At 62.4% G+C, this 107,365-nt stretch carries 82 protein-coding genes and 4 pseudogenes; 45 read left to right on the top strand and 41 right to left on the bottom strand.

The window, feature by feature from the left end; all coding sequences use genetic code 11:
• Positions 1-334: 334 nt before the first annotated feature.
• From EI969_RS03490 to EI969_RS03480, 3 genes are all read right to left on the bottom strand, one after another.
• Positions 335-2,203 (bottom strand): ABC transporter ATP-binding protein, encoded by a 1,869-nt coding sequence (locus EI969_RS03490; RefSeq protein ID WP_160385950.1) that lies wholly within the window; start codon positions 2,201-2,203, stop codon positions 335-337.
• Positions 2,196-3,977 (bottom strand): ABC transporter ATP-binding protein, encoded by a 1,782-nt coding sequence (locus EI969_RS03485; RefSeq protein WP_160385949.1) that lies wholly within the window; start codon positions 3,975-3,977, stop codon positions 2,196-2,198. Before EI969_RS03485 ends, EI969_RS03490 begins: the two co-directional genes overlap by 8 nt.
• A 154-nt stretch (positions 3,978-4,131) precedes the next feature.
• On the bottom strand, positions 4,132-5,397 hold the full coding sequence (locus EI969_RS03480) for an acyl-CoA dehydrogenase family protein (RefSeq protein ID WP_160385948.1): 1,266 nt from the start codon (positions 5,395-5,397) through the stop codon (positions 4,132-4,134).
• A 432-nt stretch (positions 5,398-5,829) separates the two neighbouring features.
• On the opposite strand from EI969_RS03480, the gene EI969_RS03475 reads away from it, so the two are divergent.
• The 8 genes from EI969_RS03475 to EI969_RS03440 all read left to right on the top strand — a co-directional run bounded on the left by EI969_RS03475 (position 5,830) and on the right by EI969_RS03440 (position 16,062).
• The gene (locus EI969_RS03475; RefSeq protein ID WP_160385947.1) at positions 5,830-6,885 is read left to right on the top strand and encodes an ABC transporter substrate-binding protein; all 1,056 of its coding nucleotides are present in this window, start codon (positions 5,830-5,832) and stop codon (positions 6,883-6,885) included.
• A gap of 15 nt (positions 6,886-6,900) precedes the next feature.
• Positions 6,901-7,647, top strand: coding sequence for a class II aldolase/adducin family protein (locus EI969_RS03470; RefSeq protein ID WP_160385946.1), 747 nt, complete (start codon positions 6,901-6,903; stop codon positions 7,645-7,647).
• A 1,224-nt stretch (positions 7,648-8,871) separates the two neighbouring features.
• Complete coding sequence (locus EI969_RS03465) at positions 8,872-10,071, top strand: LLM class flavin-dependent oxidoreductase (protein WP_160385945.1); 1,200 nt, start codon at positions 8,872-8,874, stop codon at positions 10,069-10,071.
• A 10-nt stretch (positions 10,072-10,081) separates the two neighbouring features.
• Entirely contained in the window at positions 10,082-11,653 is a 1,572-nt protein-coding gene (locus tag EI969_RS03460) for an ABC transporter substrate-binding protein (RefSeq protein ID WP_160385944.1), read from the top strand.
• Positions 11,646-12,707 carry an ABC transporter permease gene (locus EI969_RS03455; protein ID WP_160385943.1) on the top strand — a complete coding sequence of 354 codons (1,062 nt, stop codon included), beginning with the start codon at positions 11,646-11,648 and terminating at the stop codon, positions 12,705-12,707. Before EI969_RS03460 ends, EI969_RS03455 begins: the two co-directional genes overlap by 8 nt.
• Positions 12,708-12,717: 10 nt before the next feature.
• Positions 12,718-13,563 carry an ABC transporter permease gene (locus EI969_RS03450; protein WP_160385942.1) on the top strand — a complete coding sequence of 282 codons (846 nt, stop codon included), beginning with the start codon at positions 12,718-12,720 and terminating at the stop codon, positions 13,561-13,563.
• Positions 13,560-15,374, top strand: coding sequence for an ABC transporter ATP-binding protein (locus tag EI969_RS03445; protein ID WP_160385941.1), 1,815 nt, complete (start codon positions 13,560-13,562; stop codon positions 15,372-15,374). The genes EI969_RS03450 and EI969_RS03445 overlap by 4 nt, the downstream gene beginning before the upstream one ends.
• A 229-nt stretch (positions 15,375-15,603) precedes the next feature.
• A complete protein-coding gene (locus EI969_RS03440; RefSeq protein ID WP_160385940.1) occupies positions 15,604-16,062 on the top strand; it encodes a transposase in 459 nt (152 codons plus the stop codon).
• Between the two features lie 111 nt (positions 16,063-16,173).
• Here the strand turns inward: EI969_RS03440 and EI969_RS03435 are convergent, their stop codons facing one another.
• The 6 genes from EI969_RS03435 to EI969_RS03410 form a co-directional block, all read right to left on the bottom strand.
• Complete coding sequence (locus tag EI969_RS03435) at positions 16,174-17,259, bottom strand: LLM class flavin-dependent oxidoreductase (RefSeq protein ID WP_160385939.1); 1,086 nt, start codon at positions 17,257-17,259, stop codon at positions 16,174-16,176.
• Between the two features lie 40 nt (positions 17,260-17,299).
• Positions 17,300-19,882: a TonB-dependent receptor plug domain-containing protein gene (locus tag EI969_RS03430; RefSeq protein ID WP_160385938.1), complete on the bottom strand. Its 2,583-nt coding sequence runs from the start codon at positions 19,880-19,882 to the stop codon at positions 17,300-17,302.
• 146 nt (positions 19,883-20,028) lie between these two features.
• Entirely contained in the window at positions 20,029-21,615 is a 1,587-nt protein-coding gene (locus tag EI969_RS03425; RefSeq protein WP_160385937.1) for an ABC transporter substrate-binding protein, read from the bottom strand.
• 4 nt (positions 21,616-21,619) lie between these two features.
• Entirely contained in the window at positions 21,620-22,828 is a 1,209-nt protein-coding gene (locus tag EI969_RS03420) for an LLM class flavin-dependent oxidoreductase (protein WP_160385936.1), read from the bottom strand.
• A 15-nt stretch (positions 22,829-22,843) separates the two neighbouring features.
• Positions 22,844-24,067, bottom strand: coding sequence for a lipase family protein (locus EI969_RS03415; RefSeq protein ID WP_160385935.1), 1,224 nt, complete (start codon positions 24,065-24,067; stop codon positions 22,844-22,846).
• Between the two features lie 14 nt (positions 24,068-24,081).
• Positions 24,082-25,155 carry an ABC transporter substrate-binding protein gene (locus EI969_RS03410; RefSeq protein WP_160385934.1) on the bottom strand — a complete coding sequence of 358 codons (1,074 nt, stop codon included), beginning with the start codon at positions 25,153-25,155 and terminating at the stop codon, positions 24,082-24,084.
• Between the two features lie 429 nt (positions 25,156-25,584).
• On the opposite strand from EI969_RS03410, the gene EI969_RS03405 reads away from it, so the two are divergent.
• A complete protein-coding gene (locus EI969_RS03405; RefSeq protein ID WP_160385933.1) occupies positions 25,585-26,667 on the top strand; it encodes a sigma-54-dependent Fis family transcriptional regulator in 1,083 nt (360 codons plus the stop codon).
• A gap of 346 nt (positions 26,668-27,013) precedes the next feature.
• On the top strand, positions 27,014-27,325 hold the full coding sequence (locus tag EI969_RS03400) for a DUF6124 family protein (RefSeq protein WP_160385932.1): 312 nt from the start codon (positions 27,014-27,016) through the stop codon (positions 27,323-27,325).
• Positions 27,326-27,362: 37 nt separating this feature from the next.
• On the opposite strand, the gene EI969_RS03395 is transcribed toward EI969_RS03400, so the two are convergent.
• The 6 genes and pseudogenes from EI969_RS03395 to EI969_RS03375 all read right to left on the bottom strand — a co-directional run bounded on the left by EI969_RS03395 (position 27,363) and on the right by EI969_RS03375 (position 34,989).
• Entirely contained in the window at positions 27,363-28,379 is a 1,017-nt protein-coding gene (locus tag EI969_RS03395; protein WP_160385931.1) for a phosphotransferase enzyme family protein, read from the bottom strand.
• A 9-nt stretch (positions 28,380-28,388) separates the two neighbouring features.
• Positions 28,389-29,669 (bottom strand): aspartate aminotransferase family protein, encoded by a 1,281-nt coding sequence (locus tag EI969_RS03390; protein ID WP_160385930.1) that lies wholly within the window; start codon positions 29,667-29,669, stop codon positions 28,389-28,391.
• Positions 29,662-30,975 (bottom strand): APC family permease, encoded by a 1,314-nt coding sequence (locus EI969_RS03385; protein WP_160385929.1) that lies wholly within the window; start codon positions 30,973-30,975, stop codon positions 29,662-29,664. The genes EI969_RS03390 and EI969_RS03385 overlap by 8 nt, the downstream gene beginning before the upstream one ends.
• 510 nt (positions 30,976-31,485) lie before the next feature.
• Complete coding sequence (locus EI969_RS30890) at positions 31,486-32,739, bottom strand: methyl-accepting chemotaxis protein (protein ID WP_371925843.1); 1,254 nt, start codon at positions 32,737-32,739, stop codon at positions 31,486-31,488.
• A 144-nt stretch (positions 32,740-32,883) separates the two neighbouring features.
• A pseudogene (locus EI969_RS30885) lies at positions 32,884-33,393 on the bottom strand (cache domain-containing protein); the annotation flags it as partial.
• 273 nt (positions 33,394-33,666) lie between these two features.
• Complete coding sequence (locus EI969_RS03375) at positions 33,667-34,989, bottom strand: hypothetical protein (protein WP_160385927.1); 1,323 nt, start codon at positions 34,987-34,989, stop codon at positions 33,667-33,669.
• 282 nt (positions 34,990-35,271) lie between these two features.
• On the opposite strand from EI969_RS03375, the gene EI969_RS03370 reads away from it, so the two are divergent.
• Both EI969_RS03370 and EI969_RS03365 read left to right on the top strand, forming a co-directional pair.
• Positions 35,272-35,661, top strand: a complete 390-nt coding sequence (locus EI969_RS03370; RefSeq protein ID WP_150718952.1) for a cytochrome c family protein — start codon at positions 35,272-35,274, stop codon at positions 35,659-35,661.
• Positions 35,662-35,797: 136 nt separating this feature from the next.
• The gene (locus EI969_RS03365; protein ID WP_160385926.1) at positions 35,798-37,288 is read left to right on the top strand and encodes an aldehyde dehydrogenase family protein; all 1,491 of its coding nucleotides are present in this window, start codon (positions 35,798-35,800) and stop codon (positions 37,286-37,288) included.
• Between the two features lie 51 nt (positions 37,289-37,339).
• On the opposite strand, the gene EI969_RS03360 is transcribed toward EI969_RS03365, so the two are convergent.
• The 5 genes from EI969_RS03360 to EI969_RS03340 form a co-directional block, all read right to left on the bottom strand.
• On the bottom strand, positions 37,340-40,099 hold the full coding sequence (locus tag EI969_RS03360) for a C2H2-type zinc finger protein (RefSeq protein ID WP_160385925.1): 2,760 nt from the start codon (positions 40,097-40,099) through the stop codon (positions 37,340-37,342).
• Between the two features lie 119 nt (positions 40,100-40,218).
• Positions 40,219-42,606, bottom strand: a complete 2,388-nt coding sequence (locus EI969_RS03355; RefSeq protein WP_160385924.1) for a DUF3772 domain-containing protein — start codon at positions 42,604-42,606, stop codon at positions 40,219-40,221.
• A 102-nt stretch (positions 42,607-42,708) separates the two neighbouring features.
• Positions 42,709-44,139 carry a heavy metal sensor histidine kinase gene (locus tag EI969_RS03350; protein WP_160385923.1) on the bottom strand — a complete coding sequence of 477 codons (1,431 nt, stop codon included), beginning with the start codon at positions 44,137-44,139 and terminating at the stop codon, positions 42,709-42,711.
• Positions 44,140-44,147: 8 nt separating this feature from the next.
• On the bottom strand, positions 44,148-44,819 hold the full coding sequence (locus EI969_RS03345) for a heavy metal response regulator transcription factor (protein WP_046040381.1): 672 nt from the start codon (positions 44,817-44,819) through the stop codon (positions 44,148-44,150).
• A gap of 84 nt (positions 44,820-44,903) precedes the next feature.
• On the bottom strand, positions 44,904-45,161 hold the full coding sequence (locus EI969_RS03340; protein WP_160385922.1) for a DUF2790 domain-containing protein: 258 nt from the start codon (positions 45,159-45,161) through the stop codon (positions 44,904-44,906).
• Positions 45,162-45,551: 390 nt separating this feature from the next.
• Between EI969_RS03340 and EI969_RS03335 the strand changes: the two genes are divergently transcribed.
• From EI969_RS03335 to EI969_RS03325, 3 genes are all read left to right on the top strand, one after another.
• On the top strand, positions 45,552-46,517 hold the full coding sequence (locus EI969_RS03335; RefSeq protein ID WP_160385921.1) for a tripartite tricarboxylate transporter substrate binding protein: 966 nt from the start codon (positions 45,552-45,554) through the stop codon (positions 46,515-46,517).
• Position 46,518: 1 nt separating this feature from the next.
• Entirely contained in the window at positions 46,519-47,004 is a 486-nt protein-coding gene (locus EI969_RS03330) for a tripartite tricarboxylate transporter TctB family protein (RefSeq protein ID WP_160385920.1), read from the top strand.
• 129 nt (positions 47,005-47,133) lie between these two features.
• Positions 47,134-48,528: a tripartite tricarboxylate transporter permease gene (locus EI969_RS03325; protein ID WP_371925842.1), complete on the top strand. Its 1,395-nt coding sequence runs from the start codon at positions 47,134-47,136 to the stop codon at positions 48,526-48,528.
• A gap of 75 nt (positions 48,529-48,603) precedes the next feature.
• Here the strand turns inward: EI969_RS03325 and grxC are convergent, their stop codons facing one another.
• On the bottom strand, positions 48,604-48,855 hold the full coding sequence (gene grxC, locus EI969_RS03320) for a glutaredoxin 3 (protein WP_160385918.1): 252 nt from the start codon (positions 48,853-48,855) through the stop codon (positions 48,604-48,606).
• 26 nt (positions 48,856-48,881) lie between these two features.
• Positions 48,882-49,400: a carboxymuconolactone decarboxylase family protein gene (locus tag EI969_RS03315; RefSeq protein WP_160385917.1), complete on the bottom strand. Its 519-nt coding sequence runs from the start codon at positions 49,398-49,400 to the stop codon at positions 48,882-48,884.
• Positions 49,401-49,534: 134 nt separating this feature from the next.
• Between EI969_RS03315 and EI969_RS03310 the strand changes: the two genes are divergently transcribed.
• The 5 genes and pseudogenes from EI969_RS03310 to EI969_RS30875 all read left to right on the top strand — a co-directional run bounded on the left by EI969_RS03310 (position 49,535) and on the right by EI969_RS30875 (position 53,233).
• On the top strand, positions 49,535-50,350 hold the full coding sequence (locus EI969_RS03310) for an AraC family transcriptional regulator (protein ID WP_160385916.1): 816 nt from the start codon (positions 49,535-49,537) through the stop codon (positions 50,348-50,350).
• 57 nt (positions 50,351-50,407) lie between these two features.
• A complete protein-coding gene (locus EI969_RS03305; RefSeq protein WP_160385915.1) occupies positions 50,408-50,812 on the top strand; it encodes a hypothetical protein in 405 nt (134 codons plus the stop codon).
• 35 nt (positions 50,813-50,847) lie between these two features.
• Positions 50,848-51,522 carry a DUF2238 domain-containing protein gene (locus tag EI969_RS03300; RefSeq protein WP_160385914.1) on the top strand — a complete coding sequence of 225 codons (675 nt, stop codon included), beginning with the start codon at positions 50,848-50,850 and terminating at the stop codon, positions 51,520-51,522.
• Positions 51,523-51,598: 76 nt separating this feature from the next.
• Positions 51,599-52,375: pseudogene (locus EI969_RS30880) on the top strand (MCP four helix bundle domain-containing protein); the annotation flags it as partial.
• Entirely contained in the window at positions 52,370-53,233 is an 864-nt protein-coding gene (locus EI969_RS30875) for a methyl-accepting chemotaxis protein (RefSeq protein WP_371925841.1), read from the top strand. The pseudogene EI969_RS30880 and the gene EI969_RS30875, both read left to right, overlap by 6 nt.
• Positions 53,234-53,365: 132 nt before the next feature.
• Here EI969_RS30875 and ilvD read toward each other — a convergent pair whose 3' ends face one another.
• On the bottom strand, positions 53,366-55,048 hold the full coding sequence (gene ilvD / locus EI969_RS03290) for a dihydroxy-acid dehydratase (protein WP_160385912.1): 1,683 nt from the start codon (positions 55,046-55,048) through the stop codon (positions 53,366-53,368).
• A 387-nt stretch (positions 55,049-55,435) separates the two neighbouring features.
• Here ilvD and mqo point away from each other — a divergent pair, with 387 nt between their 5' ends.
• The 3 genes from mqo (at position 55,436) to EI969_RS03275 (ending at position 59,414) form a co-directional block, all read left to right on the top strand.
• Complete coding sequence (gene mqo / locus EI969_RS03285) at positions 55,436-57,082, top strand: malate dehydrogenase (quinone) (protein WP_160385911.1); 1,647 nt, start codon at positions 55,436-55,438, stop codon at positions 57,080-57,082.
• 447 nt (positions 57,083-57,529) lie between these two features.
• Positions 57,530-58,771 (top strand): molybdopterin-dependent oxidoreductase, encoded by a 1,242-nt coding sequence (locus EI969_RS03280; protein WP_160385910.1) that lies wholly within the window; start codon positions 57,530-57,532, stop codon positions 58,769-58,771.
• 10 nt (positions 58,772-58,781) lie between these two features.
• Positions 58,782-59,414 carry a c-type cytochrome gene (locus EI969_RS03275; RefSeq protein WP_160385909.1) on the top strand — a complete coding sequence of 211 codons (633 nt, stop codon included), beginning with the start codon at positions 58,782-58,784 and terminating at the stop codon, positions 59,412-59,414.
• Between the two features lie 65 nt (positions 59,415-59,479).
• Here EI969_RS03275 and EI969_RS03270 read toward each other — a convergent pair whose 3' ends face one another.
• The 10 genes from EI969_RS03270 to EI969_RS03225 form a co-directional block, all read right to left on the bottom strand.
• Positions 59,480-60,268 (bottom strand): glycosyltransferase family 2 protein, encoded by a 789-nt coding sequence (locus tag EI969_RS03270; protein WP_160385908.1) that lies wholly within the window; start codon positions 60,266-60,268, stop codon positions 59,480-59,482.
• A 120-nt stretch (positions 60,269-60,388) separates the two neighbouring features.
• Positions 60,389-61,969: an arylsulfatase gene (locus tag EI969_RS03265; RefSeq protein ID WP_160385907.1), complete on the bottom strand. Its 1,581-nt coding sequence runs from the start codon at positions 61,967-61,969 to the stop codon at positions 60,389-60,391.
• Positions 61,970-62,053: 84 nt separating this feature from the next.
• Positions 62,054-62,686 (bottom strand): SDR family NAD(P)-dependent oxidoreductase, encoded by a 633-nt coding sequence (locus tag EI969_RS03260; protein WP_160385906.1) that lies wholly within the window; start codon positions 62,684-62,686, stop codon positions 62,054-62,056.
• Entirely contained in the window at positions 62,683-63,327 is a 645-nt protein-coding gene (locus tag EI969_RS03255; protein ID WP_160385905.1) for a TetR/AcrR family transcriptional regulator, read from the bottom strand. The genes EI969_RS03260 and EI969_RS03255 overlap by 4 nt, the downstream gene beginning before the upstream one ends.
• 92 nt (positions 63,328-63,419) lie before the next feature.
• Positions 63,420-64,244: an SDR family NAD(P)-dependent oxidoreductase gene (locus tag EI969_RS03250; RefSeq protein ID WP_160385904.1), complete on the bottom strand. Its 825-nt coding sequence runs from the start codon at positions 64,242-64,244 to the stop codon at positions 63,420-63,422.
• Positions 64,245-64,274: 30 nt separating this feature from the next.
• Positions 64,275-64,691 (bottom strand): MaoC family dehydratase, encoded by a 417-nt coding sequence (locus EI969_RS03245; protein ID WP_160385903.1) that lies wholly within the window; start codon positions 64,689-64,691, stop codon positions 64,275-64,277.
• Positions 64,692-64,705: 14 nt separating this feature from the next.
• Entirely contained in the window at positions 64,706-65,146 is a 441-nt protein-coding gene (locus tag EI969_RS03240) for a MaoC family dehydratase N-terminal domain-containing protein (RefSeq protein ID WP_150718269.1), read from the bottom strand.
• 29 nt (positions 65,147-65,175) lie between these two features.
• A complete protein-coding gene (locus EI969_RS03235; protein ID WP_160385902.1) occupies positions 65,176-66,360 on the bottom strand; it encodes a lipid-transfer protein in 1,185 nt (394 codons plus the stop codon).
• Between the two features lie 27 nt (positions 66,361-66,387).
• On the bottom strand, positions 66,388-67,488 hold the full coding sequence (locus tag EI969_RS03230; RefSeq protein ID WP_178120533.1) for an acyl-CoA dehydrogenase family protein: 1,101 nt from the start codon (positions 67,486-67,488) through the stop codon (positions 66,388-66,390).
• Between the two features lie 283 nt (positions 67,489-67,771).
• The gene (locus EI969_RS03225; protein WP_160385900.1) at positions 67,772-70,603 is read right to left on the bottom strand and encodes a LuxR C-terminal-related transcriptional regulator; all 2,832 of its coding nucleotides are present in this window, start codon (positions 70,601-70,603) and stop codon (positions 67,772-67,774) included.
• 197 nt (positions 70,604-70,800) lie between these two features.
• Here EI969_RS03225 and EI969_RS03220 point away from each other — a divergent pair, with 197 nt between their 5' ends.
• From EI969_RS03220 to EI969_RS03145, 16 genes are all read left to right on the top strand, one after another.
• Positions 70,801-71,955, top strand: a complete 1,155-nt coding sequence (locus EI969_RS03220; protein WP_160385899.1) for a CaiB/BaiF CoA-transferase family protein — start codon at positions 70,801-70,803, stop codon at positions 71,953-71,955.
• A 38-nt stretch (positions 71,956-71,993) separates the two neighbouring features.
• Positions 71,994-72,797, top strand: coding sequence for an enoyl-CoA hydratase/isomerase family protein (locus tag EI969_RS03215; RefSeq protein ID WP_160385898.1), 804 nt, complete (start codon positions 71,994-71,996; stop codon positions 72,795-72,797).
• Between the two features lie 51 nt (positions 72,798-72,848).
• On the top strand, positions 72,849-74,405 hold the full coding sequence (locus EI969_RS03210) for a long-chain fatty acid--CoA ligase (RefSeq protein WP_160385897.1): 1,557 nt from the start codon (positions 72,849-72,851) through the stop codon (positions 74,403-74,405).
• Positions 74,406-74,409: 4 nt separating this feature from the next.
• On the top strand, positions 74,410-75,933 hold the full coding sequence (locus EI969_RS03205) for a long-chain fatty acid--CoA ligase (RefSeq protein ID WP_160385896.1): 1,524 nt from the start codon (positions 74,410-74,412) through the stop codon (positions 75,931-75,933).
• A 241-nt stretch (positions 75,934-76,174) separates the two neighbouring features.
• Positions 76,175-77,314, top strand: coding sequence for an acyl-CoA dehydrogenase family protein (locus EI969_RS03200; RefSeq protein WP_160385895.1), 1,140 nt, complete (start codon positions 76,175-76,177; stop codon positions 77,312-77,314).
• Between the two features lie 28 nt (positions 77,315-77,342).
• Entirely contained in the window at positions 77,343-78,551 is a 1,209-nt protein-coding gene (locus EI969_RS03195; RefSeq protein WP_160385894.1) for a lipid-transfer protein, read from the top strand.
• Positions 78,548-79,705, top strand: coding sequence for an acyl-CoA dehydrogenase family protein (locus EI969_RS03190; RefSeq protein WP_160385893.1), 1,158 nt, complete (start codon positions 78,548-78,550; stop codon positions 79,703-79,705). The genes EI969_RS03195 and EI969_RS03190 overlap by 4 nt, the downstream gene beginning before the upstream one ends.
• Positions 79,706-79,729: 24 nt before the next feature.
• The gene (locus EI969_RS03185) at positions 79,730-80,731 is read left to right on the top strand and encodes an acyl-CoA dehydrogenase family protein (protein WP_160385892.1); all 1,002 of its coding nucleotides are present in this window, start codon (positions 79,730-79,732) and stop codon (positions 80,729-80,731) included.
• A 9-nt stretch (positions 80,732-80,740) separates the two neighbouring features.
• Positions 80,741-81,529: a crotonase/enoyl-CoA hydratase family protein gene (locus tag EI969_RS03180; protein ID WP_160385891.1), complete on the top strand. Its 789-nt coding sequence runs from the start codon at positions 80,741-80,743 to the stop codon at positions 81,527-81,529.
• Between the two features lie 167 nt (positions 81,530-81,696).
• Entirely contained in the window at positions 81,697-83,529 is a 1,833-nt protein-coding gene (locus EI969_RS03175; RefSeq protein ID WP_160385890.1) for a DUF1302 domain-containing protein, read from the top strand.
• 26 nt (positions 83,530-83,555) lie between these two features.
• A complete protein-coding gene (locus EI969_RS03170; RefSeq protein ID WP_160385889.1) occupies positions 83,556-84,923 on the top strand; it encodes a DUF1329 domain-containing protein in 1,368 nt (455 codons plus the stop codon).
• Positions 84,924-85,052: 129 nt separating this feature from the next.
• Entirely contained in the window at positions 85,053-87,245 is a 2,193-nt protein-coding gene (locus EI969_RS03165) for a LuxR C-terminal-related transcriptional regulator (protein ID WP_160385888.1), read from the top strand.
• Positions 87,246-87,376: 131 nt separating this feature from the next.
• The gene (locus tag EI969_RS03160; protein ID WP_160385887.1) at positions 87,377-88,726 is read left to right on the top strand and encodes a coniferyl aldehyde dehydrogenase; all 1,350 of its coding nucleotides are present in this window, start codon (positions 87,377-87,379) and stop codon (positions 88,724-88,726) included.
• A 29-nt stretch (positions 88,727-88,755) separates the two neighbouring features.
• Complete coding sequence (locus EI969_RS03155; RefSeq protein WP_150718282.1) at positions 88,756-89,838, top strand: Zn-dependent alcohol dehydrogenase; 1,083 nt, start codon at positions 88,756-88,758, stop codon at positions 89,836-89,838.
• A gap of 87 nt (positions 89,839-89,925) precedes the next feature.
• Positions 89,926-91,119 carry an acyl-CoA dehydrogenase family protein gene (locus EI969_RS03150; protein ID WP_160385886.1) on the top strand — a complete coding sequence of 398 codons (1,194 nt, stop codon included), beginning with the start codon at positions 89,926-89,928 and terminating at the stop codon, positions 91,117-91,119.
• Between the two features lie 12 nt (positions 91,120-91,131).
• Positions 91,132-92,274 carry an acyl-CoA dehydrogenase family protein gene (locus EI969_RS03145; protein WP_160385885.1) on the top strand — a complete coding sequence of 381 codons (1,143 nt, stop codon included), beginning with the start codon at positions 91,132-91,134 and terminating at the stop codon, positions 92,272-92,274.
• 20 nt (positions 92,275-92,294) lie between these two features.
• On the opposite strand, the gene EI969_RS03140 is transcribed toward EI969_RS03145, so the two are convergent.
• Entirely contained in the window at positions 92,295-92,924 is a 630-nt protein-coding gene (locus tag EI969_RS03140) for a dihydrofolate reductase family protein (protein WP_160385884.1), read from the bottom strand.
• A 213-nt stretch (positions 92,925-93,137) separates the two neighbouring features.
• Here EI969_RS03140 and EI969_RS03135 point away from each other — a divergent pair, with 213 nt between their 5' ends.
• The 3 genes from EI969_RS03135 (at position 93,138) to EI969_RS03125 (ending at position 95,667) form a co-directional block, all read left to right on the top strand.
• Positions 93,138-93,854 carry a class I SAM-dependent methyltransferase gene (locus tag EI969_RS03135; RefSeq protein ID WP_160385883.1) on the top strand — a complete coding sequence of 239 codons (717 nt, stop codon included), beginning with the start codon at positions 93,138-93,140 and terminating at the stop codon, positions 93,852-93,854.
• 233 nt (positions 93,855-94,087) lie between these two features.
• Positions 94,088-94,384, top strand: a complete 297-nt coding sequence (locus EI969_RS03130) for a helix-turn-helix transcriptional regulator (protein ID WP_160385882.1) — start codon at positions 94,088-94,090, stop codon at positions 94,382-94,384.
• Positions 94,384-95,667 (top strand): type II toxin-antitoxin system HipA family toxin, encoded by a 1,284-nt coding sequence (locus EI969_RS03125; protein ID WP_160385881.1) that lies wholly within the window; start codon positions 94,384-94,386, stop codon positions 95,665-95,667. Before EI969_RS03130 ends, EI969_RS03125 begins: the two co-directional genes overlap by 1 nt.
• A gap of 55 nt (positions 95,668-95,722) precedes the next feature.
• Here the strand turns inward: EI969_RS03125 and EI969_RS03120 are convergent, their stop codons facing one another.
• From EI969_RS03120 to EI969_RS03095, 6 genes are read right to left on the bottom strand one after another with little or no spacing between them, the layout of a single operon-like run.
• On the bottom strand, positions 95,723-96,205 hold the full coding sequence (locus tag EI969_RS03120; protein WP_160385880.1) for an HIT family protein: 483 nt from the start codon (positions 96,203-96,205) through the stop codon (positions 95,723-95,725).
• A gap of 47 nt (positions 96,206-96,252) precedes the next feature.
• Complete coding sequence (gene otnI, locus EI969_RS03115) at positions 96,253-97,044, bottom strand: 2-oxo-tetronate isomerase (protein WP_160385879.1); 792 nt, start codon at positions 97,042-97,044, stop codon at positions 96,253-96,255.
• Positions 97,045-97,078: 34 nt separating this feature from the next.
• Positions 97,079-97,717, bottom strand: coding sequence for an aldolase (locus tag EI969_RS03110; protein ID WP_160385878.1), 639 nt, complete (start codon positions 97,715-97,717; stop codon positions 97,079-97,081).
• Complete coding sequence (gene otnK / locus EI969_RS03105; protein WP_160385877.1) at positions 97,714-99,006, bottom strand: 3-oxo-tetronate kinase; 1,293 nt, start codon at positions 99,004-99,006, stop codon at positions 97,714-97,716. Before otnK ends, EI969_RS03110 begins: the two co-directional genes overlap by 4 nt.
• Before the next feature lie 20 nt (positions 99,007-99,026).
• On the bottom strand, positions 99,027-100,001 hold the full coding sequence (gene denD / locus EI969_RS03100; RefSeq protein WP_160385876.1) for a D-erythronate dehydrogenase: 975 nt from the start codon (positions 99,999-100,001) through the stop codon (positions 99,027-99,029).
• Between the two features lie 15 nt (positions 100,002-100,016).
• A complete protein-coding gene (locus EI969_RS03095; protein WP_160385875.1) occupies positions 100,017-101,327 on the bottom strand; it encodes an MFS transporter in 1,311 nt (436 codons plus the stop codon).
• Between the two features lie 160 nt (positions 101,328-101,487).
• Here EI969_RS03095 and EI969_RS03090 point away from each other — a divergent pair, with 160 nt between their 5' ends.
• The 3 genes and pseudogenes from EI969_RS03090 (at position 101,488) to EI969_RS03080 (ending at position 107,056) form a co-directional block, all read left to right on the top strand.
• A complete protein-coding gene (locus EI969_RS03090; protein WP_160385874.1) occupies positions 101,488-102,273 on the top strand; it encodes a FadR/GntR family transcriptional regulator in 786 nt (261 codons plus the stop codon).
• An 890-nt stretch (positions 102,274-103,163) separates the two neighbouring features.
• Positions 103,164-105,672 (top strand): annotated as a pseudogene (locus EI969_RS03085) (putative bifunctional diguanylate cyclase/phosphodiesterase).
• 169 nt (positions 105,673-105,841) lie between these two features.
• Entirely contained in the window at positions 105,842-107,056 is a 1,215-nt protein-coding gene (locus EI969_RS03080) for an aldose 1-epimerase family protein (protein ID WP_160385873.1), read from the top strand.
• Between the two features lie 20 nt (positions 107,057-107,076).
• On the opposite strand, the pseudogene EI969_RS30870 reads toward EI969_RS03080, so the two are convergent.
• Positions 107,077-107,214 (bottom strand): annotated as a pseudogene (locus EI969_RS30870) (hypothetical protein); the annotation flags it as partial.
• Between the last annotated feature and the right edge of the window lie 151 nt (positions 107,215-107,365).

Genomic DNA, 107,365 nt, shown 5'->3' with positions numbered 1-107,365 from the left:
CAGGCGGGTTTTGATGGTGTTTTGGAGATTGCCATCGCTGGCAAGCCAGCTCCCACAGGGGATGTGTGTTGTCCGCGATTGCGTAGGAACCGGCTTGCCGGCGATGGCGATTTTGAATACGCCGATGTAGCAGGCGGGTTTTGATGGTGTTTTGGAGATTGCCATCGCTGGCAAGCCAGCTCCCACAGGGGATGTGTGTTGTCCGCGATTGCGTAGGAGCCGGCTTGCTGGCGATGGCGATTTTAATAACGCCGATGCAGCAGGCGGGTTTTGGTGGTGTTCTGGAGATTGCCATCGCCAGCAAGCCGGCTCCTACGGGCGATGGCAGTGTTGATTACGCCGGTGCGGTGGCGACGATGTCGTCAATCGAGGCGCCCGCTTCGGCGCTGCGCAGGTAGGTCTGGTACAGCGCCGCGTAAGCGCCACCCTGATCGATCAATTGGCGGTGAGGGCCTTGTTCGACCAGGCGACCGTGGCGGATGACCGCAATGCGGTCGGCATCGCGGATGGTTGCCAGGCGATGGGCGATGATGATGGCCGTGCGACCTTCGCAAAGCCGGCGAAACGCTCGCTGGATGCGGCGCTCGGTATGGATGTCGACGGCCGAGGTCGCCTCGTCCAGCACCAGTACCGCAGGGTCCGCGAGGTAGGCGCGCACCAGGCAGACCAATTGCCGCTGGCCATGGCTCAGGTGCCCGCCCAGTGGTCCGACTTCGGTCTGGTATTGGTGCGGCAGGCGCTCCAGCACCTCGTCCGCACCCAACTCCCGGGCCGCCGCAATCAGGCTCGCGTCGTCGGCGTGGGGGGAGGCCAGGCGCAGGTTGTCGAGAATGCTGCCGCTGAACAACACATTGTCCTGCAGGACCACGCCGACGTTACGCCGCAGTTCATGCTGGGTCAGGTTGCGAACATCGATGCCGTCCAGCCTGACGGCGCCCGATTGCACCTCGTAGAAACGCGTCAGCAACTGCACCAGCGTGCTCTTGCCATGGCCCGAGGGGCCGACAATCGCCAACACTTCGCCGGCAGGAATGTGCAGGTCAAGGTCGTTGATCACCGGCGTCGAACTGTTGGCATCGTAGCTGAAGCGCGCCTGTTCAAAGCTCACCTCGCCGCGGGCCCTGCCCACGCGTTGCGGTGTGGCGCTGTCGTTGATTTGCGCGCGGGTGTCGAGCAACAGGAAGATGCGTTGCGCCGAAGCCGAACCGGTGGCGTAGCGCTCGAACAGGTCCGACAGCTCCTGCAATGGCCCGAGGAACAGGAATACATAAAACAGACTCTCGGCGATCTGGCCCACGGTCACATCCGCCTGCGCCAGGCCGTACGCGCCCACCAGCAACAGCACGGCCATGCCGGCCGAGCTGAGCAGCGCGGTAAAGGGAGCGAACCAGCCAGACCGCAGGCTGCCACGGATCAGCGCCTGGTTGAAGTCATCCAGCAGGCCGCGATAACGCCGCAGGTTCGGCGCCTGTTGCGCACACTGCTGCAACATGCGCGCGCCGCTGACGCTTTCCACCAGATGCGCGGTGAAGCGGCTGCGGTTCTCGGCAACCCTGGCCCAGTTGCGCTGGGAGATGCGTTTGAAACTCCAGGTCGCCAGCACCAGCAACGGCACCGTCGCAGCGAGACTGAGAAAAAATCGCGGATCGATTCGCCACAGCATCACCGAGGCCAGCCCGAAGCGCAGCAGCGCGCCCAGCAACTCCGGTGGCCCCTGAATCAACAGCGGTTCCAGGGCATCGACATCCCGGTCGACTCGGGAAATGATCCGTCCAGCCTTGGTCCGGTCGAAATAACTGACGCTCAAGCTCTGGACATGGGCAAACACCCGCACCCGCAGGTCATTCAACACCCGGATCGCCGCACTGCCGGCGACGAACTGCGAGACCCCGGCGAGCAGGAAACGCCCCAGCCAACTGGCCGCCAACCCCAGGCCGAGCCAAAGTACCAGGCGCTCATCGAGCAACCAGTGACCGCCCTGTTGAATCAGCCCACGGTCGAGCAGTTCACGGACGAACCAAGGGCGCAGGAACACGGTGAATACCAGCAACAGCTCAATGCCGATGACCGCGAAAATGTGCCGGCGAATCGGCTTCAACAACGGCAACAGCCGACTGAACATGCTGCGGTCGAGGGCTTTTTTGGCCAGCATTTCTTCAATTTCGATATCGCTCAAGGCTTTGCCGGCGATTGGATTAGCCATGGTCGATCCCTAGCAGGTCGCGATAATCAGGAGAGGTTTTCAACAGTTCGGCATGGGTGCCGCTGGCGGCGATCCGGCCGTCCTGGAGCATCAGCACGCGGTCCGCCAGGAGGATGGTCGAGAGCTTGCTGGAGATCACCAGCAAGGTGGTGGCACGCCCCTGTTCACGACGCAGTTGGCGAATGTTGTTCAGCACCTGGCGTTCGCTGATCGCATCCAGCGCGCTGGTGGCATCGTCCAGGCACAGGATGTCCGGCTCGCCGAGCAGCGCACGGGCCAGGCTCAGGCGCTGGCGCTGGCCGCCAGAGAGCGTCACGCCGCGATCGCCCAGCGGCGTGGCCAGTCCTTGGGGCAGGCGTTCGAGCACATCTTCCGCGGCGGCCAGGCGCAGACCGTGAAGCAATTGTTGATCGCTGGCGTGCGGTGCCGTCAGGCGCAGGTTGGCCGCGAGGGTGTCGGAAAACAGAAAGCTTTCCTGGGGGACCACGTGAACCCGTCGCCTGAGTTCGTCCAGGTTCAACTGACGAATGTCCTGCCAGCCGGCGCTGTTCGAGCCCAACGACAGGCGCCCGGAGCTGATGTCGCTAAGGCGCGGCAACAGGCTGGCCAACAGGCTTTTGCCGGTGCCGGTCGCGCCGACCAGCGCGACGATTTCGCCCGGCTGCAGCGTCAGCGAACAGTCCTGCAGGATATCCAGGCCGCCGCCGGGGGCGCTGACGCAGACATGCTCGAGTTTCAAGCCCAGCGGCGTGTCGGGCAGGCTGGCATTGCCGCTGCGGATGGCGGCCGGCTCGTCCAGCAGTTGCCAGATCCGCTCGGCACTGGAGCGCGCGTCGGCGAACGTCTGCATGACGCGGCCGATGCCCTCGATGCGAAACACCAGGGTGGTGGCAATCAGCAGCGAGGTGACCAGCTCGCCGATGCCCAGCCGTTCGCTTGCCACCAGGTGGGCGCCGTAGACCAGAATCCACACATGCGCCAATGCGACGACGGCCTGGGGCAGCGGTATCCGCGAACTGGAATAGGCGAGGGCGTCGCGGGCGTGGTCGGCGAACACCGCCACCTGCGTGGCGAAACGCTGGATGCGGTGGTGTTCCAGGCCAAACGACTTGATCACCCGCACGCCGCCAATACCTTCGCTGAGGTCCTGGTTGACCCGGTCATAGGCTTGGCCGACGGCCCGGTCGAGACTGACCAGGCGTTCGGTCTGGCGCACAAAGATCCACAGGCCGAACACCGTCAGCAAGAGTGGAACCAGCCCCAGCAACAGGTTGTACCAACTCAGCAGGCCGACGGTTGCCAGTACCACCAGCGGCGTTTCCACCACCTGCCGCCAGAAGCTGATCAGGGCATCGCGAACCTTGTCGGCATCACGGGTGGTGCGGGTGATCATTTCCCCCATGCCGTGTTGCCAGTGGTAGCCCAGGTGCAGTGTCTGTACCTGTTGCAGGATACGTTCACGCAGGCGCGTCAGCAGTTCCTGGCTGAGCACCAGCGACAACACGCTCGCGGCGTATTGCAACACGCCACGGCCCAGGGCCACGCCGAGCATCAGCCACAGCCAGTACCAGCCAAGGCTGGCGTCGAGGCTGCCATCGGCTTGCCGGATCACCGCGCGGCCGGCGCTGACGTCGTTCACCGCGTGTCCGATCAGCCATTGTTGCCAGACCAGCCCGAGGTTCGCTGCAATGAACAGCACCGCCACCAGGGCGAAGCGCCAGGGCATTTCCCGATAAATTGCCAGGCAGCGTAACAGGGGATGTTTTTCGATCATGTAATAGCTCTGCAGGAGCCGGCTTGCCGGCGATGGGGCCTGTGGATTTGTAGCGGTATTGATGACGCCATCGCTGGCAAGCCAGCTCCTACAGGTCAGTGTTGTGAATACGCCCTTGTAGGAGCCGGCTTGCTGGCGAAGGGGGCCGTCAGCTCTATGCCGGGCTGGTAGCCCCCTGTTTCTCCTTGGCATTGAGGATCGCGGTGTATTCGCCCGGATCGACACCATTGAGGTAGTAGTTACCGACGTGATGCAGGCGCCAGCGGATCGGGTCGTGGGTGGTATGGACCCGGGCATTGCGCCAGAAGCGGTCGAGGTTCCACTTGGTCAGCGATGAACTGGCACCGAGCAGGGAGAAGATGTCACTGGAGATTTTCAGCGAGGCCGCGTCGGAGTGGGCGCGGGCGGTGGCCACCGAAAGAATCAGCTCGTCCTGCAACGCTTTGTTGTCCGGGTCCAGTTCGTGCTGGTCGAACACCTGTGCAGCGTCTCGCAACAGTGATTGCGCCCCACGCAAGGCCACGGCGTATTCGCCGATCTGCTTGATGATGTGCGGCTCCTGATTGGCCTGGTCGACACCGCTTTCCACCCAGGGACGGGCGTTATGATTGAGGTAGTCCACCGCAGCAGACAGCGCGCCTTCGGCAATGCCGGTGTCGATGGCGGCATGCAGAATCTGCGGGAAGGTCAGGCCGGTGCGCTTCATCGGTCCCTTGCGCTGGGAGACGAAGCCTTCGTCGAGTTCGATGTTGTCGAAGATCACTGTGCCGCTGACCGAGTTTTTCTGGCCGAAGGCTTCCCAGTCATCCACCAGGGTCAAGCCCGGCGCGTTGCGATTGAGCAATACGCCGGCGCCGCCGTCATCGCTGGCGGCTGTCAGGGAAATCCACTCGGCCAGGTAGGAACCGGTGGAGTAGAACTTGCTGCCGTTGAGGATCAGCTTGCCGTCGGCACGCCGTTCAACCCGCGTCTTGAGCGCGAACTTGTTCTTGCCACCCACTTCAGCCAGGGCGTTGCCGAAACGTTTGCCGGCCAATACATCGCGGATCAACCGGTCACGAATGTCCTCGGAGTAGCCGGTGAAAATCCCGCGCAGCATGACGTTGTGGATTTGCAGCAATTGACCGACGCCGCCGTCGGCTACGGAAATGATGCGCACGGTTTCGACGATGGTTTCCACCGAGGCACCCAGCCCGCCAAATGCCTTGGGAACGCCAATGGCGGTCAGGCCGCTTTCGGACAGCAGTTGCGCCTGCCGCCGGGGCAGTTGGCCGTTCTGACTGGCATCGGCGGCGATTTCGGCGATCTCCACGGCGATCTCCTTCGCCACGGCGATGGCTTGGGCTTCGCTCTGAAGCAAGCGGATCGGCGCCTGCTCCTGGATCAGTTGCCCGCCGGGGTTGTGTTCGACCTTGCTCATTGCTCTACCTCTGATAATTGATCGGCTGATGGCCACGAAAATCACACCTGTCCCCTGTAGGAGCCGGCTTGCTGGCGATTGGCCTTCGAGCCTTGCGCCGATCCCGTCGACGCCATCGCCAGCAAGCCGGCTCCTACAGGGGGGGGAGTTTTTCGGGCGTTGAGAGGGGCTGAGCAAGTTCTGCGCCAAGGGCTTTGGAGCCTGTTGACGCGGGGTTTATCAGTCTGCGAGAGGCACGGGTGCTGCTGTGGAAGCAGCCCCCTGCTCGATCAGCAGCAGTCGCCGCGCAATGCTGCTGGCAGGCCAGCAATTGAAAGTGGTCGGGCATCCGGGTACAGGCGCAAAGCCCCATGAACCGCGGCTTTCGTTTCTTGGCACGGGCGCTGCAATAGCTCCGGCAACAGTCACTTGCCAACCCAGATGGAGCTGCCCATGACGCTTGCTGCCAAACACACCCGACCCGATACCACAGCTGAACTCGAGCAGATCTGGTTCACCCGTTGTCCGGTGCCGACGGCCTCCGGAATCGCCTACAAACTCGGCTGGCTCAGCGAAGAATTCGCTGCCGACGGCCTGCCGGTTTCGACCTTGCAGGAGGCCCGTCAACTGGGTCATCACCACTACGATCACGAGCTGCCCGGGCTGTTTCGCGAAGGCGGAAACGTCCCGGCATTGGCCGCCCGGGCGGCGGGTGCGCCGAGTCGTCTGATCGGCCTGACCTGGATCGAAGAATGGCAGACCATCCTGGTTCGCCCCGACTCCGGCATTCGTCATCCGCAAGACCTCAAGGGCAAGCGCCTGGCACTGCCGGCCTGGGGTGAAACCCGTCCGGGGAGTATCGCCCGGGCCATGAGCCTGCACGGTTATAAAGGCGCGCTGAGCCTGGCCGGGCTGGGGTTCGACGATGTCGAACTGGTGGAAGTCGCGTTGCAGGATCAGGAGCGCGCGGCGAGCCCGCAGGAAGGCTTGCAGCGTTTGTGGTCAGGGCTCGATTACCTGGTGCGGGGTGAGGTGGACGCGGTCTACGTCAAGGGCGCTTCCGCTGCCGATGCGGCGCGGCGTCTCGGGTTGGTGGTGGGCATCGACCTGGACCTGATCGCCGAGCCCCGTTATCGCATCAACAACGGCACACCGCGTCCGATCACTGTCCACCAGAGCCTGCTCGACAACCACTTCGACCTGGTGGTGCGTTTTCTCGCACAAACCCTCAGCGCCGCTGATTGGGCCGCCAACAATCGGCAGGCACTGAACGCCATTCTCGAGGAAGAAACCCGCGCCGGCAGCGCCGGGGTCGCCGAGGCCTATCGCGGCGAGTTCCACACCACGCTGGCGCCGGATCTGTCCTCACAGCGCCTTGAGTTTCTCGATATCCAGAAAGACTTTCTCTATCTGCACGGCTTCCTGGAACGCGATTTTTCCATCGCCGACTGGGTCGATCCGCGCCCGTTGCAAGCTGCCCATGAACTGTTGGCCAAGCGCCGCGCCTGAATCCGGAGATCTGCCATGACCACTCTCGTCTACGAAAAACCAATCAACGAACAACTGATCAGTGAAGAACTGAAGAACTTTATCGACAAGGTGCTGATCGAGGCTGAAGAAGCCTTCACCGTGTTCCGTGAAACCAACACCATCACGGCTAATGGCACCGTCGGTTTCATCGAGCGCGTACCGGGCCAGGAGTTGCTGGTGTCGGTCAACTATGGCGGGCCGTGGAACTACCGCAAACCACTGCAGGCCACGGTCACCGACTTTGCAGGCACAGTCATCTACGGCAAAGGCAAGGGTGGCTTGGGGCGCTACACCAAACTGTTCCAGCAGCACCCGGACATCACCACCGTGTCCCACGTGCATTCGCCGTACCTGGGTGCCTGGGCGCAAACCCATCGCACGCTGCCGTTCCACTACGTGCCGGTGCAGCGGTATCAACTGGCCCGGGAGCTGCCGGTGTACATCGACCGACGTCAGCCGGAAGTCGATTTCATTCTGGAAAAGATCGCTGAAAACCCCTTCAACCTGGCGATCCTGGAAGCCAATGGCGGTTCCACCGTGTGGGGCAAGCAAGGCTTGCGCGCCACTGCCGAATTCATCCTGTTGCTGGAAGAGGGCGCGCAACTGCAATTGCTCGCCGATGCCCTGGGCGGTTCCCGTCCTTACGGCCCGGGCGTTCTGACCCAGCAATGGAAAATGAGCGGCCTGTACGACAGAGCCACCGAACTGGGCCTGGTACCTGCCATCGACCGGCGCACCTGATCCACCGACCACCACACCTCCTGTAGGAGCTGGCTTGCCAGCGATGGCGTCCGCGGGATTGGTGCAAGGCTCGAAAGCCTCATCGCCAGCAAGCCGGCTCCTACGAGGGCGTATTCGCAACACTGAACTGTAGGAGCTGGCTTGCCAGCGATGGCGTCCGCGGGATTGGCGCAAGGCTCGAAGGACTCATCGCCAGCAAGCCGGCTCCTACGAGGGCGTATTCGCAACATTGAACTGTGGGAGCTGGCTTGCCAGCGATGGCGTCCGCGGGATTTGCGCAAGGCTCGAAGGCCCCATCGCCAGCAAGCCGGCTCCTACGAGGGCGTATTCGCAACACTGAACTGTAGGCGCTGGCTTGCCAGCGATGGCGTCCGCGGGATTGGCGCAAGGCTCGAAGGCCGCATCGCCGGCAAGCCGGCTCCTACGAGGGCGTATTCGCAACACTGAACTGTAGGAGCTGGCTTGCCAGCGATGGCGTCCGCGGGATTGGCGCAAGGCTCGAAGGACTCATCGCCAGCAAGCCGGCTCCTACAAGGGCGTATTCGCAACACTGAACTGTGGGAGCTGGCTTGCCAGCGATGGCGGTCGTGAGGTTGGCGCAAGGCTCGAAGGCCTCATCGCCGGCAAGCCGGCTCCTACGAGGACGTATTCGCAACATTGAACTGTAGGAGCTGGCTTGCCAGCGATGGCGTCCGCGGGATTGGCGCAAGGCTCGAAGGCCGCATCGCCAGCAAGCCGGCTCCTACGAGGGCGTATTCGCAACACTGAACTGTGGGAGCTGGCTTGCCAGCGATGGCGGTCGTGGGGTGGCGCAAGGTCCGAAGGCCTCATCGCCAGCAAGCCGGCTCCTACGAGGACGTATTCGCAACACTGAACTGTAGGAGCTGGCTTGCCAGCGATGGCGTCCGCGGGATTGGCGCAAGGCTCGAAGGCCCCATCGCCAGCAAGCCGGCTCCTACGAGGGCGTATTCGCAACACAGAACTGTGGGAGCTGGCTTGCCAGCGATGGCGGTCGTGAGGTTGGCGCAAGGCTCGAAGGCCCCATCGCCAGCAAGCCGGCTCCTACAAGGGCGTATTCGCAACACTGAACTGTGGGAGCTGGCTTGCCAGCGATGGCGTCCGCGGGATTGGCGCAAGGCTCGCAGGACTCATCGCCGGCAAGCCGTCTCCCCACAGGGGGCGATGGCGGTCGCAAGGTCGATACACAACTCAAGGAATACCACCATGGCTGTAAAAATTCTCTGGTACCTGACGACCCCTGACGGGCCTTATCCGTGGGAGCCCGAAGGGCGCTGGAAAACTGATTTCGAGCACCTGAAACAACTGGCCGTGGCCAGTGATCGCCTGGGGTATTACGGTTCGTTGCTGGGCTCCAGCCCCAACGAAAGCCTGGCTGTTTCAGCCGCGTTGATCGATGCCACCCGGCGTTTGCGTTTTCTCGTGGCGCAACACCCTGGCGAGTTGTCGCCAGCGGTGTTGGCCAAGTGGGCGCTGACTTTCGATCAATTCTCCAACGGTCGCCTGTTGTTCAACGTGGTCAATGGTAACGACGCCGGCCTGGCCACCCTTGGCGTGCACTACCCTCACGACGAGCGTTATGACTTCAGTCTTGAATACTGGCGCGCCTTCCAGGACTTCTACGCCGGCGACACGTCGGGGTATGACGGTCGATACGTCAAGCTCGCGCCTCGCTCACCGGCTGCTGCCAGTCATCCACTGGGCGGTTGGCATCCGCCCAAACAGAAACCCGGCATTCCATTGTGGGGCGCCGGCACCTCGGGGCCCGGCGTTGCCCATTCGGTGCAGTTGCTCGATGTTTACCTGAGTTTCGCCAACACCCCGCCGAAACTCGGGGAGAAGTTCCGCAAAGTCGCGGCAGAGGCTGCAAAGATCGGCCGTGAGCTGACCTTCGGCACGCGTCTGCAAATCATCGTCCGCGAGACCGAAGAGGAAGCCTGGGCCCACGCCGAAAAACTCTTGCAGCGCACCTCGCTGCAAACCGCGCGCACGGCCATCGAACGGCAACTGCCACCCGGCCAAACCCTGGACAGCTTCCACAGCGACGACCCGCAAATCCAGCGCAACGTCGACGCCGTCCGTGCAGGTCGCCTGCCCAAGGCGAGGGATCTCGAGATCTATCCCAACGTCTGGCTCGGCCCGAGCCTGTTCGGCTTCAACATCCTCGGCCCGGCCGCAGGCACTTATCTGGTGGGCAGCGCCGAGCAGGTTGCCGAGCGGATTCGTGAGTACGAAGCACAAGGCACGTCAGCGTTCATTCTCTCGGGTTTTCCGCTGATCGATGAAGCGCACCGGGTCGCGGACCTGCTGTTCCCGTTGCTGGACCTCGATCACGGTTTCGACGTGCCGCGCCTGCGGGCTGACACGCCGGTGGCGCAATACAGCAACGTGGTCGAGCGGGCCTGAGGATTCAGTCATGAACGAGGGATTTTCCCGCCGTACGTTTCTCGGCAACGGCCTGGCGGTCGGCGGTGGCCTGATACTGGGCGGCAGCCTGCTCAGCGGTTGCGACAGTGGCACAGCAGTCAGTGGCGCAGCGGCCTTGTCCAGCACCCCGGTGCACGGCGGGCGCTTGCGGGTCGGCATTATCGACGGCGATCAATCGGGCAATCTCGATGCGCACAAACCGGTGGGCGGCGGGATCATTCGCGGCTGGGCGCTGTACAGCAAGTTCTGGGAATGGAACACCGACGTCAGCACGCGCCTGGCCCTGGCGGAGTTTGCCGAGCCCAATGCCGATGCCAGCGCCTGGACCATTCGCATCAAGCCGGGGCTGGAGTTTCACCACGGCAAGAGCATCGGCGCCGACGACATGCTGTTCTCGATCCTGCGCCTGACGGACCCGAAACTGGCGTCGCCATTTGCCGGCCTGGTGGGGGCGATCGACCGCAACGCCTTGCGCAAACTGGACGAGCGCACCATCGAGATTCGCTTCAAGGAGGGCCAAAGTTTCTATCCGCTGGATGAGACCCTGATCAGTTTCGGCGGCATCGTGCCGACCGATTACGACCCGGTCAGCAATCCGGTCGGTGCCGGGCCGTACAAACTGAAAAGTTTCATCCCCGGCCAGCGCTCGCTCTACCAGCGTTTCGATAACTACTACAAACCCGGTCAACCCTATGCCGATGAGCTGGAAATCATCGAGTTCAAGGATCAGGTATCCCGCGCTGCGGCCCTGCGCGCCGGGCAAATCGATGTCGCCAGCGGCGTGCAGGCCGAGCACAGCGCGCTGCTCAAGGCTGACGCACGACTCAAGTTGTACGCATCGCCGAGCACTTCGTTTACCGGATTCAACCTGAACCTGGCCAAGGCGCCGTTTCAGGATCAGCGAGTGCGCCAGGCATTTCGTCTGCTGGCCGACCGTCGCGAGCTGGTCGAGCGCGGGCTCAATGGTTTCGGGCGGATCGCCAATGACCTGTATTCGCCCCATGACCCGACGTACAACCACGGCATTGCCCAGCGTCCGTTCGACCTGGATCAGGCGCGGTCGCTGTTGCGCCAGGCCGGGCAGAACGATCTGCGGGTGGAGCTGACCACCACACCGGGGCCTGGCGTCAACGCGGCGCTGGTGTTTGCCCAACAGGCGAAGAAGGCCGGGGTCGAGATCAAGGTCACTCAGGTCGATGGCTCGGTGTTCAACGGCCCGCAACGTGAAAACTGGCTGATGTCGCCAGGCTCCACGCCGGCCCGGGGGTTCCTGGCTTCGGCGCTGCACAACGACGCCCCGCAGGCCATCTACAACCGCAGCAATTTCCATGATGAGCGCTTCAGCGCGTTGTACCGACAGGCCCTGGCGCAGCCCGATCTGGAACAGCGCCGGGTACTGGTGCATGAAGCGCAAGGCATCCAGCACGACCGTGGCGGGCTGCTGATCTGGGGCTTCAACGACGTGCTGGACGCTGCTTCCGTGCGGGTTGGTGGACTGGCACCCGAACAGACGACGTTTGCCTCCTGGCGCTTCGATGAAATGTGGGTGAACCATGCCTGATCCGTCCTGCAAACCTCCACGCACACCGGCCTGGCTGTCGTGGTTCATCGGGCGTTTGGGCTATGGCCTGCTGACGGCGTGGGTGATCAGCCTGGTGGTGTTCATCGCGACCCAGGCGCTGCCCTCAGACCCGGCGAGGGTGATCCTGGGGCCCGATGCACCGCTGGAAAGCATCCTCACCCTGCAACGGCAGTTGGGCCTGGACCGGCCGATCCTGGAGCAATACCTGCGCTGGCTCGGGCACGCGCTGAGTGGCGAGTTGGGGGTGTCGCTCGACTCCAACGCACCGGTTGGCAGCATTCTGTTCGGCCGTTTTGGCTATACGCTGGCGCTGTTGGCCGGGGTGATTGCCGTGGTGGTGCCTGCGGCGTTGCTGCTCGGTGTGTCGCTGGCCTTGCGCCGTGACAGTCGCCTTGATCGCTGGTGCCTGTCGCTGTTGATTTTCCTCAAGGCCACGCCGGGTTTTCTCCTGGCCATCGGCCTGGTCCTGTTGTTTTCCATGCCCCACATGGACGTGTTGCCGGCAGTGTCGATTATCGATCCGGACAAGTCGCTGCTGCGCCAGTTGCAGTTTCTGGTGCTGCCGGTGCTGGCCCTGAGTCTGTCAGCCCTGCCGTACCTGACGCGCATGGTGCGAGCGTCGATGATCGAAGCGCTGGAATCCGATTACGTCATCGCCGCGAGGCTGCGCGGTATTGCCGAGTGGCGAATCGTCTGGCGCCACACGTTGCCCAACGCGCTCATACCCGCGATCCAGGGCGTGGCCTTGACCCTGCGCACCCTGATCGGTGGGGCACTGCTCGCCGAGGTGATCTTCAGTTACCCGGGCATCGGCACCTCACTGAACTCGGCGATCCAGATGCGTGATCTGCCGATGGTCCAGGCCATCGTGCTGTCGATCACGCTGGGCGTGGTGCTGATCAATCTGTTGGCCGATCTGCTGACCGTGTTGCTGACGCCGAAACTGCGCACCGCCCGCCGGGTGACCCTGATCCGGCGCAACCGTCGGGGCATCCAGCCCTGGTGGCGACGCTCCCAACCCAAGGCGCCTTGAGAGGTGATGCATGACTGACTCCCGATTTTCGCGCTGGCAGCCATGGCTGGCGCAACCGCAAACCCGCAAGGGCGCGCTGATCACCCTCGCGGTGGTGCTGCTGGCGCTGCTTGGCCCGTGGCTGGCACCTCACAGCCCGACGGAAATGGTTGGTTCGGTGTACGGCGCGCCCGTGGGGGCGGCGTTGCTGGGTTATGACTTTCTCGGGCATGACGTGTTGTCGCGCTTGCTCAGTGGCGGCGTGTCGGTGCTGTGGATGTCAGTGGCGGCGGCTTCGATCGCACTGTTGGCGGGCAGCACGCTAGGCCTGTTGGCGGGATTTTCCCGGCGGCGCCTGGATCAATTGATCACTTGGCTGGCGGACGTATCGCTGGCGTTTCCCGACCTGATTCTGGTGCTGTTGATCGTCTCCATGCTGGGTCGCGCGCCCTGGCTGATCGTGCTGACCGTGTCCATCGCGTTCACTCCGGGAGTGATTCGTCTGGCCCGTGGCAGCGCGGTGGCGGTGGCCGGGCAGGAGTTCGTCGAGGCCGCGCAGATGATGGGCTATTCAAGGCGGCGGATTCTGTTCAAGGAAATCCTGCCGAACATCCTCACACCGTTGCTGGTGCACTTCGGCAACATGCTGACCTGGGGCGTGGGCATGCTCTCGGGCCTGAGTTTTCTCGGTTACGGCGTGGCGCCGCCGACCGCCGATTGGGGGTTGATGATCAACGAGAACCAGGCAGGGTTGCTGGTTCAGCCTTGGGCGGTGTTGGCGCCGGCCACCCTGATTGGCATCTTTGCCTATGGCACCAACATTCTGGCCGAGGGCGTCGGTCGCAGCAGTTCCAGGATCGGAGAAAAACAGCCATGAACGCCATTGCCGGGATCGAGTCCCGCCCCCTTGCGCTGACTGCGCAGGTGTTGCAGGTAAGGGATCTGCGAGTCGAGTTACCGGGGCAGATCGATGTGCTGTCCGGCGTGACCTTCAGTCTTGAACGCGGAGAAATTCTTGGCTTGGTCGGCGAGTCCGGTTCCGGCAAGACCACCCTCGCCACTGCCTTGCTGGCCCATGCCCGAAGGGGCGCGCGGATCGTCGGCGGGGAAGTCGAAGTGTCCGGTCAATCGCTGCTGACGCTGCAGGGCGAAGACCTGCGTCGGGCCCGCGGCAGCCTGATCGGCTACGTCGCCCAGGACCCGGCGACCGCCCTGAATCCGGCACTGCGAATCGGCAGTTTGCTGCGCGAAACCCTGGGTGCCCATCAGATTGAGCTGGACCGTGCCGCTCAACAGCAGCGCATCGTCGAGACCTTGCGTGATGTCGGTCTGCCCGACGATGCGCAGTTCCTGCGACGCTTTCCCCATCAACTGTCCGGCGGACAGCAGCAACGGGTGATGTTGGCACTGGCCTTTGTCTTGCGTCCGGCATTGATCGTGCTTGATGAGCCGACCACAGCGCTGGACGTCACCACCCAGGCCCACATCCTTGCCACCTTGCGCCGGTTGTGCAAAAGCCAGGGTATCGCTGCGGTGTATGTGTCCCACGACCTGGCGGTGATCAAGGACCTGGTGGACCGGGTGATGGTGATGTATGCCGGGCGTATCGTCGAGGTTGCACAGCGCGAAATGCTGTTCCATCAGCCGGCTCATCCCTATACCCGAGGTTTGCTGGCGGCGATTCCCGATGTCGCGCAACGCCGGGATTTGCCGGCGATTGCGGGGCATGCGCCGGCACCGGGGCAGCGACCACAAGGGTGTGCCTTCGCGCCTCGGTGCCCCCGTCGCCTCGCGGCGTGCTCGGTGCTCGAGCCGCAATTGCAGGCCCTGTCGTCACAGCAGCGGGTGGCCTGCCTGGCCCCGCACCTGCAACCCTTGCAACGGGTTGCCCAAGCTTGCGTTGCACCGGTCACCGACTCGGTGGAGCGCACGCCACTGTTGCAGATCAAGGACCTGAACGTGGCCTACGACCGCCAGGTACTGTTCGATGTTTCTCTGCAGGTGCCTGCCGGGGAATGCCTCGCGCTGGTGGGCGAATCCGGTTCGGGCAAGACCAGCCTGGCACGCGCCGTTGCCGGGTTGGGGGAAAACGCCGAGGGCGAACTGTTTTATGCGGGCGGGTTGTTGAGCCTGTCCGCGCGACAGCGTGACGGGGCGCAACGGCATCAGATCCAGTACATCTTCCAGAATCCCTACCGGGCGTTGAACCCCCGGCAAAGTGTTTTCCAGACCCTGAGCGCGCCTCTGGAGCATTTCTTCGGGATCAAGGGCGCTGCCGCACGGGAGCGAGTGGAGGCGGTGCTCAAGCGGGTTTCGCTACCGGCGTCGGTGGCGGATCTGTATCCCCACAGCCTGTCTGGTGGGGAGCGCCAGCGCGTAGCGATTGCCCGGGCATTGGTCTGCGAGCCAAGGCTGTTGATCTGCGATGAAATCACCTCGGCCCTGGATGTCTCGGTACAGGCGTCGATCCTGGCGCTGTTGCGGCAATTGCAAGGGGAAGGGCTGACGCTGCTGTTCGTCACCCATGACCTGGGCGTGGTCCGCGCCATCGCCGACCGGGTGTTGGTATTGAAATCCGGCCGTGTGGTGGAGCAGGGGCGGGTGGATCAGGTGCTGGATCAACCGCAGGCGGCGTATACACGCACATTGCTGGAGAACTCGCCGACGTTGGCGGGCGGCGTTTTGTAGGTGCTGGTTTGTCAGCGATTCGGCGGTGAACGTCATGCCGCCATCGCCAGCAAGCCGGCTCCTACAGATCGTGGGTGTGCCGATATTATGTTGGCACACCCGAACCCGTAGGAGCCGGCTTGCTGGCGATGGCGGTCGTACTGTCACATCCAGAACCAGACTTTGACGACGTTCCTGATTCTGGCGCACTAGCCTTGTGTTTCGGTCTCGAACACAGGAGGGCAATGGATTGCCTGAACTTCCTCACGCCAATCGGCTTCGCACCGGACGTTATTCCCAATCCGGACAAATCTATTTGCTCACTGCCGTCACTCATCACCGTGATCCGCTATTTGCTGATTGGCGTATGGGGCGCCTGGTGGTGGATCAATTTCGCCAGGCCCATGCAGAAGAATGGGCCGACTCACTCGCTTGGGTGGTAATGCCCGACCATTTCCATTGGCTGGTCGAACTGAAGAACAGCACGTTACCGGCGTTGATGCTCGCCACCAAATCCCGCAGCGCCCAGGTGGTAAATGCGTCGTTGAACCGCAGGGGGCCGGTATGGCAGAGAGGTTTTCACGACCGTGCAATTCGACGGGAAGAGGACTTACAGGCTGTGGCCCGATACATCGTTGCCAATCCGTTACGTGCGGGCTTGGTGAGTCGCGTGCACGATTATTCTTTGTGGGATGCCAAATGGCTGTAGATGGTGGCTGTTGTGACGCCATCGCCAGCAAGCCGGCTCCTACAGTGCCGATATTGTGTTGGCACACCCGAACCCGTAGGAGCCGGCTTGCTGGCGATGGCGTCGGTGAGCTTACGCAACGCGCGCATTTCGCCGGCGTGCCTCTTCGCGCACCGCCGGGATGATCCAGCGTCCGTAATCAACCGTGTCGTAGAGCGGATCGTAGCCACGGTTGAGAAATGTGGTCACTCCCAGGTCGACGTAGTCGAGCAAGGCCTGAGCCACGGTTTCCGGGGTGCCGACCAAGGCGGTGGTGTCGCCGTAGGCACCGACGGCGGTGGCGGTGGGCATCCATAGCGCGCGGTCATGACGATCACCCGCCGCGGCGGCGGCGAGCAGGCGTTCGGAGCCGGTGCCCTTGATGCGTTTTTGCCAGGGGCTGCCGGCCGCAAACTGTGGGTTGGCCTTGATCTGCTCAAGGATCTGTTGCGCCCGTTGCCACGCCAGTTCCTCGGTCGCGCCCAGGATCAAGCGCACGGACAGACTGACCCTCGGCGCCTCCACGCCCGCCGCGCTGGCGGCCGCACGAAGCTTGCCGATCTGCTCGGCGACACCGCTCAAGGGCTCACCCCACAAGGCATACAGGTCCGCGTGTTTCACCGCGATCTGATAGGCGATATCCGAAGACCCGCCGAAGGAAATCGGAATGTGCGGCTGCTGCAACGGCTTGACCGGCGAGAACGCACCCTTGATGTTGAAGTACTGCCCTTCGAAGTCAAAAGGCTCCTCGGCTGTCCAGGTTCGCCGGACGATTTCCAGGTACTCATCGGTACGTTTGTAGCGCTCTGTCTTGTCCAGCAGGAAGTCGCCTTCCTGGGGTTCGGCGGTGATGCCGGTAATGGCATGCAGGCGAATCCGTCCGCCGCCCGTGGTGTGATCCAGTGTCGCAAAGGCCCTGGCGGCGACGGTCGGGGCGGTGAGGGCCGGTCGGTGGGCGATCATGAATCCCAGGCGCTCGGTGTGCGCGGCGGCGTAGGCGGCGATCTGCAAACTGTCGGCGCTGCCCGGTCCACTGGCGATCAGCACCCGATCAAAACCTGCGTGTTCGTGGGCCCGGGCGTGATGGCGGATAAACTCCAGATCGAAATCCGGACTGCGAACACCCCGTGTCTCGGACCACTGGCGGGGGAAAATCATGCCGACAAATTCGATGGACATGGGAACACTCCTGATGGAAATAAGTGGGTTGGCCGCGGGTTCAGAACTGGTAGTCGACCTGGGCCAGCAACGTGCGACCGGGCATGGGTTGCAGGAAGGTGTTGGTGGAGCCGGCCAGGCCACTGACGAAATTCAGTTCGTTGGTCAGGTTGAGCACGCGCACGGTGGTGCTCCATTGGGGCTGGCGGTAGTAAACCGCGAGGTCGAGGTTGTACTCGTCCGGGACCTTCACGGTCTTGCTCAGGTTCAGGTACCAGCTACTGGTCCACCACCCGGACAGCTCGGCACCAAAGCCTGAGTCGAAGCGATAGTCGACGTAGCCGCTGGCGGTGTATTCGGGAATCTGCACCGCATCAAAACGCCCCGAAGGCCGCTGGTTGAGGCTGTTGTTGTCCCCAAACACCGTGCCGTTGTCGGGGATGAAGCCGGCCGAGGCAAAACCGGCCTGGGAGGCGAACTCGTTGTAGGCGGTGAGTTTCGTAAGGTTCAACGCCGTGCGCAGGTGATCGTCAGGCTGGTAGCGAATGCTCGACTCCACGCCCTTGATCACCAGTCGCGCGATGTTGTTGTTGCTGTCGGGTGATTGATCCCGCTCCTGCTTGAACGCTGCCAGGGTCATGAACAATTCGTTGGGCACGGCTTCGACTTTCAACCCTACTTCGTGCAAGACACTCAGGCTTTCGAACGCCAACGGATTGAGCAGGTTCGCGCCCGCGCCGCTGCCCCAGCCAAGGCCATTGGAGAAGAACCCGGTGTTGACGGCCAGGGAGCGATCGAAGGTGTAGTAGAGCGTGCTGTTTTCGGTCGGCTTGATGTAGGGGCTGACCTGAAAGGCAAACAGTCGATAGTTGTCACTGTCCTTGCGCGGGTTGCCACCGGCGAGCACGAACGGGTTATCGATTTCGGCATCGATCCAGCTGCGGCTGGCGCCGATGTTCAGGCCGACTCGCTCACCCAGGCGCAGGTTGTGCTGGGTGAACAATGTCTGGGTGGTCCAGGTGCTTTCAGCGGTGTAGGGCGCGACGGATTCAGCGTACAAGCCATGACCGGCCGGGTACATCGGCGGCAGGTTCAGCCAGCCGTAGAGGTTGGAAAACTGTGGTACGCCAGCCTGGCCGATCCAGGCAGCGTTACCGCCGGCGGGGTTGGAACCGGTCAATCCCAGAAGGCTCCCGGGGTTCTTGCCCGAAGGGTCCTGTGTCAGGTCATAGGCATTGATGGTCGAGCCGAAACTGTTGTTGGCAGCGATCGACTGGTTGAATTCGCGGCGGTAGATCAGCCCTGTATTGCTGTCATCACGCAGGGTCAAGCCGCCCAGCTGCGTTTCGTTGCGCGAGCGAAACTCGAAGCGGTTATCGAAAATGTTGTCCTTGGACTGCACCTGGAATGAGCCGACGGCGTCGGTCATGTCGCGTGAGCGTTGGTAAAACGTGTTGTTGGCCAGGGTGATGGTCGGCGTCAGGTCGGCCTCCACCCGCAGTTGCGTGGTGAAGCGTCGCGAAGTGTTTTCATCCTCATCGCGCTGGCCGGTTTGTGACGACAGGGAGGTCAGGCCGTTGCCGGCGAGTGTCGGGTCGTAGACCCAGCCACGCAGGCTGCCAGGGTTGCTGCGGGTGTTGGGGGAGGCGGCCTGGAAACTGCCGTCGACCACGCTGTATTTCCCTTGTGCGTTGCGTTGGCGTTTGACCCAGCCCAGGGTCGGCGCATCGGCCGCGCCGGAGGCCAGCACCGGCGACCACAGCGTGTTGCCGTTCTGGATGATCGGCGTGGCCCGTCCGGCGTAATACTTGCCGCTGTCCACCAGTTCCTGGTTGGCGCGGTTCCAGCCGTGGGTGATGTTGTAGTCGTAGTAGTCGTCGTAACTGGCATTCCAGTCCACGCGCACGTTGTCGTTGCGCCAGGCCAGGGCGCCGTAGAACGCGTCGAAGTTGTTGTCGACGTTGTCGTAGAAGTCTTCCTGACGCTGTTTGGTGATGCTGATCCGATAAGCCAGGTTGTCACTCAGCGGGCCGGTGTTATCGACGCTGAATTTAGTGGCGTCGCGGGATTCACCGTCAGGCACCCAACTGCCCACCTCGCCACTGAGCCTGGTCTTGAATTCACTGAAGTTCGGCTTTTTGCTCAGGTAATTGACGTAACCGCCGCTGCCCGACACCGAGCCGTAGGTCACCGAGGACGGACCGGCGACGATGTCGGCGCCTTCATAGGCGTTGAAGTTGGCCGGATGGCGCACGCCGTAGGCACGTTGCCCGTCCTGGAACACTTCAGAACCCTGGGCGCGAAATTGCGGCGCGATCCCGGCGTTCTGGCCACCGCCACGGGTAATGCCGGGCGCGTACTTGACGAGGTCGTCGGCACTGCGGATCGGGTCGTCGGCCAGCTGTTCGGCATTGATCTGAGAGATCGAACGCGGGGTGTCGAGCACCTTGGTTTCGATGCCTCCATAGATCGAAGACTCCGGCCGGGTGGGCAGGGCGTCATCGTCGGAATCGCCGGCGCTGGCTTGAACGGTGACGGTTTGCAGTTGAGTGTCGGCGGCAAATGCTGCTGTCGACAGGGTAGAAACAATGACCAATGCCAGAGCGTGGCCAGAAGCGGGACGAACGAAGCCGATAGAGGGCATGAAAATGTGCCTCGAAAGATGAATTCATTGAATTGCGTAAACACGCCAACATCGCCCCTGTAGGAGCCGGCTTGCTGGCGATGGCGTCATAACGGCCACCATTGCCATCGCCAGCAAGCCGGCTCCTACGGGTCGGTGGTGTCTGGTTATGCGGTGTCTCTCAACCAGAGTTTTTCAAAGCGCCAGGTGCTGAACAGCGACTCCTCCGCCGTCGCGCCACCCACGCGGTTGGCCACGCTGTCGAGCAGATCGGCGTAACCCCAGATCAACATGCCGCCGCGTTCGTACTGGATCTGCTGGACCTGGTGGACCAGGGCCTTGCGCTTCTCCAGGTCGGGCTGGGCCATGGCCGCCAGAAACAGCTCGCTGAACTGCGGGTCGTTGAAATGGGTCTTGTTCGACACGGCAAACGGCGCGTCGGTGTGAATCGCGCTGGCCAGGAATGGCGCACCGATGCTGCCGCCGGTACTCAGCGTCCAGTCGTTGCGCAACGGCCCCTGGAATGTAGCCAGATCGACCTGCTTGACCTTGAGGGTCACGCCAATGCGCTTGGCCTGTTCGGCCAGCACCAGCGCTGAAGTCAGTCCCGGACCCGGTGTCGTCACCAGTTCCAGTTCAAGGTTTTCATGCCCGGCTTCCTTGAGCAGTTGCGCCGCCCGCTGCGGGTCGTGAGGGCGCGGCCCCAGGCTGTGGTTGAAGGTGGGATCGCTGGGTGCGTACAGGTCATTGGCCACGCGTCCCTGACCATTGAGCGCCCGGCGCACCAGCTCCTCCCGGTCGGCCAACAGGCGGAATGCCTCGCGTACCCGTGGGTCGTTGAATGGCGGTTTGTCGAGGTTCATGTCGAACGACAGCCAGTTGCCGGTCACCGATTTGACTACTTTCAGGCGTGGATCGCGCTGCAATACCTCCAGCTGTTCGGTGGGCATCACGTTGGCCATGTCGATTTGCCCGGAGCGCAGTGCCGCCAGGCGCGATACCTGATCCTTGAAGTCGATGATTTCCAGCTCATCGGCGTACGGCTTGCCGTCCTTGTAGTAGTTCTCGAACCGCGTGAACAGCGAACGCTGGCCGGGAGTGAAGCTTTTCAGTTTGTAGGGGCCGGCGCCCACCGGGTTGGACACCGGGTGATAGTCCACCGGCACGATCCCGCCAAAGTTGACCCAGGTTTCCGCCAGCGGCATGTAGCTGCGGCCTTCACGAAAGTTCAGGCGCACGGTGCGCGAGTCGAGCTTGACCAGGTTGTCGCGGTCTACCCAGTGCAACAGCGCGGCATAGGGCGAGGCCAGCTGCGGGTCGGTGAGGCGGCGGATGGAGAAAATCAGGTCATCGGCGTCGATGGTCTTGCCATGGTGGAATTCCAGGTCCGGGCGCAGGCGCAGGGTCCAGCTGCTGGCATCGGCATTCGGCTCGGCGAATTCGGCCAGGGCCAGGCGCGGCTGCATCTGCTCGTCCCATTCCCACAGTTTGCTGTACAGGGCAAAGCCGCGAACGATGCCGCTGCCGATGGGCTTGTGCGCGTCGAGGTTACCGCTCTGGTTACCGTCGAGAATACCCAGGCGCAGACGTCCGCCGTAACGCGGCTTGTCGTCGGTGGCGACGGCCACGGCCGGTTTGTCACTGCTCGGGCCGCAGCCGGCGAGCAGTCCGCCACCGAGCAGCAACCCACCGCCCAGCAGCGCGCTGTGGCCGAGAAAATCCCGGCGGCTGAATAATGAGTGATCGTCGCTCATGGCATCAGGCTCCGGCCGGGCCGTTGGCGGAACGCAGCTCCAGCGGCGCTTCTGACGGGCGACTCAGCTGGACGCGCTCAGTGCGAAAGTGCGGGAGGATGTGTTCGCCCAGGCGATAGGCTTCTTCCAGGTGCGGGTAGCCGGCGAGGAAGAACAGATCGATGCCGATGGCGTTGTACTCGCGAATTCGCGCTACGACATTTTCGTAGCTGCCCACCAGCGCGCAACCGGGCGGAATGCCGATGTAGCCGAAGCCGGTCCAGACGTTGGGGTGGATGAAGAAGTCGTCGAAGCCTTGGGTCTCGGCCTTTTGCGCGAATTGGTTTTCGTAGCTGAGCTTGCGCGCGGTGCGCAGACCGGCATGGGCCGCCACAGCCTTGACCGCGCCTCTGGCGATGCCTTCGTCGAAGAACCGCTTGGCTTCGGTGCGGGCCAGTTCCTCGGTCTCCCGGGTGATCACGTCGATCGACAAGCCAAAACGAATGTCGGTGCGCCCGTACTTCAAGGCACGCTCGCGAATGTCGGCAATCAGCGCGGCAATTTCATCCGGATGCTCGGCGCGCATCAGGTAGAAGTCGGCATGTTTGGCCGCGAACTCCCGGGCCGGGACCGATGAACCGGCGGTGCAGATCAGTGGCAATTCGGCTTTCTTCAATGGCCCGCGCAAACCACCGCCTTCGGCTTTGTAGAACTTGCCCTCGTAGTGGAAGTTCTCGTTGTGCCAATAGCCCTTGACCACATCCATGAACTCGATGGCCCGTTCATAGCGCTCATCGTGGTCGCTGAAGTCACCGACCTGGCGCTGAATCGCGTCCGAGCCGCCGTTGATGATGTTCCAGACCAGGCGATTGCCAGTGGCGCGCTGATAGGTCGCGGCTTGTTGCACCGCCACCCACGGCGTGTAGTGATAGGGCTGGAACGCCGTGACGAATTTCAGCGTGCGGGTTTCCCGGGCCAGCAATGAGCAGACTGTCCAGGGCTCCTCGCCGGAGGGCGCATTGACCATCAGGGCGCCGCCGAAACCGTTGATCTCTGCGGCCCTGGCGATCTGCCCCAGGTAATCGATGTAGGTGAAGTGATCGCCCACGCTGAACGCCGAGACCGCGCCGGTACTCGGGCCGCCACGGTGCCAGTCGCCACGGTTGCGCGGGTCGCCGGGGAGGAACTGGGTTTCGCCATGCAGGGGCAGGCGAGTGAAAAATTCAATGCTCATGTCGAGGGCTCCGTCTCACTGCACAGTGGGGCTGCAGATCGGGGTGATGGGCTGGTCGTTGATGACCTTGTGGGCGAAGGGCACCGAGTCCTTGAGCGAGGCGTTGACCGTTTCGCTGTGGCCCAGCCCTTTGTAGAGATGGCCCTCAACCACCGAGCCGGTTTTGCAGGCGTCCTGCATCAGCGCAACCTGGGTCGAGGCCGCCGGGGTTTTGTCCTCGGCACCGGTGCCGATGAAAATCGGCTGGGCCAGTTTCAGCGTCGGGTAGGACACTTGTTTCTGCCACAGGGCAAGCTGGTCGCCCTTGTAGTCCTTTTTCGCATTGGCCGGGGTCAGGCCGACGCCGATCACGTCGCTGACCAACGCCGCCAGGCAACTGGTGCGGGCCTGCTCGAACAGTGGCAATGCCTTGTCGGTGTAGAAGTCCCTGGGGTTGATGCTTGGGTCGTACTGCTGGGCAGCCAGCAAGGTGTAGAAACCGTAGGCGAGGGACGCATCGACTTTGTCCGGGTCCTGTTCACCGACGTTTTTCGCGCCCACGGTGTAAATCACGCCGGTGCCGATGCTGCCTTTGACGCCGAGGTCGGGCGCATAAGTCGGGGCATAGGCCGCCGAGGCGAACGCACCCGCACCGCCCTGGGACTGACCGACGATCAACACTTTGTTGGCCAGCCCCGGAACGCCGGCGACCACGGCCTTGGCCGCATCGAGAATGCCGTAGGCGGCCATGCGATTGTTCAGCAACGGATGGCCACCGGGTACGCCGAGGCCCTGATAATCGGTGGCGACAATGGCATAACCTTCGTCCAGCCAGCGGCTGAGGTACTGCACGTCGCGATAGGACCGGCCTTGCCAGGACGGCGCACAAACGTCCGCGACACCGACCGTGCCGTGCCCCCAACTGGCGACCGGCCAACCACCGGCGGGCGCCTTGCCCTTGGGCAGGAACAAGGTGCCCGACACCACGATCGGGGTCTTGTTATCAACGCCGTCGGTTGAGCTGTAGAGAATCCGTTGAGCGCTGGCCGCGTTGGGCAGGCTCAATGTTTTTTCCAATGGCTCGCTGCGCAGAAGCTTGCCCGGCGTCGACGGGATCGTCTCTTGCCAGGTGTAGAAGGCCGAGACGCGGCCATCACCTTGCAGCGGGTCGGGTTTGGGCGCGTGTGCACCTGCGGCCATGGCACTCATGGACAGCGCGAGGACACTCAGGCCGAAGACGAATTTTTGCGGCAGTTTCATCACAAATTCCCTATTCATGGATTGTTGCTGACCTGGCCACGCAGGGCCGGCCAGTAGTCGGTGAGCTTCAGATCGATCAGCGCCTGGTTGGTAAAACCGGTGGCCAGCGATGGGGTGATGTCGTAGTTGTCGCGAATCAGGTGATTGGCCAACGCATAGGCTGTGAGTGCCTGGTAGTGGGCCTTGAGCTGTTGATCGCTCTTCGGTGCCCAGCGCTCTTTCCAGGCCACGGGATCGTCCGAGTCATCGCGGCGCAGCACGCTTTCTGCCGTGCCTGCGCGGGAGGAAAGCTGGTAGTAGGCGTCCTGATTCTGTTCCTGGGAAATCCACCACGCTGCCTTGACCCAGGCCGTCGCCAGTAGCTGAGTGATGTCCGGATGTTGTGCGACGAAACTGTCGGTACCCCAGAGATCCGACACCAGGCGCCAGTCGTTGGCACCTTGTTTGGTCGACCAGAGAATCCTGCCCACGCCCTTGTCTTCCAGGGCATAGGCCTCGCTGAGCAGCACTGCCGCATCCACTTTGCCGGCGGACACCGCCGCTGCGCCCACTTGTGGATTGAGATTGGCGATCTTGAAATCGTCGAGCTTCAGGCCTTTGCTGGCGAGGAAGTTGCTGAAGGCGAACTCCCAGGGACGACCGCGATGCAGGGCCAGGCGCTTGCCCTTGAGGTCTTCAATGCTCTTGGCCTCGGAGCCGGCCGGAACCACCAGATAGATATTGTTGCCGCTGCCACCCGGGACGATCAGCTTGCCCGGCACGCCACCCGCGCCGGCGATCACCGAGGGCAGGTCGCCGCGCACGGCGAAGTCGATGCTGTTGTTGCTGAAGCCTTCGTTGATCTGCGGACCGGCGCCGGCGTGGGGCAGGGCGATCCAGTCAAGTTTGACGCCGCGTTGGCTCAGTTGCTGTTCAAGCCAGCCGTCCTCGATCACTCGGCCGGCGATACCGCCAAACACCGGCTTGCCACCCTGCGTGTAGGCAACGATGGCGATCTTCACCGAAGCCGGTGCCTGTTCGGCCAGTGCGGTGGCACTGAGCAGTAAACCGGTCAATGCGACCAGGCTGTTGCGCCAGAAACGTTTCATTGAAATCTCCCTGAGTCGACTGTACGAAAAACCACGCGATTGCCCTTGTAGGAGCCGGCTTGCTGGCGATGAGGCCTTCGAGCCTTGCAGCGCTTTTGCGGACGCCATCGCTAGCAAGCCAGCTCCTACAGGGGGGCGTGTCGTTTATGAGTGGTGGGAGGGGACAGAGCAGATTGCATGCCATCGCTCGAGAAAACGGCTGTAGGCCTTTTGCGGCGGGGCTTGTAGGGGAGTGGGTGGTAGTGCTGAAGCGGGCAGGGTGCTGATCTGCAAGCAGGCTGATGCTTGCCAATTGCTGCTCTGGCAGCAGGCCAGGAACAATTGACTGGCATATTCATATTAGGAATATGTAAATACTAATTAATAATTTTTTAGTCTAACAATCTTCATGCACTATTGAGCACGCGCTTTTACTGCCAGGAATGCACCATGTCGCTGATCACTCATCCAAACGCTCGCGAACTGACCAAGTCGGTCCGGGCCACCGTCCTGGTGTTCAAGGACCCGCGCTCCCAGGAACTGCTCAGCCGCATCGAGCGCCTGGCCCCGAGTGAAGCCAATACGCTGATCATTGGTGAAACCGGAACCGGCAAGGAACTGGTCGCAAGGCATATCCACCACCTGAGCCGCAGGGGGCGTGAACCCTTTGTTGCCGTCAACTGCGGTGCCTTTGCCGAAACCCTGGTGGAAAGTGAACTGTTCGGGCATGAAAAAGGCGCGTTCACTGGCGCCACCACGACCAAGGCCGGTTGGTTCGAAGCCGCGAATGGCGGGACGCTGTTCCTCGATGAAATCGGTGATCTGCCGTTGAACATGCAGGTCAAGTTACTGCGGGTCTTGCAGGAACGTGAAGTGGTGCGCCTGGGGTCGCGTACGCCCATTCCAATCAACGTACGCCTGGTGGCCGCGACCAACGTCAACCTGGCGGATGCGGTGGTTGCCGGGCACTTTCGCGAGGATCTTTTCTACCGTTTGCACGTCGCCACGATTCGCCTTCCACCCTTGCGCGAACGGCCGGGAGACATCCTGCCGCTGGCTGAGTTTTTCCTCGAAGAACATTGCCAGCGACTGGGCTACAACCGCGCCACGTTGAGCATCGAGGCGGAACGCAAACTGCTGGAGCACAGTTGGCCGGGCAACATCCGCGAGCTGGAAAACTCGATTCACCATGCGTTGCTGGTGTGCCGCAATCAGCGGGTCGCTCCCGCGGATCTGCACCTGGTGGACATGCGTTCCTCGGGCATCCGCCATGAGCAGGAGCAGGCGGTGCAAACGGGACATGCCGTTGCCGGACCGGTAAACCTGGAAGCGGCGCTCAACGCACTGTTTGAACAGAACATTCCAGACCTGTATGAACACATCGAGGAGACCATCTTTCGCGCAGCTTACCGATTCTGCCATGGCAACCAGTTGCAGACCGGACGGTTGCTGAACATCAGCCGCAATATCGTTCGGGCGCGGCTGGAAAAGATTGGTGAGCTGAGCAAGCCATTGTCGGTCGGGGAGTCGTGAGCATGTTTAACGGCTGTAGGCGTAACGTCCTGCAAGCTACAGCACCTTGCGGCATTGCCTACAGCTACGCCAGAATCCGCCGGCTTGTGCGCCTTGGAGGCCATCGGTAACTTGGTCCGCGTCACTGATTCCCAGTGATCGGGTTTAGCAGCCCGTGGTGACTTGAAGCGCATTGGCAGTCCAATAAGTCAGGTATTCCCCATCCCTGCACTTGATGGCAGCTGTGCGCAGGGCGTCTTCGGGCGCGCCGGTTTCGAGTCTCCCCGGTCTGCTAACCTGCGTACAGCCGCCACCCCTTCGTTTAGCAGCGATTCGGTGACGGCTCCAAGTTTCTGGAGTTCGAATCATGTTGAAAGTTACCCCCGATCCACCGGACAACGACACTTGCCCCAACCCGGCCCTGCACATCATGGCCACCCCGCACAAACCCTCCACCCTGTTCACCATCAACCCCGACATCGACACCGAAACCCTGCTGGTCCACGCTTGCGAATCGCTGGCGTCTGCGAACGTCATGGCCCATGACCTGGCGGGCTTCCTGGAAGGCACGCACCGCAACACCCTGCTGGGTATCGCGCAAGTGATCATGCTGGGGGAGTTGGCGGTGAATCGGGTGTTGGACAGGCTCGATCCGCTGGAATCTGCGTCACACAGTTGACCCCTGTGGGAGCGAGCTTGCTCGCGATGGCGATGTATCAGGCCTGCAAATACCCGCGAGCCAACACACACGCCCGCTCAATCAGCATCGGCGCCATCTCGATCGCTGTCGGCGTGCCCTGGCGGGTGTGAATCCAGCCAAGATACGTGGTGCCGCGCAGCATCAGGAACAGCGCCAGGGTCTTGCGATCCGCCTCGGTCAGTGGTTTTACCGCGTTGTACCCATCGAGCAATGCCGCCTTGATCTGCTCGTAACGCGGGTCATCCAGGCAGAAGTACAGCGCCGTGGCCAATTCGAACATGTGCCAGCCGAACCCGGCATCGTCGAAGTCGATCAGGCGCAGGCGCGGGCCTTCGATCAGCAGGTTTTCCGGTACCAGGTCGGCGTGGATCATGCCGAAATTGCCCAGGTGCCGGCCGTATTGGCGCAAGTCCTTGCGCGCCGTGCGCCGGGCCTGTTGCAGCAGGTCCCGCTGCTCATCGCTGAGCTGCGCTAGCTCCCAGAAACGCCCCCAGAACGGGTTGGCGCCGATCAAGCCTTCCTCGTCCCAGGCATGCCGGACAAACTCGTCCGGCTGTTGCCACTGCGCCGAATGCAGGTGAATCCGTGCGGCGATCGCCCCGGCTTCACGGAACAGGAAATCGATTTCGGTATCGGCCTGCACCCCTGCTTCGGACGTGCCGGCAGTCGCACCGGGCAGCCAGGCGAGCATGTCGATGTGGCGCGGTTCGCCGATGGCTTGATGGGTGACTTCGATCAGATGGCTTTCATTCTGCGCACGGATGATTTGCGGCACGGTGATGCCGGCACCGGCCAGGGCTTCCATCCATTGCAGCTCGGAACGCAGCGCGGCTTCGCAGTGATAGCCATTGCGGTGGATGCGCAGGGCTACCCGCTGGCCATCGTGGCGGTGCGCGGAGAACACTGCGTTCTCGCGGAATTTCACCAGTTCGATGTCAGCGAAATCGCCTTCCCACTGTTGCAGGGCATGGCGCGCCAGTTCGTGCAGTCGGGCGACTTGCTGGTCATGGGGGAGGGTGTGGAATTCAGTCATGGCAGGGCCTCAAATCGCGCTGAGCGCGTTATCCAGCGTGTCTACGAACAGGTCGGCGTGATCACGGCCGAACACCAGCGGCGGGCGCAGCTTGAGAATGTTGTCGCCGGCGCCGATCTTGCTGATCAGCACGCCGTTCTCGCGCATGTCGTTGACCACCTTGCGCGCCTCCAGCCCGGCCGGCTCCTTGCTGGCGTGGTCGCGCACCAGTTCCATGGCGAAAAACAGGCCCTTGCCGCGCACGTCGCCGATGATCGAGTGCTTGCTTGCCAGCACTTGCAGGCGTTGCTGCACATAGACGCCGACGCTTTGTGCGTTGTTCAGCAATTGCTGTTCTTCGATCACATCCAGCACCGCCATGCCGACCGCTGCCGCGACCGGCGAGCCGCCAAAGGTGTTGAAGTACATGGCGTGACGACCGAAGGATTCGACCAAGGCCTTGTGGGTGATCAGCCCGGCCAGTGGATAGCCGTTGCCCATCGGTTTGCCGAGGGTGACGATGTCCGGCACCACGCCGTGCGCCTGATGGCCCCACAGGTGATCACCGGTGCGGCCGAAACCGGACTGCACTTCGTCGGCGATGAACAGGCCGCCGGCATCGCGGATCAGCTTTGCCGCCCTGTTGACGAAACCGGCCGGCACCCGCGGCAGGCCTTCGTTGGCGAACAGGGTGTCGATCAGCAGCGCTGCCGGGCGAATGCCCTGGGCCTGCATCGAGGCAATCGCCGCCGCGATATTGGCCGCGTACTGCTCGGCCAGTTGCGCCTCGGTGGTGCCGGCCGGTGCGTGGTACAGGCACGGAATCGGCACCGCTCGGGCATGGGCGGCGAAGGGTTCCGGCGAGGGCAGGGCGGTGGTGACTTCGGCCAGCGACGCGGAGTTGCCGTGGTAGTTGTAGTCGCTGACGATAATGCCGGTGCCGCCGCTGGCGAAGCGTGCCAGGCGCAGCGCCAGTTCGTTGGCCTCGCTGCCGGTGCAGGTGAACATGGCGGTGTCCAGCGACTCGCCAAACGTCGCGGTCAGGCGCTCGGCGTAGCGCACCACTTGCTCATCCAGATAGCGCGTGTGGATGTTCAGCGTGGTGGCCTGGCGGTGCATGGCCTCGGTCACTCGGGGGTTGCAGTGGCCGACGCAGGGCACGTTGTTGTAGACGTCGAGGTAGCGGCGACCGTCGACATCGAACAGCCAGACGCCTTCGCCGCGCACCAGGTGCAAGGGCTTGTCGTAGAACAGCGGCGAGGCGCTGCCGAGCACGCGATGACGGCGTTGCAGGAGAGTGTCTTCAGGCATGGTCTGGAATCTCGATGGCAGTGGCGCGACGGTTGCGCAGCAGGTAATTGAAAATACACAGGGTGAAGGTCACGGCGAGGGCGATCAGCATCAGCACGTCGAGCTGGAAGCAGGCGGCAATCACCACCAGCGTCAGGGCCAGGCCCAGCCACGCAACCTGTTTGCCGCCGATCAGGGTGAACGGGCGTGGCAGGTCCGGTTGACGGGTCTTGATGCGCAGGTACGCGCCAAAAATGAACAGGTAGCAAACGTTGAGCAGCAACACGACCGCGAGCATCACCGTGGCCGGGTCGACTTCCGACAGCGGCAGACCGATGGCACCGATCAGCAACAGCGCCGGCCAGGGCGTGCCGCGTTTGCCGGTCTTGCCCAGCCACTGCGGGAACAAGCCGTCGCGGGCCATGGCGAACAGTTGCCGGGAAGCGGCGTAGACCAGCGAGAAGAAGGTCGCGATCAGGCCGAACACTGCGCCGCAGCCAATCACCTTGGCCAGCCATGAGCCGTCACCGAAGGCGCTGTTGCTGGACATCGCCGCGTACAGCGGATCGCCCGCCGACCCGACCAGTTCGACGCCACCGGCACCCGGTGCGCACACCAGCACCACCAGCGCGGTCACCAGCAAGGTACCAATGGCTGCCAGGATGCCGCGGGGCATGGTGCGGCCGGGGTTGTGCGCTTCTTCGGCGGCCGAGCCGGTTTGCTCGACGGTGATGAACAGCCAGATGGCGAACGGCACGCAGGCGAAGATACCGCCCAGGCTCACCGGCGTTGTCACGTTGGCCGGCAGTGTCAGCAAATTGGCCAGTTCGACGTGGGGCGCCATGGCCACGCCAAACGTCAGCAGGGCGACCACGGCGATGATGCCTGCGATGAAGGTCAGGCCCATGGCCTCACCGACGCCGCGCATGTGGATGCCGATGATCACTGCGAACAGGGCGATCTTCACCGGCCAGCCGCCGAGGCCGAAAATCGACTCGGTGTAGGCGCAGATGAACGTCGCTGCCGCACCCGTGCCGATGGTCAGCGCCAGCGCACAAGCCACCCCGACCAGATAACCCACGAACGGCCCGAACGCGCTTTGCGCATACACGAACACCCCCCCGGCACTCGGCAGCGCCGTCGACAGCTCCGCCACGCACAAGGCCAGGCCACCGCAAAGCAGGGCCATCAACAAAGTGGCGATCAACATGTTCAACCAGCCACCGGCCGCCAACCCGAAGTTCCAGCCGGAAAACTGCCCGGCCACCACCAACGCAATTCCGAGGCCGGCAATCTTGGGCCAGCCCAGCGCACTTTTCTTGAGCACAGAAATCTCCCGCGACCCGAAGGCCGATTTATTGTTTTAGTGAGAAATGGAGGGGTTCAGCGTTGCATCGCAAGGCCCCCTGAAGCGGGTTGAGCCCTGAAGGTCGGTTTCGATACTACGCCCGGGGTTGGGCGCGGCGGGTGTGTGCGCATGCCATGTGGTTGGTTGTGGGTGCCAGATTTATGTTGGCTGGCGTAGATCACTGTGGGAGCGAGCTCGCTCGCGATGACGGCGTGTCAGGCGGTGGAGATGGTGGATGTGACGGCCTCATCGCGAGCGAGCTCGCTCCCACAGGGGATCTCTGGTGAACACAGGATTTGTGTACGACAGAAATCAAAAATGTGGGAGCGGCGGTGCGGCGATCCGACTTGCCCGCGATGGCGGCGTGTCAGGCGATAGTGATGTTGGATGTGCGGGCCTCATCGCGGGCGAGCCCGCTCCCACAGGGGGCTTTGGTGAACACGGGATTTGTGTATGACAGAGATGAAAAATGTGGGAGCACCACAAATCTCAGATCCGAAAGCTCCCCACCAACTGATTCAATCGCCCGGCCTGTTGCTCCAGCTCGGTACAGGCGCGCAACGTCGCCTGCAGGTTCTCCACCCCTTGCTGGTTCAGGGTGTTGATCTGGATGATGTCGACGTTCAAGGCTTCGACCACGGCGGTCTGTTCCTCGGTGGCGGCGGCCACGGACTGGTTGACGTTGTCGATCTCGCCGATGCGTTGGGTCACGCTGCCCAGGCGGGAGCCGGCGAGGTTGGCGATGGTGACGCTTTCTTCGCTGTGGCGCTGGCTTTCGGTCATGGTGGTGACCGATTCCCGGGCGCCCACCTGCAGTTCCTCGATCATCTGCTGGATCTCCAGCGCCGAGGCCTGGGTGCGTCCGGCCAGGCTGCGCACCTCGTCGGCGACAACGGCGAAACCACGGCCCGCCTCACCGGCCCGCGCCGCTTCAATCGCCGCGTTGAGCGCCAGCAGGTTGGTCTGTTGGGAGATGCCCTTGATCACTTCGAGGATCTGCCCGATGTTCACGGTCTTGTCGTTGAGCACTTCGATGTTGGCGCATGAGGCGCTGATCTTGCCGGACAGTTCGTTCATCACCTCGATCGTGCGCTGCACCACCTGACGTCCATCCTCGGCTTGCTGGCGTGCGGACGAAGCCTGTTGCGAGGCATCGGAGGCGTTATGGGCGATCTCCTGGGCGGCCGCGCCGAGCTGGTTGATCGCCGCCGCCACGCTGTTGGTGCGGGTCGATTGATCGTCGAAATTGCTCAGCGATGAGTTCGACGCATCCAGTACGCGCCGCGCGCCTTCGTTCACACCCAGCGCCGCCGAGGACACTTCGCGGATCGAATGGTGGATGCGCTCGACGAAGCGATTGAAGGCGGTCGCCAGTTGCCCGATTTCATCGCGCGATTGCACTTGCAGGCGCCGGGTCAGGTCGCCTTCGCCCAGGGAGATGTCCTCCATCACTCGGGTCAGCACTTGCAGCGGCCGGGTGATGCGTTGCGCCGTGTACCAGATCAGCATCAGGCCGAGCAGGGCCGAGCCACCGCCGAGCAGCAGTTCCAGCGCAGTGCTTTGCACGCCTTGGACATCGAGCTCTTTCTGCAAGGTAGTGACCGGTGCCAGCAACACGTTCTGCGGCACACCGACCAGCACACCCCATGGCGCGGCACCGGCAATCGGCGACAAGGGTTCTAGGACCGTGATTTGCCGGGCGTCGACAAACACTGTTGGCTGGCCCTGACGCAGGCTGTCCATCACCTCGACGTTGTCCATTGGTTGACCGAGGCGGCCGACGTCCTGGCTATTGGCGGAGATCACCCCGCGCGGGCTGACGATGCTGATCTGGCCGTTGCCATCGAACAGCTCACGGGCGCTGGCCTCGCTGTTCTGTTGCAGGGCGGCGAGGTTGATGTCCAGCCCGACCACGGCGATGACTTTGCCGTTTTCCATCAACGGGAACGCCACGCTGGTCACCAGTTTGCGGCTGCCGGAGGCTTCATCGAAATAGGGTTCCAGCACACAGGCCTGGCGGGTGTCGCGGGCGCAGGTGTAGAAGGCGTTGTACGGCGCGCCGCTCGGCCCCGGCTCGGTGTTGGCGAGCAGGCCTTCGTCACCGATCACCGCTTGCAGTTCACCGGGTTTGCTCTGCACCCAATACAGGGCGAAGCGTCCGGTTTCGTTGCTGCCAAGTTCGGTCTGGTGGACGAAGTCGGCGTCGGAGCCGTCGAGTCCACCGGGTTCGAAAATGACATAAAGCCCGAGCAGGTCGGGCTTGTCGATCAAGGCCTGGTGCAGCTGGGTGCTCAGCTCCTGGCGCAATTGTTGGCGGGTCAGGCTGCCCTGTTGTTGCAACTGTCGCAGGTACAGCAAATAGCGCGATAACCCCTGGCCGTATTCGTGGGTCTGCATGAAGGTGCGTTGCACTTGCATGGCCTGCACTTTGCCCAGGGCCTGCATGTGTTCCCTGGCCGCATTGGCGAGCATGTCGCCGCTGGCCTGGGCCACTTGCTGGCTGCTCTTGTGGGTCTGGTAGAGCGACAGCCCCATCAACAAGCCGACGACCAGCAGCAGGCAGAGGCCGGCGAGGAGGGCGATCTTGCTCTGGATCGTCAGGAATGTTCTGTGCATTGGAAATACCTTTTTCCACGCGGGCAATGGCAGGGCCACTGCCCGCGGCCGAGATTAGAAACCGGTGGCGAACACCACCTGGGCGTAGACGTTCTTGTCGTTGTTACCCAGTTGGGTACCACCGTCTTCGGCGCTCTTGTCCGGTTGGTAGATGCCCACCAGCGGCATCACGGTCAGGTGGTCGTTGACGTGCCACTCGGCGTACAGGTCGACTTCGTGGCCATCGGTGTTGCCCAGGCTGCGGTCGATGGTGTCGTAGTTGAAGTACATCGCGCCGATGTTGAGGTTCGCAAGCGGCGAGACTTTCAGCGTGACGTTCTGGATGCGCGAGTTACTGTTGAACGGCCCGGCGTAGTTGCCCGCGACCTCGCCCTGGAACCAGGTGCCATAACCACGGCTGAAACCGTAGAACAGGGTGTCGTAGCCTTCCGAGAAACGGCTGTAGCGGTAGCTGGCGCTCGGCGTCCAGACCGCGTCGGAGAAGGTCCAGCCGGCTTCCAGGTACCAGGCGTCTTCGGTCGAGGTGTGCGGCTTGTCCTGCTTGGCGTATTCACCGGACAGGAACAGGTCTTTCACCCCGGCGTTGCCCGCCGCGCGCAGGCTGTAGGTCTTCATGCCGTCGCGTTCGAGCTGGATCGGCGAGGCGTACTGTTCGTCGATGTCTGTGGTCTTGATGACGGTCAGGCCGACCGTGCCGGCCTCGGCCACGTGCTCCAGGGTGCCGACGTACATTTCGGTCTTGGCCTGGGCGCGGTTGTCGGACTTGAGCCACATCAGGTCGCTGCGCCAGCCTTCCTTGCCGCCCAGACGCAATACGGCGGTTTCGTCGAAGGCCTTGCGCGCCGCCAGGTAGTAGGCGCCGCCACGGTTGAATTCGCCGTCGGCGAGGCCCTTGCCCATGTTCAGCGCGTCGCCGTCGATCAGGAAACCGTCGCCGACGACGATGTTCTGCCGGCCGAAGGACAGGTCTACACCGTCACTGCCCAGCGCGCTGAACAGGTCGGCCGAGCGCCAGCCGAGGTAGGCGTCTTCGAACTTGGTGGTGCGTTCCGAGCCATCGCTGAAACCGGCGGCATCGCCATCGCCCCAGGTGCCGGAACTGAGCATGTTGCCCGCGCCGTACGCGGTTCCCACACCGCCCAGGCCTTGGTCGAAGCTCAAGCCGTATTTGATGTAGCCCTCGCGCCACGACGAGCTGCCTTCACTCAGGCGGCCGGACAGGGCGTAGTTTTCCTGGCTGTGGAAAATGCCGAACACGGCCTCGAGGGTAGCGTTCAGATGGCTGTCGTCATCGGCGTAGAGTTCATAGGCACCGGCATTGCCGGCACTGATCATCAGCGCGAGCGTCGAGAGACGAAGCAAGGGGGACTTGAGCATGGTGTGGCATCCGTTCTTGTTCTTGAGCGCAGGTTTGCGGTCTGCCCGGATACTAAGTCGCGGCTTTCGATTGCCCTTTTCCCTGTTTGCCAATTAGTTGGTTGTGCATGCCAGATTGGCCGGTTTGGCAGCCCGGCCAATACAACTGGCACGCAGGGCAAAACCTACGTGCCGGCGACCACCGACAATCCTTTCCAACCTGCCGAAGCACCGTTGCCTCGGCGTTTTTAGTGTTGGCGTTCGCCTGCTGGCGGGCGCGTGGATTTTCAAGGTCGTTTTCCTATGTTCACTTCGCTGCGTTTGCCCCTCATCGGCTTGCTGTCCTTCACCCTGGTTCAGGCGGTGTCTGCTGCCGAATGCGCCACGGACACCCATCGTGGTGCCGAAGTGTTTGCCACCGAGTGCAGCGTCTGCCACGCGGTGACCAAGGGCACGACCGGCATGATGGGGCCGAACCTGTTCGGCGTGTACGGACGCAAGTCCGGCTCGCTGGCCGGCTTCAGCTATTCCCAGGCCATGCGTGACAAAGACGTCAGTTGGCAAGCCGAGACCATCACGCAATTGATCACCCAGCCCCAGGCCTACGTACCGGGCACCTACATGCCGTACATGGGCCTGGCTTCCGCCGATGACCGCCAGGCGGTCGCGTGCTTCCTCAAAGAACAACACTGATCAGTCGGATTACTGACTGACAACCAACCACCCCCTGTAGGAGCTGGCTTGCCAGCGAGACGGCCTTGAGTCTGCACTGCCCGTCAAGACGCTATCGCCAGCAAGCCGGCTCCTGCATCTGAATGAAAGGTGATTTATGAGCAACGTTGAAATCCTGCCCCAGGTTGCTGCATTCCTCGAACGTCGTCACGGCTGCTTCATTGATGGCCAGTGGTTGTTTGCCGAGGGCGACAGCATCGCCGTGGTCAACCCGGCCACCGGGCAAACCCTGTGCGAAACCCTGGACGCGCCGCTGGAAATCGTCGAACGCGCCGTGCAGTCGTCGCACAAGGCGTTCAAGTCCGGCGTGTGGTCGAGCCTGCGTCCGGCCGACCGTGAACGCATCCTGCTGAACTTCACCCGCCTGGTCGAAGAGCACGCCGAAGAACTGGCCCAGCTGGAAACCCTGAGCCAGGGCAAGTCGATCAACATGGCCCGCGCGCTGGACCTCAACGCCACCGTGGAATTCATGCGCTACATGTCCGGCTGGGCGACCAAGATCGAAGGGCAGACCTTCGATGTATCGATCCCGCTGCCGCCAGGCGCCAAGTTCACCGCATTCACCAAGCGCGAGCCGGTGGGCGTGGTGGTCGGCATCGTGCCGTGGAACTTCCCGCTGCTGATCGCCGCCTGGAAACTGATGCCGGCCCTGGCCACTGGTTGCACGGTGATCATCAAGCCAGCGATGGAAACCCCGCTGACCGCCATGCGCCTGGCTGAGCTGGCGCTGGAAGCGGGCATCCCGGCCGGCGTGTTCAATGTGGTCACCGGCGGCGGCGCCTCGGTTGGCGGCGTGCTGACCTCGCACCCTATGGTAAGCAAGGTGTCGTTCACCGGCTCCACCGCCGTGGGCAAGAGCGTCGGCGTGGCGTGCATGGAAAACATGACGCGCTTCTCTCTGGAGCTGGGCGGCAAGAACCCGATGATCGTGCTCGCCGATGCCGACATCGAAAAAGCCGTGCAAGGCGCGATACTTGGCGGTTTGCTGAACAACGGCCAGGTCTGCGCCGCAGCGTCGCGTTTTTATGTGCACCGCTCGATCCACGATCAATTCGTCGAAGCCCTGGCCGCCGCCGTCTCGGCGATGCCGATTGGCGCAGGCATGAACTGTGACGCGGCGATCAACCCGCTGGTGTCGCGCAAGCAACAACAAAGCGTGCTCAAGCACATCGAACTGGCCCGCCAACAAGGTGCGCGGGTGGTGACGGGCGGTGAATTGCTGCAAGGCGACGGTTTCTTCGTGCAGCCAACCATTCTCGCGGACATCGACCACAGCATGGCCGTGGCCCGCGAAGAAGTGTTCGGCCCGGTGCTGGGCGTGATGCCGTTCGACGACGAAGACGCCGTGATCGAACAGGCCAACGACAACCGCTACGGCCTGGCCGCGAGCCTGTGGACCAATGACCTGGGCAAGGCGATGAACCTGGTGCCGCGCATCGAGGCCGGCACCGTGTGGGTCAACGCCCACGTACTGCTCGACCCGGCGATGCCGTTCGGGGGCGTCAAGCAATCGGGCATGGGGCGTGAGTTTGGTCGTGCGGTGATTGAGGCTTATACCGAGCTTAAGTCGGTGTGTATCGCGCATTGATTGAGCTGTGGGAGCGACGGATCGTCGCTCCCACGGGTTTTTTCGGTGACTTCAGGTGTGGGATCGTAAGTGGCATTTCAAATTAGAGGATTGAGTAAATTTCTTATCGCAGTAGTTACATTCGAAAGGCTTTTCCCCGGTGTGGGTCCGCTGATGGGTCCTCAAATCGGGTTTTCGACTAAAACCCTTATTGCAGACGTCACATACGAAAGGCCTTTCCCCGGTGTGGGTCCGCTTATGGATCGTCAATTCGGGTAGTCGACTAAAACCCTTATTGCAGTCACTACATACGAAAGGCTTTACCCCAGTGTGGGTCCGCTGATGGTTCGCCAAAATGGCGCTTTGACTAAAAGCCTTATTGCAGTCGTTACATACGAAAGGCTTTTCCCCAGTGTGGGTCCGCTGATGGCTCGTCAAATGGGCCTTTTGAGTAAAAAGCTTATCGCAGTCTTTACATACGAAAGGCTTTTCCCCGGTATGGGTTCGTGTATGGATCTCCAGACTCTGTTTGGCTAAAAAAATTTTACTGCATAGCGGACATTCAAACTGCTTCCTCCGAGTACTTACCAGCGCTGCACCGCCCCCATAAGCCGCAGCGGAAGTCGAGGGTTGGGGTTCATTCAAAGCATGCAGACCTCGGCTCGGGCCAGGTATTGGCGATGTGGATCGAACCTGCTGAACCGGTGGCAACACAATAGCCGGCGGCGGTGAGGGCGGTGGTTCAGGAATATCGGCCGCCAGTTGCTCGGCAAGGCCCGGTATCAAGTCCGCTGCAGCGATTTCGGTAATGAGCCCAGCGGCATCAGGGTCGCCTTGCACAAAGGCATTCGCGATGTCTCCAGCGAATTTCAATAGCTCATCATCGGTAAAATCATCCTCCCCCACACGCCCATCCCGATCGATATACCGCAGCGGTGAATTACCCACAAAACAGTAAAAATTCAACCCATCCACTTCCCCCGCCGGGTCCGGGTTGATCCAGCGTTGCTGCCACGGCGCGTAATAGCGATAGCCGTAGTAATACAACCCCGTCGCGTCACGTTCCTTGCCTGAATAACCGCGGGTTTTGTACGACGCCTTGGCCCCGTGGTGCTCGATCCACCAGGCCCGGCCGCCGAATGGCAGGTAGCCTTCCTCGCTCAGCACTTCACCCTGTTCGTCGAGTTCCAGCAGGCTGGAACCGAGGTGGTCGGTGAGGCTGTAACTCAGGTGATCGTTGTCCACCCCGTTGGGTGGCGTGCCGACCCAATGCAGCAGGCGCACGGCATTGCGCCCGGCCTCGGCCTCCAATACGTGACGCTCCTCGCCATTGGCGGCGCGGTGGATTTCCAGCCCGGGCAGGTAACGCACTTCACTGAGCACCGTACGCCCGGACGCCAGGGTGCAGCGGACCTTGCGCAGGCGTTTGCCACCGCCGCCGTAGCGGTAGAGTTCGCGGTCGTCCGGGCCGTCTTCACGCTGCACCGGGGCGACTTGGCTCAACTGGTTGCGTGCATCCCAGTGCATGCGCTGGCCGCGCAGCAGGTGAACCTGGTTGCCGTTGCCATCAAATTCGTTGGCGAAGTCCGGCGCTGAATCGCCGTCGTGATGAATCAGGCTGCGGTTACTGTCACCGGCCACCGCCCAGCGACGGGTAAACGGCTGCTCGCCCAGGTGACGTAGCCGCACAACATTGTCGCCGTCGTCGTACTCATACTCTTCGCGGTAGTTGACCAGTGCGTGCGGGTCGTTGGCGGCGCGGTAGACTTCACGACCGGTGGCGGCGATCAGGCGGTAGCGGGTGTCGTAGGCGTAGGTGCTGACGGGGTCGATGCGCTGGTTCTTGAAGTAGGTGACGGGCTTGGATCGGTCATCGACCTGCACCTGATTGCCCACTGCGTCGTAGGCGTAATGCAAATCCTGGCGCAAGGGCTGACCCGGGCGGCCGGCGCTCAAGCGTTGAAGGCGCATGTCCTCGGGGAAAAATTCAGCGCGGGTGACCACGCCGTTGCCGGCCCGTTCCTCCTCGACCAGACCGGCGGCGCTGTAGCGGATCGTGCTGACCAGCGGGAATTCATCGCCTCCCAAAAGCTGCAAAAACGCCTCGCGCAATTGCCCGGCACAGGTGCGGACGAAACGGCGACGGTTGCGCATTGCATCGGTTTGCCAAATGACCTCACCGAGGGCGTCGTAGCGCCAGCGACTGTCCAGCCCGGCACCGCCCTCGAGCAAGGCATCGCGCGCCTCGACCTCGGCCGGCCAGTCCACCGGCTCCAGGGACTTGAGGAAATGGCTGGTCTCCAGCAGCGGCAGACCGTGCAGCGCGTAATCGGGCATGTGCCGGGTGGTGGCTGGGTCGTCATGGCGGATCAACTGCCCGCACTGGTTGCTCGGGCTGCCAGCGGGGCCGCCGTAGAGAAAGCGCTCGACAACTCGAGGCGTGTCATCCTCCAGTTGTTCGGTAACGGACACGGGGCGCAGCAGATTATCGTAATGGTGTTGCTGCGTGCTGCGACTGTCCCAACGTTGCAGCCACTGATTCGCCGAACCGGGCAATGACAGCGTCCAGCCGGCATCGACACTGTCATTCAGCAGGACACTGCCGGACAAGGCATGCACCGAAGTGCGATTCGGCCCCAGCCCTTCGCCAAAGAACCGCGGATCCTGACGCTCGACTTCACGGCCCTGCGGGTCGAACCCTTGGCGGGTGACATGCGTTTGTGCTGGTTGCTCAGCATCGCTGCGGGCATACGCAACGCCGCGCACGGCCAGGCCTCGGGGATCGATGGCCGTGAGGGTTGGGGTGTGAGTGTGCAGGTTGGGGCGGTTCATGTGGCAGGAATAACATGCGGTGCCGGGGGGTGGCTACTGACAGAAATGACAGTGGGCTGGGCGGGATTTTGCGGCTGTCAGGCCGTCATCGCGGGCGCGCCGGATCGCCGCTCCGACGATCACGCAGCCGGTGGTGGTTTCGTCAGTTCAATTCCGGCGGCACCCAGCCGTTTGAGAATCTCGAACAGCAGCTCGCTCTTGATCGCGCCGACCGTGCGCGGGCTGCCGACATAACCGGTGATGGTCAGCGTGATACCTTCAGGTTTCAGCTGACTGAAGCGCAGGAACGGCGCTGGTTTATCCAGAATCGACTCGTGTTCGGTGTAGCTGTCCATCAGCAGGTTTTGCACCCGCTCCGGATCGATATCCAGTGGGAACATCAGTTCGAGAATCACCACGCCCTGGGCGCTGCCGCCGAGGGTGACGTTGCGCAGGTTCTGTGAAATCAGGTGCGAGTTGGGCACGATCATGATCGAGCGGTCGGCCAGTTGTATTTCCGTGGCCCGCACGTTGATCCGTCGAATATCGCCTTCCACGCCACTGATGCTGATCAGGTCGCCGACCTTCACCGGGCGCTCGGTCAGCAGGATCAGGCCGGAGATGAAGTTCTTCACGATCTCCTGAAGGCCGAAGCCGATGCCCACCGACAAGGCGCTGACGATCCAGGCCAGGTTGGTCCACTGGATCCCCAGCGACGACAGTGTGAGCAGCACCACGGAGGCGTAACCGATGTTGGCAAACAGCGTGCTGAGCGAGGCGCACATGCCAGGGTCCATCTCGGTTTTCGGCAGGAATTCGCGATCCAGCCAGCGGCGTAGCGTGCGTATCAGGTAGACACCGATCATCAGCGTCAGGAAGGCACGCAGCAGGTTGTCCGGGACAATGTTCAGCTTGCGCAGGCCTTCACCGCCGAGGATGGCTACGGTGCCGGTGACCAGTTGTCCGAGCGTCGTCCCCACACCGCCGACAAACAGGGCGATGACGCCGATCAGCATGAGGATGGCGCGGCCTGCTCCGGAGAACACCGTGCAGATTTGCTCCAGTCGCGGGTTGCCGATGCCCAGCAGCTGTTTGATCGCCTTGCCGGCAGCTTGTCGGGGCGAGAAGAGGTAGTCGCAGGTGTCCTGGTAAACCTGGGTGAGCAGGTAGAAACCGGAGAAGATGATGAAGACCCAGACCATTTCATAGGTGATGAACCGGGCCATCGTCACGTAGCCGATCACCAGGGCGAACAGCGACACCACCACGGCAACGCCGGTAAACGTGTAGATCAGGCCAGCGAAGGTGGTGACGCCTTCGGGGGCTTCGCCGGCGACTATCAGCTCCCGGCGAGTCTTGCTGACGCGCAACAGCAACGCGCCGATCACCAGTGCCGCGACCAACGCGACGATGCCCCGGCCGAACAACACCACTTCGGCGCTCATGCCGGTGACATTGCTCATCTGCACCAGGGTCACCAGCACCAGCAACAGGCTTGCCAGCAACCGCGGATAGGGCTCCATCGCCAGTGCCACCTCATCGGCAATGTCGGGCAGGCGCCAGGAGGGGTGTTTGGTCGACAACAGTGCGCGGCTCAATCCGGTGATCAGCACGCAGGTATAGGCCAGCTTTTCCAGGTACTGCGCCAGGTCGGCCAACAGCGGCGAGTAGGGCAGTTGGCGGGTCCCGGCAAAGTGCAGCAGTTGCAGGGCGATGCCGGCGCTCAGCACCGTCGCCACTACCGAGGCCAGCGCAAGGGAGCTGCGCCGCAGCCGGCCTTCAGGCATTCGATGGATGCACAACCATGCCAGAAACCGGCCGGCGAGCTTTCGCCCGACGGTCCAGATGACCAGGGCGAGCAGCAGCAGGGCGGCGGTGATCCCGCGTTGGCCCGGTTGCCAGGCAGCCTGGTGGGTGGCCTGCAGTTGCTGGACGAGCGCGCTGAAACGTTGACGGTCATCGGCCGGCAGATCGAACAAGGGCGACCAGAAACTCGGGTTCAGGATGCTGTTGGTCTGCTGGGTCACCTCCGATTCCAGCAGGCTGCGGCGGATACTGGCAATCTGGGTAATCAGCTCGGCGGCGCTCACTTTCAGCGCGGCCAGGGTTTTGAGCTGTTCGTCGATCTTGCTTTTTTGTTCGCTGAGCACGTCCCTCTGGGTGGCAATGGCAGACGTCACCAAGGCGTTCTCGTCGTGCGGCACCGGCCCCAGCACATTGAGTTGCGCCTGCAATTGCGACTGCCCGGGCAGCAGCGCGGCAGACTGGCGATCAACCTCCTGGATAAGTGCCTGCACCTGATCCTGCGAGCTTTCCAGTTGGGTGTAGTTGGTGGCCAGGGATACCTGCTGCTTGAGGCTGTTGAGCTGGTTCTGCAGGCCGAGCAGCTCGCTGTCGGACATGCTGACCGGCGCAGGTGTCGTGGCGGGAGCGAGGGAGTCGGCCATCGGCGCCGCCGACAGGCAACCGGCGTTCGCCGCCAGAAGCGCGAAAACGACGAAAATCACTGACTTCAATGCATTGCACATCGGCGCGCTCGACGGGTTGCCCACTTAGCCTATGAGGGTAGGTCATGACGCGAAAAATCGAGGGTTGTTTGGTCGGATGCGCGGCAGGCCGGTCTTCAGCGGCTACTCATGCCGCTGCCGCGCCGGAAAAAACAGTTCGAAGCAGGTGATGCCGTCGGCGCTGCTGACATGGCAGGCACCGTTGTGCAGTTGCATGATCGTCGCCACGATCGACAGGCCCAGGCCGTTGGATTGGGCCGAGCGTTCGCGGGACTCATCGACCCGGTAGAAGCGTTCGAACAGCCTTGGCAGATGCCGGGCCGGGATGGTCGGGCCGTGGTTGCGCACCTGCACTTGAATGCCGTCGGCGGTCGGGTGGGCGTGGATGCACAGCTCGGAATGCGGGGCGCCGTACTTGATGGCGTTGGCGCACAGGTTGGCCAGTGCGCGACGCAGCAACATCGGCTCGGCCCAGATCAGACCGCTGCCCCGGGCATCGATGCAGATGCCAACGTCGGTCGCCGGGCCTTCGAAATAGTCGGCCATGCGTTGCATTTCGTCGGCGGCATCCAGCTCCTGACGCTGGCGCAAGGCACTGCGCGGATCGGTGCGGGCCAAAAACAGCATGTTGTCGAGCATGCGCGCCAGGCGTTCGAGTTCTTCGACATTCGAGGCCAGCAGCTGCTGATAGGCGTCGGTGCTGCGGTTCTGCTGCAGGGCCACCTGGGTTTCGCCGAGCAGGTTGTTGATCGGCGTGCGCAGCTCGTGGGCCATGTCGGTCGATACCTGGCCCAGCTGGATGAAGCCTTTGTCCAGGCGGTCGAGCATGGCGTTGAAGGCGTCGATCATCGGCAACAGTTCCAGCGGCGCACCCTGGCTGTCGAGGCGTTCGTTGAGGTTGCCGACGTCGATGCTCTGGGTGTGGCGGGCCAGGCGTCGCACGGGCAGCAGGCCGCGATGCACCAGCAGATAACCGGACAGCGCCAGCAGAATCGCCGCGACGCTGGCGAACAGGTAGACATTGAAGCGGTATTCGGCGAGCACGGCCGTGCGTTCGGTCATCAGGCGCCCGGTCACCACTTGCAGGCTGCCCAGGTCACCGGAGTCGATGGTCGCCGCCAGGGCGGAAAACGGTACGCCATTGACGTTGGGCAAATGCTGCACGTCGTCCAGGGTCAGCCGATGATCCATCGCCACCGGGGTCAGCACCGGCATGTTCAGGTTGCCCGGGTTGACCACCAGCAACGGTGGCTGGCCGGGGGTGCCGATGGTCAGCAGGGCCTCGCGGTTGCCCATCATGTTCTGGAACAGCGCCGGCTTGGCCTTGATCAGGTCCAGGGTATTGCTGTCGTTGAGGAAGGTGCGCAACTGGTCGATGCGGGTGATCAGGGCGATGTCGTCGCGATGGATCAGCTCGCGCTCCAGGTCGCGGTACAGCGCCACACCCAGCAGCGCCAGCGAGACAAACGCCAGCAGGGCAAACACCAGCGCCAGGCGCAGGGTCAGGGAATGGCTGAGGCGGGAGGCCGATCGCAGCGGCGTCATGGCATTCATGGGGGCGTTCAGGGTTGAGTGTCGAAGCGGTAGCCGATGCCGCGCACGCTGTGGATCAGCTTGAGCGGGAACGGATCATCGATTTTCAGGCGCAGGCGGCGCACCGCGACATCGACGACATTGGTGTCGCTGTCGAAATTCATGTCCCAGACCCGCGAGGCGATCATCGAGCGTGACAACACTTCACCCTGATGGGTGGCGAACAGGTGCAGCAGGGCGAACTCCTTGTTGGTCAGGGTGATGCGGTTGCCGGCGCGGCTGACGCGACGCTTGAGCACGTCGATCTGCAGGTCGTCGACGTGCAGGTGTTCTTCTTCGCGGGTAGGACCACGGCGGGTCAGGGTGCGCAGGCGTGCCACGAGTTCGGCGAAGGAAAACGGCTTGATCAGGTAGTCGTCGGCGCCCAGTTCGAGGCCCTTGATGCGGTCGGCGATGTCATCCCGGGCGGTGAGGAACAGCACCGGCGTGTCGGCTTCCTTGCGCAGGCGGCGCAGGACTTCCCAGCCATCCATCTTCGGCATCATGACGTCCAGCACGATTACATCGAAATCGTGCTCCAGGGCCAGGTGCAGGCCATCGACGCCATCGCGCGCCAGGCTCACGGTGTATCCGAGTTCCTGCAAGCCGTTGAGCAGGTAATTGCCGGCCTTGGGTTCGTCTTCGACTACGAGGATGTTCATCGGGCGCTGCCTGTTTCGGTCGGACTACGGAGGCGCATCTCTGGCGCAAGTGTAGCCCGGCCAGCCGTCAATACAGGCATTCGATCAGTTCTCGCCAAGGCAACCCACGCCCTGGACCTGATAGTCCAGCTGGTGTTCGCGACCCTGGTGGTCGAGGTAGTTGAACTGCGCCGGCACGATCCCGCACTTGCCGGACAGGTCGGTCATGGACAGGACCTTGGCCACATCCACCGGGACATAGAAGCCGTCTTTGTCGTGGATGACCGGCGAGGTGGACTGGGTGGCGGCAAACGCCGATCCGGTGGCGAGCAGAGCGACAAAACCTGCGATCAACATTTTCATGACGGATCTCTCTCTACAAGGGCAGGGTGGCTGCCGAAGGTTGGCCTGGCAGTGAGCTCAGGTTAACGAGGCGATCCGGACAGCCGACCAACAGCTTGATGACAAAGTTGTAATGAATGGATGGCAGGAGCGCCCAGGATCTTGTGGGAGCGAGCCTGCTCGCGATGGTCGTTAACGATTACGCGGGTTACCTGAATAAACGCGGTGACTTTAGGTTCATCGCGAGCAGGCTCGCTCCCACAAGGGGGTTTGCGGCGCCATTGGCGGGCGGTTTCAGCAAAACAGATCAACCCACCCATCCATGGCCTAAGCTTGTTCGCAGGCCCATCTCCATCGAGCAGCTCGATGGACCCACGGCACCCATAAAAACAATGCAATCAGGAGATGCCCATGTCTGCTTTGATCCGTCGTTTCAGTCGCTGCATGGCCGCCGGTTTGGCCGCTGCCGTGCTGGTCGCTCCAGCCTTCGCGCTGGATACCGTGAAGTTCATGGCCCCGGGCTCGGTGGGCGGTGGTTATGACCAGACCGCCCGGGTGCTGGGCAAGGCCATGGTCGAAGCCAATACGGCCAAGGCCGTGACCTTCGAGAACAAGGGCGGGGCGGGCGGCACCCTGGGTCTGGCGCAGTTTGCCAACAGCACCAAGGGCGACCCGAACGCATTGCTGGTGGTTGGCGCGATCATGGTCGCGGGCATCGAGCAGAACAAATCGCAGATCAGCCTGAAGGATGTGACGCCCATTGCCCGGCTGTTCACCGAGTACAACGTGATCGCCGTGCGCAAGGAATCCGAATTCAAGACCCTCGATGACCTGATCAAGGCGTTCAAGGACAAACCGACCAGCATCACCTGGGGCGGCGGCTCCAAGGGTTCGGTCGACCACATCGGTATCGCCGAGCTTGCCGGCAAGCTGGACGTTCCGGTGAACAAGGTCAACTACGTAGCCTTTGGTGGCGGCGGCGAGGTGGTTGCCCAGGCGCTGGGCGGCCAGCTCAAGGTGATCACCGGCGGTTACGCCGAGCTTGGCCAGTACATCAAGAACGGTCAGTTCCGTGTCCTCGCCATCGGCGCGCCGGAGCGTGTTCCCGGCATTGATGCACCGACCCTCAAAGAGAGTGGCTATGACGTGATCATCGGCAACTGGCGCGGCGTTTATGGTGCGGCGGGCCTCACCCCGGAGCAGCGTAAAGAGGTGACCGACGCCGTCGTGGCCGCCACCAACAGCAAGGTCTGGCAGGACAATATCCAGGCCAACGCCTGGACGCCCAGCGTGCTGACCGGCGATGAGTTCGGCAAATTCGTCGAGGAAGAACACGTGCGGTTGCGCGCCATGCTGGTCAAGGTCGGGCTGCTTTGAGATGGCCACACAGCGCGCCGTGGTGCCGACGCAATTGGCGGTCGGCATCGGCCTGATTGCCATCAGCGTCATCTTGGCGATGGGTGCCTACCGTTTTCCGCCTGAAATGGGGTTCGTCATCCTGCCAGCGTACGTTTACCCCTATGTCGTGGCGGCGTTTCTCGGCGGTGTGGGCCTGTTGCTGAGTTATCAGGCGCTCAGCGGCGGTTTTCGCGAGCTGGGTAACGACGACACGGGCACGGTGCCCGGTGGAAAGGCCGGCGCGGCCTGGGTGACTGCGGGGCTTGTCGGGGTGGCGCTGCTGATCAACCTGATCGGTTTCGTGCTGGCCGCCGGGTTGCTGTTTGCCTGTTCGGCGCGAGGTTTCGGTAGCCGTCATCCGGTGCGGGACCTGGCCATCGGCATCGCCTTGACCCTGCCGATCTACTGGCTGTTCAACGCCGGACTCGGGGTTTCCCTGCCGTCGCTGATCAATATCTGGCTTTGAAAGGAGAGCGACACCGTGGACATTCTTTCAAGCCTGGCGATGGGGTTTTCCTCGGCGCTGACGCCGATCAACCTGATGTGGGGGTTCATCGGTTGCCTGCTCGGCACCGCCATCGGCGTGTTGCCGGGGATCGGTCCGGCGTTGACGGTGGCGCTGCTGTTGCCGATCACTGCCAAGGTCGATCCCACCGGGGCGCTGATCATGTTCGCCGGTATCTACTACGGCGCGCAGTTCGGTGGCTCCACTACCTCGATCCTGCTCAACACCCCCGGCGAATCGTCGTCGATGGTCACGGCCCTGGAAGGCAACCTCATGGCGCGAAACGGCCGCGCCGGACCCGCGCTGGCGACGGCGGCGATCGGCTCCTTCGTCGCCGGCACCATCGCCACGGTTTTGCTGACGCTGTTTGCGCCCATCGTGGCCAGGCTGGCGCTGAATTTCGGCCCCACCGAATACTTCGCGATCCTGGTGCTGTCGTTCACCACCGTGTCGGCGGTGCTCGGCGCGTCCATGCTGCGCGGGTTCGCTTCACTGGGTGTCGGGCTGACCATCGGTTTGATCGGCCTGGACTCGACCTCGGGCATTGCCCGCTACACCCTCGGCGTGCCCGAACTGGTGGACGGCATCGAAGTGGTGCTGGTGGCGGTCGGTTTGTTCGCAGTAGGCGAGGCCTTGTACAGCTTGCTCTATCAAACCGAAGCCAACGAAGGCCGGCATCGCCTGACCTCGTTGTGGATGACCCGTGCCGACTGGAAGCGCTCGGTGCCGGCGTGGCTTCGCGGCACGCTGATCGGTTTTCCGTTTGGCTCGATTCCGGCCGGTGGCGCCGAGATTCCGACCTTCCTGTCCTATTCCACCGAACGCAAGCTCAGCAAGTACCCCCAGGAGTTTTCCGCCAACAAGGGCGAGGGCGCCATCGAAGGCGTCGCCGGCCCGGAAGCGGCCAACAACGCCAGCGCGACCGGCTCGCTGGTGCCGTTGCTGACCCTGGGCATCCCGACGTCCGCCACCGCTGCGATCCTGCTGGCGGCGTTCCAGAACTACAACCTGCAACCCGGGCCGATGCTGTTCGAAACCTCCGCCGACCTGGTCTGGACGCTGGTGGCCTCGCTGTACATCGGCAACGTGATTCTGCTGGTGTTGAACCTGCCGCTGGTGGGGCTGTGGGTCAAGCTGCTGCAAATCCCCCGGCCCTACCTGAACGCCGGCATCCTCGTCTTCGCCACCATCGGCGTGTACGGCATGCGCCACTCATCTTTCGACCTGCTGCTGATGTTGGCGATTGGCTGGGGCGGGGTGCTGATGCGGCGGTTCGACTTCCCCGTCGCGCCGGTGATCGTCGGCATGCTGCTGGGGCCGATGGCCGAGAAACAGCTGCGCAACGCCCTGTCCATCGGCGAGGGCGACTGGACAGTGTTCCTCACGCAACCGATCTCGGCGTTCTTCCTCGCCCTGACGCTGCTGGTGCTGGTGGTGCCGCATGTGCTGCATAAACGCGGCATCAAGTTGCATGAGGATGATTGAGTCCACCCTGTGGGAGCAAGCCCGCTCCCACAGGGTCTTGCAGTGGACCAGGTGGAAAACCAATACCTGACCGACTCAGGCCAGCATCGACATCAACCCACCCTGACGATCCAGTTTGGCCAGGTCGTCGAAGCCGCCGATGTGCGTGTCGCCAATGAAGATCTGCGGCACGCTGCGTCGACCACTGCGGTTGAGCATTTCCTGCATTTTTCCGGGCTCGCGCTCGATATTGATCTCTTGCATCACCGCGCCTTTGCTCGCCAGCAAGGCTTTTGCGTTGCGGCAGAAAGGGCAGGTGTCGGTTGTGTATAGGGTCACGGTGTTCATGGTGGGTCCTCCGTCAATCCAGTCATTCAGGCGTCGATGGCCGGGAAGTCGATGTCGGTCAGCGCGGTGTTGTTCAGGTAGTTGGTCAGCGTCTGCGCCGCCACATGGGCGATCACTTCGATGATCTTGGCGTCGTCGATACCGGCGGCGCGGGCGGCGGCGAGTTGCTCGGCGCTCAGGTGTCCGCGGCTTTCGGTGATCTGGCGGGCGAGGGCGGCAATGGCGTTGAGCTCGCCGTGTCGTGCGCTGAGGATGTCCTGCTGCGACAGCCCGACCTTGCCGGCGAAGAATGTGTGTGCCGCCACGCAGTAGTCGCAACCGTTGACCTGCGAGGTGGCGAGGAACACCGCTTCTTTTTCCGTGGCGCTCAAGGAAGTCTTGGCCAGGGTTGCCGAAATTTGCAGGTACGAGGTCAGCGCGACAGGGGCGTTCGCCAGCACCCTGAACAGGTTGGGCAGAAAGCCGATTTTCTTCTGCACAGCTTCCAGCAGCGGACGGGTGGTGTCGGTGGCGTGTTCGAGGCTGATCGGGGCAATGTGAGTCATGGTGATACTCCGTAGTGTGAAGCGCGGTATGCGCTGGGTACGGAGCTGATGTTAGGGAGAGCGCCTGGCTTGTTGGGTGCAAATCGTCGAGGATATGCGACAGATCGTCCAAAGATGCCTCCCGGAGCCTTGTCATGGATCGCTTGTCCACCTTGCTCACACACTTCGGCGTCAATGCCGGCACCTTTCACAGCGGCACGTTTTGCGGCACCGCCGCCTACGACGGCCAACAGGCAAGCGGTCACCTGCACTTGCTGCAGGCCGGCGACCTGCTGCTCAAGATGGGCGATCAGCCGGACCTGCAACTGAGCGAACCGACCCTGATCTTTTTCCCCCGGCCCTATCGACATCGTCTGTTCGCTTCTGAAGCGTCCGGCACGCAGTTGGTCTGCGCGACCCTGGATTTTGACGGCGGGGCGGGCAATGCCCTGGCGGCGGCGTTGCCGGATTACCTGGTGCTCAAGCTCGATGAAATTCCTTCCTTGGCCGGGACCCTGGAATGGCTGTTCAACGAGGCGTTCGACGGTACCTGCGGGCGCGAAGCGGTGATGGATCGCCTGTTCGAGTTGCTGGTGATTCTGTTGCTGCGGCACATCCTGAGCACCACCGGCCAGCAGCCGGGCATGATGGCCGGCCTCGCCGACGCACGCCTGGCGCGGCCGCTGAGCCTGATGCACGAAGCCCCGGCCAAGGCCTGGAGCGTGGCCGAACTCTCGGTGGCCGCGAACATGTCGCGGGCCGGTTTCGCCGAGCATTTTCGCCGGGTGGTCGGGCAGACGCCGGTGGATTACCTGGTGAGCTGGCGCATCAGCCTGGCGCAGAAACGCTTGCGCGAGGGCCGGCCGATTGCGCTGATCGCCGAGGAAGTCGGCTACGAAAGCCCCTCGGCGCTGGCCCGGGCGTTTCGGCGCAAGACCGGGCTGAGTCCCAGGGAGTGGAAAGGCAACTGACCCACACCCCCCTTGTAGGAGCTGGCTTGCCAGCGATGGCGCCCGAAAGATCGATGCATGGCTCAGGACCGCCATCGCCGGCAAGCCGGCTCCTACAAAGGCAAACCGTGGGAGCTGGCTTGCCAGCGATGGCGTCCGAAAGATCGATGCATGGCTCAGGACCGCTATCGCCAGCAAGCCGGCTCCTACAAAGGCAAACCTGCGTACAGCCCACTGTGGGAGCTGGCTGCCAGCGATGGCGCCCGAAAGATCGATACATGGCTCAGGACCGCTATCGCCAGCAAGCCGGCTCCTACAAAGGCAAACCTGCGTACAGCCCACTGTGGGAGCTGGCTTGCCAGCGATGGCGCCCGAAAGATCGATGCATGGCTCAAGACCGCCATCGCCGGCAAGCCGGCTCCTACAGGTCATCGGCTCATCGGAAAAAAGCGAACTTTGCGCCGCAGCTTTTCCTCGAACTGAAAGGGTCATTGTCCAGACTTCGAGGAACTCAAGCCATGCAGTCCCGCCAACATTCACGGTACGACCTGACGTTGCTCATGGTGTTTCTGGTGATTGTGCTGATATCAGGCTTTGATCCCCGAAGCCGGGTGGACTGGGCCCTGGAAAACCTGCTGGTGCTACTGCTGGTCGGGACGCTGGTCGCGGTTGCCGGGCGGTTCCGCTTGTCGACGACCTCCATCACACTGGTGTTTGCGTTTTTGTGCGTGCATGAACTGGGTGCCCACTACACCTATTCCCTGGTGCCTTACGAACACTGGTCGTCGGCGTGGTTGGGTTTCAGTTTCGAACGGGCGACCGGTATTCACCGCAATTACTACGACCGTCTGGTGCATCTGAGCTACGGGCTGCTGCTGGTTTATCCGGTGCGTGAAGTCTTGGGGCGCCTGACGCCGCTGCGCGGGTTCTGGCTGTTTTTCGTGACCCTGAACATCATGCTCTCGACATCCGCTGTGTACGAATTGGTGGAGTGGATCGGCGGTGCCTTCCTGGGCAATGACACGGCCAACGCCTTCGTCGGCGCTCAAAACGATCCCTGGGATTCGCAAAAGGACATGGCCATCGCAGTCGCCGGTGCGTTTGCCAGCCTGTTGCTGGTGTCTCTGCGCGGCACGGTGCAAAAACAGCCGATGACGACCGCATGTCGCAAAAAAAACAATCTGTGGGGATAGGCTTCAATAACTGCGCAATCCCGTCGATAACCTCTTGAAGCGTGCCATCCGCACGGGGCAAACCCCGCTACCCGACGTGCCAGAGAGGAACCACAGAGTGTCCATAAAACTGCGTTTAATATTGCTGATCGGCACCGGATTGCTCACTGCGTTGATCATGAGCCTGGTCAGTTACCTGGGAAACACCCGGATGGCCGGGGCCGTGGACGACAACAACGTCAGCATGGCCGCGCTGCGCAATCACCTCGAAGCCGACATGATGCACGACGCGCTGCGCGCCGACGTGTTGTCGTCGATGTTGGTGGGCTTGAACAAAAGCACCAACAACAAAGCCGAGGTGCGCAGTTCCCTCGAAGAGCACGCCCAGCGCTTTCGCGAAGTGCTCGGGGAAAACCTCAAGCTGCCGGTCAACGACACCATCAAGGCCGGCCTGAACAAGATCAAGCCCAGTCTCGACACTTACATCAGCTCCGCCGAGCGCATCGCCGGGCTGGCGCTGGAGAACACGGACGCCGCGCAACAGGAACTGGGCACCTTCAACAGTGCCTTCAGCCAGCTGGAAGACCAGATGGCCGCCGTCAGCGAGTTGATCGAAAACGACACGCAACAGACCAGCCAGGGCACCGCGCACGCCATCAGCAACGCCAACCTGACCCTCGGTGGCGTGCTGATCGCCAGCCTGTTGCTGCTGCTGGCCCTGGGGCGCTCGGCGATCCTGAGCATCATGGGCCCGCTGCAAACCGCCAGCCGCATTGCCGAGAGCATCGCCCATGGCAACCTCAGCGAGCCAATTGTCGAGCCCACCCGCAACGACGAAGCCAGCGCGCTGATCCGTAGCCTGGCGACCATGCAACGGGACTTGCGCGGCATGATCGAGGTGGTGCGCAGCAACGCCCACGGCGTCAGCGGCATGAGCAAGCAACTGAGCAACGGCTGCCATGAGGTGGCCGGCAGCAGCCAGCAGCAAAGCGCGGCAGCCAGCACCATGGCCGCGGCCGCCAGCGAAATGACCGCGAGCATCGAGGAAATCACTCGCCACGCCGAGCGTGCGCTGGACATGGCCAACCAGGCCGAATCGCTGGCCAAGGACGGCGGCCGTGTGATCCATCAGGTGGTCAGCGACATGGACGGCATCGCGCGGTCGGCGCAGCAGTCGGCCCAGGTGATCCGCACGCTGGACAAGGAGTCCGAAGGGATCTTCAACATCATCCAGGTGATCAAGGGCATCGCCGACCAGACCAACCTGCTGGCTCTCAACGCCGCCATCGAAGCCGCCCGCGCCGGCGAGCAGGGGCGCGGTTTTGCCGTAGTGGCCGATGAGGTCCGCAGCCTGGCGGGGCGCACCAGCGCCTCCACCCAGGAGATCGCCAGCATGGTCGCACGCATCCAGCAAAGCACCCGCGAGGCGGTGATCAGCATGGAGGAGGGCGTGGCCCAGGTCGACAAAGGCATGGCGGTGACGGCCGATGTCGAGCGCGCCATCCGCGAGATCCTCGAGGCCACGCTGCACACCACGCAACTGGTCAATGACATCAGCCGCACCATCGGCGAACAAAGCCTGGCCAGCAACGAAATCGCCCATCAGGTGGAGATGATTGCGGGCATGTCCGAAGGCAACAGCAAGGTGATCGGGCAGACGGCTTCGACCACCGATGAGTTGTCGAGCCTGGCGGGGCAGTTGTCGCAGTCGGTGGATCGGTTCAGGCTTTGAGGTAGAGGTTGCCTGAACTGACGCCATCGCGAGCAAGCTCGCTCCCACAGGGGATCTTCGGCGTATGGAGATTCAGTGTGGGAGCGAGCTTGCTCGCGATGGCGGTGGTTCAGCCACCGCCAGACTGGCGAACTAGAGGTATTTGTCTGTCACCGCCCCTTCGGAGGCACTGGACACCGTCTTCGCATACTTGGCCAGCACCCCGCGCTTGTATTTCGACTCCAGCCGTACCCAGCGGCTCTTGCGCTCGGCCAGCACGGCATCGGAGACATCAACGCTGATCTGCCGGGTTTCGGCGTCGATCGTGATTTTGTCGCCATTCTCGATCAACGCAATCGGCCCGCCCTCAAAGGCTTCCGGCGTGATATGTCCCACCACGAAGCCATGTGAACCACCGGAAAACCGCCCGTCGGTGATCAGCGCCACATCCTTGCCCAACCCCTTGCCCATGACCGCCGACGTCGGCGAGAGCATTTCGCGCATGCCCGGGCCACCCTTGGGCCCTTCGTAGCGGATCACGATCACCTCGCCGGGCTGCACCTCGCCATTGAGAATGCCGGCCAGCGCACCTTCCTCGCCGTGATAGACCCGGGCCGTGCCTTCGAAGCGCAGGCCTTCCTTGCCGGTGATCTTGGCCACGGCGCCGGTGGGCGATAGGTTGCCGCGCAGGATGACCAGGTGCGAGTCCTTCTTGATCGGCTGGTCGAACGGCCGGATCACGTCCTGCCCGGCCGGATAGTCGGGCACATGGGCCAGGTTTTCCGCCAGGGTCTGGCCGGTGACGGTCAGCGCATCGCCGTGCAGCATGCCGGCATCGAGCATGCGCTTCATCAAAGGTTGAATGCCGCCGATGGCCACGAGCTCGCTCATCATGTATTTGCCGCTGGGGCGCAGGTCGGCGAGCACCGGGGAGATCTTGCCCAGCTCGACGAAGTCATCCAGGGTCAGCTCAACGTCGACCGCATTGGCCATGGCCAGCAGATGCAGCACGGCGTTGGTCGAGCCGGCGAGGGCGATCACCACGCGGATGGCGTTCTCGAAGGCTTTGCGGGTCATGATGTCGCGCGGCTTGAGGTCGAGCTTGAGCAGCTCCATGACCTGCTGGCCGGCGCGGAAGCTGTCCGAGGCCTTGTCGCCGCCAATGGCGTCCTGGGAGCTGGAACCGGGCAGGCTCATGCCCAGCGCCTCGATGGCCGAAGCCATGGTGTTGGCGGTGTACATGCCGCCACAGGACCCGGGGCCGGGAATCGCCACTTCCTCGATCTGCTTGACCTGGATCTCGCTGATATCGCCGCGCGCGTGCTGGCCCACGGCCTCGAACACGGAAATGATGTCGGTATGCCCGGCCCCCGGCTGGATGGTGCCGCCATAGACAAAGATCGACGGGCGATTCAGTCGTGCCATGCCGATCAGGCAGCCCGGCATGTTCTTGTCGCAGCCGCCGATGGTCACCAGGCCGTCAAAGCCTTCGCAACCGACCACCACTTCGATGGAGTCGGCGATCACCTCGCGGGACACCAGCGAATACTTCATGCCTTCGGTGCCGTTGGCGATGCCGTCGGAAATGGTGATGGTGTTGAAGATCACGCCCTTGGCGCCTGCGGCATTCGCGCCTTTTTCGGCTTCGAGCGCCAGCTTGTCGATGTGCATGTTGCAGGGCGTGACCATGGCCCAGGTCGAGGCGATGCCGACCTGCGGCTTCTGGAAGTCGGCGTCAGTGAAGCCCACGGCCCGCAGCATGGCGCGCGCGGGGGCGGCCTCCACGCCGTCGATCACTTGAGAGGAGTACTTGCGCAGATCGTCTTTGTCGCTCATGACTTGTCCTCACCGGCTCATCTGAAGACCACTGAGTATAGTCGCCGATCCGCCGGCTCCTACAGATCCATCATTGACCGGACCAGACAGTCGCGAACAGACGCGCGGGTAAGCCTTGTCGTGATATTCTTCGCGACAACTTGGTTTGACCTGTTCAGTTTGCATGTCCTTGAGACGTGCCGACGGAATTACTGTCGCTCAAGTAGCTGAAGCCAATAAAGATAAGAAGTCAGTTCAGAAGGGACATTAAACTGGGGTCGATGCGGTTCGTCGGCCTTGTGTGCCCACCCTGCAATCCTTGAGTGCCGCACCCGTGACTGCCGTGAAACACGGGGCTGTGTGCGCGAGGATGGAAGGGCGGATGGCGTTTTATCATAGGTGCTACAGATGTTTAAGAAAGTGAACACAGCCCTGCTGGGGCTGGCCTTGTCGTTGGGGATGACGACGGCCCAGGCCGAAGAAGCCAAGAAAGTCGATGTACTGCTGATTGGCGGCGGCATCATGAGCGCGACCCTCGGTGTCTGGCTCAATGAGCTGGAGCCTGCTACCTCGATGCAGATGATCGAGCGCCTCGACGGCGTCGCCCAGGAAAGCTCCAACGGCTGGAACAACGCCGGTACCGGTCACTCCGCCCTGGCCGAGCTGAACTACACCCCGGAAGACGACAAGGGCAATGTCTCGATCCCCAAGGCCGTTGAAATCAACGAAGCCTTCCAGATCTCCCGTCAGTTCTGGGCCTGGCAGGTTCAGCAAGGCGTGCTGAAGAACCCGCGTTCGTTCATCAACTCCACGCCGCACATGAGCTTCGTGTGGGGCGACGACAACATCAAGTTCCTGAAAAAACGCTACGAAGCCCTGCAAGCGAGCCCGCTGTTCGCCGGCATGCAGTACTCCGAAGACCCGGCCGTGATCAAGCAGTGGGTGCCGCTGATGATGGAAGGGCGTGACCCGAGCCAGAAAATCGCGGCCACCTGGAGCCCGCTGGGTACCGACGTGAACTTTGGCGAAATCACCCGTCAGTTCGTTGCGCACCTGCAAACCACGCCGAAATTCGACTTGAAGCTGTCCAGCGAAGTGCAGGACATCACCCGGAACGAAGACGGCAGCTGGCGCGTCAGCTACAAAAACCTGAAAGACGGCAGCAAGACCGAAACCGACGCCAAGTTCGTGTTCATCGGCGCCGGCGGCGGTGCCCTGCACCTGCTGCAGAAGTCCGGCATTCCTGAAGCCAAGGAATACGCAGGCTTCCCGGTGGGCGGCTCGTTCCTGGTGACCGAGAACCCGACCATCGCCGAGCAACACCTGGCCAAGGCCTACGGCAAAGCCTCCGTCGGCGCACCGCCGATGTCGGTTCCGCACCTGGACACCCGCGTGCTGGACGGCAAGCGCGTGATCCTGTTTGGCCCGTTCGCGACTTTCAGCACCAAGTTCCTGAAAGAAGGTTCGTACCTGGACCTGCTGACCACCACCACCACGCACAACGTGTGGCCAATGACCAAGGTCGGCATCAAGGAATACCCGCTGGTCGAGTACCTGGCAGGCCAGTTGATGCTGTCGGATGAAGACCGCCTCAACGCCCTGAAGGAATACTTCCCGAACGCCAAGGCTGAAGACTGGCGCCTGTGGCAAGCCGGCCAGCGCGTGCAGATCATCAAGCGTGATGAAGCTGCCGGTGGCGTGCTGAAACTGGGCACCGAAATCGTCGCTTCGCAAGACGGCAGCATCGCCGGCCTGCTGGGCGCCTCCCCAGGCGCTTCGACCGCCGCACCGATCATGCTGACCGTGCTGCAGAAAGTCTTCAAGGACAAGGTCGCGAGCCCTGAGTGGCAGGCAAAACTGCACCAGATCGTGCCGAGCTACGGCACCCAGCTGAACGGCAGTCCCGAGAAGGTTGCCGAGGAGTGGGCCTACACCGCCAAGGTGCTGGAACTGACTCCGCCACCTGCGGTGATCGCGCCGGCTGTGACTCCGGTGACTGTCGATACCGATGCGAAAGCGCCGAAGGCTAGTGCTGCGAGTGATATGGCTCTGTAACTAGAGACCAGATCAAAAAAAGCCCACTGAACCGGCGACGGTCAGTGGGTTTTTTTGTGGTTCGCCGCGTTTATCCAGTTCTCACGCGTTATCGTTGACGACCATCGCCAGCAAGCCGGCTCCTACACGGGACCGTGACCTCGCTCGAAATACCCCGGATTCCCTGTAGGAGCGAGCCTGCTCGCGAAAAACTTCGGGGCAACGCGTTTTACCGGATTTGCGCGTTATCGTTGACGATCTTCGCGAGCAGGCTCGCTCCTACAGAAGAACGCAACATAGCCCCCTGTCATCAATTGCCAAGTCCCTGACGCCCAATGTGAAGCAGCCCGCTTGCACGTGTCGATACTGGTTGGCTCTCCCGCACTGGCACAAAAAGGCCGATGCCTCTTCACCCTGACAAAGGGACTGTCAGTTGCATCTCAATAAAACAATCATAGAGAGCGCAGAATGAAGTTCAGTTTTTTAGACAGCAGCCAGCCGAGCCGCCGGCGGGTTTTACGCGATGCATTCACGCTGGCCGTGGCGGCCTCGCCTTTGGCAAGTCTCGCCAGGGCAGCCGATGACAACGCTGAAGAAGTGACCTTTGCCGCTGGCCCGCGCCCGCTCGTGCGATACCCGCAAAAGCGCCCGTTGACCCTGGTGACCACGCGGCCGCCGCATCTGGAGACGCCATTCCCTGTCTTCAACGAAGGGCCGATCACGCCCAATGACGCCTTTTTCGTGCGTTATCACCTGGCTAATTTTCCGACCAGCATCGATCCTGACACCTACCGCCTGACGATCAAGGGCTCGGTCGACACGCCGCTGTCGCTTTCCCTGGCCGAACTCAAGGCCCTCGCCGAACCGGTGGAAGTGGTGGCGGTCAATCAGTGCTCGGGCAACAGCCGTGGCTTCTCGATGCCCCGGGTGTTCGGTGCCCAGCTGGGCAATGGCTCGATGGGTAATGCGCGGTGGGTGGGGGTACCGCTCAAGGCGGTATTGGAAAAGGCGGGGGTGAAGGCCGGCGCCGCGCAAGTGACTTTCCGTGGGCTGGATAAGCCGGTGTTGCCCAGCACACCGGAGTTCATCAAGGCGCTGGACATCAGCCATGCCATGGATGGCGAGCCGATGATCGCCTGGTCCATGAACGGCACAGACCTGCCATTTCTCAACGGCTACCCGATTCGTCTGGTGGTGCCAGGCTATTTCGGCACTTATTGGGTCAAGCACCTGAGCGAGATCGAAGTCGTCGACACGACCTACGACGGTTTTTTCATGGCCAAGGGTTACCGGGTTCCGGATAACGATTGCTTCTGCATCGCACCCGGCACTACGGCGGCGAAAACCCAGCCAATTTCGAAATTGCCGGTACGCAGTTTCATCACCAGCGTCAAACACGGCGATGTATTGCCGCTGAACAAAAGCCTGGTGCTCAAGGGCATTGCGTTCGACGGGGGCGTTGGGGTCAACAAGGTGGAGGTGTCGATCGACGGCGGAAAAACCTGGCGCGAAACCACGCTCGGGCAGGACCTTGGCCGTTTCTCCTTTCGTGAGTGGACACTGCCGATCAGCTTTACCGGCAAGGGCGCCACACCGTTGATGGTGCGAGCCAGCAACAGTGCCGGCGAGACACAACCGCTGCAGGCCGACTGGAACCCCGCCGGCTATCGCCGCCACGTCGTCGAAACCACCCACGTGACCGTCGCCTGAGGAGGACCGTATGAAACTTGTGAAAAGCATGACCGCCTTGCTCTGCGCAGCTCAGGTTGGTTTGGCCACTCTGGCCAGTGCAGCGCCGCTTTCGATCACGTTGCCGCCCGAAACGGCGGCGTTCAAGCCCAGTACGATGCCTGGCTACGCGTTGGCGCAGCAGAAGTGTTCCGTCTGCCATTCAGCCGATTACATCAACTTCCAGCCTCCGGGCATGAGCCTGGCGCAGTGGACCGCTGAAGCGGGCAAGATGCAGCACGTGTACGGTGCGCCGATCAGCGACCAGGATGTGAGTGTTATCGGCGCTTACCTGGCGGTGACCTACGGCAGTGCGAAGGCCAATGATGCCGATGTTCAGGCTGCCTCGAACGCCCCGGCGGTGGCTGTGGCAAAAGTCGACGCGAAGGCCTTGCTGCAGAACAACGCCTGCCTGTCCTGTCACGCGATTGACCATAAAGTGGTAGGCCCGGCCTACCGCGATGTGGCGGCCAAATATGCCAAGGACCCGCAGGCAATGGACCGGCTTATGTCCAGCATTCAGCACGGCGGGAGCGGAAAGTGGGGGGATGTGCCCATGCCGCCGTTTGCGCAGTTGAGCCCGGACGATCTGAAAAGCCTGGCGACGTTCATCATGAGCCAGTGAACCTGATGCAAAAAAGCCCACTGGACCGGTAATGGTCAGTGGGCTTTTTTGTGTGTGAGGTTTGTTCACGACATCGAGGTGTTCACCGCACCGAAGCGCTTGAGAATGTCCTGGTACATTTTCGTCCGCCGGTGACCCTGGCCATAGCCACCGGCAGCAGCAACGGTGCCGGCCTGCACGTGATCCAGGTACTTGAAGATCTTGCCGGGCGAAAGAAACACGACCTTATAGCCAAGGCCGATCACCCGGTCTTGCAGTTCATACCCAGGCACCCGATCGTCGATCTGGAAATGCAGGCCCTGTTGTTTCATCAGCCTGCAGTTCCACAGGGTGCAGAAGCTTTTCAGGTAAGTCTCGGTATAGGGCTTGGGTTCTTTTGAGCGCAGGCCCAGGGACAGTTTCAGGCGGCGGAAATGGTGCTTGGCGAAGCGGGAGGTGAAGCGCCAGACCGTCCTTGGCAACCCCCGGTTGAGTTGCTCGGTGCAGCCGACCGCGATGACGTTTCGATCTTTGGCGCAGTGCTCCATCATCATCGCAAAGACGTCGGCATCGAAGACGAAGGTGTCGGTGTGCATCAGGAACAGGTAGTCGGTATTGACCCTGGCCAGCGCCATGTCCAGCGCCTTGCCGTGGGCGATATGTCCCGGCTCTTTGCCGGGGGCCGTGCGTTCGATCAGGTTGATCCAGTCGAGTGAGCGCAAGTACTCGACGCTGGCGTCCGCCGAATCGTTATCGACCACCCAGACCGGGATTCCGGCTTTTCGTGCAGGCTCGCGTAACAGGTCCAGGCAGATCCTGGTCAAGTCGAGGGTTTTGTAATTCACCAGAACGATGCTGAACGGAGGTTTTGCCATCTTCGAAATGCTCGACTAACCGAAAGTGTCGAAGATTAAACAGGCAACCTTAGCCCAAGCTTAATTTCACCTGGGCGGGTTGGCCGTTGGCATTCAGGCCGTATCGGCGTAGAGAGGCGCTTACGGTTTGACCTGGCTCTTCAGCTTCTCTTCGATTTTCGCGTCTACCGCCGCGCGAATCTGGTCGATGCTGAAGCTCGCGGGTTTCTGGCTCGGCGGGTATTCGATGAAGGTCTGCAGGAAGCGCGCGGCCTTGGCCACGCCGGCGGCGAGCAGGTAGGAGTTCTTTACCAGCCAGTCGTTGTACTGATCCGAGACCAGGTCTGCCCGCTCATAGGGGTCCATGCGCAGGTTGAACAACTTGGGCACGCGCAGCGGCACGAACGGGCTGCTCCACACCGCAAAACCGCCGGGCTCGCGCTGTTCGGCGAACACCACTTTCCAGTTGTCGTAGCGCATCGATACCAGCACGCCATCGTCGTTGAAGTAATAGAACTCGCGGCGCTCGCCCTTGGGCTTTTGCCCGGTCAGGTAGGGCAGCTGGTTGTAGCCGTCCAGGTGCACCTTGAAGCTGGTGCCGCCGGAAGTCGGTGCCCAGCCCTTGAGCAGTTTGTCCTTCACCTCGGTATCACCCGCCGCGGCGAGCAGGGTAGGGAACCAGTCCATGCCCGAGAACATCTCGTTGGACACTTCGCCGGCCTTGATCCTGCCGGGCCAACGCACGATTGCCGGGACCCGGTAGGCGCCTTCCCAGTTGGAGTTCTTCTCGTTACGAAACGGCGTGGTCGCCGCGTCCGGCCAGGAGAACTGGTTAGGGCCGTTGTCGGTTGTGTAGACGACGATGGTGTTGTCGGTGATGTTCAGGTCATCGAGGGTCTGCAGCAGTTTGCCGACGTCGCCGTCGTGTTCGAGCATGCCGTCGGCGTACTCGTTGCCGGGCATGCCGCTCTGGCCCTTCATCGATTCGCGCACGTGGGTGAACACGTGCATGCGCGTGGTGTTCATCCAGACGAAGAAAGGCTTGTCCGACTTGGCCTGTTTCTCGATGAATGCTTGCGCGGCCGCCGTGGTTTCGTCGTCGATGGTTTCCATGCGCTTGGTGGTCAGCGCGCCGGTGTCTTCGATCTTGCCGTCGGCGTAGCTGTGGATCACACCCCGTGGGGTGCGGGATTTGACGAAGTCCGGGTCATCCTTGGGCCAGTACGGGCGCTCGGGTTCTTCTTCGGCGTTGAGGTGATACAGGTTGCCGAAGAACTCGTCGAAACCGTGGTTGGTCGGCAGGTATTCGTCGCGATCACCGAGGTGGTTCTTGCCGAACTGGCCGGTGGCGTAGCCCTGGGACTTGAGGGCCTGGGCGAGGGTGATGTCGCGCTTCTGAATGCCGATGGGGGCACCCGGCACGCCGACTTTGGTCAGGCCGGTGCGCAGCGGTGACTGGCCGGTGATGAACGACGAGCGCCCGGCGGTGCAGCTGTTCTCCGCGTAATAGTCGGTGAACAGCATGCCTTCGTGGGCGATGCGGTCGATGTTCGGGGTCTTGTAGCCGACCACGCCCATGGAATAGGCGCTGATGTTGGTCTGGCCGATGTCATCGCCGAAGATCACCAGGATGTTGGGTTTGTCGGCGGCATTGGCCGCCATTGCCATGACCGTTGTCGCCACCATGGCGAGTTTCGGCAGCCACTTTTTTATGCGAGTCATCTGACTGGCTCCTTGTTGACGGGCGTCGCGCAGGGCGACCGGCCCCGATGTTCACGGGTCGTCGGACACCAAGCGCCACCCGTATCAGGTGGCGTGATTGTCGATGTGCAATACCGCGCCGGTGACGCTGGCACCGGCGCCGCTGGCCAGCAACAGCAGGGGGCCGTTGAGCTCCTGCAGCCCGGCGTTCTTGCCGCGTCCGGCGGCAATCACATTGACCCGGATCCGGTGCGGCGTCAGCGACTGGGCCATGGCCCGGCTCATGCGGATCAGGCTGCTGTTGGGCCGCAGGCACGGGTTGAGCTGGCTGATCGGGCGCGGTGGCGGCTCGATGTTGACGATGCTGCCGCCGCGCTCGGCCTTGATCATGTGCCGGCTGGTGCAATGGACCAGGTGGTTGTTGCGCGCCGGATGTTCGCGTTCGGCGCTGTTGTTGATCAGCACATCGACGCTGCCGAAGCGCAACTCGACGGCACCAAGCGCCGCCTCGATGCTGGCTCGGCGGGTGCTGTCGAGGCTGACGATCAGCACTTCACCGCCATCCCAGCGCAGGTCGGCTTGCAACTGCTCAAGCTGCGCAGGGCATGGCGCACCGAGGGCCACCCGGGCGCCCGCGAGGCTGATCAGCCGGGCGAAATGGGCACCGAGTTGCGTGGTGGCATCGGCCACCAGCACGGTTTTACCGGCCATGGAAAAGGGTTGCATGAGGTCGCTCATGACACGGCCTCCAGCGGCGCGGCGCGGCGGGTAATGGCCGCGCGGCGCACGGCTGGACGGGGTGATGCAATGGGCACGGCACCGAGCATTTTCAGCACCAGTTCCGAGTAATGGCGGATGACGTCGTCGACGCTCCAGCGGCCATCGGCCTGATACCAGACACAGGCGTGGGTGAGCATGTTGAACAGCGTGCGCGCCATCAATTTCGGTTCGGCGCAGCTCAGCGAACCTTCCCGAATGCCTTGTTCGAGCAGGGCTTGCAAGTCTTTGAGGTACACCCGGCGGGCCTGACGCACCAGGGCCAGGGACTCTTCGTCGAGGCTCCGGTATTCCAGGTTGCCGAGTACGGCCTGGTCCTGATGTTCCAGGTGATAACGCACATGGCAGGCGACAAAAGCGCGGAGTCTGCTATCGGCGCGCGCTACGGCAGGGCGGCATCGAGCCCACTCCCGGGACAATGCCTCGAAGTATTCGAGGATCAGCTCCAGCAGCAACTCGCCTTTACCCTGGTAATAGAGGTACAGCGTCGAGCAATTGATCCCGGATTCAGCCGCCAGTTGCCGGAGGCTCATCGAGCCGTAGCCATTACGCGAGATCAGTTTGACGGCAGCCTGGCGGATGTTGGTTTCGGTGGTGTTCATGGTGTGATCCTGCGGTCATCAAAATGCAAACACAGCTATCGTGGCCAGGGAGATCTCTGTAGGAGAGAGCTCCCTGGCCGCAGGCCGTTTGGTTATTGCAGATTGCCGGCCACCGCGATGGTCTGCGCCGTGATGTAGTTCGACTCCGGCGAACAGAACAGGTACACGGCGTCGGCCGCTTCCTGCACGGTGCCCGGGCGGCCCAGCGGGTTGCGCTGGGCGAACGACTTGGCCGCTTCCGGGCTGATGCCGACGCGGATGTCACGGCCTTCGATGTTCACGGTGGCGCCGGCGTGGGCGTCGGCCTTGGTCATGCGGGTTTCGATGAAACCGAAGGCCACGGCGTTGACGTTGACCTTGAAGCGGCCCCATTCGCGGGCCAGCGCGCGGGTCATGCCGATCACACCGGCCTTGGCCGAGGAATAGTTCATCTGCCCGGCATTGCCGTTGAGGGCCGAGACCGAAGAGATGTTGACCACCTTGCGGAACACTTCGCGTTCGGCTGCAGCGTCCGCCAGGGCCTGGGCCTTGATGATCGGGTAGGCCGCACGCAGGATGCGGAATGGCGCGGTCATGTGGCAGTCGAGAATGGCGTACCACTGCTCGTCGCTCATCTTCTGGATCACGTCGTCCCAGGTGTAGCCGGCGTTGTTGACGATGATGTCGATGCCGCCGAAGTTGTCCATCGCGGTCTTGACGTAGCGGTCACCGAAGTCCGGTGCGCTGACGTTGCCGTGGCATACGGCGGCTTCGCCACCCATCTTGCGGATCAGTTCTGCGGTCTCGTGGGCCGGATCGGCGTCCAGGTCGTTGATCACGATGCGCGCGCCTTCGCTCGCCAGTTTCAGGGCGATCTGCTGGCCGATGCCACGACCGGAACCGGTGACCAGTGCGACTTTGCCTTCGAGTTTTGCCATGGGGTGTTGCTCCTCAATTCTTGGGTTTGTTTACAGGGCGATCACGGCGTCGCCAACGATCTTGGTCTCGCCGTATTGATTGGTGGTGCGTACTTCGACCTTGATCCGCTGCTCGCCGCAGGCTTCGAAGCGCTCGACCACGGTGCCGGTGCAGGTGATGCGGTGACCCAGGTGGGTGATGCCGAGAAAGCGCACGCCGAATTCGCGCAACTGGCGCTGATCGACCCACTGGGTCAGCAGGCGACCGAGGTAGGCCATCGACAACATGCCGTGGGCGAACACATCGGGCATGCCGGCCTTGCGTGCGTAATCGGTGTCGATGTGAATGGCGTTGTGATCCCCTGACGCGCCGGCAAACAGTCCCAGCGTGGTGCGGTTGATCGGCGGCAGTTCCAGCGCCGGCAGGGTGTCGCCGACGTTGATTTTTTCCAGGCTTATCGCGTTCATGGTTGTTCTCCGCTTCAGCTGTTGCGCTGCACGAGCACGCTGCGCAGGTCCGCGACGTGCTCACCGTGCTGGTTGGTGACTCGGGTTTCGCGCACCACGAATTCCAGGGCACCGGCTTTTTTGTCGTAGATGTCGGCGATGCGTACGTCGAAGCGCAGGGTGTCGCCGGCATAGGCCATGCGGTGATAACGGAACGACTCTTCGCCGTGCAGGATGCGCGCGGTGACGATGCCCAGTTCATCGCGCCAGGCGTTGGACGGGATCTGGAATTCCAGCGAGAACAGGAAGGTCGGTGGCAGCGGCAGGGCTGGATGCCCGGCGTCGCGAGCGGCCTGCTCGTCGAAGTAGACCGGGTTGGTTTCCCCGGTGGCCTTGGCGAAGAAGCGCAGTTGCCCGGCTTCGGCGGTGACGAGGAAGGTGGGCAACTGCTTGCCGATGTGTTTTTTGTCGATCATCTGAATGACTCCCGGGTGTGCTGGCCGCTTCAGTTTTTCTGGTACACGGTGACGACGCAGGCGCCGCCCAGGCCGAGGTTGTGTTGCACGGCGATGCGCGCGTTCTGCACCTGGCGTTGCTCGGCGGTGCCGCGTAGCTGGTGGGTCAGCTCGTAGCACTGGGCCAGGCCGGTGGCGCCCAGCGGATGGCCCTTGGAGAGCAGGCCGCCGGACGGGTTGGTCACCCATTGGCCGCCGTAGGTGTTGTCGCCGTCGTTGACCAGTTGCTCGGCGCCGCCTTCGGCGCACAGGCCGAGGCCTTCGTAGGTCAGCAGTTCGTTCTGCGCAAAGCAGTCGTGCAACTCGATCACGTCGATGTCTTTCGGCCCGATGCCGGCCTGGTTGTAGGCGATGTCGGCGGCCATGCGCGTCATGTCGAAACCGACCACGCGGATCATGTCCTTGGCGTCGTAGGTGCTCGGCAGGTCGGTGGTCAGGGCCTGGCCGGCCATCAGCACGTCGGTGCGCAGGCCATGCTTTTTCGCGAACGCTTCGGAGACCACGATGCTGGCGGCGGCGCCACAGGTTGGCGGGCAGGCCATCAGGCGCGTCAACACGCCTTCCCAGAGCATCGGCGCGGCCAGGACTTCTTCGCTGCTGACCACGTTGCGGAACACGGCCAGCGGGTTGTTGGCGGCGTGGCGGCTGGCCTTGGCGCGGATCTTGGCGAAAGTTTCCAGCCGGGTGCCGTACTTCTGCATGTGTGCGTAACCGGCACCGGCGAACTGGCGGATGGCGGTCGGCAGGTCGGGCATGCCGACCAGTTCGTTGGTCAGCTTGAGGGCGCGTTCGGTGGCCGGGGCGCGGTCGGTCCAGGCGGATTTCAGCGCACCCGGGTTCATTTGTTCGAAGCCGAATGCCAGGGCGCAGTCCACCGCGCCGCTGGCCACGGCCTGACGGGCCAGGAACAGTGCGCTGGAGCCGGTGGCGCAGTTGTTGTTGACGTTGACCAGCGGGATGCCGGTCATGCCGACGCGGTACAGGGCTTTCTGGCCGCAGGTGGAGTCGCCGTAGACGTAACCGGCGTAAGCCTGCTGGATGTCACTGAAGTCCAGGCCGCAATCGGCCAGGGCCAGGCGAATCGCCTGTTCGCCCATGATGTCGTAGGGCTCGTTGGTCCCCGGTTTCTTGAACTGGATCATGCCGACGCCAGCAACGAACACTTTATTGCTCATCGTTGTTTTCCTTGTTGTTTGAGAGGTTCAGAGCTTGCGCGCGATCATTTCGCGCATGACTTCACTGGTGCCGCCGTAGATGCGGTTGACGCGCATGTCGACGAACGCGCGGGCGATCGGGTACTCCATCATGTAGCCGTAGCCGCCGTGCAGCTGGACCATGTCGTCGATGCATTTCCACAGGGTTTCGGTGGTGTGGAGCTTGGCGATGGCGGCTTCTTCGAGGGTCAGCCGTCGGCGCATGTGTTCGCCCAGGTAGTAGTCGACCATCACCCGCAGCGCGGTGGCCTGGGCCTTGATGTCGGCGAGCTTGAATTTGCTGTTCTGGAAGTCCCACACGGTCTGGTTGAAGGCCTTGCGGTCCTTCACGTACTCGATGGTTTGCTCCAGCAGGCGCTCCAGCTTGGCGGCGGCGGAGACTGCGATGGAAAAACGCTCTTGCGGCAGCTCGCCCATCAGGTAGGTGAAGCCCAGGCCTTCCTCGCCCAGGCGATTGCCCACCGGCACGCGGACGTTGTCGAAGAACAGCTCGGCGGTGTCCTGGGCGTGCTGGCCGACCTTTTCCAGCTTGCGGCCATGCTTGAAACCGGGGCGACTGGTTTCCACGGCAATCAGGCTGATGCCCTTGGCGCCGGCCGCCGGGTCGGTCTTGCACACGACGATCACCAGGTCGGCGGTCAGGCCGTTGCTGATGAAGGTCTTGCTGCCATTGATCACGTACTCGTCACCGTCGCGCACGGCGGTAGTGCGCACGGCTTTCAGGTCGCTACCGGTGCCGGGTTCGGTCATGGCGATGGCGAGGATGATTTCACCGGAACAGATACCCGGCAGCCACTTCTGTTTCTGTTCTTCGTTGCCGCAGCGGTTGATGTACGGGGCAATGACGTCGGAGTGCATGCCGAAGTAGGCGCCGCTCACACCGGCCCGGGCGAACTCTTCGTTGAACACCGCGCAATGGCCGAAATCGCCGCCGCCACCGCCGTATTCGGTGGGCAGGGTGATGCCGAGCAAACCTTCGCGACCGGCCTTGAGCCAGGTTTCGCGGTCGACCTGGCCGGCCTTGTCCCAGGCGGCCTGGCGCGGCAGGCATTCACGCTCGAAAAAACGTCGCACGGTGGTGCGGAACATCTCATGGTCGTCGCGGAAAACGGTTCGGGCGATGTGCACGCAAGACTCCTCAAAGATAGCGGGCCGGCATTGGGCCAAGCGCCTGTGATTTGAGGGTTACGATAGGTGGGGGGCAGCGAGCGAACGCCACCCGAGGTGGGTGGCGGTTAAAAAATCACTGAAGACAACACAATCCCTGTGGGAGCGGGCTTGCCCGCGAAGAGGCCAGCAAATTCAACATCTGTGTTGACTGACGCACCGCCTTCGCGGGCAAGCCCGCTCCCACAGGTTTCTCTATTGGCAGTTAGTGAGTACCAGTGCCTGGATCACCCTGCGATTCCAGATCCCGCACTCGCGCCACCGCTTCATCGCGGCTGCTGACGCCGAGCTTGCTGTAGATATGGCTCAGGTGCCATTTCACGGTTTCCGGTGACAGCCCCAGCGCACGGGCGATTTTCTTGTTGGGCAGGGCCTGGGCCAGCAGGCGCACCACTTCGATCTCCCGCTCGCTCAAGGGCTCGATCCCGGCCGCCAACGGTTTGCTGGTCGGCGCCTTCTCAGGCTTGGCTTTCGAGACCGCAGGCGCGGTGGCCCCGGCGGCCTGCAAGCGTTCGACATAAAACGCCAGCACCGGGTCCAGGACTTCCCGGCTGGTGATGTCGCAGATCAGTTGCAACCCGTCCGGATGGGCGTCGAGCAGGCTGCGTACCAGGCCGAAGCGTTGCCCTCGGCGCAGTGCTTCCATGACTTTGTCCCGCGCCTGCTCATGTCGACCCCGTTCGGACTCGATCACGGCACTGAGCACCATCAGGCGCACTGCGCCGAGTTGGCGGCGGTGTCTTTCACAGGTTTCGATCAGTAGTTCTATGCGTGCGAAGGCACCGTCCAGGTCGCCCTGTGCCAGTTGCCAGCGAGCGCGGGCGTTCTCGGCCAGGATATGGATTTCCTTGAGTGCCGTGTGCCCGGCGTCCGGGTGACGCGCGTCGATGGCTTCCAGGCGCGCCAGCCTGGCCTGGGCTTGTGTGGTCTCGCCGAGCGTCAGCAACCAGCGCACCTGCCAGGTCAGGCAATAGGCTTGCAGACGCTCCAGGCCGAGTTTGATCGCGTACTCATCAAGGCGCTCGACGAACGCCAGGGCCTCCTGATGATTACCCGCCAGCCATTGCACATTCCACAGCACTTGCAGCACTCGCAGCACGGAATCGGGAATCGAGATCCGTTCGAGAATGTCGATCCAGCCCGAGAGCATCTTGAACGCGGCGTCGAGGTCGTTGGTTTCGTACAGCACTTCACCGAGCAGGGCAGCGGAGAGATAAGTCGCGTCGGCACCGCCCTTGCCGCATTGGCCGGCTTCATGCAACACATCGCGGTAAACCCGTTCCGCCTGGGTCATCTGGCCTTCAAGGGCCAGGCTCAAGCCGATCAGGCAACGACCCTGAAGGCTGCCCGCCGTGGTCCCCAGCAGTGGCTGGCCATTGATCAGCAGGTTCGGCCGGTCGAGTTGCACCTGCCGGGCCTTTTCGTATTCACCGCGGTGCATGTACAGCCAGGACAGGATGTTGGCACAGGAGCCGATGGCTACGCTGTTGCTGCCCGCGGGCGGGTTGAGCAATTGCGGCAGGACCGTCATGGCTGCGTCGGTGTCATCCCGTTGCAGGGCCAAAGACGCGCGCAGCAGCGAGATCATGAAGCGGTCATGGACTTCGTTCTCGGGAACGTCGCGAAACAGTTGTTCGAGGCTGGCGGTGCAGGCCACGAAGTCCCTGGCATACAGCTGCATCCGCGTCTTGAGAATGCGCAACTTGACCCGGGCCTGTACCTGTTCGACCGGCAACAGCCGCACCAGCTCGATCAACATGCGCAGGTCGCCATGGGCGTACAGCGCCTCGCAGTGTTGTTCCACCAGATCGGCGGCGGCCGACGGGTCTCCGCCCATGACCGCATGGTGCACCGCTTCATCCAGGTGATTGTGCTTGCGGAACCAGTTCCATGCGCGAACGTGCACCGCTTGTTGCTCGGCGTTGCTGCGCGAGTCGAAATACTTGAGCAGGGTTTCGCGCAGCAATGGGTGCAGGCGATACCAGGTTTCGCGCTCGGCGCTGTCCACCGGAATCAGGAACAGGTTGTCCCGCTCCAGCCGCGTCAGCAGCGCGTTCGCTTCGGCAACCGCCTGCGGCTGACCGCTCAAGGCCGCGCACAACGAGGCGCAGAAACGGTTGCACACGGCCATGAGCAGCAGCAGGTCCAGGTCGGTCGGTGACAGGTGGGACAACACTTCGACTTCGAAAAACCTGGCGAAGGCTTGATCGTCCCGGAGCTGCGCCTGCACCGACGTTCCCTGCGTGGCGGCAGGCGGGCGATTCTTTTTGCGGCTGACGGCGAGCAGTTGCAGGCCGGCGACCCAGCCATCGGTCAGCTCATGCATCATCCGGGCGTCCCGGGCGCTGATCTCGCCCAATTGCGCCTTGAGGAACTGTTCGGATTCGGCGGCGGTGAAACGCAAGTCCCGCAGGTTGAGCTCCAGCACCAGTTCCTGGCTGCGCAACCGCGCCAGGGACAGCGGCACGACACTGCGCGATATCAGCGCCAGATGCAGGTTGGCCGGGGCGTAGTCGATCAACCATTGCAAGGCCTGGTGAATGCCCACGTCCGTCAGGTGGTGCAGGTCGTCGAGTACCAGCACCAGCTCACGGCCACGACTGGCAATGCTGCGCACCAGGGTGATGACGGTGCGCTCCACGGCTTCGCTGTCGAGGCCGCGACCTTCCAGTTGAGTCGCTTCGCGCACGAGCGTCGGGTCGATCTGGCCGAGGCTTGCCAGCAGATAGTCAAGAAAGCGCGCCAGTTCGTTGTCGTCGGCCGACAGCGTCAGCCACGCCACGTCGAACCCCAGCGGCAACAGCGCCTGACGCCAGGCGATCAGGGTCGAGGTCTTGCCACACCCGGCCGGCCCCTTGAGCACGATGCAACGCAGGCGGCGGGCCTTGAGCATTTGCTCCTGCAGGCGCTCGCGGGAAATCAGGCGCCCGGCGCTGCGCGGCGGAGTCAGCTTGGTACTGACGATCGGAGACTGAACCGGATTGAAGGCCTGGCTGGCATGGGTGTCCGATGCATTGGACTTGCGGTGTTTATCCATGGGGCTGTCCGATTCTTTTTTGTTTTGTGAGTGCGCCGAATCTCATCGAGTGTAACCCAGACCATGGGCGGGATGACCCTGTCTTTGGCGGCCACCACCCGATGCGGGTGGTGGTCGGTGGGTTCGGGATTGATCTACTGGATGGCACAACAATAGGAGTGCTGCTGGCGCTCCAGAAGAATCACGGAGCGTTGGCGATGAGCGTACTGAGCGGCATTCGGGTGGTGGAATTCGAGGCAATCGGGCCGGCGCCGTTTGGCACCATGCTGTTGGCCGACATGGGCGCCGACGTGGTGCGCATCGACCGGCCGCAGAAGGCCGCTGACCTGGGGCCGAAGCTTGAGGGCAAGCGCGCGGACATCACCGGGCGCAACCGCCGTTCGGTCACCCTCGACCTGAAGCACCCCGACAGTGTCGCCGTCGCGCTGGAGTTGATTGAACGCGCCGACGTGGTGATCGAAGGGTTTCGCCCCGGCACGATGGAGCGCCTGGGTCTCGGCCCGGAAGTCGCGCTACAGCGCAATCCGCGCCTGGTCTACGGCCGTATGACCGGCTGGGGCCAGACTGGCCCGATGGCCGACCGTGCCGGTCATGACCTGAACTACATCGCCTTGTCGGGAGTGCTGTCGAGTATTGGTCCGGCCGGTGGTCGGCCGGTGCCGCCGCTGAACCTGGTGGGTGACTACGGCGGTGGCGGCATGTTGTTGGCGATGGGCGTACTGGCGGCGCTGGTCAATGTGCAGCGCGGCGGCGCCGGGCAGGTGGTCGACGCGGCGATGACCGAAGGTGCGGCGCAGCTGGGCTCGGTGATCTGGGGCCTGCTGGCCGGCGGTCACTGGAAAGAACAGCGCGGCAGCAACCTGCTCGATGGCGGTGCACCCTGGTACGACACTTACGAAACCGGCGACGGCCAGTACATGGCGATCGGACCGATTGAATCGCGCTTTTATGGGCAAATGCTGGACATTCTCGGACTCTCCAGCGCCGACCTGCCCAGCCAGCACGACCGGGCTGGCTGGCCACGGTTGCGTGAGGCATTCACCGCCGCGTTCCTCGGCCGTACCCGCAAGCAGTGGGAAGAGGCCTTCGAAGGCAGCGACGCCTGTGTTGCGCCGGTGCTCGGGCTCGCCGAAGCGGCCAGGCACCCCCACGGCATTGCCCGTGGCAGCTTCATCGAGGTCGCCGGGGTGGTGCAACCGGTGCCGGCTCCGCGTTTCCTCGGCACGCCATCGGCGCAACCGCAACCGGCGCCCGAGCGTGGAGAACATGGCGGCGCAGCACTGCGCGACTGGGGCTTCGACGCTGCGGCCATCGAGCGCTTGCGTGAACTGGGCCTGGGTTTTGGCGCCTGAAAACAACATGAAGAATCGCGCAGCGCAGGAGTTACACCATGGCCATTCAATTCAAGATCATCGATCACGTGGCACTCATCACGCTCGATGCGCAACAGTCGAATAACGCGCTGACCGTCAGCGACCTGATGCACCTGCGCAAGACCCTGGGTGCCTGCCAGGATGACGAGCAGGTGCGGGTGATCGTCTTGACCGGTGCCGGCGAACGCGCGTTTTGCAGCGGTGCAAGCCACAAGGAGTCGTTGCTGGGGGCATCCGGGTTTGTCGCCTGCACCCTCAAAAGCCGCGAGACAGAAGCCGAGGAGGGTGGCTACAGCCGGCTGTTCGACCTCAGCGACCTGGACATCTGGAAACCGGTGATTGCCGCCATCAATGGTGCCTGCCTGGGTGGCGGTCTCGAGTTGGCGCTGCAATGCGATCTGCGCATTGCCTCGGCCAGCGCCACGTTCGGCTTGCCAGAGGTTTGCGACGCGACCATTCCGGCGGCCGGTGGCGTGCAGTACTTGCTGCGTGCAATTCCAGCGGCCCATGCCATGAAAATGGCGCTGACCGGGGAATCGATCAACGCCGGGCAGGCCTTGGACATCGGTTTGATCATCGAGCTGTTGCCCAGGGACCGCCTGCTGCCAGCGGCGCTGGATCTGGCCGAGCGCATTGCCGCCAATGGCCCGCTCGCGGTGCAGTCGATCAAGCGCCTGGCCTTGCAGAGCGCCCATCTCGCGCCCCGGGACTTCGTCACCCAGGCCCATCTGCACTGGGGCTTGCTGCGCGACAGCGAAGATCACGCCGAAGGGCGCATGGCCCAGGTCGAGCAGCGCTCACCGAAATACACCGGTACCTGATCCGTATCCTCGCGTTCGTTACCTGACAACAATAATTCACAGGAGAACCTCATGTATCTGACCCAAGGCCTGCACCGTGTGCTGCAGCAACGTCCCCATGCCGTAGCGACGGTCTTTCGCGACCGCCGCCGCACCTATGCCGAACTGGCCGACCGGGTGGCTCGCCTGGCCGGGGCCCTGCAGCAACTGGGGATGCGGACCGGCGATCGCGTCGGTCTGCTGGGCCTGAACTCCGACCGGTTCCTTGAGTATTTCCTGGCGACCTGGTGGGGTGGTGGCGTGGTCAACCCGGTGAACATTCGCTGGAGCGTGCCGGAAATCGTCTATTCGCTGGACGACTGCGACACCCGCATCCTGCTGATCGACGACACCTTCCTGCCCATGGCCGAAGGCATTGCCGGCAGCGCCAGGGTGCGGCCGTTGCTGATCCACATCGGCGACGGGCCGTTGCCAGAAGGCATGCTGTCCTACGAGCAGTTGATGGGTGACGCCACGCCCGTGGACGACGCGTTTCGCGGCGGCGACGACCTGGCAAGCATCATGTACACCGGCGGCACCACCGGCCGACCGAAAGGCGTGATGCAGTCGCACATGAACCTGTGGTCCGCCGCCGTGGCCCGCGCCGCCGACGTACCGGTGCCGGTGGATGCATTGACCCTGCACATCGCGCCGATGTTCCACCTGGCGGCGCTGTCGCGGGTGATCCTGATTTCGCTGCTGGGGCTGCCGAGCATTTTCGTTCCGGCCTTCGATGCCCTGGACGTGATGCGCACCATCGAGCGCGAGCGCATCACCGATATCCTGATCGTGCCGACCATGCTTCAGGCGCTGATCATGCACCCGGATTTCCCCAGGCATGACCTGAGCTGCCTGCGCAGTCTCACTTACGGCGCCTCGCCGATTGCCGTGCCCTTGCTGGAAATGGCACTCAAGGCCTTGCCGAATGTCGAGTTCACCCAAGGCTACGGCATGACCGAAGCGGCGCCGCCGATCTCCGCCAACGGCCCGGAAAACCACAGCGCCGAAGGCATCGCCAATGGCCGCCTGCGCTCGGCCGGGCGCCCGGGGCTGGGTGTCACGGTGCGCATCGTCGACGAACAGGACAACCCAGTGCCCTGCGGCACCGTCGGCGAAGTGGTGGTGCGCGGCCCGAACATCATGCTCGGCTATTGGAACAACCCCGAGGAAACCGCCAAGGCCTTGCGCGGCGGCTGGATGCACACCGGCGACGGTGCCTACATGGACGCGGATGGCTTCATCTACATCGTCGACCGCTTCAAGGACATGATCGTCAGCGGTGGCGAGAACGTGTATTCCGGCGAGGTGGAAAGCGCCATCGCCAGCCACCCGGCCGTCGCTGCCTGCGCAGTGATCGGCATTCCCTGCGCGCAGTGGGGCGAAGCGGTGCACGCGGTGGTGGTGCTAAAGCCGGACAACGAGGTTGCAAGCGCCCAGATCATTGAGCACTGCCGTCGGCAGATTGCCGGCTACAAGACCCCGAAATCCGTGGAGTTCCGTGCTGCGTTGCCGTTGTCCGGTGCGGGCAAGGTGCTCAAGCGCGATCTGCGCGAACCGTTCTGGCGCAGCACGGATCGGGGTGTGAGCTGACAGCATGTACATGACCCAATGCCTGCAGCGCACACTGCAACAGAACCCGGATCACATCGCGACTATCTGTGGCGAGCGTCGCCACACCTACAGTGAATTTGGCGAACGGGTCGCTCGCCTGGCGGGCGCCTTGCAGAAAATCGGCATGGCGGCCGGTGACCGGGTCGGCATGCTCGCGCTCAATTCCGACCGCTACCTGGAATACATCATGGGCGTGTGGTGGGGCGGCGGGGTGCTCAACCCGGTGAATGTGCGCTGGAGTGTGCCGGAGATTGTCTACTCGCTGGACGATTGCAATACCGCCATCCTGATCGTCGACGAACACTTTGCCACGCTGGCCGAAGACATCCGCAAAGTCACGCGCCATGCGCCCCGATTCATTTATGCCGGTGAGGGCGAAGTGCCGGTGGGCATGCTCGGTTTTGAGCAGTTGATTGCCCAGGCCACGCCGGTCGAGGACGCCGGGCGCGGCGGTGAGGACCTCGCCTGTATCATGTACACCGGCGGCACCACCGGGTTTCCCAAGGGGGTCATGCAGTCGCACCTGAACCTGTGGTCGGCGTGCATGCCACGCATGGTGGACATGCCGCCGATCCGTGGCGGTCTGTTGATGCATGTCGCGCCATTGTTCCATGTCGCCGGCATGGCCCGTGCGCTGATTCAGTTTCTGGCCGGTGAAAGCCATGTGCTGGTGTCGAGCTTCGACCCGCTGCAGGCCTTGCAGATGATTGAGCGCGAACGGGTCACCGAGACGTTGCTGGTGCCGACCATGATCCTTGCGCTGTTGGCTCATCCAGACTTTGACAAGTATGACCTGGACAGCCTGAAGCGCCTGACCTACGGCGCTTCACCCAGTGCCGGGGATATGGTCGAGCAAGTGCTGGCCAGACTGCCGGACATCGAATTGTCCCACTCCTACGGGCTGACCGAGGCCTGCCCGGTGGTGTCCAGCAATCTGCCGTGCAATCACACGCCAGAGGCGCGCATCAGTGGCCTTTCCCGCTCGGTAGGGCGCGGTGGCCTGGGCGTCAACGTGAAGATCGTCGACCCGCAGGGCCAGGAGGTACCGCGCGGCACGGTGGGCGAGATCATCGTGCGCGGGCCGAACATCATGCAGGGCTACTGGAACAAGCCCGAGGAAACCGCCAGGGCGTTGCGCGACGGTTGGCTCTACACCGGCGACGCGGCGTGGATGGACGAGCAGGGCTACCTGTTCATCGTCGATCGCTTGAAGGACATGATCGTCAGCGGTGGGGAAAACGTTTACTCGGCGGAAGTCGAAAACGTACTGGCGCGACACCCGGCCGTGGCGATGTGCGCGGTGATCGGCATTCCCCATGAGCAGTGGGGCGAGGCGGTGCACGCGGTGGTGGTGCGCAAGCCAGGTGCCTGGGTCGATCAGCAACAGCTGCGCTTGCATTGCCGTGAATTCATCGCCGGCTACAAGTGCCCCAAGAGCGTGGAGTTCCGCGATGACCTGCCGCTGTCGGCGGCCGGCAAGGTCCTCAAGCGCGAACTGCGTAAATAACCACACCACACCCCCCCTGTAGGAGCGAGCCTGCTCGCGATGGACGTCAACGATAACGCGTGCTGCCTGAATTTACGCGTCGTCCTTACGTCCATCGCGAGCAGGCTCGCTCCTACAGGGGCCGTGTTTCAAACCTTCGATTTTCGCTACCCGATCCGGGTGGCTTCACCACCCACCCGCATCAATACAGTGGACTCACGAACCAGGCGCTCGTCTGCCTGGCAATCCACTGGAGATCCCGATGCACATCAACCGTACCGTCTACCGTGAAGACCACGAAATGCTGCGTGAAACCGCGCGGCGTTTCTTCGAGCGCGAATGCCTGCCCAAGCAGGCGCAGTGGGACGAGGCCGGGCAGGTCGACCGGGAAACCTGGCTCAAGGCGGGCCGCCATAACCTGCTGTGCCTCACCGTGCCCACCGAGTACGGCGGTGGCGGCGGCGATTTCGGCCACTCGGCGGTGCTGATCGAAGAGCTCTACCGCGCCGGTGTCTCCGGCTGGAGCCTGGGCGTGCATTCGGACATCGTCGCGCCCTACATCGTGCGCCTGGGCACCGAAGAGCAGAAGCACAAATGGCTGCCGAAAATCTGCACCGGCGAAACCGTGCTGGCGGTGGCCATGACCGAACCGGGCACCGGTTCCGACCTCAAGGCCATTCGCACCACCGCCGTGCGTGACGGTGACGAGTGGGTGATCAACGGCAGCAAGACCTTCATCAGCAACGGCCTGACCTGCGACATGGTCGTGGTGGTGTGCAAGACCGACCCGAGCGCTGGCGCCAAGGGCTGCAGCCTGATCATGGTGGAGTGCAACCGCGAAGGTTTCCGTCGTGGCCGCAAGCTGGAGAAGGTCGGCCAGCATGCTGCCGACACCGCCGAGCTGTTCTTCGACGACGTGCGCGTGCCGGTGGGCAACCTGCTCGGTGAGGAAAACAAAGGCTTCATGCACCTGATGGAAGAGTTGCCGCAGGAACGCCTGGTGATCGCCCTGTACAGCGCCGCCAAGCTCGAACGCCTGCTGGAGCAGACCGTCGAGTATGTGAAGGACCGCAAGGCCTTCAACCAGACGGTGTGGGATTTCCAGAACACCAAATTCAAGCTCGCCGACATCAAGGCCAAGGCCACCGCGGTGCGCCTGACCATCGACCACTACATCGCCGAACACATGCGCCGGCGCCTGACCGTGCAGGAATCGGCCATCGCCAAACTGTACGCCACCGAGACGCTTTGGCAGTGCATCGACGACATGGTCCAGCTCCACGGCGGCTACGGCTACATGCTCGAGTACCCGATTGCCCGCGCCTTCGTTGACATGCGTGTGACGCGCATCTTTGGTGGCACCAGTGAAGTGCTGCGCGAGCTGATCGCGCGCCAGTTGTGATCCTTCCTCCTCATTTTCAGGTGACACCATGAGCGAAAAAGTCCTGGTTGCCGGCGTCGGCATGATCCCGTTCCGCAAGCCCAGCGAAAGCCCGACCTATGTGCAGATGGGTGCCGAAGCGATACGTCTGGCCCTGGCGGATGCGGGCATCGACTACAAACAGGTGCAAGAAGCCTATGCCGGTTATGTCTACGGCGACTCTACCTGCGGCCAGACCGTGCTGTACGAAGTGGGGATGACCGGGATTCCTGTGGTCAACGTCAACAACAACTGCTCCACCGGTTCCACCGCGCTGTTCCTGGCGCGCAAGGCCATCGAGTCCGGTTCGGCCGATTGCGTATTGGCGGTGGGATTCGAGCAGATGCAGGCCGGCGCGTTGAAGTCCCACTGGGACGACCGCCCGCCAACCCGTGAACGCTTCCTGCCGATCCTGCGCGGTCTCACCGCCGATATGGATGGCATGCCTCAGGCCATCCGTACCTTTGGCGGTGCCGGGCGCGAGTACATGCACAAATACGGCACCAAAATGGAAACCTTCGCCGCCGTGCGCGCCAAGGCCAGCCGTCATGCCGCCAACAACCCGCTCGCATTGTTTCGCAAGGTGCTCAGCGTCGAAGACGTGATGAACGACCCGGTGATTCTGCCAGGCGTCATGACCCGCCTGATGGCGTGCCCGCCAACCTGCGGTGGTGCCGCGGCGATCCTGGTGTCCGAGCGTTTTGCGAAGAAGCATGGCCTGCGCCGCGACGTGGAAATCCTCGCCCAGGCGATGACCACCGACACCCCGGAATCCTTCAACTTCGAAAAACCGTCGATGCTCGACTGGGTCGGTACCCATATGACTGACGCCGCCGTGGGCCAGGTCTACGAGAAGGCCGGGGTCGGCCCGCAGGACATCGATGTGTGCGAGCTGCATGACTGCTTCGCCCAGAACGAAGTGATCTGCTACGAGTCGCTGGGTTTCTGCCCGGAGGGCGGGGCCGAGAAGTTCGTCATGGACGGCGACAACACCTACGGCGGACAGATCGTCATCAACCCGTCCGGCGGCCTGCTTTCCAAGGGCCATCCGCTGGGCGCGACCGGTCTGGCGCAGTGCTACGAGCTGACCCGGCAGTTACGCGGCAACGCCGACCAACGCCAGGTCGAAGGTGCACGCCTGGCCATGGCCCATAACCTCGGGCTGGGCGGTGCATGTGTGGTGACGCTGTACGGCAAGGCCAGTGGGGGTGCCCGGTGAGCAGCTTGCTCGAGGCCTTTCGCCTGACCGCGCTGCCGCCACACGCCGAGGCCTTTCGTGCCGAGGTCAAAGGTTTTCTGGGCGAGCATCTGCCGAGCGTCCCGGCGGATGTACGGGCCCGCAGCTGGACCGGTTTTGACGCCGGTTTCAGTCGCCAACTGGCGCAACGTGGCTGGGTCGGCCTGACCTTGCCGGCCGCTTATGGCGGTGCCGGGCTGGATGCATTCAGTCGCTTCGTGCTGGTCGAGGAACTGCTGTCGGCCGGTGCTCCGGTGGCGGCGCACTGGATCGCCGACCGCCAGAGCGGACCGTTGATCCTGAAGTTCGGCAACGACGCGCAGAAGGATTTTTTCCTGCCGCGCATCTGCGCCGGCAAGGCGTTTTTCTGCATCGGCATGAGCGAACCGAATTCAGGGTCTGACCTGGCCAGCGTGCGCAGCCGCGCCACCCGTTGCCCTGAAGGCTGGCGTCTGAGCGGGCGCAAGATCTGGACCACCAATGCCCATCACGCCGACTACATGATCGCCCTGGTGCGCACCAGCGGCTCGCCCGAGGACCGTCACAACGGGCTGTCGCAATTCATCATCGACCTCAGGCAGCCAGGCATCAGCGTGCGTCCCATTGTCGACCTCGCCGGCGACGCGCATTTCTCTGAAGTGGCCTTCGACGACGTCTTGCTCGGCGAAGACGCGTTGGTGGGCGAGGAGGGCAGCGGCTGGAAGCAGGTCAATGCCGAACTCGCCTTCGAGCGCAGCGGGCCGGAACGCTTCTACTCCAGCGTGGTGTTGCTCGATCTGTGGGCCGACACCTTGCGTCGTCATGGCGCCACTGCACAGGAATCCGCGTTGCTCGGCAGTTTCCTCACGCAGTTGACCTGCCTGCGCAATCTCTCGCTGGCGCTGACGGCATTGCTCGCCCGGGGTCAAAGCCCGGTGGTGGAAGCCGCGCTGGTCAAGGACATCGGCACTGAATTCGAACAGGCGATCCCGTCAGCGATTGCCTCGGCGATCAGCGCAAATCCGGATGTACCCGTCGATGAGGAGCTGTACCGCACGGTCGCCTACCTGAACCAGGTCGCGCCGACTTTCTCGTTGCGCGGCGGCACCCGGGAAATCCTGCGCGGCATGATCGCCCGCGGCCTCGGCCTGCGCTGATGCACCTCGAATAGGAAAAACTTCATGTTCACTGAAGCCATTGAAAAGATCCTCAGCGACTTATGCACGCCGGCGCTGGTCCGTGCGGTGGAAGGCGCAGACAGCGCTGCAACGCTGTGGAGTGCCCTGGAAGACAGCGGCTTTCTCGAATTGCTGACGCCAGAAATCGCCGGTGGCGCGGGACTGGCGCTGAATGCACTGCTGCCGATTTTTGTCGCCTTCGGTCGCTGCGCACTGCCGGTCCCGGCGGCGCAAAGCATTGCCGCCCGCGCGTTGCTGCGTGACTGCCCGAGCGCGCCACCGTCCGGCATGGTGACCCTGGCCGGTACAGCCTGTCGCCAGTCCGATGGTCTGTTGTGTGTGCCGCGTGTGGCGTTTGGCTTGTTGGCTGATTTCGCCCTGGTCAACCTGGAAGGCGAGTTGCTGCTGCTCGATTGCAGCCTCGCCCGCCGCGAGTCCACGGGCGTTCACGGCAGTCAATGCGCCACCTTGTACTGGCCGCAGGATTCACTCGGCAGCGCAATCGGTCATAACGGCGAAGAAGTTCGAGTGTTCAACGCCGCTATCCACGCCGCCGCCATCGCCGGGGCCATGGAGCAGGTTCTCGCCATGACGCTGGAGTACTGCAACGACCGGGTGCAGTTCGGCAAGGCCATCGGCAAGTTCCAGGCCGTGCAGCATCAACTCAGCGTGATGGCCGAGCAAGTGGCCGCCGCGCGCATCGCCGCTGAACTGGCGTTTTCCGGCGATTTCCAGGTGCCGGACCGGATGGCGACGGCCATTGCCAAGGCGCGGACCAGCATGGCCGTGCCTCAAGTCACGGCCATCGCCCACGCACTGTTCGGCGCCATCGGCGTGACCGAAGAACTGGACTTGCAACTGTTCACCCGGCGCCTGCACGAGTGGCGTATCAGCGACGGCTCGGAAACCTGGTGGAACGGCATCGTCGGCCAGGCGTTTCTCGCACAGCCGGACACCTGCGCCAGCCATTTCGTGCGTCAAGTCACCCCGTCCCCATCGGCCTGAGGATCATTCATGAGCGCGTTTTTGAAATACGAACAGGAAGGTCATGTCGTCACCCTGACGATGAATGACCCCGAGCGACGCAATCCGCTGACCGGCAACAGCGCCGTGCCGGAATTCCTCGAAGCCATTGAGCGAATCGAACGCGACAGCAGTGTGCGTGCAGTGATCATCACCGGCGCCGGCACGGCGTTCTGCTCCGGTGGCAACGTGCGCGACATGGATCGCTACGCGCAGATGTCGGGCATGCAGTTGCGTCAGGAATATCGCACCGGCATTCAGCGCTTGCCCCTGGCGTTGTTCAATCTGGAAGTACCGGTGATCGCCGCGGTCAATGGCGCGGCCATCGGCGCGGGGCTGGACCTGGCGTGCATGTGTGACATCCGCGTGGCATCGGAGCATGCGAAGTTTGCCGAGAGTTTCGTCAAGTTGGGGATCATTCCTGGCGACGGCGGTGCCTGGTTGTTGCCACGCATCATCGGTTTGTCCCGCGCCACCGAACTGACCCTGACCGGACAAATGATCGACGCGCGCCAGGCCGAGCAATGGAACCTGGTGTCCCGCGTTGTTCCCGCCGAGCAGTTGCTGGATACGGCGCGGGACATCGCCGCGTCGATTGCCGCCAACCCGCCTCACGCCGTGCGCCTGGCCAAGCGTTTGTTGCGCGAGGCCTTGCACACCCGACTCGACACGCTGCTGGAAATGTCGGCGACGTTCCAGGTGCTGTCGCACCAGACCGCCGACCACCGCGAAGCCGTGGCGGCGTTTATCGACAAGCGACCACCGACTTTTACCGGGTGAGTGTCACCGAGCGTAACGCCCGGTGAGCGGCGTTCAGACCGGGTGGTTACGCGGCACAAAATCCCATCGATAACGCTGCTTCAAATCACCCGTTCGGGTGTGAGACCCCCAACGGAGCCCCACTAGCATGGGCGCTCCAACACTTAATCCTTAACCGGAGAAACCGCATGACAACAAAAACAATGCGCGGAGTCTTCCAGCCGAGTCTGCTGGCCGTCGCTGTGATGGTTGCCGCTTGCGCGAGCAATCAGGCTCACGCTGTTGATTTCAACATCGGGGAAATCCAGGGCAATTTCGATTCGTCGCTGTCGGTCGGTGCGAGCTGGTCGACGGCTGATCCAGACAAGCAATTCATCTCCAACTTCAACTCCCAGGGCGTCACCGGCGGCCAGTCTTCGTCCCGCACGACAGACGACAACCGCCTGAACTTCAAGAAGGGTGAAACCTTCTCGAAGATCTTCAAGGGCGTGCATGACCTTGAGCTGAAATACGGCGACAGCGGCGCCTTCGTGCGCGGCAAGTACTGGTACGACTTCGAGCTGATGGACGAGAGCCGTCCGTTCTATGACATCAACGACTCGGGGCGCGACCGTGCGGCCAAGTCGTCCGGCGCGATGTTCCTCGACAGCTTCATCTACCACAACTACACGATCGGCGATCAGGTCGGCAACGTGCGCCTGGGCAAGCAAGTGGTGAGCTGGGGCGAGAGCACTTTCATCGGCAACTCGATCAACAGCATCAACCCGATCGACGTCGCCGCGCTGCGCCGTCCGGGGGCGGAAGTGAAGGAAGGCCTGATCCCGGTCAACCTGCTTTACGTGTCCCAGGGCCTGGCCGACAACATCACCGCCGAAGCGTTTTATCAGCTGCAATGGGACAAGTCGGTGGTGGACAACTGCGGCACGTTCTTCGGCAGTGACGGCGTACCCCAAGGCTGCGACGACCGCCTGGTGATCGCCGGTCTCGACCTGCCGCCGGGCGTGGCGAAGAACACCGGTGGCTTGGCAGCCATTGCCGCGGGCAGCGATGACGCCTTCATTCCGCGCCTCAACGACAACGATGCACGCGACAGCGGCCAGTACGGCCTGGCCTTGCGCTGGTACGTGCCGGAAGCCAATGACACCGAGTTCGGTGCCTACGCGATGAACTACCACAGCCGCAGCCCGTTCCTCAGTATCAATCAGATGAGCAACCCGGCCGGTGGCGTGGCCTCGGCGCGCAGTGCCCGCTACTTCATCGATTACCCGGAAGACATCCGCCTGTATGGCTTGAGCTTCCAGACCAACGTCGCCGGCGTCTCGCTCGGTGGCGAAGTCAGCTACCGGCCGAACATGCCGCTGCAACTGAACACTGCCGACCTGTTGTCTTCGGCCACCTTCGGCGCGACGTCGCCGCTGATCACCACCGGTTTCGCCGGGCGTACCCTGGGCGGCGAGGTCAATGGCTACAAGCGCATGCCGGTGACCCAGGCGCAGGTGACCGCCACGCAGTTCTTCGATCAGGTCTTCGGCGCCAGTCGCCTGACCCTGGTGGGCGAGGTGGGTTACAACAAGATCAACGGCCTGGGCAAGGCGGACGGTACGGACTTGCGCTTCGGTCGCAGCCCGGCTTTCGGTTCCGGTGAACTGCCGGGTGCCGCGGGTGCCGCCACTTGCCGTGGCACCGCAGCGGGCCTGCCCAACGCCAGCAACCCGGCGCAGGAATGCAACAACGATGGTTTCTACACCAGCAGCAGCTGGGGCTATCGCCTGCGCGGCAAGCTCGATTACCAGAACGTGATCGCCGGTATCAACCTGTCGCCGAACATCGCCTGGTCCCACGACGTCCAGGGTTACGGCCCGAACTTCGATGAAGGCTCCAAGGCGGTCAGCGTCGGTGTCGATGCCGACTACCAGAACACCTACACCGCCAGCCTCAGTTACACCAACTACTTCGGCGGTGATTTCAATACCAACGTCGACCGCGACTACGCCGCGCTGAGCTTCGGCGTGAATTTCTGATGCAAGCCTGCCAGAGGAATCTGAACATGAACGCACGTGTAATGCTGCGCGCTGGCGCACTGAGTCTGTCGTTGCTGGCCAGCGGTGTGATGGCCGCTGTTAGCCCGCAGGAAGCCGCGCAACTGGGTACCACTTTGACGCCACTGGGCGCGCAGAAAGAGGGCAATGCCAACGGCACCATTCCGGCGTGGACCGGAGGCCTCAAACCCGGCGCGGCGGCACTCGACAATGGTTTTCTCGGCGATCCGTTCGCCGGTGAAAAGCCGCAGTTCGTGATCACGGCAGCCAACGTCGAGCAGTACAAGGACAAGCTGACCCCCGGCCAGATGGCGATGTTCAAGCGCTATCCGGACAGCTACAAGATCCCGGTGTTCAAGACCCAGCGCACCGCCGCCTCGCCTCAGAACATCTATGACATTGCCAAAAAGAGTGCGGTGACCACCGAACTGACCCCCGATGGCAACGGCCTGGTGAACTTCACCCAGACCCGCTATTACCCGTTCCCGATCCCAAAGAACGGTGTGCAGGTGTACTGGAACCACACCAACCGTTATCGCGGCGGCAACATGGAACGCATTGCGGCCCAGGCCGCTCCGCAAACCAACGGGTCTTACTCCATCGTCGAGTACGAGGACAAACTGGCCTTCCCGCAACTGATGGACGGCGTCGATGCCGGGCAGGCGGACAACGTCCTGTACTACTACAAACAGGAAATCACCGCGCCGTCACGCATGGCCGGCAGCGTGATCCTGATCCACGAGACCATCGACCAGGTCAAGGAACCGCGCCTGGCGTGGGTCTACAACGCCGGCCAGCGAAGGGTGCGCCGTGCGCCACAGGTGGCGTATGACGGGCCGGGCAACGGCTCGGACGGCATGCGCACCGCCGACAACACCGACATGATGAACGGTGCGCCGGATCGCTATGACTGGAAGCTGGTGGGCAAACAGGAACTGTATATCCCTTATAACAACTACAAATTGCAGTCACCGAAGGTCAAGTACGACGACATCATCAAGCCGGGACACATCAACCAGGACCTGACGCGTTACGAGCTGCACCGCGTGTGGCACGTGCAGGCCACGTTGAAGCCGGGCCAGCGCCACGTGTACGCCAAGCGTGACATGTACTTCGACGAAGACACCTGGCAACTGGCCGAAGTCGATCACTACGATGGCCGTGGCCAGCTGTGGCGGGTGGCGGAAGGTTATGCGGTCAACGATTACGAGCGTGGTGCGTCGAACTTTGCCATGCTCGGCATCTACGACCTGATCGCCGGTCGCTACAACGTGTTGGCGATGACCAACCAGTCCAGGCATGCCACCACCTACGGCATGACCGCGAAAATGACCGACTTCACCCCGGCGGCGCTGCGTAACGACGGCATTCGCTGACCGCTTGTCCGGCTTCAGACAACGCCCTGTTCGCAGGGCGTTGTGCGTTGATACCCACCTGATGCGGGTGGCGCCTGAACTGCCGACTGGCCCAATGATGGAGTTCACTTTCCATCAATGAGGTCTGCCATGTTGATGCCACGACCGCATCTGTGCGACGTACTCGAGAGCAAGCCTTGCCGCTTGCAACTGCTTTGCGCGCCTGCCGGGTATGGCAAGACTTCCGTTTTGCAGGAGTATTTGCAGGGTGTCGCGACGGTGGTGTGGGTGTCTTTGGGTGGGCAGGCTTTGACGCTTGAGCACTTCATTGCACGATTGGCGGGGGCTTTGGGGTTGGCGGTTGATACGGCGCCGGATGCGGTATTGGCGTTTCTTGATTCAAGAGATGCGACGTCCGGGAAATTGTATTCGCGAGCAGGCTCGCTCCCACAGGGGATTGCGGTCAACTGTGGGAGCGAGCTTGCTCGCGATGGGGCCCTGGCGAACAGCGAAGATCCCAAACTTCGCCTGATCTTCGACGACCTCCCGGCACACCTGCCGCCAGAACTGAACCACTGGTTCGACCAACTCCTGTCCCTGAAAAACCCACGACTGCAAGTGCTGGTCACCTGTCGCCAGCGCCCGGACTGGAATCTGCCGCGCCTGATGCTGACCGGCCAGCTGCTGGAACTCGATGCCCGGCAACTGGCCCTGCGCCCCGACGAATTCGAATCGATGATCGATGCCCTCGCGCCGCACACCGATGCACTGGCCAGGGAAAAGCTCTGGCATGAGACCGGCGGGTGGTGCGCCGGTGTTCGCCTTGCGCTTTCGGCTCCCTTGCTCGGTCAGTACCTTGAGCGTGAATTGCTGTCGCGGCTCAGCGAAGAACAGCGCGAGGTCCTTGGCGGCCTCGCGCATTTGTCCCGGGTCAGTGCCGACCTCTGCGAACAGTTGTGGGAAGGCCAGCAGGGCGGGCGGGTGTTCAACAGCCTGCTGCACGGCCAGGCCTTTGTGTTCCCGGTCGAGCAACAACCAGGCTGGTACCGGCTGCTGCCGGCCGTGGCCCGGGCGTTGCAGCCGCAACTGACCGGCGTGGCGCTGAACCGCTTGCGCCTGCGGGCCTGCCAATTGCTCAGCGTGCTGGGGCAGGTCGACGACGCGGTGGAGCAGGCGTTGTGCGCCGACCAACCCGAGGTGGCGGCCAATTACATGGAGCGCCTGTGGCTGAGCTGGATCCTCGCTGAGCGGCATCTGAACAAGCTGATGGACTGGCGCGAGCGCATCGAGCCGCAACTGTTGCACAGCAGCCCGCGCCTGATTTACCTGTGTGCCAAGGCGTTGTTGTTCAGTGGGCGGCTGGACGAAGCCGGCGAATGCCTGACGCGCCTGGGGCATTTTCTGCCGTTGCCCGATACGCGGCGCAACCAGCGCCTGCTGGCAAACTGGCAGGCGCTGTACGGCACCTTGCAGGCACTGCGCGGCCACGCCGATTGTGCGCGCCTGCATTGCCGTGCGGCCCTCGACTGTCTGTCGGCCGAGGATTGGCTGTCGGTCCTGTTGTGTCACTGCATCCTGGCGCGCATTGCGATGGAGGCGGGCGACCTGGTCGAAGCGCAATCGCTGCTGGATCACTCACTGGAACTGGCCCGACGCCAGGGCAGTCATGAATCGGAAGTGCTGGTCAACGTCGACCGGGTGCGCCTGCTGATCCTTCAGGGGCAATTGGGCCTGGCGCAATCGCTGGTACGCAGCGAGCTCAATCGACTGACCACGAGCGGGGCGCGGCCGTACCCCTTGCTGGGACGGTTGTTGTTTGCGCAAGGCGAGTTGCTGTTGCAACAGGGCCACGCCAACGAAGCCGAGGCGGTGGTACAGGCGGGGCTGTTGCAGGTCCGCGACTGCTGCGCACCTTTTGTGCTCAACGGTTATCTGCTGCTGGCGGAAATCGCCTCACGCCGCCATGACCCGGAAAAGGCCCGCTGGCATCTGCACGAAGCCGAGCGGCGCATGCATTGGGGCAAGATCCACCCGGCGTGCTACCAGGGGCCGATCGCCCGGCACAAAGCCAGGATCGCCGCCCGCGAGCAACCGGCCAACGACGAAAAAGTCTTGCCGGTGCGCACGAGCGGCGTGCCGGATTACCAGGACGACCTGACGCCCCGCGAGGTGTCGGTGCTCAAGTTGCTGGCCGAAGGCATGTCGGTTCGCGAAGTCGGCAGCCGCTTGTTCATCTCGGAAAACACCGTGAAAACCCACGCCAAGAACATCAACGTCAAGCTCGGCGCGTGCCGTCGCACCCAGGCCATCAACAGCGCCAAGGCCATGGGCATTCTCGCCTGAACCCTTTCGAGCGGCCGCCACCCACCCGGTCCGGGTGGCGGCGTCGCGCCGGCAATGATCAACCATGCAGCCAGACCCTGTGCATTGCAGCCCCACGCGGGCGCTTCCCGACAAAAACAAGAGAGGTAGTGATGAGCGCCATCGAGAGTTCGACGAGCTGTGACATCCGCACGATCCTGGAAAAACAGCGAGCGGCCTTCCAGGCCCGTGAGCCCTATAGCCTGGAAGAACGCTGTGAATTGCTCGACCGGGCGATCGGTTTGCTGGTCGACCATGAGCAGGAAATCATCGACGCCCTGACCGCCGATTTCGGCCATCGCAGCCCCGGTTTTTCCAAGGGCAGTGAAGTGCTGTCGCCGCTGGCCACGCTCAAGCAGACCAAGGCCGAACTGGCGTCATGGATGCGCCCGGAACAGCGTCAGGCCCGGGCCGGTGAAGCCTGGGTACAGTATCAGCCGCTTGGCGTGGTCGGCATCGTCACCGCGTGGAACGTGCCCGGCTACATGGTGTTCAGCGGGCTGGCCGGCGCTTTGGCGGCGGGCAACCGGGTGATGATCAAACCGTCGGAATACAACCCGCAGACCTCGGCGCTGATCGCCACGCTGATTCGTTCGGTGTACGCCGAAGAGGAAGTGGCGGTGATCCTGGGGGACGCGCAGGTCGGCCAGGCGTTCTGCGGCCAGCCGTTCGACCATCTGCTGTTCACCGGTGCCACCAGCATCGGCAAGCACGTGCTGCGGGCGGCGGCGGAGTACCTGGTGCCGGTGACCCTGGAGCTGGGCGGCAAGTCGCCGACGATCATCTCGCGCTCGGCGGGCTTCAACGATGCGGTGGCCAAGGTGGTGATCGGCAAACTGCTCAACGCCGGCCAGTTGTGCGTGGCACCGGACCATGTGTTTGTTCCGCAGGAGTCGGTGGACGCCTTCATCGGCGTGGCCAAGGCGGTGGTCGCGAAATTCTTCCCGACGCTCAGGGACAACCCTGACTACACCTCGATCATCAACGCCCGCCATTTCGAACGCTTGCAGGGCTACCTGAGCGAGGCCCGCGCCGCCGGTGTCGAGTTGATCGAACTGAACGCCGCGGCGGAAGACTTCAGCCAATCGACGCTGAACAAGATCGTACCGACGCTGCTGCGCAACCCCGGCGACGATCTGCAGGTGATGCAGGACGAAATCTTTGGTCCGCTGCTGCCGATCAAACCCTACGCAACCCTCGACGAAGTCATCGCCCAGATCAATGCGCGGCCGCGTCCGCTGGCGCTGTACTACTTCGGCAAAGACGCCAGCGAAGAAGCGCAAGTGCTCGCGCGCACCTGCTCTGGCGGCGTGACCCTCAACGGCGTGATGAGCCACGCCAGCACCGAAGGCCTGCCGTTCGGCGGCGTCGGCCCGAGCGGCATGGGCGCCTACCACGGCATCGACGGTTTCCGCACCTTCAGCCACGCCAAAGCCGTACTGCGCACGGCCAACCCGGCCTGAACCCCCCCATCATTGTCGAGAGAACTGCCATGAAAGCTGCTGTATTCCATCAGGTTGGAGCCCCGCTGGTCATTGAAGAAGTGGGCATCGGCAAACCGGGCCCGCGCGAAGTGTTGATCCGCACCAAAGCGGTCGGCGTTTGCCACTCGGACCTGCACGTCATCGACGGTTCGTTCCCGTACCCGGGCCCCATGGTGTTGGGCCATGAAGCCGCTGGCGTGGTCGAGCAGGTCGGCTCCGAAGTGCGCTCGGTCAAGCCCGGCGACCATGTGGTCACCTGCCTCACCGTTTTCTGCGGTCACTGCGATCACTGCGTGACCGGTCACCTGGCGCGCTGCGTGTCGCCGGAAACCAAGCGCGGCAAGGACGAGGAGCCACGCCTGACCTACGTGCACAAGCCGATGCCGCAATTCGTCAACCTGTCCGGGTTCGCCGAGCAGATGCTGGTGCACGAAAACGCCTGCGTGGCGATCCGCCGCGACATGCCGCTGGACCGTGCCGCCTTGCTCGGTTGCGCGGTCACCACCGGCACCGGCGCGGTGTTCAACACCGCCAAGGTGCGTCCGGGCGAGACCGTGGCCGTGATCGGCTGCGGCGGCATCGGCCTGGCCGCGATCAACGGCGCGGCGCTGGCCGGGGCAGGGCGCATCATCGCCATCGACATGCTCGACTCGAAGCTGGAACTGGCCCGGCAGTTCGGCGCCACCGATGTGATCAACGGCCGTGACGGCGATGCCGCCAAACAGGTGCTGGAGCTGACCCGTGGTGGCGTGCACCACGCCTTCGAATGCATCGGCCTCAAGCAGACCGCCGAACAGGCGTTCGCCATGCTCGCGCGCGGCGGCACCGCCACCGTGATCGGCATGCTCAAGCCTGGCCTGAAGATCGAGCTGGACCCGCTGCAGTTGCTCCACGAGCGGCGCATCCAGGGCTCGCTGATGGGCTCCAACCGCTTCCCGGTGGACATGCCGCGCCTGGTGGATTTCTACATGCAGGGCCGGCTCAAGCTCGACGAGATGATTTCCCAGCGTATCCGCCTGGACCAGATCAACGAGGCGTTCGATGAGTTGCGTCGCGGTGAGCTGGCGCGCTCGGTGATCGTTTTCGATTGATTGGCCTCATTCCCCTGTAGGAGCGAGCTCGCTCCTACAGAGATACAAACAGGCAGGGCACGCCCAAACGCTTTTTGGAGTTGATGGATGGACATTGAATTCTCGGTGCACGAACAAGCCTTTCGCCAGGATGTCCGGGCCTTTTTGCGTGACAACTTGCCGAAGGAGTTGTCCGAGCGAATTACCCTCGGCAAACGCCTGAGCAAGGAACATCAGGTGCAATGGATGCAGATCCTCGACCGGCAAGGCTGGCTCGCGCCGGGCTGGCCGGTTGAGTTCGGGGGTACCGGCTGGAGCGCGGTGCACAAACATATCTTCGACGAAGAATGCTTCGCCGCCGGTGCGCCGAAAGTGGTGTCCTTCGGCCTGAAAATGGTCGCTCCGGTGATCATCAAGTTCGGCACCGCCGAGCAGAAGGCGCACTTCCTGCCGCGGATTCTTTCCTGCGAAGACTGGTGGTGCCAGGGCTACTCCGAACCCGGTGCCGGCTCTGACTTGTCGTCGTTGAAAACCCGCGCCGTGCGCGAGGGCGATCACTACGTGGTCAATGGCCAGAAAACCTGGACCACCCTGGCGCACTTCGCCGACTGGATGTTCTGCCTGGTGCGCACCGACCCCGAGGCCCGGCAGCAACGTGGCATTTCGTTCCTGCTGATCGACATGAAAACCCCGGGCATCACCGTGCGGCCGATCATCACCCTGGACGGCGAACATGAAGTCAACGAAGTGTTCTTCGACAATGTGCGGGTGCCGGTGGCCAATCTGGTCGGGCAGGAAAACGAGGGCTGGACCTGCGCCAAGTACCTGCTGACCCACGAGCGCACCAGCATCGGCGGGATCGCGCAGAACAAGGCCTTGCTCACGCGGCTCAAGCGCATCGCCAGCCAGGAGGTGCGTGACGGGCGGCCGCTGATCGAAGACCCGCTGTTCCGTGCGCAGATCGCCGAAGTCGAGATGCAGTTGATGGCGGCCGAGATGAGCAATCTGCGCACGCTGGCGGCGACCCGGAACGGCGATGTACCCGGTGCCGAAAGCTCGTTCCTGAAGATCAAGGGCACCGAGATCCGCCAGGCCATAACCTATCTGATCAGCAAGGCGGTGGGGCCGTACGCGTTGCCGTTCATTGAAGATGAACTGGGTTATGGCAGCGAACCGTTGCTGTACACCGACTACAGCAGCGCGGCCACCTACCAGTATCTGGATGCGCGCAAGGCCTCGATCTACGGCGGCGCCAACGAAATCCAGAAGAACATCATCGCGAAAATGATCCTCGAACTGTAAGGCGCCACGATCATGGATTTCAAACTGACAGAAGAGCAACAGATGCTGCAGGACACCGCCGCGCGCCTGGTGCGTGACGTGTATGGTTTTGAGCAGCGCGAGCAATACCGCCGCAGCACACAGGGTTTCAGTGGCCCGTTCATGCAGCAATTGGGTGAGCTGGGCCTGTGCGCCGTGCCCTTTGCCGAGGCCTATGGCGGTTACGGCGGCAGCGGTGTGGAGAACATGCTGATCATGACCGAACTGGGCCGGGGCTTGTGTCTGGAACCCTACCTGCACTCGGTGATTTTCGCCGGCGGCCTGATCGAGCAGCTAGGCACCGCCGCCCAGAAAGACACACTGTTGCCGCCAGTCGGCAGCGCCAGCCTGCAATTGGCCGTGGCCCTCGATGAGCCGCAGAGTCACTATCAGTTGCACGACGTGCAGACGAGCGCCGAGGCCGTCAGCGGTGGCTGGAAACTCAATGGTCGCAAATCGGTGATCATCGGCGGCCAGAGCGCCGGGCTGATTCTGGTTTCGGCACGCACCAGCCACGGAGTTCGGGACGAGAAGGGCATCAGCCTGTTCCTGGTCGATCCGCAAGACCGCGGCGTCAGTCGACGCAGCTTCGACACCCTGGACGGGCGGATGGCCTGCGAGCTGTACCTGGAAGACGTCTTCGTCAAAAGCACTGCGGTCCTCGGCGAAGTGGGCCAGGCCTTGCCGGCGCTGCGTTATCAGCAAGGCCGGTGCATCGCCGCGCAATGCGCCGAAGCCGTCGGCAGCATGGAAGCGGCGTGCGCCTTGACCCTCGACTACCTGAAAACCCGCCAGCAGTTCGGGCAGCCCATCGGCAAGTTCCAGGTGCTGCAACACCGCATGGTGGATATGCGCATCGAACTGGACCAGGCCACCTCGATGACCCTGCTCGCCGCCTGCCTGGCCGATCAGGCGGACAGCGATGAACGCAGCCGAATCCTGGCCGCCGCCAAGTTCATCGTCAGTCGCGCCAGTCGATTTGTCGCGGACCAGGGCATCCAGCTGCACGGCGGCATCGGCCTGACCTGGGAATACATGCTGTCGCACCATGCCAAGCATCTGCTGATGGTGGCGCGTCAGTTCGGCGACGACGATCACCATCTGCAGGCTTACGCGAAGTTGATGCAAGTGGCCTGAGCCCCCCTCACTAAAATGGATTACTGCCGGGCGCCTTCGAACGAGCCTGTGCGCACCTCGCCGCTGCGGGTGTATTTAGCGATCAGTACACCCCCGGGCGAGCTGAGCGAGTTCTGCAAGGTGAAGGCCGAGGCTTGTGCGTTCTCGTCGAACAGGCGCTTGCCGCGACCCAGCAGGATGGGGTGAATCATCAGCCGCAGCTCATCGACCAGGCCGGCGCCGAGCAGTTGCCGCACCAGGTCGCCGCTGCCTTGTGTCAGCAGCCTGGGCCCCTCCTGGCGCTTGAGCGCGCGCACCGCGTCGACCAGGTTGCCCGGCAGCGCACGACTGTTGTGCCACTCCAGCGTATCGGCGTGATGGGTGGCCACATGCTTGGCTACGCCGTTGAACAGCTCGGCAATGCCGTGGTGGGGGGCGTCGGCCTGAACGTGCGGCCAATAGGAGGCGAAGATGTCGTAGGTGCGACGTCCCAGCAGCAACTCGAATGGCTGCGAGAACAGCGCCTGCACGGCCTGGCCGGTTGTCGGGTCGGCGTAGGGCACTATCCAGCCACCGAAGCGGAATCCGCCACTGGTGTCCTCTTCAGGCCCGCCGGGCGCCTGCATGACACCGTCCAGACTGATGAACGCGGCAACGGTGAGTGTGCGCATGGTCTTCTCCTGATTCGCCTTGGTGAAAGAGTTGCGCAGGGAAGTCTGCGGCCCCTTGAGACCATTCCCTGAACGATAGTCGAACGGGACGTCGGGAAATCGACAACAGGATGCGCGGGTCTCATTCCTCATGGGAATGCATTGAATAAAATTAATGAATTTTTATTATCGTTTTGGGTGGCGTAGTTTTATTCGACGACATGGAGAATCGCCTTGAAAACATCCTCTACCCACACCGCTGAAAAGTTTGATACCTCACGCGCCAACGAGTACGCCAGGCAGAGCCGCATCGCGTTGGCCGGCTATGACGCCTGCCACGATTTGGCCGCGTGCATGCTGGCAGCAAGCCTGGGCAGCACCACTTCGGCGAACGTACTGGTGGTTGGCGCGGGCGGTACGGCCCAGGAAATCATTGCGATGGCCAGGCTGGAACCGAATTGGCGCTTCATGGCCGTTGACCCCTCCGCGCCAATGCTCGAAGCCGCGACGCAGCAACTCCAGGCAAACGACCTGCTTGCCAGGACGGACGTGCATCCGGGGCGTGTTGAAGACCTGCCGGCCGCTGAGTCATACGACGCGGCCACCCTGATCGGGGTGCTGCATCATCTGCCGGGCGATGACGCCAAGCGCGAAATCCTGCGGTCCATCCATGCTCGTCTGAAGCCCGGTGCGCCGTTGATTGTGGCGGGAAATCACTATGCCTATGCCAGCCAACCGTTGTTGCTCGAAGCCTGGGGGCAGCGCTGGCGCCAGCATGGAGCCAGCCCGGAGGAAGTGAAGGTCAAGTTGGGCAAGATTCTGCAAGGCGCCGATCCCCCGCATTCCGAGGCAGCGGTGCAACAGCTGTTGCACGACTGTGGGTTCGCTGAGGCTACGCGCTTTTTCAGCAGCCTTTTCTGGGGGGCGTGGTTGACGTGTAAGACTTGTTGATGGGGGTTGGTGTTTGGCGGTTGCTGATTGTGATGGGGTTGTAGTGTTTAAGTGGTCATATATGACCAACTGATACCATTTTATACTCAATAAAGGCCTTATATGACCATTTTGCTTAGTAGGAATTTTTCTGAATGTACTATCTTTGTAAAAGGTCATATCTGACTAAGATGGAGCGATTTACTGATATAATTGGTCAGGTATGGCCATTATCGTAGATTTTGAGGGCGCCCATGTCTTTCATGCACTTGCTCTATTCGCCGGCTGAGATCGCCAGGAACGTTGGAGAGAACGCGAAGACACTTCGTCTCTCAAAAAACCTCTCCCGGAAGACGCTCGCCGAAAAATCGGGGGTGTCTGAGTCCACCATCAAGCGATTTGAGATGACCGGTTTGGTGACCTTGGAGGCTCTGATTCTTGTGGCCACCGCTCTTGATGAGCTTACTTGCGTGACCAGACTCTTCAAGCCTGAGCATCCGAAGTCAGTTGATGAACTCAAGAATGCCAAGCGCAAGCGGGGGATGAGGTAATGACGAAGGAGTTCAAACGCACCGAAGCTCTGAGCGTCATGAAAAGCGGCGCTAAGGTCGGGGAGCTCCATAAAGTCGAAGGGAAGGGGATCTACTTCGCTTACGATCAGGGGTGGCTCGCCACTGGCTACAATCTCTCGCCGCTCACGATGGCCTGGGACGAAAAACCACAGCTTGCCAAAGACACAAGCCTCTTCGAAGGGCTCCCTGGACCATTCGCTGATTCCCTGCCAGATGGTTGGGGCATGCTGCTGATGGACAGGTTCTTCAACAGCACCTTCGGTGACGGCACCCATCTCACTGTCACTGCCCTGGATCGCCTGGCCTACATGGGTGACCGAAGCATGGGAGCTTTTGAGTATCAGCCAAAGGCTGAAAAAACAGAACTGGCTGGTCCTATTGATCTCTGCCAGCTGTATGAAGCGTCCATCGAGGTTCAGGAGGGCGGGACCCAAACAGTGCTCACCAAACTACGGCTTGCCGGTGGCTCACCGGGTGGTGCTCGTCCAAAGGCGATTGTGGCTCTCTCTGCCGATGGAGCCAATGCAACCTCGGCCTTCGGGCCTCTTCCCGAGGGCTATGCACACTGGATCGTCAAGTTCAGAGCTTTGCACGAGCCGGTGGAAACAGGGGGCATCGAGTTCGCCTATGCAGAGATGGCCAAGGCAGCCGGGGTCACCATGGCTGAGTCGAGGCTCTTGAATATGCAAATGCCCAACGGCCAGGTTGAGCATTTCTTCGCGACCAAGCGCTTCGATCGGGAGGGCGACCGCAGGATACACATGATGACCGTATCGGCACTGATGTATGCGAATTACCGCGCTTTGTCATCCATCGATTACCCCAACCTGCTGAAGCTCACCCAGGCGATGACCAAGAACTCCATCGAAGTCGAAAAGATGGCCCGGTTGATGATCTTCAACGCTCTGTCACATAACCATGATGACCACGCGAAAAACTTCGCTTTCCTTTGTCACGATCCTGCAACGCCTGGCGAGAAGGAAACCTGGGCGCTTACCCCCGCTTACGACGTGACGTTCTCAAACGCTATGGGTGAGCACACCACTGACTTCGGGGGGCGCACCCCGGGCAAACCGACCAGGAGGAGGATCATGGAGATCTGTAGGGATTACAAATACCTAAAAGCCGAGGATTACATCGAGCAGACCCTCGCCGCGCTGTCGGATTGGAAGAAGGTATTCACTCAATTGAAGATCCCACATAAAGCCGGCGAGTCAATCTTCAACGTCCTGGCGAAGCTGCACAAAGACTTTGAGAAGTAGCGCGAAGCTTACACGCACGCACCAAGCGTCTGCTTTCGGGGACCCAACCGCTCGATCAAGTGAATGCGCTACGCAGCCTTGTGATCACCTCGTCAATGGAGGGGCCTTGGATCTTTGGTGGCGTGGGGTTTTCACCAAACTCTCGCCAGACAAACAACGTCAGCTCTGCTCCATCCGTTGAAGAGAGAGCGTTCTCGGCATAGGCAAAGCTTTCAAGCTGCCGATAGCGGGCGTCATTCCAGAAGAGGTCTTCGACCCAGTGGTAGACCGGTATGAAATGGAAGTGGATGGGCCAGCCCGGATCATGACCAAAGCGCCCGATGTAGAGGCGCTTGGGCTGCAGTTGCCGTTCGATTGTCTGCTGAGTCCTGGCGAGCAGGACTCCCAGTTCTGCAAGCGCAGCAGGCGATAGTTCTGCCAGCGATGAGGTCTGCATTTTCGTCGCTAACATCAGATAGCCGGGCAGGGCGCTGGCCAGGTGGTGGTTGATGATCCAGTGGTCGGTTTGGTGAATGATGAACTGCGGGGCAATTTCCATATGCCGTATGTCCTGGGTGAATGACACGCCAGAATAGCAACGTCACTTCACAATGTCCGCGCCTGCCAATCGCGCAGCCACTGCAGCCCCTCGGACGTATCCCCGCGCGGCCTGTACTCGCAACCCACCCAGCCGTCGTAACCCAGTTGATCGATCAGCTCGAACAGGTAGGGATAATTCACCTCGTTGTTCAGGTCCGGTTCGTGGCGGTCCGGTACGCCGGCGATCTGGATATGGCCGATGCCGGCGAAGTCCCGTCGCAGCTTTGTCGCCACGTCGCCCTCGACGATCTGGCAATGGTAGACGTCGAACTGGACTTTGAGGTTGGCCTGGCCGACGGCCTTGCAGACGGCCTGGGCCTGGTGTTGGTGGTTGAGGAAAAACCCCGGCATGTCGCGGGTGTTGATCGGTTCCAGCAAGACGGTGATGCCAGCCTTGGCGGCTTGCGTCGCCGCGTGGCTGAGGTTTTCCAGGTAAGTTTGCTGGTGCCGGGCGCGATCCGCTTCGTTCGCCAGCAGTCCGGCCATGACGTGAATGCGCTCGTTGCCCAGTACCGCCGCATATTCCAGGGCCTGGTCGAAACCGGCGCGGAATTGCGCTTCACGGCCTGGCAGGGAGACGGTGCCTTTTTCGCCTGCCGCGATGTTGCCAGGCGGGGCGTTGAACAGGGCCTGGACCAGGCCATTGTCGTCGAGCCGCTGTTTCAATTGCTGTGCGCTGTAGTCGTAGGGGAACATGTATTCCACGGCCTGGAAACCATCGGCGGCGGCGGCGGCGAAACGGTCGAGAAAGTCATGTTGGGGGTAGAGCATGCTGAGGTTGGCAGCGAAACGAGGCATGAAGACTCCTGCGGTCAAAATATCAATCTGTGGGTTACCACCGAACGCCAAAGGCCTGGTGCAATTCATCCAGCGCCGCCTGGTGCAGCGGGGTCGGTCGTGGATGGCTCATCAGCCACAGGCGTGCGGTTTCTTCCAGCTCTTCCAGGGCATAGCTGGCTTTGGACACCGAGCTTTCCCAGACCACGGGGCCCAGGCGCTCGAGCATCACGCCGCGCACCTGGTTGGCCAGCTGCGCCACACGTTCGGCCACTTTCGGTGAACCGGGACGCTCGTAGGCGATCAGCGGGATGTGCCCGACCTTCATCACTTGATAGGGGGTCAGCGGCGGCAGGATGTCATCCTCATGCCAGACCCCGGCCAGCGTCAATGCCACCAGGTGGGTGGAGTGGGTGTGTACCACGCCGCCAACCCCCGGGTTGCGATCGTAGACCTGGCGGTGCAGGGCCAGGGTCTTGGACGGTTTGTCGCCGCTGACCCATTCCCCCGCCAGGCTGACCTTGGCAATCGCGGCCGGGTCCAGGCGCCCCAGGCACGCGTCCGTGGGCGTGATCAGCCAGCCGTCTTCCAGCCGGGCGCTGATGTTGCCGGCGCTGCCCACCGTGTAGCCACGGGCATACAACGACGCGCCGACCTCACAGATCTCTTCGCGCAGGGCGTTTTCGTTGCTCATGCAGGTACTCCTGCCAGTTGCTTGAGCGCCTTGTCGAAGAAGTCCGCGGCACCGAAATTGCCCGACTTGAGTGCCAGGGCCAGCGGTTCCCCGGGCGTGCTGACGCAAGCGGGCACCCCCGGGTCGATTTGTGCGCCGATCTGTAACAGCTGGATGTTCAGCGCCTGGACCACGGCCCCGGAGGTTTCCCCTCCGGCGACCACGAAGCGCCGCACACCCGTCTCGCGCAACCTGCTGGCGATCCGGCCCAAGGCCTGCTCGACCAGATGCCCGGCGCGCTCGGCGCCCAACTCACGTTGCACCGCCTTGACCTCATCAGGGGTGCTGGTGGCGTAGATCAGCACGGTTTGCGCATGGTCGGCGACGAAGGCCAGGGCCTCCTCGATGACCGGTTGTCCTGCCGCCAGGGCCAGCGGGTCGACACGAAAGGCCGGACGGCCTGCCTGCAGCCAGGTCGCGACCTGAGCGTTGGTGGCCTGCGAAGCGCTGCCCGCGAGCACCACTTCACCGCCTTCGACCGCAGGCACTTGGGCGGCGTCGAGGTCGCGCAACTTGCCGGCTCGACGAAAGTTGGCCGGCAAGCCCAGCGCCAGTCCGGAACCGCCGGTGAGCAGCGCCAGGTCGGCGCAGGCTTCGCCCAGTGCATGGAGATCGGCATCGGACACGGCGTCGGCGACGGCCATGCGGACCCCGTCGGCACGAAGCCGGGCGATGCGCGCTCGAATGCTTTCGACGCCGCCGGACACGCTGTCGTGGCGCAACAGGCCGACCTTGCCCCGGGTCTGCGCTTGCAGCACGCGAACCAGGTTCGCGTCGGTCATCGGCGTCAGCGGGTGATGCTGCATGCCCGACTCGCTGAGCAGTTGGTCCTGTACGAACAAATGCCCGCGAAAGACCGTGCGACCGTTTTCCGGGAAGGCCGGACAGGCGAGGGTGAAATCGCTGTCCAGTGCCTCGAGCAAGGCTTCGCTGACCTGGCCGATGTTGCCGGCCGGGGTAGAGTCGAAGGTCGAGCAGTATTTGAAGAAAATCTGTTCGCAGCCACGCTCACGCAGCCAGCGCAACGCTTCGAGCGATTCCTTCACCGCATCGGCCGCCGGTACCGTTCGCGACTTCAGGGCGATGACGACCGCGTCGGCGTCGAGCTGGCCGGCGACATCGGCAGCGGGTATGCCGATGCTTTGCACGGTGCGCATGCCGCCGCGCACCAGCATGTTGGCAAGGTCGGTGGCACCGGTGAAATCGTCGGCGATGCAGCCCAGCAGCGGCCGGGCAGGGGCATTCGACATGTTGAACTCCTCAATCCGGTTTAGCCGGGCAGGTACTCATTGATGAACTGCTCGATCACATCGGTGAAATGCTCATCCGCGGTGAAGCCCAGGTCCCGGGAGTAGGTGGCGCAGAATGCACCTGGCCAGGAGCCGACGATGCGCTCGATCGCCGGATTGCGTTCCATGCGGATCCGTGCGGCCACTTCCTCGCCTGCCGTCTGGCGCAGGGCGTCGATCATGCGTTCGACGGTGATCGACAGGCCCGGCATGTTGATCACCCGACCTTCGGTCAATTGCTCGGCGGACAGTTCATGACCATGGATCAGGTTGCGAATCGCCTGCGCTGGCGACATCAGCCACAGGCGCGTATCGAGCGGTACCGGGCATACGCTGGGCTGGCCGTTGAGCGGTTCGCGGATGATCCCGCTGGCAAAGCTGGAGGCGGCCAGGTTGGGCTTGCCCGGGCGCACCACGATGGTCGGCATGCGCAGGCTGCGGCCATCGACGAACGCACGCCGGCTGTAGTCGGCGAGCAGCAGGTCGTTCATGGCTTTTTGCGTGCCATAGGAACTCTGCGGCGCCCAGACCTGATCGTCGCGGACACGTTCCGGCAACTGCCCGCCGAACACCGCGACCGAGCTGGTCATCACCCATTTCGGGCAGGTGCCGAGCGTGCGCACGCGTTCGAGCATGTTCCGGGTCGCGGTGAAATTGATGCGCATGCCCAGTTCGAAGTCGGCTTCAGCCTGGCTGGAAACCACGGCGGCCAGGTGGAAGATGCTGTCGGTGCCGGCATCGATCAGGCGGTCCAGCACTTCAGGGTCGGCGATATCGCCACACACCACCTTGACCCGGGGATCGTCGATCCCCGTGAGTTCGACCATGTCGAAGGCGACGATCTGGCCGATGGGCCGGGACTCGCCAGTACGGTCGGTGAGCGAGCCACGCAGCAACAGCGCTTCGATCAGGCGGCGGCCGAGGAAGCCGGCCGCGCCGGTCACGAGAATATTCATGAGTTACTCCAAACGTCAGCGGTTGACGAGTTTTCCGGGAATTCTGAAGACCAGCAGGGCGCCGAGGAACAAGGCACTTGCCATCACATACATGCCGATCGTGGTGCTGTGGGTTGCGTCTTTGAGGAAGCCCATCAGGTACGGCGAAACGAAGCCCGCCAGGTTGCCCCAGGAATTGATCAGGGCAATGCCGGCGGCGGCCGCGGTGCCGCCGAGGAAGGCGGTCGGCAGGCTCCAGAACAGTGGCAGGGTGCTCATCGCCCCCATCGAGCCAAGGGTCAGGCCGATCATCGAAACCGTGAAGTTGTCGCTCCAGGTGGCGGAGATGAACAGGCCGATGCCACCGAGCACGGCGGTCAGCGCCAGGTGCCAGCGCCGCTCGCGCAACCGGTCGGCGCTGCGCGACACCAGGATCATGGTCATGGCCGCTGCGGCGTAAGGGATGGCGGTGAGCATGCCGACCTGCAGGACATCGCTGACGCCGGCCTGGCGTATCAGGGTCGGCAACCAGAAGCCGACGGTGTAGAAGCCGGCGATCATGCAGAAGTAGATGGCCGTCAGCAGCCAGATGCGCGGTTGCAGGAACACCTCTTTGAGGCTGTGTTTCTGGTGGCCGGCGGTTTCCGCGTCGATGCGTGTCTGCAGCAGGGTTTTTTCTTCCCGGGTCAGCCAGCCGGCACTGGAGATGCGGTCGCTGAGGCAGAAAATCACCAGGATGCCGACGGCGATCGAGGGCAGTCCTTCGAGGAAGAACAGCCACTGCCAGCCGGCAAACCCGTGGGTACCGTTGAAGGCGCTCATGATCCAGCCGGACAAGGGCGCGCCGATCAGCCCGGACAGCGGCACGGCGGTGGCGAACAGGGCGTACATCTTGCCGCGGCGGTGGGTCGGGAACCAATAGGACAGATAGAGGATGACGCCCGGGTAGAACCCGGCTTCGGCGATCCCCAGCAGGAAGCGCATGATGTAGAAGGACATCGGCGTATTCACCAGGGCCATGGCCGAGGAGATGATGCCCCAGGTGATCATGATGCGTGCGATCCACAGCCGCGCGCCGACGCGATGCAGGATCAGGTTGCTGGGAATTTCCACGAGGAAGTAGGCAATGAAGAAAATCCCTGCGCCAAGGCCGTAGACGGCTTCGGAAAACTGTAGATCGTCGGACATCTGCAACTTGGCGAAACCGACGTTCACCCGATCCAGATAGGCGACCAGGTAACACAGCAACAACAGCGGCAGGATACGCCACGCCACTTTGCGGTACGCCAGATCCTCGAAGCGATTGGCGGGCACGGCGGCACCGGTTTGAATCACTGATTCAGTCATGTGTTTCCCCCATCCTTATTTTTGTAGTGGGTGACTTTGTTTTTGTCGGATTACATGATGTGGCGTTTTTTATCATAATACGTCATACGAATTCAACGCCTAAATTCAAAGAGGACGGCGGGTCTAAAATGCAGTACCGTTCACCGATTTGAGCCCAGAGATGCCTATGCCCATTCCTGACAAATCTCCCTGTGCCACCGATGCATTGGGGGCCCTGAAGGACTCCGCCAAGGGCACGCTGTCCGATCAGGTGACGGCGGCCCTCAAGGCCTTTATCGCCAGCGGCGAAGCGCTGCCGGGCGATCGCCTGCCCACCGAGCCCGTGCTCTCGGAACGTTTCGGTGTCAGCCGGACCGTCATCCGCGAGGCGATCTCGCGCCTCAAGTCAGCCGGTCTGGTCGAAGTCCGCCAGGGCAGCGGTACCGTGGTCAGCGAGGGTGCGCACATCAAGGCGTTCACGATTGATCTGGATGTCGGCGGGTCGATCGAGGCGGTGTTGAGGGTCACCGAACTGCGCCGCGGGATCGAAGGCGAGGCGGCTGCACTGGCGGCCCAGCGGCATTCGCCGGCGCAGCTCGAAGCCATTCTTCAGGCACTGAAGGCCATCGATGCAGCCGAGCAGGAGAGTCGCGACGGGGTAGAGGAAGACCTCGCGTTCCATCACTCGATTTCCCGGGCGACGGGCAACCCGCTGTACCCGTCATTGCACGAATTCATCGCGCAATACATCAAGGAGGCGATCCGCATCACGCGCTCCAACGAGGAGCGCCGCCGGGATCTGGCCAAGACCGTGCGGGCCGAGCACTTTGCCGTGTACGCGGCCATCGCCGCACGCGACCCCGAAGGCGCGCGCCATGCGGCGTTGAACCACATCAACAATGCCGTCGAACGGCTCAAGAGTGCCGATCCGTCGTTCTGGCAGAACCCGGGGGCGAGAAAGTCCTAGCACCGCCTGTAGGAGCCGGCTTGCCGGCGATGAACTCAAGTGCGCCGCGGTTCTCCAGGTTACACGCGTTATCGTTAACGACCATCGCCAGCAAGCCGGCTCCTACAAGGGGACCGCGTCCTGTCCCGGGAAACACGGGCAACACAATACCTGTAGGAGCCGGCTTGCCGGCGATGAACTCAAGTGCGCCGCGTTTATCCAGGTCACACGCGTTATCGTTAACGACCATCGCCAGCAAGAGACCGCGTCCTGTCCCGGCAAACACGGGCAACACAATACCTGTAGGAGCCGGCTTGCCGGCGATGGACTCAAGTGCGCCGCGTTTATCCAGGTCATACGCGTTATCGTTAACGACCATCGCCGGCAAGCCGGCTCCTACAAGAGACCGCGTCCTGTCCCGGGTAACACGGGCAACACAATACCTGTATGAGGACGCGCCTCTGCCGTTCCGGTTTCGAGCTATTGCGCTTCTTGCGACAAAGCATGAATGACATCCGCAGCCATCTTTTCAGTGCTGTTCATCCCGGCTGAAAGCTGCCGACCATCAAGGCCTGCTACCGACCCGGAGTAGTTGGCGAACAGAATAATGGCAAATTAATGGCTATGCTTTGTCTACTGACGAAACTGATCAGACGGTCCGGCAGGCTGCGCGGAAATGAACCGCAACGTGCCCTATGTCACCCGACTATTCTGCGAAGAAATTGAAAGGAACAGAACATCTGGCAAAAGTGGTTGCCGACATTCAGTTCTACACTGGAGAGCGAGGAGAATCGTGGCTAATGCTACGTGCGGTGTGTTCTCAGGTTCAGGTGTCGGCACAAAAGGTTATCTGGTTTCCGAATACCGCTTCTATTGCTCAATTTAGAAGGATTATGTTTGGAGATTGTGAAATGGATTCTTTCAGGGATAAAAGCGCCGCACAGCAAGCCATACCCACCCGTTTGAATAAGCCGCGCTCGACCAAATGGCACCGCATGTACTTTTTTCTTGCGGGATTCGACGTGCTGGTTGTTGTGCTTAGCGTGCTATTGAATCACCTGATCGTCGATACCTATCACCGCTCCATCAAGGCAAACCAGTCGTGGGTCCAACAGCTGTCGAGCTATTCAACGCTGGGCAGCCTGGCTTCCACAGTCAATGCGCCGGGCAATAATGTGTTCGACACACATAATGTCGAAGCCGAATCGCGGAACATGAATGAAGCCTTGCGCGCCTTCAACGAGCATTTGGCAATGACCAAAAAACAGTTGGAAGCACGGATCGCCAATGAGGCTGAACACAGTGCAGATATACAAGCCTTTACCCTTGCATTGAAGGATGAGGTGGGTGCCGTTGATGCCGCGATGGTCGAAATGGTGAACGAGGCCTTGCTGATCTTTTCCTACTTCAGGGAAGGGCAGTCGGACAATGCCGGCAAACGCATGGCAACGATGGACAGGAAGTTTTCCCTGTTGCTCGCCTCACTCAGTACCGTGCGCGATCGCGTTGGCCTGGTGCAAAGCAAGCTTCTGGAGGAGGAGCTTGAGTCGGTCGAAGAACTGCGCCGGGTCGAATACGCGATCATGCTGTTCGTGCTACTGATGGTCAGTGCGGCCGTTATCTACGGGGGCAAGATCAGGCGCGAAATGGAGTCGCAGGCAGCCGAAAGGGAAGGTTATCTGGCAGTGCTGCGCGAAAGCGAGAAGCAGGCCCGCCAGCAGGCATCGCTGCTGGACAAGGCCCAGGACGCCATTGTCGTTCACGGGATGGATAACCGCATCCTGTACTGGAACAAAAGTGCCGAGCGTCTCTACGGTCTGTCAAAGGAAGAGGCACTCGGCAAATCGGCACAGGAGTTGATCTACCAGGGTGGCGCCGCTTTCAATGCGGCCACTGACAGCCTGATCGAAACGGGTGACTGGGCGGACGAAGTTACCCTTCGACGCAGGGATGGCTGCACCATCACGTTCGATAGTCATCGAACCCTGGTGCGAGACGATGATGGCCAGCCGCAATCCGTTCTGTCGATCAATACTGACATCACCCACCGCAAGACCGCTGAGCAAGAGGTCCAGCGTTTGGCCTTCTACGATCAGTTGACCGGGCTGGCCAACAGGCGGCTCATGTTGGACCGGTTACAGCATCTGCTGGCGGGCAGCCCCCGCAGCCTGCATACGAACGCGATCATTCTCATTGACCTGGATAACTTCAAGGCACTGAACGACACGCTGGGGCATGACAGAGGCGACATGTTGCTGCAGCAAGTTGCTCTGCGCCTTTGCGGCTGCATACGCGAGAGCGACACCGTGGCTCGCCTGGGCGGAGACGAATTCGTCGTCCTGCTGGACGGCCTGAATGAGAATCCTCCAGACGCAGCTATCCAGGCCAAGGCTATTGGCGAAAAAATTCTCGACGCTCTGAACATTTCCTACCAGCTGGATGGATATGAGCACCACAGCACCCCCAGCCTCGGCATTGCGCTGTTCCAGGGGCAGATGAGCACGGTGGACGATATTATGAAGCGCGCTGACCTGGCGATGTATCGCGCCAAGGCGGCGGGCCGCAATACCATGCGCTTCTTCGATCCGCAAATGCAGGCGGTTGCCACGGCACGCGCCAGACTGGAAGTGGACTTGCGCCGAGGCCTGCAGGACCAAGAATTCCTTCTTCATTACCAGCCGCAGGTGAATAGTGAGGGCCGTATCATTGGCGCAGAGGCACTGATGAGATGGCAGAATCCCGAGCGCGGAGTCGTGTTTCCAGGAGAGTTCATTCCATTGGCAGAGGAAACGGGGTTGATTCTGCCGTTAGGCCGTTGGGCGCTGCAGGCAGCCTGCACTCAGCTGGTTGCCTGGGCAAAGCATTCGCAAACCGCCCGACTGGGTATGGCTGTGAATGTCAGCGCCCGCCAGTTTCACCATCCGGACTTCGTCGAGGAGGTACTGCAAGTACTGAGATGCACGGGGGCCGATCCGAAGAAATTGAAACTGGAACTGACCGAAGGCCTGCTGGTAGAGGATATGGAAAGTACTGTCGCCAAAATGATCGAGTTGAAATCGATCGGCATAGGTCTTTCGCTGGATGATTTCGGAACCGGCTACTCGTCACTGTCATACCTGAAGAGCCTTCCGCTGGATCAACTCAAGATCGACCAGTCCTTCATCAGGGATGTGCTGGTTGATCCCAACGACGCCGCCATCGCCTGCGCGATTGTGAGCCTGAGCCAGATATTGGGGCTTTCGGTGATTGCAGAAGGTGTGGAGACAGAAGCTCAGCGCACCTTTCTGTTCAAGCATGGCTGCCAGACCTACCAGGGCTTCCTGTTTTCCCCGCCACTGCCAGCCGAACAATTTGAGGCGTATGTTCACGAAAGATCAATGGCGAGCACTGATTTCCAGGACCAAGACTAAATCGCCATAACTTCGCAGGTGCCTGGGAACGTCCGCTTTCGGCTATCAGTGACATTACCGTGTTTGCCCTGCGCTCGCTGCACGCTGCCAGCCTCGTCGTCATTGGGTCGCTTTTTTAGCTTGCTGAAACGTTTCATCAAGTTTATAAAAATGGCACAACTCCAAGAAAGGCTGCTGCCATGACCCCGATCAAACTCTTTGTTGCCTTCAGCGCACTGTCCGCTGCCTCCCACGCCATGGCCTGGGATTACGTTCTGCTCGACACCGACAAAGCCGCGCAGAACTGGCAGATCACCAGCCAGCAACTCGGCATAAAAACCGACAAACCCTTCAGCGTTACCCTGCGCACCTTGCACGGCGGTCGGCAGGAGGGCGTCAGCATCGTCGACATCGATAACGGCACGATGAAACTCTCGGTAGTGCCGACTCGCGGAATGAACGTCTTGCAGGCATCGGTCGGCAATGTGCGCATGGGCTGGGATTCGCCGGTCAAGGAAGTGGTCAATCCGTCCTTCATCGAACTCAATGGTCGCGGTGGTCTGGGTTGGTTGGAAGGTTTCAATGAGCTGGTCACCCGCTGCGGATACGAATGGGTCGGCCACCCCGGCGTCGACAACGGCGAACTGCTGACCCTGCACGGTCGGGCCGCCAACATTCCTGCGAACACAGTCACACTGCACATCGATGAAAAACCACCGTACGCCATCACCCTGCGCGGCGAACTGAAAGAGCAGGCGTTCAAGAAGGTAGACTTCTCCGTCGCGACCGAACTGGTCACCGAATCCGGCAGCGTCGTGTTCGCCCTCAACGACACCCTGACCAACAACGGCGACTATCCGAAGGAATACCAGGCGCTGTATCACAGTAACTTCAGCAACCCGTTCCTGGAGGAGGGCGCTCGTTTCGCCGCGCCGGTGAAACAGGTATCGCCGTTCAACGACAAGGCCAAGGGCGATCTGCCCGACTGGCAAACCTACCGCGCACCGACCAGGGACTACGACGAAACGGTCTACAACGTGGTGCCGTATGCCGATGCCAAGGGCGATACGTTGACCGTGTTGCATAACAAGGCCGGCAGCCTGGGCGTTTCGGTCGGCTTCAATACCCAGACACTGCCCGTGTTTTCCCTGTGGAAAAACACCGATACCCAAGGCCAGGGCTATGTCACGGGGCTGGAGCCGGGGACAAGTTTTTCCTACAACCGCCGTTATCAGCGGCCACTGAACCTGGTGCCAACAATTGGGCCGAAGGAACACAAGCAGTTCCGCATCAGCTACAGCTTGTTGGCGGACAAGGCGGCTGTGGATAAGGCCTTGAAGCAGGTGAGCGAAATTCAGGGTGGGCGGGAGACTGAGGTGCGGCAGACGCCGTTGGTTGATCTGACCAAGGGGTGACACCGGCTGGAGCATTGTCGGCGGATGTTGCAGCCCTCGGCCAAATGTTCGCCTCTGATCCCCTCGGCTTGTTCAAGGTCCGCCAGCGTGCGCGCGACCTTGAGCAGTCGATGGGCTGCTCGCAACGATTTGGTCACTGTCCGCTCCTGGCCGTTTTCTGTCTGTCGCGAAGGGCAGTAACCGACCCAGGCTGTGTGAAAACGTTTTAGAGCGAGTTTGACCGTCAGGATCGCAACGAAAAACGCGATCCTATGCAAATTTCAGAGCGGCTGGACAACCAAACGCTGGCAGATTTTACGTAGAAACGCG

Origin of the sequence: Pseudomonas sp. PB101 (genome assembly GCF_009764265.1) — a bacterium.
Lineage (GTDB): Bacteria > Pseudomonadota > Gammaproteobacteria > Pseudomonadales > Pseudomonadaceae > Aquipseudomonas.
The sequence above is the reverse complement of the archived record's forward strand: the minus strand, read 5'-3'. Positions and strand labels throughout refer to the sequence as shown.

Coding starts and splice junctions, on each gene's coding strand:
- EI969_RS03490 (WP_160385950.1), bottom strand. CDS start 2,203: ATGGCTAATCCAATCGCCGGCAAAGCCTTGAGCGATATCGAAATTGAA.
- EI969_RS03485 (WP_160385949.1), bottom strand. CDS start 3,977: ATGATCGAAAAACATCCCCTGTTACGCTGCCTGGCAATTTATCGGGAA.
- EI969_RS03480 (WP_160385948.1), bottom strand. CDS start 5,397: ATGAGCAAGGTCGAACACAACCCCGGCGGGCAACTGATCCAGGAGCAG.
- EI969_RS03475 (WP_160385947.1), top strand. CDS start 5,830: ATGACGCTTGCTGCCAAACACACCCGACCCGATACCACAGCTGAACTC.
- EI969_RS03470 (WP_160385946.1), top strand. CDS start 6,901: ATGACCACTCTCGTCTACGAAAAACCAATCAACGAACAACTGATCAGT.
- EI969_RS03465 (WP_160385945.1), top strand. CDS start 8,872: ATGGCTGTAAAAATTCTCTGGTACCTGACGACCCCTGACGGGCCTTAT.
- EI969_RS03460 (WP_160385944.1), top strand. CDS start 10,082: ATGAACGAGGGATTTTCCCGCCGTACGTTTCTCGGCAACGGCCTGGCG.
- EI969_RS03455 (WP_160385943.1), top strand. CDS start 11,646: ATGCCTGATCCGTCCTGCAAACCTCCACGCACACCGGCCTGGCTGTCG.
- EI969_RS03450 (WP_160385942.1), top strand. CDS start 12,718: ATGACTGACTCCCGATTTTCGCGCTGGCAGCCATGGCTGGCGCAACCG.
- EI969_RS03445 (WP_160385941.1), top strand. CDS start 13,560: ATGAACGCCATTGCCGGGATCGAGTCCCGCCCCCTTGCGCTGACTGCG.
- EI969_RS03435 (WP_160385939.1), bottom strand. CDS start 17,259: ATGTCCATCGAATTTGTCGGCATGATTTTCCCCCGCCAGTGGTCCGAG.
- EI969_RS03430 (WP_160385938.1), bottom strand. CDS start 19,882: ATGCCCTCTATCGGCTTCGTTCGTCCCGCTTCTGGCCACGCTCTGGCA.
- EI969_RS03425 (WP_160385937.1), bottom strand. CDS start 21,615: ATGAGCGACGATCACTCATTATTCAGCCGCCGGGATTTTCTCGGCCAC.
- EI969_RS03420 (WP_160385936.1), bottom strand. CDS start 22,828: ATGAGCATTGAATTTTTCACTCGCCTGCCCCTGCATGGCGAAACCCAG.
- EI969_RS03415 (WP_160385935.1), bottom strand. CDS start 24,067: ATGAAACTGCCGCAAAAATTCGTCTTCGGCCTGAGTGTCCTCGCGCTG.
- EI969_RS03410 (WP_160385934.1), bottom strand. CDS start 25,155: ATGAAACGTTTCTGGCGCAACAGCCTGGTCGCATTGACCGGTTTACTG.
- EI969_RS03405 (WP_160385933.1), top strand. CDS start 25,585: ATGTCGCTGATCACTCATCCAAACGCTCGCGAACTGACCAAGTCGGTC.
- EI969_RS03400 (WP_160385932.1), top strand. CDS start 27,014: ATGTTGAAAGTTACCCCCGATCCACCGGACAACGACACTTGCCCCAAC.
- EI969_RS03395 (WP_160385931.1), bottom strand. CDS start 28,379: ATGACTGAATTCCACACCCTCCCCCATGACCAGCAAGTCGCCCGACTG.
- EI969_RS03390 (WP_160385930.1), bottom strand. CDS start 29,669: ATGCCTGAAGACACTCTCCTGCAACGCCGTCATCGCGTGCTCGGCAGC.
- EI969_RS30890 (WP_371925843.1), bottom strand. CDS start 32,739: ATGGACAGCCTGCGTCAGGGCCAGCCAACAGTGTTTGTCGACGCCCGG.
- EI969_RS03375 (WP_160385927.1), bottom strand. CDS start 34,989: ATGCTCAAGTCCCCCTTGCTTCGTCTCTCGACGCTCGCGCTGATGATC.
- EI969_RS03370 (WP_150718952.1), top strand. CDS start 35,272: ATGTTCACTTCGCTGCGTTTGCCCCTCATCGGCTTGCTGTCCTTCACC.
- EI969_RS03365 (WP_160385926.1), top strand. CDS start 35,798: ATGAGCAACGTTGAAATCCTGCCCCAGGTTGCTGCATTCCTCGAACGT.
- EI969_RS03360 (WP_160385925.1), bottom strand. CDS start 40,099: ATGAACCGCCCCAACCTGCACACTCACACCCCAACCCTCACGGCCATC.
- EI969_RS03355 (WP_160385924.1), bottom strand. CDS start 42,606: ATGTGCAATGCATTGAAGTCAGTGATTTTCGTCGTTTTCGCGCTTCTG.
- EI969_RS03350 (WP_160385923.1), bottom strand. CDS start 44,139: ATGAATGCCATGACGCCGCTGCGATCGGCCTCCCGCCTCAGCCATTCC.
- EI969_RS03345 (WP_046040381.1), bottom strand. CDS start 44,819: ATGAACATCCTCGTAGTCGAAGACGAACCCAAGGCCGGCAATTACCTG.
- EI969_RS03340 (WP_160385922.1), bottom strand. CDS start 45,161: ATGAAAATGTTGATCGCAGGTTTTGTCGCTCTGCTCGCCACCGGATCG.
- EI969_RS03335 (WP_160385921.1), top strand. CDS start 45,552: ATGTCTGCTTTGATCCGTCGTTTCAGTCGCTGCATGGCCGCCGGTTTG.
- EI969_RS03330 (WP_160385920.1), top strand. CDS start 46,519: ATGGCCACACAGCGCGCCGTGGTGCCGACGCAATTGGCGGTCGGCATC.
- grxC (WP_160385918.1), bottom strand. CDS start 48,855: ATGAACACCGTGACCCTATACACAACCGACACCTGCCCTTTCTGCCGC.
- EI969_RS03315 (WP_160385917.1), bottom strand. CDS start 49,400: ATGACTCACATTGCCCCGATCAGCCTCGAACACGCCACCGACACCACC.
- EI969_RS03310 (WP_160385916.1), top strand. CDS start 49,535: ATGGATCGCTTGTCCACCTTGCTCACACACTTCGGCGTCAATGCCGGC.
- EI969_RS03305 (WP_160385915.1), top strand. CDS start 50,408: ATGGCTCAGGACCGCCATCGCCGGCAAGCCGGCTCCTACAAAGGCAAA.
- EI969_RS03300 (WP_160385914.1), top strand. CDS start 50,848: ATGCAGTCCCGCCAACATTCACGGTACGACCTGACGTTGCTCATGGTG.
- EI969_RS30875 (WP_371925841.1), top strand. CDS start 52,370: ATGCAACGGGACTTGCGCGGCATGATCGAGGTGGTGCGCAGCAACGCC.
- ilvD (WP_160385912.1), bottom strand. CDS start 55,048: ATGAGCGACAAAGACGATCTGCGCAAGTACTCCTCTCAAGTGATCGAC.
- mqo (WP_160385911.1), top strand. CDS start 55,436: ATGTTTAAGAAAGTGAACACAGCCCTGCTGGGGCTGGCCTTGTCGTTG.
- EI969_RS03280 (WP_160385910.1), top strand. CDS start 57,530: ATGAAGTTCAGTTTTTTAGACAGCAGCCAGCCGAGCCGCCGGCGGGTT.
- EI969_RS03275 (WP_160385909.1), top strand. CDS start 58,782: ATGAAACTTGTGAAAAGCATGACCGCCTTGCTCTGCGCAGCTCAGGTT.
- EI969_RS03270 (WP_160385908.1), bottom strand. CDS start 60,268: ATGGCAAAACCTCCGTTCAGCATCGTTCTGGTGAATTACAAAACCCTC.
- EI969_RS03265 (WP_160385907.1), bottom strand. CDS start 61,969: ATGACTCGCATAAAAAAGTGGCTGCCGAAACTCGCCATGGTGGCGACA.
- EI969_RS03260 (WP_160385906.1), bottom strand. CDS start 62,686: ATGAGCGACCTCATGCAACCCTTTTCCATGGCCGGTAAAACCGTGCTG.
- EI969_RS03255 (WP_160385905.1), bottom strand. CDS start 63,327: ATGAACACCACCGAAACCAACATCCGCCAGGCTGCCGTCAAACTGATC.
- EI969_RS03250 (WP_160385904.1), bottom strand. CDS start 64,244: ATGGCAAAACTCGAAGGCAAAGTCGCACTGGTCACCGGTTCCGGTCGT.
- EI969_RS03245 (WP_160385903.1), bottom strand. CDS start 64,691: ATGAACGCGATAAGCCTGGAAAAAATCAACGTCGGCGACACCCTGCCG.
- EI969_RS03240 (WP_150718269.1), bottom strand. CDS start 65,146: ATGATCGACAAAAAACACATCGGCAAGCAGTTGCCCACCTTCCTCGTC.
- EI969_RS03235 (WP_160385902.1), bottom strand. CDS start 66,360: ATGAGCAATAAAGTGTTCGTTGCTGGCGTCGGCATGATCCAGTTCAAG.
- EI969_RS03230 (WP_178120533.1), bottom strand. CDS start 67,488: ATGTTCCGCACCACCGTGCGACGTTTTTTCGAGCGTGAATGCCTGCCG.
- EI969_RS03225 (WP_160385900.1), bottom strand. CDS start 70,603: ATGGATAAACACCGCAAGTCCAATGCATCGGACACCCATGCCAGCCAG.
- EI969_RS03220 (WP_160385899.1), top strand. CDS start 70,801: ATGAGCGTACTGAGCGGCATTCGGGTGGTGGAATTCGAGGCAATCGGG.
- EI969_RS03215 (WP_160385898.1), top strand. CDS start 71,994: ATGGCCATTCAATTCAAGATCATCGATCACGTGGCACTCATCACGCTC.
- EI969_RS03210 (WP_160385897.1), top strand. CDS start 72,849: ATGTATCTGACCCAAGGCCTGCACCGTGTGCTGCAGCAACGTCCCCAT.
- EI969_RS03205 (WP_160385896.1), top strand. CDS start 74,410: ATGTACATGACCCAATGCCTGCAGCGCACACTGCAACAGAACCCGGAT.
- EI969_RS03200 (WP_160385895.1), top strand. CDS start 76,175: ATGCACATCAACCGTACCGTCTACCGTGAAGACCACGAAATGCTGCGT.
- EI969_RS03195 (WP_160385894.1), top strand. CDS start 77,343: ATGAGCGAAAAAGTCCTGGTTGCCGGCGTCGGCATGATCCCGTTCCGC.
- EI969_RS03185 (WP_160385892.1), top strand. CDS start 79,730: ATGTTCACTGAAGCCATTGAAAAGATCCTCAGCGACTTATGCACGCCG.
- EI969_RS03180 (WP_160385891.1), top strand. CDS start 80,741: ATGAGCGCGTTTTTGAAATACGAACAGGAAGGTCATGTCGTCACCCTG.
- EI969_RS03175 (WP_160385890.1), top strand. CDS start 81,697: ATGACAACAAAAACAATGCGCGGAGTCTTCCAGCCGAGTCTGCTGGCC.
- EI969_RS03170 (WP_160385889.1), top strand. CDS start 83,556: ATGAACGCACGTGTAATGCTGCGCGCTGGCGCACTGAGTCTGTCGTTG.
- EI969_RS03165 (WP_160385888.1), top strand. CDS start 85,053: ATGTTGATGCCACGACCGCATCTGTGCGACGTACTCGAGAGCAAGCCT.
- EI969_RS03160 (WP_160385887.1), top strand. CDS start 87,377: ATGAGCGCCATCGAGAGTTCGACGAGCTGTGACATCCGCACGATCCTG.
- EI969_RS03155 (WP_150718282.1), top strand. CDS start 88,756: ATGAAAGCTGCTGTATTCCATCAGGTTGGAGCCCCGCTGGTCATTGAA.
- EI969_RS03150 (WP_160385886.1), top strand. CDS start 89,926: ATGGACATTGAATTCTCGGTGCACGAACAAGCCTTTCGCCAGGATGTC.
- EI969_RS03145 (WP_160385885.1), top strand. CDS start 91,132: ATGGATTTCAAACTGACAGAAGAGCAACAGATGCTGCAGGACACCGCC.
- EI969_RS03140 (WP_160385884.1), bottom strand. CDS start 92,924: ATGCGCACACTCACCGTTGCCGCGTTCATCAGTCTGGACGGTGTCATG.
- EI969_RS03130 (WP_160385882.1), top strand. CDS start 94,088: ATGTCTTTCATGCACTTGCTCTATTCGCCGGCTGAGATCGCCAGGAAC.
- EI969_RS03125 (WP_160385881.1), top strand. CDS start 94,384: ATGACGAAGGAGTTCAAACGCACCGAAGCTCTGAGCGTCATGAAAAGC.
- EI969_RS03120 (WP_160385880.1), bottom strand. CDS start 96,205: ATGGAAATTGCCCCGCAGTTCATCATTCACCAAACCGACCACTGGATC.
- otnI (WP_160385879.1), bottom strand. CDS start 97,044: ATGCCTCGTTTCGCTGCCAACCTCAGCATGCTCTACCCCCAACATGAC.
- EI969_RS03110 (WP_160385878.1), bottom strand. CDS start 97,717: ATGAGCAACGAAAACGCCCTGCGCGAAGAGATCTGTGAGGTCGGCGCG.
- otnK (WP_160385877.1), bottom strand. CDS start 99,006: ATGTCGAATGCCCCTGCCCGGCCGCTGCTGGGCTGCATCGCCGACGAT.
- denD (WP_160385876.1), bottom strand. CDS start 100,001: ATGAATATTCTCGTGACCGGCGCGGCCGGCTTCCTCGGCCGCCGCCTG.
- EI969_RS03095 (WP_160385875.1), bottom strand. CDS start 101,327: ATGACTGAATCAGTGATTCAAACCGGTGCCGCCGTGCCCGCCAATCGC.
- EI969_RS03090 (WP_160385874.1), top strand. CDS start 101,488: ATGCCTATGCCCATTCCTGACAAATCTCCCTGTGCCACCGATGCATTG.
- EI969_RS03080 (WP_160385873.1), top strand. CDS start 105,842: ATGACCCCGATCAAACTCTTTGTTGCCTTCAGCGCACTGTCCGCTGCC.